Origin of the sequence: Leptolinea tardivitalis (assembly GCF_001050275.1) — a bacterium.
Lineage (GTDB): Bacteria > Chloroflexota > Anaerolineae > Anaerolineales > Anaerolineaceae > Leptolinea > Leptolinea tardivitalis.
This window is the reverse complement of sequence record NZ_BBYA01000010.1, coordinates 115,344-230,686: the sequence shown is the minus strand read 5'-3', so window position 1 is coordinate 230,686 and position 115,343 is coordinate 115,344. Positions and strand designations below refer to the sequence as shown.

General features: G+C 46.4%; 101 protein-coding genes, 1 tRNA gene and 1 pseudogene (1 of these 103 only partly in view). 39 read left to right on the top strand and 64 right to left on the bottom strand.

Annotation, left to right across the window (positions count from 1 at the left end; translation table 11 throughout):
- The 6 genes from LTAR_RS17150 to LTAR_RS10570 all read left to right on the top strand — a co-directional run.
- Positions 1-29, top strand: partial view of a hypothetical protein gene (locus LTAR_RS17150; RefSeq protein WP_158423430.1) — the final stretch only. It extends 142 nt beyond the left edge of the window; 29 of the gene's 171 nt are visible here — the last part of the coding sequence; its start codon lies beyond the left edge, outside the window; it ends in the stop codon at positions 27-29.
- A gap of 259 nt (positions 30-288) precedes the next feature.
- A complete protein-coding gene (locus LTAR_RS10590) occupies positions 289-735 on the top strand; it encodes a TadE/TadG family type IV pilus assembly protein (RefSeq protein WP_081419941.1) in 447 nt (148 codons plus the stop codon).
- 35 nt (positions 736-770) lie between these two features.
- Positions 771-1,271 carry a TadE/TadG family type IV pilus assembly protein gene (locus LTAR_RS10585; protein ID WP_158423428.1) on the top strand — a complete coding sequence of 167 codons (501 nt, stop codon included), beginning with the start codon at positions 771-773 and terminating at the stop codon, positions 1,269-1,271.
- 8 nt (positions 1,272-1,279) lie between these two features.
- The gene (locus tag LTAR_RS10580; protein ID WP_062422213.1) at positions 1,280-2,929 is read left to right on the top strand and encodes a hypothetical protein; all 1,650 of its coding nucleotides are present in this window, start codon (positions 1,280-1,282) and stop codon (positions 2,927-2,929) included.
- Entirely contained in the window at positions 2,902-3,870 is a 969-nt protein-coding gene (locus LTAR_RS10575) for a hypothetical protein (RefSeq protein ID WP_062422212.1), read from the top strand. The genes LTAR_RS10580 and LTAR_RS10575 overlap by 28 nt, the downstream gene beginning before the upstream one ends.
- Positions 3,871-3,882: 12 nt before the next feature.
- Positions 3,883-4,440, top strand: coding sequence for a hypothetical protein (locus LTAR_RS10570; RefSeq protein WP_062422211.1), 558 nt, complete (start codon positions 3,883-3,885; stop codon positions 4,438-4,440).
- 41 nt (positions 4,441-4,481) lie between these two features.
- Here LTAR_RS10570 and LTAR_RS10565 read toward each other — a convergent pair whose 3' ends face one another.
- Genes LTAR_RS10565 through LTAR_RS10555 form a run of 3 tightly spaced genes read right to left on the bottom strand, consistent with a single transcriptional unit; the run spans position 4,482 to position 7,237 of the window.
- Positions 4,482-5,336, bottom strand: a complete 855-nt coding sequence (locus tag LTAR_RS10565) for a hypothetical protein (protein ID WP_062422210.1) — start codon at positions 5,334-5,336, stop codon at positions 4,482-4,484.
- A gap of 15 nt (positions 5,337-5,351) precedes the next feature.
- Complete coding sequence (locus LTAR_RS10560) at positions 5,352-6,014, bottom strand: RloB family protein (protein WP_062422209.1); 663 nt, start codon at positions 6,012-6,014, stop codon at positions 5,352-5,354.
- A complete protein-coding gene (locus LTAR_RS10555) occupies positions 6,011-7,237 on the bottom strand; it encodes an AAA family ATPase (RefSeq protein WP_062422208.1) in 1,227 nt (408 codons plus the stop codon). The genes LTAR_RS10560 and LTAR_RS10555 overlap by 4 nt, the downstream gene beginning before the upstream one ends.
- 624 nt (positions 7,238-7,861) lie before the next feature.
- On the opposite strand from LTAR_RS10555, the gene LTAR_RS10550 reads away from it, so the two are divergent.
- The 4 genes from LTAR_RS10550 to LTAR_RS10540 all read left to right on the top strand — a co-directional run bounded on the left by LTAR_RS10550 (position 7,862) and on the right by LTAR_RS10540 (position 9,371).
- Positions 7,862-8,287: a hypothetical protein gene (locus LTAR_RS10550; protein WP_062422207.1), complete on the top strand. Its 426-nt coding sequence runs from the start codon at positions 7,862-7,864 to the stop codon at positions 8,285-8,287.
- Between the two features lie 22 nt (positions 8,288-8,309).
- Positions 8,310-8,456: a Flp family type IVb pilin gene (locus LTAR_RS17145; RefSeq protein WP_158423427.1), complete on the top strand. Its 147-nt coding sequence runs from the start codon at positions 8,310-8,312 to the stop codon at positions 8,454-8,456.
- Positions 8,457-8,520: 64 nt separating this feature from the next.
- Positions 8,521-8,931, top strand: coding sequence for a TadE/TadG family type IV pilus assembly protein (locus LTAR_RS10545; protein ID WP_062422206.1), 411 nt, complete (start codon positions 8,521-8,523; stop codon positions 8,929-8,931).
- Positions 8,931-9,371 carry a pilus assembly protein TadG-related protein gene (locus LTAR_RS10540; protein ID WP_062422205.1) on the top strand — a complete coding sequence of 147 codons (441 nt, stop codon included), beginning with the start codon at positions 8,931-8,933 and terminating at the stop codon, positions 9,369-9,371. Before LTAR_RS10545 ends, LTAR_RS10540 begins: the two co-directional genes overlap by 1 nt.
- An 87-nt stretch (positions 9,372-9,458) precedes the next feature.
- On the opposite strand, the gene LTAR_RS10535 is transcribed toward LTAR_RS10540, so the two are convergent.
- Positions 9,459-10,517, bottom strand: a complete 1,059-nt coding sequence (locus LTAR_RS10535) for a hypothetical protein (protein WP_062422204.1) — start codon at positions 10,515-10,517, stop codon at positions 9,459-9,461.
- Positions 10,518-10,848: 331 nt separating this feature from the next.
- Here LTAR_RS10535 and LTAR_RS10530 point away from each other — a divergent pair, with 331 nt between their 5' ends.
- The 10 genes from LTAR_RS10530 to dnaN all read left to right on the top strand — a co-directional run bounded on the left by LTAR_RS10530 (position 10,849) and on the right by dnaN (position 18,323).
- Positions 10,849-11,427, top strand: a complete 579-nt coding sequence (locus tag LTAR_RS10530; RefSeq protein WP_062422203.1) for a hypothetical protein — start codon at positions 10,849-10,851, stop codon at positions 11,425-11,427.
- Between the two features lie 643 nt (positions 11,428-12,070).
- Entirely contained in the window at positions 12,071-13,180 is a 1,110-nt protein-coding gene (locus tag LTAR_RS10525; RefSeq protein ID WP_062422202.1) for a Rad52/Rad22 family DNA repair protein, read from the top strand.
- Between the two features lie 39 nt (positions 13,181-13,219).
- A complete protein-coding gene (locus LTAR_RS10520; RefSeq protein WP_062422201.1) occupies positions 13,220-13,624 on the top strand; it encodes a single-stranded DNA-binding protein in 405 nt (134 codons plus the stop codon).
- Between the two features lie 89 nt (positions 13,625-13,713).
- The gene (locus tag LTAR_RS10515; RefSeq protein WP_062422200.1) at positions 13,714-14,082 is read left to right on the top strand and encodes a hypothetical protein; all 369 of its coding nucleotides are present in this window, start codon (positions 13,714-13,716) and stop codon (positions 14,080-14,082) included.
- Complete coding sequence (locus LTAR_RS10510; protein ID WP_062422199.1) at positions 14,057-14,629, top strand: hypothetical protein; 573 nt, start codon at positions 14,057-14,059, stop codon at positions 14,627-14,629. The genes LTAR_RS10515 and LTAR_RS10510 overlap by 26 nt, the downstream gene beginning before the upstream one ends.
- A gap of 74 nt (positions 14,630-14,703) precedes the next feature.
- Positions 14,704-15,423 carry a RadC family protein gene (gene radC / locus LTAR_RS10505; RefSeq protein WP_062422198.1) on the top strand — a complete coding sequence of 240 codons (720 nt, stop codon included), beginning with the start codon at positions 14,704-14,706 and terminating at the stop codon, positions 15,421-15,423.
- A 27-nt stretch (positions 15,424-15,450) separates the two neighbouring features.
- Entirely contained in the window at positions 15,451-16,122 is a 672-nt protein-coding gene (locus tag LTAR_RS10500; protein WP_062422197.1) for a 3'-5' exonuclease, read from the top strand.
- Positions 16,123-16,137: 15 nt separating this feature from the next.
- Positions 16,138-16,572, top strand: a complete 435-nt coding sequence (locus LTAR_RS10495) for a hypothetical protein (protein WP_062422196.1) — start codon at positions 16,138-16,140, stop codon at positions 16,570-16,572.
- Positions 16,573-16,635: 63 nt separating this feature from the next.
- A complete protein-coding gene (locus tag LTAR_RS10490; RefSeq protein WP_062422195.1) occupies positions 16,636-17,154 on the top strand; it encodes a hypothetical protein in 519 nt (172 codons plus the stop codon).
- A gap of 32 nt (positions 17,155-17,186) precedes the next feature.
- On the top strand, positions 17,187-18,323 hold the full coding sequence (gene dnaN, locus LTAR_RS10485; protein WP_062422194.1) for a DNA polymerase III subunit beta: 1,137 nt from the start codon (positions 17,187-17,189) through the stop codon (positions 18,321-18,323).
- Between the two features lie 240 nt (positions 18,324-18,563).
- Here the strand turns inward: dnaN and LTAR_RS10480 are convergent, their stop codons facing one another.
- On the bottom strand, positions 18,564-19,982 hold the full coding sequence (locus LTAR_RS10480) for a hypothetical protein (RefSeq protein ID WP_062422193.1): 1,419 nt from the start codon (positions 19,980-19,982) through the stop codon (positions 18,564-18,566).
- 380 nt (positions 19,983-20,362) lie between these two features.
- Here LTAR_RS10480 and LTAR_RS10475 point away from each other — a divergent pair, with 380 nt between their 5' ends.
- On the top strand, positions 20,363-21,439 hold the full coding sequence (locus tag LTAR_RS10475; protein ID WP_139044504.1) for a hypothetical protein: 1,077 nt from the start codon (positions 20,363-20,365) through the stop codon (positions 21,437-21,439).
- Between the two features lie 113 nt (positions 21,440-21,552).
- Complete coding sequence (locus tag LTAR_RS10470; protein WP_062422191.1) at positions 21,553-24,909, top strand: DUF6094 domain-containing protein; 3,357 nt, start codon at positions 21,553-21,555, stop codon at positions 24,907-24,909.
- Positions 24,910-24,976: 67 nt separating this feature from the next.
- Here the strand turns inward: LTAR_RS10470 and LTAR_RS10465 are convergent, their stop codons facing one another.
- The 14 genes from LTAR_RS10465 to LTAR_RS10400 all read right to left on the bottom strand — a co-directional run bounded on the left by LTAR_RS10465 (position 24,977) and on the right by LTAR_RS10400 (position 46,785).
- Positions 24,977-27,523 carry an argonaute/piwi family protein gene (locus tag LTAR_RS10465; protein WP_062422190.1) on the bottom strand — a complete coding sequence of 849 codons (2,547 nt, stop codon included), beginning with the start codon at positions 27,521-27,523 and terminating at the stop codon, positions 24,977-24,979.
- On the bottom strand, positions 27,523-28,782 hold the full coding sequence (locus LTAR_RS10460; RefSeq protein ID WP_062422189.1) for a hypothetical protein: 1,260 nt from the start codon (positions 28,780-28,782) through the stop codon (positions 27,523-27,525). Before LTAR_RS10460 ends, LTAR_RS10465 begins: the two co-directional genes overlap by 1 nt.
- A 13-nt stretch (positions 28,783-28,795) precedes the next feature.
- Complete coding sequence (locus LTAR_RS10455) at positions 28,796-29,593, bottom strand: hypothetical protein (protein WP_062422188.1); 798 nt, start codon at positions 29,591-29,593, stop codon at positions 28,796-28,798.
- Positions 29,594-29,674: 81 nt separating this feature from the next.
- Positions 29,675-31,264, bottom strand: coding sequence for a DUF4268 domain-containing protein (locus tag LTAR_RS10450; protein ID WP_158423426.1), 1,590 nt, complete (start codon positions 31,262-31,264; stop codon positions 29,675-29,677).
- Between the two features lie 10 nt (positions 31,265-31,274).
- On the bottom strand, positions 31,275-33,344 hold the full coding sequence (gene brxL, locus LTAR_RS10445) for a BREX system Lon protease-like protein BrxL (RefSeq protein WP_062422186.1): 2,070 nt from the start codon (positions 33,342-33,344) through the stop codon (positions 31,275-31,277).
- A 50-nt stretch (positions 33,345-33,394) separates the two neighbouring features.
- The gene (locus LTAR_RS10440) at positions 33,395-35,743 is read right to left on the bottom strand and encodes a hypothetical protein (protein ID WP_062422185.1); all 2,349 of its coding nucleotides are present in this window, start codon (positions 35,741-35,743) and stop codon (positions 33,395-33,397) included.
- 47 nt (positions 35,744-35,790) lie between these two features.
- Positions 35,791-39,210, bottom strand: coding sequence for an Eco57I restriction-modification methylase domain-containing protein (locus LTAR_RS10435; protein ID WP_062422184.1), 3,420 nt, complete (start codon positions 39,208-39,210; stop codon positions 35,791-35,793).
- A gap of 42 nt (positions 39,211-39,252) precedes the next feature.
- Complete coding sequence (locus LTAR_RS10430) at positions 39,253-43,368, bottom strand: chitobiase/beta-hexosaminidase C-terminal domain-containing protein (protein ID WP_062422183.1); 4,116 nt, start codon at positions 43,366-43,368, stop codon at positions 39,253-39,255.
- A gap of 14 nt (positions 43,369-43,382) precedes the next feature.
- Positions 43,383-43,862: a hypothetical protein gene (locus tag LTAR_RS10425; protein ID WP_062422182.1), complete on the bottom strand. Its 480-nt coding sequence runs from the start codon at positions 43,860-43,862 to the stop codon at positions 43,383-43,385.
- Positions 43,852-44,676: a DUF4007 family protein gene (locus LTAR_RS10420; protein ID WP_062422181.1), complete on the bottom strand. Its 825-nt coding sequence runs from the start codon at positions 44,674-44,676 to the stop codon at positions 43,852-43,854. Before LTAR_RS10420 ends, LTAR_RS10425 begins: the two co-directional genes overlap by 11 nt.
- On the bottom strand, positions 44,673-45,476 hold the full coding sequence (locus tag LTAR_RS10415) for a hypothetical protein (RefSeq protein ID WP_062422180.1): 804 nt from the start codon (positions 45,474-45,476) through the stop codon (positions 44,673-44,675). The genes LTAR_RS10420 and LTAR_RS10415 overlap by 4 nt, the downstream gene beginning before the upstream one ends.
- Complete coding sequence (locus tag LTAR_RS10410) at positions 45,466-45,660, bottom strand: helix-turn-helix domain-containing protein (RefSeq protein WP_062422179.1); 195 nt, start codon at positions 45,658-45,660, stop codon at positions 45,466-45,468. The genes LTAR_RS10415 and LTAR_RS10410 overlap by 11 nt, the downstream gene beginning before the upstream one ends.
- A gap of 183 nt (positions 45,661-45,843) precedes the next feature.
- Positions 45,844-46,257 (bottom strand): hypothetical protein, encoded by a 414-nt coding sequence (locus tag LTAR_RS10405; RefSeq protein WP_062531989.1) that lies wholly within the window; start codon positions 46,255-46,257, stop codon positions 45,844-45,846.
- A gap of 123 nt (positions 46,258-46,380) precedes the next feature.
- Positions 46,381-46,785: a helix-turn-helix transcriptional regulator gene (locus tag LTAR_RS10400; RefSeq protein WP_062422177.1), complete on the bottom strand. Its 405-nt coding sequence runs from the start codon at positions 46,783-46,785 to the stop codon at positions 46,381-46,383.
- 356 nt (positions 46,786-47,141) lie between these two features.
- Between LTAR_RS10400 and LTAR_RS10395 the strand changes: the two genes are divergently transcribed.
- From LTAR_RS10395 to LTAR_RS10385, 3 genes are read left to right on the top strand one after another with little or no spacing between them, the layout of a single operon-like run.
- Positions 47,142-47,636 carry a hypothetical protein gene (locus LTAR_RS10395; RefSeq protein WP_062422176.1) on the top strand — a complete coding sequence of 165 codons (495 nt, stop codon included), beginning with the start codon at positions 47,142-47,144 and terminating at the stop codon, positions 47,634-47,636.
- Positions 47,637-47,689: 53 nt separating this feature from the next.
- On the top strand, positions 47,690-48,103 hold the full coding sequence (locus LTAR_RS10390; protein ID WP_062422175.1) for a hypothetical protein: 414 nt from the start codon (positions 47,690-47,692) through the stop codon (positions 48,101-48,103).
- Positions 48,078-49,193, top strand: coding sequence for a tyrosine-type recombinase/integrase (locus LTAR_RS10385; RefSeq protein WP_062422174.1), 1,116 nt, complete (start codon positions 48,078-48,080; stop codon positions 49,191-49,193). The genes LTAR_RS10390 and LTAR_RS10385 overlap by 26 nt, the downstream gene beginning before the upstream one ends.
- 8 nt (positions 49,194-49,201) lie before the next feature.
- On the opposite strand, the gene LTAR_RS10380 is transcribed toward LTAR_RS10385, so the two are convergent.
- The 3 genes from LTAR_RS10380 to LTAR_RS10370 form a co-directional block, all read right to left on the bottom strand.
- Positions 49,202-50,215 (bottom strand): tyrosine-type recombinase/integrase, encoded by a 1,014-nt coding sequence (locus LTAR_RS10380; RefSeq protein ID WP_158423425.1) that lies wholly within the window; start codon positions 50,213-50,215, stop codon positions 49,202-49,204.
- A gap of 90 nt (positions 50,216-50,305) precedes the next feature.
- A tRNA-Met gene (locus LTAR_RS10375) sits at positions 50,306-50,377 on the bottom strand.
- A 79-nt stretch (positions 50,378-50,456) separates the two neighbouring features.
- Positions 50,457-51,176: an NBR1-Ig-like domain-containing protein gene (locus tag LTAR_RS10370; protein WP_158423424.1), complete on the bottom strand. Its 720-nt coding sequence runs from the start codon at positions 51,174-51,176 to the stop codon at positions 50,457-50,459.
- 97 nt (positions 51,177-51,273) lie between these two features.
- Between LTAR_RS10370 and LTAR_RS10365 the strand changes: the two genes are divergently transcribed.
- The gene (locus LTAR_RS10365; RefSeq protein ID WP_062422171.1) at positions 51,274-52,575 is read left to right on the top strand and encodes a beta-alanine-activating enzyme beta-propeller domain-containing protein; all 1,302 of its coding nucleotides are present in this window, start codon (positions 51,274-51,276) and stop codon (positions 52,573-52,575) included.
- Here LTAR_RS10365 and LTAR_RS10360 read toward each other — a convergent pair.
- A complete protein-coding gene (locus tag LTAR_RS10360) occupies positions 52,572-54,044 on the bottom strand; it encodes a 4Fe-4S binding protein (protein ID WP_062422170.1) in 1,473 nt (490 codons plus the stop codon). The genes LTAR_RS10365 and LTAR_RS10360 overlap by 4 nt on opposite strands.
- Positions 54,037-55,347 carry a DUF362 domain-containing protein gene (locus LTAR_RS10355; protein WP_062422169.1) on the bottom strand — a complete coding sequence of 437 codons (1,311 nt, stop codon included), beginning with the start codon at positions 55,345-55,347 and terminating at the stop codon, positions 54,037-54,039. The genes LTAR_RS10360 and LTAR_RS10355 overlap by 8 nt, the downstream gene beginning before the upstream one ends.
- 168 nt (positions 55,348-55,515) lie before the next feature.
- Between LTAR_RS10355 and LTAR_RS10350 the strand changes: the two genes are divergently transcribed.
- Positions 55,516-56,169 (top strand): CBS and ACT domain-containing protein, encoded by a 654-nt coding sequence (locus LTAR_RS10350; RefSeq protein WP_062422168.1) that lies wholly within the window; start codon positions 55,516-55,518, stop codon positions 56,167-56,169.
- A gap of 48 nt (positions 56,170-56,217) precedes the next feature.
- On the opposite strand, the gene LTAR_RS10345 is transcribed toward LTAR_RS10350, so the two are convergent.
- Positions 56,218-56,853, bottom strand: a complete 636-nt coding sequence (locus tag LTAR_RS10345) for a hypothetical protein (protein WP_062422167.1) — start codon at positions 56,851-56,853, stop codon at positions 56,218-56,220.
- A gap of 18 nt (positions 56,854-56,871) precedes the next feature.
- Positions 56,872-57,852, bottom strand: a complete 981-nt coding sequence (locus LTAR_RS10340; RefSeq protein ID WP_062422166.1) for a hypothetical protein — start codon at positions 57,850-57,852, stop codon at positions 56,872-56,874.
- Positions 57,853-58,013: 161 nt separating this feature from the next.
- Between LTAR_RS10340 and LTAR_RS17270 the strand changes: the two genes are divergently transcribed.
- The gene (locus LTAR_RS17270) at positions 58,014-59,126 is read left to right on the top strand and encodes a 3-keto-alpha-glucoside-1,2-lyase-like domain-containing protein (protein ID WP_062422165.1); all 1,113 of its coding nucleotides are present in this window, start codon (positions 58,014-58,016) and stop codon (positions 59,124-59,126) included.
- Positions 59,127-59,201: 75 nt separating this feature from the next.
- Here the strand turns inward: LTAR_RS17270 and LTAR_RS10330 are convergent, their stop codons facing one another.
- The 19 genes from LTAR_RS10330 to LTAR_RS10240 all read right to left on the bottom strand — a co-directional run bounded on the left by LTAR_RS10330 (position 59,202) and on the right by LTAR_RS10240 (position 81,044).
- The gene (locus LTAR_RS10330; protein WP_062422164.1) at positions 59,202-59,834 is read right to left on the bottom strand and encodes a 4-vinyl reductase; all 633 of its coding nucleotides are present in this window, start codon (positions 59,832-59,834) and stop codon (positions 59,202-59,204) included.
- Positions 59,835-59,847: 13 nt separating this feature from the next.
- Positions 59,848-60,195 (bottom strand): roadblock/LC7 domain-containing protein, encoded by a 348-nt coding sequence (locus LTAR_RS10325; protein WP_062422163.1) that lies wholly within the window; start codon positions 60,193-60,195, stop codon positions 59,848-59,850.
- Between the two features lie 174 nt (positions 60,196-60,369).
- A complete protein-coding gene (locus tag LTAR_RS10320; protein WP_062422162.1) occupies positions 60,370-61,533 on the bottom strand; it encodes a THUMP domain-containing class I SAM-dependent RNA methyltransferase in 1,164 nt (387 codons plus the stop codon).
- Positions 61,530-63,305 carry a YgiQ family radical SAM protein gene (locus LTAR_RS10315; RefSeq protein ID WP_062422161.1) on the bottom strand — a complete coding sequence of 592 codons (1,776 nt, stop codon included), beginning with the start codon at positions 63,303-63,305 and terminating at the stop codon, positions 61,530-61,532. Before LTAR_RS10315 ends, LTAR_RS10320 begins: the two co-directional genes overlap by 4 nt.
- Positions 63,306-63,415: 110 nt before the next feature.
- Positions 63,416-64,060, bottom strand: coding sequence for a class I SAM-dependent methyltransferase (locus tag LTAR_RS10310; RefSeq protein ID WP_062422160.1), 645 nt, complete (start codon positions 64,058-64,060; stop codon positions 63,416-63,418).
- A gap of 101 nt (positions 64,061-64,161) precedes the next feature.
- Positions 64,162-64,641: an ASCH domain-containing protein gene (locus LTAR_RS10305; protein WP_062422159.1), complete on the bottom strand. Its 480-nt coding sequence runs from the start codon at positions 64,639-64,641 to the stop codon at positions 64,162-64,164.
- Positions 64,642-64,910: 269 nt separating this feature from the next.
- A complete protein-coding gene (locus tag LTAR_RS10300; protein WP_062422158.1) occupies positions 64,911-67,829 on the bottom strand; it encodes a hypothetical protein in 2,919 nt (972 codons plus the stop codon).
- Between the two features lie 809 nt (positions 67,830-68,638).
- Entirely contained in the window at positions 68,639-70,297 is a 1,659-nt protein-coding gene (locus LTAR_RS10295) for a sulfatase-like hydrolase/transferase (protein WP_062422157.1), read from the bottom strand.
- Between the two features lie 150 nt (positions 70,298-70,447).
- Positions 70,448-71,644 (bottom strand): GGDEF domain-containing protein, encoded by a 1,197-nt coding sequence (locus LTAR_RS10290; protein WP_062422156.1) that lies wholly within the window; start codon positions 71,642-71,644, stop codon positions 70,448-70,450.
- A 66-nt stretch (positions 71,645-71,710) separates the two neighbouring features.
- On the bottom strand, positions 71,711-72,001 hold the full coding sequence (locus LTAR_RS10285; RefSeq protein ID WP_062422155.1) for a hypothetical protein: 291 nt from the start codon (positions 71,999-72,001) through the stop codon (positions 71,711-71,713).
- Positions 72,002-72,024: 23 nt separating this feature from the next.
- Positions 72,025-72,621 carry a hypothetical protein gene (locus tag LTAR_RS10280; protein ID WP_062531985.1) on the bottom strand — a complete coding sequence of 199 codons (597 nt, stop codon included), beginning with the start codon at positions 72,619-72,621 and terminating at the stop codon, positions 72,025-72,027.
- Positions 72,599-73,279 carry a peptidylprolyl isomerase gene (locus tag LTAR_RS10275; protein WP_081419939.1) on the bottom strand — a complete coding sequence of 227 codons (681 nt, stop codon included), beginning with the start codon at positions 73,277-73,279 and terminating at the stop codon, positions 72,599-72,601. Before LTAR_RS10275 ends, LTAR_RS10280 begins: the two co-directional genes overlap by 23 nt.
- Before the next feature lie 48 nt (positions 73,280-73,327).
- On the bottom strand, positions 73,328-73,960 hold the full coding sequence (locus LTAR_RS10270; RefSeq protein ID WP_062422153.1) for a VanZ family protein: 633 nt from the start codon (positions 73,958-73,960) through the stop codon (positions 73,328-73,330).
- A 105-nt stretch (positions 73,961-74,065) separates the two neighbouring features.
- Positions 74,066-75,628 carry an ArnT family glycosyltransferase gene (locus LTAR_RS10265; RefSeq protein ID WP_062422152.1) on the bottom strand — a complete coding sequence of 521 codons (1,563 nt, stop codon included), beginning with the start codon at positions 75,626-75,628 and terminating at the stop codon, positions 74,066-74,068.
- Between the two features lie 66 nt (positions 75,629-75,694).
- Positions 75,695-76,855 (bottom strand): hypothetical protein, encoded by a 1,161-nt coding sequence (locus LTAR_RS10260; protein ID WP_062422151.1) that lies wholly within the window; start codon positions 76,853-76,855, stop codon positions 75,695-75,697.
- A gap of 84 nt (positions 76,856-76,939) precedes the next feature.
- Positions 76,940-77,980: a LacI family DNA-binding transcriptional regulator gene (locus tag LTAR_RS10255; RefSeq protein ID WP_062422150.1), complete on the bottom strand. Its 1,041-nt coding sequence runs from the start codon at positions 77,978-77,980 to the stop codon at positions 76,940-76,942.
- A 327-nt stretch (positions 77,981-78,307) separates the two neighbouring features.
- Positions 78,308-79,591, bottom strand: a complete 1,284-nt coding sequence (locus LTAR_RS10250; protein ID WP_062422149.1) for an MFS transporter — start codon at positions 79,589-79,591, stop codon at positions 78,308-78,310.
- A complete protein-coding gene (locus tag LTAR_RS10245) occupies positions 79,588-80,415 on the bottom strand; it encodes a CPBP family intramembrane glutamic endopeptidase (protein ID WP_062422651.1) in 828 nt (275 codons plus the stop codon). Before LTAR_RS10245 ends, LTAR_RS10250 begins: the two co-directional genes overlap by 4 nt.
- Before the next feature lie 5 nt (positions 80,416-80,420).
- Positions 80,421-81,044 (bottom strand): TetR/AcrR family transcriptional regulator, encoded by a 624-nt coding sequence (locus tag LTAR_RS10240; RefSeq protein ID WP_062422148.1) that lies wholly within the window; start codon positions 81,042-81,044, stop codon positions 80,421-80,423.
- 181 nt (positions 81,045-81,225) lie between these two features.
- Between LTAR_RS10240 and LTAR_RS10235 the strand changes: the two genes are divergently transcribed.
- Positions 81,226-81,576: a PadR family transcriptional regulator gene (locus tag LTAR_RS10235; protein WP_062422147.1), complete on the top strand. Its 351-nt coding sequence runs from the start codon at positions 81,226-81,228 to the stop codon at positions 81,574-81,576.
- Between the two features lie 13 nt (positions 81,577-81,589).
- Entirely contained in the window at positions 81,590-82,900 is a 1,311-nt protein-coding gene (locus tag LTAR_RS10230; protein ID WP_062422146.1) for a hypothetical protein, read from the top strand.
- A 54-nt stretch (positions 82,901-82,954) separates the two neighbouring features.
- On the opposite strand, the gene LTAR_RS17545 is transcribed toward LTAR_RS10230, so the two are convergent.
- From LTAR_RS17545 to LTAR_RS10185, 9 genes are all read right to left on the bottom strand, one after another.
- On the bottom strand, positions 82,955-84,934 hold the full coding sequence (locus tag LTAR_RS17545; protein ID WP_158423423.1) for a serine/threonine-protein kinase: 1,980 nt from the start codon (positions 84,932-84,934) through the stop codon (positions 82,955-82,957).
- Positions 84,870-85,256, bottom strand: a complete 387-nt coding sequence (locus tag LTAR_RS17540; RefSeq protein ID WP_062422144.1) for a protein kinase domain-containing protein — start codon at positions 85,254-85,256, stop codon at positions 84,870-84,872. The genes LTAR_RS17545 and LTAR_RS17540 overlap by 65 nt, the downstream gene beginning before the upstream one ends.
- Positions 85,257-85,408: 152 nt before the next feature.
- Positions 85,409-85,771: a hypothetical protein gene (locus tag LTAR_RS10215; RefSeq protein ID WP_062422143.1), complete on the bottom strand. Its 363-nt coding sequence runs from the start codon at positions 85,769-85,771 to the stop codon at positions 85,409-85,411.
- 9 nt (positions 85,772-85,780) lie between these two features.
- Positions 85,781-88,048, bottom strand: coding sequence for a zinc-ribbon domain-containing protein (locus LTAR_RS10210; RefSeq protein ID WP_062422142.1), 2,268 nt, complete (start codon positions 88,046-88,048; stop codon positions 85,781-85,783).
- Positions 88,049-88,075: 27 nt separating this feature from the next.
- Positions 88,076-89,656: an SPFH domain-containing protein gene (locus LTAR_RS10205; protein ID WP_062422141.1), complete on the bottom strand. Its 1,581-nt coding sequence runs from the start codon at positions 89,654-89,656 to the stop codon at positions 88,076-88,078.
- Positions 89,657-89,684: 28 nt separating this feature from the next.
- Entirely contained in the window at positions 89,685-91,025 is a 1,341-nt protein-coding gene (locus LTAR_RS10200; RefSeq protein WP_062422140.1) for a hypothetical protein, read from the bottom strand.
- Between the two features lie 25 nt (positions 91,026-91,050).
- Positions 91,051-92,247, bottom strand: a complete 1,197-nt coding sequence (locus tag LTAR_RS10195; protein ID WP_062422139.1) for an ATP-binding protein — start codon at positions 92,245-92,247, stop codon at positions 91,051-91,053.
- A gap of 33 nt (positions 92,248-92,280) precedes the next feature.
- The gene (locus LTAR_RS10190) at positions 92,281-92,970 is read right to left on the bottom strand and encodes a hypothetical protein (protein WP_062422138.1); all 690 of its coding nucleotides are present in this window, start codon (positions 92,968-92,970) and stop codon (positions 92,281-92,283) included.
- Positions 92,971-92,984: 14 nt separating this feature from the next.
- Positions 92,985-94,217 (bottom strand): helix-turn-helix domain-containing protein, encoded by a 1,233-nt coding sequence (locus LTAR_RS10185; protein WP_081419936.1) that lies wholly within the window; start codon positions 94,215-94,217, stop codon positions 92,985-92,987.
- Between the two features lie 280 nt (positions 94,218-94,497).
- On the opposite strand from LTAR_RS10185, the gene LTAR_RS10175 reads away from it, so the two are divergent.
- From LTAR_RS10175 to LTAR_RS10165, 3 genes are all read left to right on the top strand, one after another.
- Complete coding sequence (locus tag LTAR_RS10175; protein ID WP_062531983.1) at positions 94,498-96,504, top strand: outer membrane protein assembly factor BamB family protein; 2,007 nt, start codon at positions 94,498-94,500, stop codon at positions 96,502-96,504.
- A 71-nt stretch (positions 96,505-96,575) separates the two neighbouring features.
- Positions 96,576-96,758, top strand: a complete 183-nt coding sequence (locus LTAR_RS10170; protein WP_062422134.1) for a hypothetical protein — start codon at positions 96,576-96,578, stop codon at positions 96,756-96,758.
- A gap of 45 nt (positions 96,759-96,803) precedes the next feature.
- Entirely contained in the window at positions 96,804-99,806 is a 3,003-nt protein-coding gene (locus LTAR_RS10165; RefSeq protein ID WP_062422133.1) for a bifunctional serine/threonine-protein kinase/ABC transporter substrate-binding protein, read from the top strand.
- A 179-nt stretch (positions 99,807-99,985) separates the two neighbouring features.
- On the opposite strand, the gene LTAR_RS10160 is transcribed toward LTAR_RS10165, so the two are convergent.
- The 4 genes from LTAR_RS10160 to LTAR_RS10145 form a co-directional block, all read right to left on the bottom strand.
- Complete coding sequence (locus LTAR_RS10160) at positions 99,986-101,368, bottom strand: DUF4179 domain-containing protein (RefSeq protein WP_062422132.1); 1,383 nt, start codon at positions 101,366-101,368, stop codon at positions 99,986-99,988.
- Complete coding sequence (locus LTAR_RS10155; protein ID WP_062422131.1) at positions 101,361-101,933, bottom strand: RNA polymerase sigma factor; 573 nt, start codon at positions 101,931-101,933, stop codon at positions 101,361-101,363. Before LTAR_RS10155 ends, LTAR_RS10160 begins: the two co-directional genes overlap by 8 nt.
- A 125-nt stretch (positions 101,934-102,058) precedes the next feature.
- Positions 102,059-103,045: a serine/threonine protein kinase gene (locus LTAR_RS10150; RefSeq protein WP_062422130.1), complete on the bottom strand. Its 987-nt coding sequence runs from the start codon at positions 103,043-103,045 to the stop codon at positions 102,059-102,061.
- A gap of 402 nt (positions 103,046-103,447) precedes the next feature.
- The gene (locus LTAR_RS10145; RefSeq protein WP_062422129.1) at positions 103,448-104,815 is read right to left on the bottom strand and encodes a hypothetical protein; all 1,368 of its coding nucleotides are present in this window, start codon (positions 104,813-104,815) and stop codon (positions 103,448-103,450) included.
- 180 nt (positions 104,816-104,995) lie between these two features.
- Here LTAR_RS10145 and LTAR_RS10140 point away from each other — a divergent pair, with 180 nt between their 5' ends.
- Positions 104,996-105,916 (top strand): YihY/virulence factor BrkB family protein, encoded by a 921-nt coding sequence (locus LTAR_RS10140; protein WP_062422128.1) that lies wholly within the window; start codon positions 104,996-104,998, stop codon positions 105,914-105,916.
- Positions 105,917-105,978: 62 nt separating this feature from the next.
- Entirely contained in the window at positions 105,979-106,749 is a 771-nt protein-coding gene (locus LTAR_RS10135) for a patatin-like phospholipase family protein (RefSeq protein WP_062422127.1), read from the top strand.
- Positions 106,750-106,754: 5 nt separating this feature from the next.
- Here LTAR_RS10135 and LTAR_RS10130 read toward each other — a convergent pair whose 3' ends face one another.
- Positions 106,755-107,336, bottom strand: a complete 582-nt coding sequence (locus LTAR_RS10130) for an SAM-dependent methyltransferase (protein ID WP_062422126.1) — start codon at positions 107,334-107,336, stop codon at positions 106,755-106,757.
- Between the two features lie 566 nt (positions 107,337-107,902).
- On the opposite strand from LTAR_RS10130, the gene LTAR_RS10125 reads away from it, so the two are divergent.
- Together LTAR_RS10125 and LTAR_RS17720 are read left to right on the top strand one after the other, a co-directional pair.
- Positions 107,903-108,397, top strand: coding sequence for a ferritin family protein (locus LTAR_RS10125; RefSeq protein ID WP_062422125.1), 495 nt, complete (start codon positions 107,903-107,905; stop codon positions 108,395-108,397).
- A gap of 223 nt (positions 108,398-108,620) precedes the next feature.
- Positions 108,621-109,287, top strand: a pseudogene (locus LTAR_RS17720) (IS256 family transposase); the annotation flags it as partial.
- A 36-nt stretch (positions 109,288-109,323) separates the two neighbouring features.
- Here the strand turns inward: LTAR_RS17720 and LTAR_RS17650 are convergent.
- From LTAR_RS17650 to LTAR_RS10105, 4 genes are all read right to left on the bottom strand, one after another.
- On the bottom strand, positions 109,324-109,572 hold the full coding sequence (locus LTAR_RS17650; RefSeq protein WP_081419934.1) for a type II toxin-antitoxin system RelB/DinJ family antitoxin: 249 nt from the start codon (positions 109,570-109,572) through the stop codon (positions 109,324-109,326).
- 88 nt (positions 109,573-109,660) lie between these two features.
- Positions 109,661-111,259: an ATP-binding cassette domain-containing protein gene (locus tag LTAR_RS10115; RefSeq protein ID WP_062422123.1), complete on the bottom strand. Its 1,599-nt coding sequence runs from the start codon at positions 111,257-111,259 to the stop codon at positions 109,661-109,663.
- A 288-nt stretch (positions 111,260-111,547) separates the two neighbouring features.
- Complete coding sequence (locus LTAR_RS17030) at positions 111,548-111,970, bottom strand: hypothetical protein (protein WP_139044498.1); 423 nt, start codon at positions 111,968-111,970, stop codon at positions 111,548-111,550.
- A 335-nt stretch (positions 111,971-112,305) separates the two neighbouring features.
- On the bottom strand, positions 112,306-112,929 hold the full coding sequence (locus tag LTAR_RS10105; protein WP_062422121.1) for a SatD family protein: 624 nt from the start codon (positions 112,927-112,929) through the stop codon (positions 112,306-112,308).
- Between the two features lie 468 nt (positions 112,930-113,397).
- On the opposite strand from LTAR_RS10105, the gene LTAR_RS10100 reads away from it, so the two are divergent.
- The gene (locus tag LTAR_RS10100) at positions 113,398-113,631 is read left to right on the top strand and encodes a hypothetical protein (RefSeq protein ID WP_062422120.1); all 234 of its coding nucleotides are present in this window, start codon (positions 113,398-113,400) and stop codon (positions 113,629-113,631) included.
- Positions 113,632-113,645: 14 nt separating this feature from the next.
- Here the strand turns inward: LTAR_RS10100 and LTAR_RS10095 are convergent, their stop codons facing one another.
- The gene (locus LTAR_RS10095; protein ID WP_062422119.1) at positions 113,646-114,365 is read right to left on the bottom strand and encodes an alpha/beta hydrolase; all 720 of its coding nucleotides are present in this window, start codon (positions 114,363-114,365) and stop codon (positions 113,646-113,648) included.
- A 176-nt stretch (positions 114,366-114,541) separates the two neighbouring features.
- Here LTAR_RS10095 and LTAR_RS10090 point away from each other — a divergent pair, with 176 nt between their 5' ends.
- Positions 114,542-115,105: a TetR/AcrR family transcriptional regulator gene (locus LTAR_RS10090; protein WP_062422650.1), complete on the top strand. Its 564-nt coding sequence runs from the start codon at positions 114,542-114,544 to the stop codon at positions 115,103-115,105.
- The last annotated feature ends 238 nt before the right edge of the window (positions 115,106-115,343 follow it).

Sequence of the window (115,343 nt, the reverse complement as noted above, 5' to 3'; positions counted from 1 at the left end):
GCATTGCGGTGCCTGCAGCGCACCCATAATCGTCGATTGATCGCCCTTGGTGTTTGTATGCCAGGCGAATACTGAGAATGGGCGGTCGGTTCTCCCTTTAGAGAACCGACCGCCATCATCCCTTGCCTTATATGCACTTGCCTTGGGGTGTTCTGGGAGAAGGAGGAAGTATGTTGCATGATCGTAATGGGCAGAGCGTTGTCGAATACATCGTCATCCTGGCCATTTTAATAAGCCTGGTGGGCGGCGCGCTTTGGGAAATATTTAGCACCTTAAGAGTCAAATTTAATGATGTCAACACCGAAATTGGGTCTTAGCCAGGATCAGGCAGGACAAGCTGCGGTTGAAGCGCTGCTGGTTTTGATGATCCTGGCGCTGGTCATTTTCGGTGGGATTGAACTTAGCCGCGGCGTAGCCATTCGGCAGGCATTGGATAGCGGATCTGGTGCTGCTGTTCGCGCCTTATCGCTGGACCCCACTCAATGGAGTTTTGCCGGCAATGTCGTCCAGCAAGGTGTCAATCAAAATGTGATGGGAGCGAATAGCACCATAACCCTGCAAGTTTATGATGCTTCCGGCAATCTTCGCAGTTCAGCCTGGCTTTCCGGAAGCCCATTTGGCACCTCTTTTATTTTGGAAGCGTCTGCTCCATTTCAGGCAGATATCCCATTCCTGGCTGAACCTGCGATGACGATTCGGGTGCGCCATTGGGGTATCGTGGAACGTTATCCATGACCCTATTTCATCCTTGTGCTTTTTACGGTAAAGGAATGATCCGAGATCGGAGAGCTCAATCGGCGGTATGGGGATTGTTGACGATCCTGGTTTTTATCCTGATTGCTGCCGGGTTGGTGGATATTTACCGCCTTTATTCCGCTCGCAATTGGGCGTACTCCGTTGCTCAGGAGGCTGCCTTAGCCGGCGCTTCACGGGGCAGAGATTGGACTTACGTGGCCGCGACTGGCTCTATCCGGCTTACTCCTGAAATCGCCGCTTCACAAGCCCAGCAGATCATCACGGCAGAAATGAACGCCCGTAGAGTATCTGGTTACAACGCGGATATCCGCGTATTGCCTGATCCCAGCGGAGGAACGATAACGGGCTACCCGCCTCGGCCTGTACGACTCGGAAATGCCCGGGGAGATTGGAGCACGAATGAACCCGCGGTTGGAGTTTATCTATCTGTCCCTGTTGAATGGCTATTGCTGGATCGCATCGGAATCATAGAAAAATCAGTCTGCGTATTTGCCTCAGCCGGGGTTGCCCAATAAAGGATCGTATGCTCAGGAAAAAATATTCCATTGCACTTTTTTCTGCCTTGTTGATGGCAGTTTTGACGGTTCAAACTGTTCTTGCAATATCACCGGATTATCTCAAGAGCGGTCGTACGTATGACCAGGAGCGAACTTACATCCAATGGAATGGTTCTGTGTCCTATGTATCTCTTTATCACCGGGATAATACTTCCTTGCCTGCTTCTGAAGGTGGAGCGAGTTGCGGTAACGGATGCACCGAAACCGTCACCCGTATTCAGAATGGCAGCTCCGTCTCCGGAAATTTCACGTTCTTGAAGACTTTTAACGTCCAGGTTGCGTACACCGGGGATAGTTCCGTGGGGAAAGCCATTATCCGAGCTTGCGGAACGGTCATTGCTACTGTCGATCTTTACACACCTGGTTCCGGCGCGCCGGGATTCAATAACTTTCCCAGTCCGGCCTGGAGTGTTCCTACATCCGGAGATTGCACCTGGTCGATTACCGCTTCCGGCGGGTATGTTGACTTCCGGGCAGTTACGACCTCTTATCGGGATTCACCCCCGCCCACCGTGGATCTCCAAATCAATAATTCTCAGGGACCATTATCACAAACAGCTCCGGGTGGATATACCCTTAGTTGGACCAGTACCAATGCCTCTTCTTGTACAGCTTCCGGAATCTGGAGTGGAACGCAGCCCGTATCCGGCTCACAAGGGTATAGCAATATTACAGCCGGCACATATACCTATACCCTGACCTGCACAAACCCAACCGGTTCCGCATCGGACAGTGTCACTGCCTATGTGTTTGCCCCGCCTTCAGTGGATGTGAAGGCCAATAACCTGGATGGTCCTCTATCCCTGTTTGAACCGGCTTCCTATACAGTAACCTGGAGCAGCGCCAACGCCAGTTCATGCCAGGCTGAAGGGAATCTTACAGGCTCCATTGGATTAAATGGCAGCCAGCCTTTCACCAATATGCTCCAGGGAACTTACAACTATACTGTTCGCTGCTTCAACCCGGTTGGAGCCCAGGTCGTAGACACTGTTCAAGTCAGGATCAATCCGCTGCCTCCCACAGTCGATTTGCGAGTTGAAGGAGTTAATGGGCCGATTACACGCGTCTCCCCGGCAAGTTATACCCTGAGCTGGGTCAGCCAATATGCAACCACTTGCTCCGTTTCCAGCTCGGATGGCGGTTGGACAGGGAGCATTATCCTGAGTGGAAACCGGGCCTTTGCCAGCATTCCGATAGGTGCCCATACCTATACGGTTACCTGTTCGAATGTGTCCGGTACAGCCAGTGATACGGTCACCGTGTATGTTGTCGCGCCACTGAGCGGAACTATTTCGGTTACATATGCTCGTTTACTTTTATTCGCTCCAAACCTGGGGCAGCCCGCTCAAACTTTATTGGGCGCTGCAACGGGAGGAGAACCGCCCTATACCATCTCAGTTCATGTTCGAGCTCCATCCGGAGTTGAGATAAGCCTGTCCCGCAGCGGAGCTAGCTGGATGGCAACTCCTCAAAATTCTGGAGATATCAATTTTGGCACCGCTGAACAAGGCATATGGACAGCCTGGGCTGATTTGACCGACAGCGCGGGACGGACATACCGGACATCCAGCGCAATTTGGGAGGTGGCATGGCATCCCGTGCATGGTCAACCATAAAACGATTTGGTCTCATAACGGTCATCATGATTTGCACAGCTGGATATCCTTCCTATCCGGTGAAAGCCGAGAGCGGTGGAACTTGCCAGTCTGCCTATGGTCAATCACCTTCTTCCATCCCGGAATGGCTCCAACCTGCTCAGGAAGGCATGGATCTGAGCACATCCTACCGATATGATCTATTGTCCGGCAGCCTCTTATCAACAAAACTGGTAGATGGAAGTTCATGCCCATCCGGGGGATTAAACCCGGACGGCTCTCCGAATGCATGTGGATTAGACGTGTCCAGAAATCAAACGATCGCCTGGCAAAACCGATATGACTCGGTCATCCTGACAGCAGCTCAAGCCAATGATCTCCCCCCCAAGGTATTAAAGGCAGTGATTGGGGTCGAATCTCAATTCTGGCCAGCCGCAAACTGGATCCGGGGAGAAATAGGGTTAGGGCAGATGACTGAGTTTGGAGCTGATCTGGTTCTGTCCTGGCAGACAGCTTATTTCCAGGGAATATGCCGGCAGGCTTTTGGTAGCGCTGGCTGCAGTACCGGCTATCGGTTCCTTGATCTATCCACACAACGGCTCTTACGCGGATTGGTCTTAAAGGAAATTGATGCTACCTGCGCGACCTGTTCTGGTGGGGTGGATGTTGAAAAAGGAGGCCAGACTGTGGAAGTTTTAGCCGAGACTCTAAACGCCAGTTGTTCTCAATCCGCACATATCGTTCGCATGGCAACCGGCCTGTCGCCATCTTCCCTGATGAGTTATGAGGACTTTTGGCGATTGGCGTTGGCAAATTACCATGCCGGCGCCGGATGTACCTATCAAGCAATTCGAAGGGTCGGTACACCGAGCAGCTGGAACAGCATTGCGGCCAATTTTTCAATCGGGTGTTCGAGCGGCTCAGAATACATTCGGCGAATTGAAGAACAAATCAAACCTTAGGAAGGATGCGATATGGATTGGATTATTTTTGGCCTGGTTGTTATCTGGCTGGCAATGGTTTCATGGTTCGATATTCGTAAAAGCGAGATACCACACAGCGCCTGGGTGATTATTCCAATCATCCTGGCAAGTGCCTATCGAATCTGGCAGGGCGGGTGGCCCTTAGTCTTGCTAACTGCTTTTGTCGTGGTTGTCAGCGAACGGGAAAGGATCTCAATCCTGTTTCAGATGAATGAGTTGGGGCGAATCATTACCTGGCTTCCACTCTTATTTCTTGGGGCTTTTTTCGCCGTGCAACTATCACCCATTGCGGCTTTGGCGATCATTGGCTTTTGGGCAGCCTGGGAATTGAAATGGTGGGGAGGGGCGGATGCAACGGCGGCGATAACCCTCATCCTGATTTATCCTGAACTGATCTTTATTGTGGCTTTTCTTTGCGTGCATGTTTTTGTCACGATAGGTTTGGCGATAAGGTCTTTGATGAAAGAAAAATCAATCCAATTACATAAGATCCCCGGGCTACCTTTACTATTGCTGGCGGTCGTATCACTCCAATTAATCGGGAAATAAAGATCGACTTTGAATTTCCTTGGGGTTACAGTTGCAATAGATTACGATTTGAACTCATCCAACATTTTTTGGCACGATTCAGTAATATTAAAACATTCGAAGTCAGTATGCTCGTCTATAAATACATTGTGGCTTTCCGTAAAGCCAATATCATAAAATATTTGAAGTCGTTTAATTATTTTTTCTCGATCTGAATTTTCAAAGCCACATGATTCAATCAGCACATTGGCCAATCCCAAATAATCACTTGCATCCATGCCTTGAGTATAGTCGGATTGAATGCAGTTTAATATTTTTCTGTTGTACTCATCCTTGATGATCAGCTTTCGGACAGAGATATCCTTTTCTAAAATTTTAGCTTTTACTTGTGGATCAATTGAATACCCCCATTCTGCTTGCTCAGAATAAATCTCTGCACATTTTAGGAAGCATTCATTAAGAATGATAAATTCTTCATCTGGAACTTCAATTTCAAAATGAGTAATATTATTACGTATCTCATTTAATCGAGATAAATTTTCAAGAAATTTATATTCAAAAATTTCTTCGTTGTAAAAGTAAGCTAACCTGTTATAAGCATCAACAAATGTCACTGTGTTCGGGAGTTTTGCATCTTTAGTTTCTGTCACATATTGAAAAAGTGTCTTATTTGCCTTTTTTGATTTTTCATACTTTTCTAATACCTTGGAGTAATTATTCCCATCAAAGGAAAAAATCATAAACTCATTTTTATTTAATAGCATCTTTTTAAAAAATAATTCTAAAGCGCTGTGTAAATTTAATACATAAGAACGATAATTTATATAAGAGCCTTCACCATCTAGGATTTTTCGGAGCGCATCTAATGCGCTTTCGTAAGCGGCCACGGCGTTATCGAGTAAATTAATTCTGTACATTATTGTTTTCTCCTATTATATTGAAGAATTTAATTTCTTAACCAGAATATCAATTCCGGTGGATGGATTAGGGAAATCCTCCCAATGTCTATCACATAATAATCGGAGCGTTTCAGCGTTTTCAATGGCCTGATTCGTAAGCCTCCGAACAAGAGAATACACGGACATTGACTTCGAATAATTGGGAATATACCTGGTAAGTGCGCTGACCACATCGGCTGCATTGAGAAATTCTCTGTTCGAGCGCTCATAATGTAACATAATCCAATATTCAAAGGATGGATTGGATACTGCAAGGTGGTAGTTCTGCTTTTTTGCGCTAGCAAGAGCCCTTTGTAAGGTCGTATGTGTGCCGGATTGTTCAATGTCAAAAACGCACCAAGCCTCATCGTGGGTTGAATCCCAGTCAAGACGCTGAATTTCTGTTGCCAGGCTTTGTACCAGATAAAGCGGCGTAACCCGGCTTTCGCCGCCAGGGATGATCCTTACCCGAATGTTCTTATTTCTGAGTTCATCGCGAAGCGCGTTGAAATAATTTGGTTCCGTTTGTCTTCCTTCACAAACGATGAGAATTGTTTTTCGTGGAGTGAGGAGATTCTGACGGCGTTGATAATTTGCCCAACGCTTTCCCTTGTCAAATAATGGCTGACGTCCGGACGATTTTTTCTTACGACTCATTGCACGCCATCCTTCTCGAGGAGAGTATACACATCACCTAAGAAAGGAATAGCACCATAACGCCCTTGTAGATAACCTTTTGCTAGGGATTCACCTTTGCGGGGGCTATATTCCAGAAGTGAATATAAATGTGATGCACCTTCTTGATCTTTTTCCGTAAACCAAATTTGATCTCGTCGGAAGAGGGTATTATCCAACAATGTTGTATCGTGGGTATTGAAGATTAATTGAGCGTTATGTTGGTTGATGGCCGGGTTATGGAACATTTCAACAATGGCACGCACCAGGAGCGGATGCATACTGGCATCCATTTCATCAACAACCAGAACATTGCCAGTTTCCAGAGCACGTAGAACCAACTGACTCAGAAAGAGAATGTGCTTTGTACCATTTGATTCCGAAGATAACGGAAATGCAACCACCTTATTATCATGGGTTTGGTGAAGCATTTCAATACGTTCGCCAATCCATTGAAATTTGTTTTCAGGGATAGAGGGTTCTTTGACCTTGTAGTCCCAGATACCCAGATCCGCATAACGTAACAGATCACGGATACCTTGGTGATAGTCTCCATTTAAATTGACCAGATCCAGGCTGGTTTCCTGTAATGGGTTGAGTTCCAGAATAATTCCAGAAAACCACTGATAGACCGCAGAAAGCATGGGGTGTTTGAAAGTTGCCGCCACTGACAAAAACAGCGCATTGTCGCGGGTGAGTAAACTGATCTTTTCATTCTGGCCCTTGAGCGATGGACCAAAATAGTATTCTTCTTTCTTTGTGTTCTTATTCCAGGCACGTTGAAAATAAGGTACGGTTCGACCCTTAGGCGCAGCATATAGGTATTCATTCCATACATGGGTATGATCCACCGAAATTCCATATTGATAGCGTACCCGGTCCTGTATAAAAGTGATTTCGAAAGTAGATGGAGCATCGGAGGTAACAGGATCTAACAGGAATGGCTGAGTATCGATCGTTTCATCCGGTTTGCGGTTGGCCGATTCGCGGACAAAATCCCGAATGAATTTTAACGCCTCTAAAACTTTCGTTTTGCCGGAAGCATTTGGGCCGTAAATTACAACGCTGCGGAGTATTTTAAATTTTGAAGTGTCAGGAGGTTTAATAACGTTATCGGACAAAGATAGATCCGAACCGGCAGTCAGGTTCAAAACCTGTTCGTCTTTGAAACAGCGATAATTCTTCAGGCGAAATTCGACTAACATCGTGCATACCTCCTTAATTATAAATAGATATTACAGTATTTATGCGAAATTGTCAAATAAATCGACATATTAATGCGATTAAGAGTATTTCATCACAATCTTGTAACTCTCAGGGTTAGTAAGTATTGGAGCTACCTTTCTAGTGCTCGAAAGACTGGACAGCCCATGCTGGCGGCCCTTCGCCTGGCTTTGGATGGGAAGCCTTACTACTCTCTTTTTGCCTTGCTACCTGCCTGAGTATTTACAAATAAAATTAAACGGAAGAAGACCATATTTGTCAGGCAATGACAAATATTTTGTAAACTCAACCTTCGGCTTTGTGACCTATTTATTAGAGGGAAATATTACCTTTGATTTGTTGTGAGTAATTATTCTTCGTAAGATGGTTATTTCTCCTATCCCCCTGGGATAGCACCGTACAATCTCTATAATAAAAAGTAGATAGTCAATCAATCGTTGGCCGGACATGTAACTGCTGGATTCGCAGTATGCGTGTCCGGCTTTTTTTATCTAGAGCGCCCCTTTTGTTATGGGGCAAAGGAGCTGTACCTGGTCGTCAATTTTGTATTACTTGTCCTGCTTTTCGTTTGCATGATCTACGATTTGAAGGATCGTGAAGTACCTATGCCATTAACCCTGGGAGGCCTGGTCGGTGCAGGGGTATTGGGATTGTTTCATGGACTTTGGTCTCCAGTTTTATTGACCATCGCGTTAACCCATGTGGCAGATTTTAATCCCAGGGAAAAACGCCTGGCTTTTGCATTGACCCTGTCAGCATTCGCCGGAATATTCCAACCCGATGCCGCTTTACTCTGCGCGGTGATCCTCAGTATTTGGATGTTATGGGAGTTCGGCATTATGGGCGGCGCAGACGTAAAGCTGCTGATCGCCATCACAATCATGATTGGCAACGCTACCATTCTGATCCCTATCGCAGTAGCAGGTGGGATCCAGGGCGTGATTGCCAGCTTGCGAAAACAAAGGGAAATCCCTTTTGTGGTTTCGATTTTCTGCGGGGCGCTATTTTTTGTACTATTCCCGCTAATTTAACAAAGAGAGGAGGTGATTGGCTTTGCGTTTTCTGAAAGATAACCGAGGGATCGAGTCGACCGAAGTCGCCTTGATTATTGCAGTGGTCGTCCTGGTCAGCTATGGTGCCTACCGGCTGTTGGGGCAGAACATCGCCGCCAAAGTGAATGATATCGCCGGAAAAATCTAATAGGTCTTAAAGTTCTGCCGGCCCAGGAGAATCCGGCAGAACCTCATTTTTTGCCTGGAGGTTTATGAAATTTCTGAAAGATAAACGAGGGATGGAAATGCTGGAAGCAGCCATCACAACCCCGATTGCCATTCTGGTTATGCTGGCCATTGTCAACCTGGGGATGGTTGTCTATGCTCAACAGGCAGTTCAGGCTGCCGCCAGGCATGGCGCACGGATGGGAAGTGTCGCGCAACAATGCCCCGCCTGTTATGCCATGAGCGGCGCTAAATCTGCTATAGCTCAGGCAGGCATTTTGGAAAACACTTCCGTAAGCGTTTTAGCTCCGGGTGGCAGCGCCGGAAGTATTCTGAAGATTCAAGTGAGCGGAAGCGTACCTAACTTTCTTGCTCCTTTGACCAGCCTGTTTCCAGGCTTACCGGGGCAAACGTTCAATGTCAGCGCCGATTCCACCTTCCGGCAGGAGGGCTGGTAATGGATAATTTGCGGCGTGACCGGCGCGGATATTCCATGACCTTCTGGGCTGTGTTTATTGGACTCGTATTGATTCCTGCTTTGGCTTTTGCTATCGAGTTAGGCCGGTATTTCTATGCAATTTCTGAGGTTCAGAAAGCAGCGGATGCAGCAGCCGTTGCCGCTGCCGCCGAGATTAACCAGCGGGTGTTCCAGGATACGGGCAGTCTCACATCCACATCAAAGACCTGGGCGAACGCTCAATCCTACGTCAATTCCAACACGTTCGGTTTATCCGCTAAAGGGGTTCATGCTTTCGTCACCGGCATTCAGGTAAGTGGTGGCGATAATACGGTTCGTGTCAACGTATCGGCCAACCTATCCATTTTGTTTCCATCTGTAGTGCCAAATGTTACAGTCACCCAGACCGGCATTGCCAAACTGCGAGCGTTTACGCATTGATAACTTGTTTGATAGGATGAATTTATTTTATTCTTGTTTATTTCTTCTGAAAATATCAATTTAAAACAGTCTACTGGTCAATATATCTTATATTAAAATTTCAGTAATTATATCTTCTGCTAGTTTTCCGGTAAAAGCATCAAAAATTAGATCATAATCGTCAAAATAGTACAAAACCAATTTTCCCCAATCCAGAATATTAAAATTACCTTCTACCAACCAAATTTTCTTGTGTTCGGTTGCGTGAGTATTCATTTTTTGTGAGAGTCTTAGTTTATAACAATCCGTATTGTATAAATTCACCGATCCGTCAATATGATTAAAAGTTTTAGTTTGTTCGTCAAATATGGAATGTAAATATTTCGTTACTTGAATTTTATCCTTATCGAATGGAAAGAGCTCTTCAATATGTATCCAAGTTTCCCCATCTTTCTCACGTGTTGTGAAAAATTGAATCTTTTTATTTGTTTTAGGATCATAAACACACATTGGGATACCAGATGGGTATTTTGGAAATCGAATATCATCCAAATTGATTTCTTTCCCATAAAACATCGCATAAGCATCATGTTTTATTTCTTGATACTTATCAGAAGGAATTGCCAAATTATCATCCAATCTAAAAAAAATATTGTTATTCCCTGGTAATGATGTGATTGTTTTTATTAGTGGGGATAAATTATTTATATTCCAATAAATTGGTAGAAACATACTATGATAATAAAATTTTCCTGAATAAAAGATCCCTTGAAAGTTGATATCCTCATGATTTTCAATACGAACTACGCCATACTTACCGCAATCATTCTGTAATTTTTCTAAAAAAAATCCATCTTCAACGCGGAAATAATATTTTAATAAAAAAACATAAATTAGTATTTCTATTGGTTTTTTTATAGACAACAGGTAGGAATAATATGGGTCATTGATTTTAAAAATACTGTCTATTGTTTCAATACTTGCTGATGATTTTCCCAATAATGTTGTTATCTCATTTTGCGCAGCTTGGAATTCAGAATAAAACAAATTGTTTAAGTCTCTCTCAATAATTGATAACGGATAATTATGGTTGATTTTTAATGTTTTTAAAATGTATAAAACAGTTCTTACAGATTGAAGGCTATATAATTCAAAAAATATATCCATATGTATTCCCTATCAAACAGACATCAATCCGTACTTGAGAAGGGTTGGATTTTTAGAAGGGAGATTGAAGGGATATTCCCTAACTAGATTAAATCGCAGCCGTAATAAGTAAAAGAGGAAAGATAAATATAAAATTGCAAATTGTATTTTAAAAATATTAATCAATTATTTCCCCTTGGAAAGGCTTTTTTTTAAATTATACTTAAATTTGACACTAAATGCTATTCATTATCATCGTCGGCCGGACATGTACCTACTGGGTGCTACGTTTGTCCGGCATTTTGTTTTAATGGCTCCTCGATCTAGAGGAGTATGACACAAGGAGGCTCTATTGATCAATGATGTTATTGTCGAAGGAATTGTCGTCCGCGATCCGTGGAAGTTCATGGAAGACCTGTTCTTCCGCCTGGTCGTCTATCGCGATAGCGATCAGCCGTCCAAGAAGTTGGATTTGGAGCGAGATGCCGGTGATTACATCAACGTCCGGGTCAACGGTGGCGCAAACGGCTTAATTCACATCCATCGGGGTATGCGTCTGCGTGTCCATGGGTTTCTCCAATCACGGGACTATCGTGAAAGCCTGGAGGAATTTATCGGCAAAGCTCGCAAATCCAAACCCTTTGGCGAACTGGCGATTGAGATCAAAAACAATGATTTCAAACCCGGCCAGATACAGATTGACCGCAATGTTGTTGAGGTTGTTGCTAAACGCATCATCGTTTTGGAACGCCCAAACCCAACCCCAACAGGCAATTCGAGCGGTACGAAGGGCGAAAGTGATGATGAAACACAAAGCGAGAAAAAACCAAAACCTGCAACGAGAAAAGTCCAGACCAGAAACATCGACCCGGGAGATAGTTCGCCGGAAGAAGTCTCCACCAATGGAGACCGTGATTTAACCACAGATTGACTCATTCCATTCACAACCGATTAATGTGCGCATACTTGTGGATAATCATGCGCCAAAAAATCTCTAAACATTTCATGATGAATGAGTCTAATCGGTTAATTGTCTAGTAAAAACTGCGTCGGGTTGTCATTTGCAGATAAAAGGTTTTTCTGACCTGAAGCGATAGGTTTATTCGCTTTAGGTTCACATGGAGGATCACAAGGTGGTGCTCATCCCTCTTGCTCATAAAGCAAGATAGTTACTAAGAGCCGCCACCTCAAGCTCCCGAAAGTTTCTCGGGGCGAGTGATCCTCCTTTTTGTTTACCCCCTTTGGACGGGGCAGCACATTAATAAACAACCTTTTCCTCTTTTGAGGCTTTTTGGCGTGCTGAAAAGCAGAAGGGTTCATATGACATGGAGAACATTACCCCATTGAAGGGGATCTTTGCGTGGGTGGTCGGGGTTGCCCCGCCTACCCACGCAGACTTAAACAAGGCAATAAATGCGAGTGAAAAAGTATCTGCCTTTTTCCCTGGCGTTTGCTGCCCTGTAATTTCACACGGGTAGTTTTAAACGCTGGAACGCTCTTGATGTTATTTCGAGGGCCGGTACTTCACATCATTTGGACTTTATTCAACGTTGGTTATTTTCACAAGGAGGAATATGCAAGAAAGCCAAGAATTGAAACAAGCACAAGCTGAACGCACCGAACGGGCGCGATCTGCCATCCTGGCTGGAAAGTTCCTGGTTACCCGCATCGCCCCTCAGCAATGGACGGTACAAAATGGCGATGGCGTCCGTTTCGGACGCACATTGCCATACGCCGTTTCTTTGAATGGTGATTACTGGGCATGCACCTGTATGGACTACCAGCAGCGTGGGCCGCAGATTCTCTGCAAACATATCGAAGGCGTTCGTCTCTCAGAGACAGCGCAAAACCAATCCTATTCAGACATTAACAAGGAGATGCAAATGAACGAACAACCCTTATCAGATGGGAGCCTGGGGGATCGGTTGAGCCGCATATTATGGGAATTGCGTCAACCGCTGGATATGTCCAGGGTCAAACGCCGGCAAGCGCCAGGAATGGGTTCTGTCCCTTACCTGGAAGGCTACGATGTCATTGATCGAGCAAATACCGTCTTCGGTTTTGCCTGGTCGTTTGACTTAATCGGCGAGCCAGTTATTGTTCGCTGGCAGAAAAAGGTATTGGCCTGGAACCAGCAGGAAAAACGTAAGGTTCCGCTGATCGATGCCAATGGCAATGTTCAGACAGAGGAAGTCGGGCTGGTCTATATCACCGGCAAGGTGTCCGTAGACCTGGATGGTAAGTTTTATAGCCATGCCGACCTGGGTCGCTGCATTTTCACTGGCGATACTCCGGAAGCATTGGATATGGCTTTAGCTGGTTCGGCGACGGACTGCCTGAAACGCTGTTTTCGTCAAATGGGTGAGCAGTTCGGGAATTCGCTGTATGACAAGGAAATTGCCCAGAATGCCGGTTTAGAACAAGGTCGGGAAAATGGTCAAACCAATAACCCGGCTGCATCAACGACTTCACAAGCTTCTCGAACAACAACTGCGCCGATTGTTCGTAAATACGGCGACGGTGTCCTGGTTAACGGGAATGTTCCCGAGCAGGAAGCCTATGACCAGTTCAAAACCAAAATGGGCAAGTCTCCCGCCTCGAAAGATGAACTTCGTAGCTGGCTGGCAGGCCAACGCTCCACTCATATGGAGCATCAACCTGCACCTGCTTCTGTTGTCGCCTGACCCACCTGACAATCACATTACTCAGAAAGGAAAATCACAATGTACCAAACGATCATCCTCATCGGGAATCTCGGAAAAGACCCTGAAATGCGTTTTACACCTTCCGGTCAACCGGTCACCACTTTGTCTGTTGCCACAAATCGCCGCTACAACAACCCGAATGGGCAACCTGTCAAAGAAACGACATGGTTTCGCATCACAGTTTGGGGCAAACAAGCAGAGGCTTGCAACCAACATCTCCACAAAGGGAGCCGTGTTCTAGTGGAAGGCCGATTAACGCCTGACCCCGAAACGGGTGGGCCGCACATTTGGGAAAATAAAGGTAAATATGGCGCTTCCTATGAGGTAAACGCTTCTGCAGTGCGCTTCGTTTCTGGTCGTGAAGACTCCGAAGAAAGCGAAACGCACATGAACACTTCAAGCGAAAGCGACATCCCGTTCTAACCCACCATTTACATCGAGAATCACAACAAAGGACATGCCGACCCGGGCGTGTCCTTTTCTATTTTCAGAAACAGATACAGGAGGAACACATGGTTAAAGCAGAAATTACAGTTGGAACTTGTTATGGAGATGTGGTTATTCCCGTTGAAGTATTGGGAAAAGGACCACGTCCTGGTACGGCTTGGGTGCGCGCTTTAAATGGTTTGGAGCCATTTACCAAGATCAGTCATGGTGGTCCGTTTCAAGACTCAACCTCAATTGTTCTTATACCCCACCTACGGGAAGTCCACATTGAAAAAGATCCAGACGAAAGTATCGAAGAGGAATTGCTTCAGGAAGACGGCATCGAAGTTCAACTCCCGATTTCTGAAAAGCGCATTCCTGTAGAAGATCGGAACATCCCCGTGGAGGATTGGTTCCTGGAAAGCGCCTATGAAGACCGAACATTCATCGAATGATTTGGCTTTGTTGGAAAGGAGGAATATTCCAATCCAGAGATATCGGAAAGGACCGGGTATCCGAGAAACCGTATTGCTTGTCGCACCTACAGTCACAATCCAGGGGTATCAATACCTGGTGGACTTTGGTAATAGCAACCCAACACGCTTTCACCGGGTCAACAAAAACAAAGAATGTTCGTGCGGGGCACCCTACTGTGAAGCCATTGAAGCGGTAAGACTGTATCTTCAATCTGGCGGCGCACGTGCTCCTGATCCAGAAGGCATGCCGCCTTGTCCGATCTGCGGAAGTAAGACGTTCCGCGACCGGGATTGGAATGGCAAATACACCAAAGAGTTGGGTTGGCGCTGCGCTAAAGGTGGTTTACGCCACTTTTTGGATGCCAAAGCTGAACGGATCAAGAAACGGCTTGCAGAAAATCCCTGGCTGATCCCGCCAGCGCCTGGATATCCAGGTGTCCGGCGAGATGAACTGATGACCTGGGAAGAGTGCGAAGCGATCAATCGCAAGATCTTTATCGAAACCGGTTACGAACCAACTGCATGAATCATATAACCCCAACGGAGGGGGCAGCATCCCTCCAGGGGTGGTCTGTCCCCTTTTTTTCAAAGGAGACAGACATGAACGACTTTCAACCCTACCTGATACAAAACGCCCATCCTCAAACCTACACCTTGCCCCGGCTGAAGCACCTGCCCGTTCGAGAGCAACCCGCTTTTCGAGTGGCCAAAGACTCGGATGCATGCAGCCTGGCTGAACTGCTGGCCGTCATCATTGGTGGTTCGACTCAAATCGAAACCGCTGAACGATTGCTGGCTCAGTTTGGCACGATCCAGAAGATTGCTCAGGCGCATGTGAACGAAATCGCCAAGGTGCAGGGTGTAAGTAACCTGACTGCCCTGCGGCTCAAAGCTGCCTTGGCGTTAGGGCGCAAGCTGCTCCAACCGGAGGACGAACGTCCTGTTATTCATTCACCCGAAGATGCAGCCCAGATTCTGATGCCGATGCTGGCCCACCGCGAGCAGGAATACATGGTGGTGATGCCGCTCGACACACGCAACCGAATGCTGGACGTGATTGAGATCTACCACGGCTCGCTCAATTCCTCGATGGTGCGCGTCGGTGAGTTATTCAAACCGGCGCTGCAGCGGAATGCGGCTGCGATCCTGATCGCTCACAATCACCCATCCACAGACCCGACCCCCAGTCCAGAAGATATCAGTGTTACCCGCGCCATTGTTCAGGCCGGCAAGCTATTGGATGTGTCCGTCCTGGACCACCTGGTCATCGGATTATCCCGATGGGTATCCCTCAAGGAAAAAGGGCTGGGATTTTCGTAACTCAAGAATCATCACAAGGAGAATTACATGAAACCGATTTTATTTTTTGACATTGAAACGACGGCCAACCCGGATGCAATTGCGCTCCTACCCGAGCCAACTGCTCCGGCCAATTACAAAGACGCTGACAAAATTGCGCAGTACATCACCGAAAAGAAATCCGAACAGATTGCACAGGCACCTCTGGATGCCGATCTGGGCAAGGTCATCGCCATCTCGCTGCAAAGCGGGATTGAATGCCAGGTAGAAGTTCACCTGACCGGCGACCCTGAAACCAAAACCGAAAGTGATCTGATCCGCTGGTTCTGGGCCGCATTTGCAAAAGCGGATGGCCGATCTTGCGGCTACAACATCATCGGTTTTGATCTGCCTTACCTGCTCAGGCGTTCGTTTGACCTGGGTATCCAGGTCCAAATCCAACCCCAGCTGTCTAAATTTCGCACTGAACCCACCACTGATCTAATGGCCATCCTCTACAACTGGGGACCGGCCAAAGGTTTGAAATGGGTCTGCAAGCGTTACGGGATTAAGAACCCCTTGCCTGATCTGGATGGCTCTCAAGTAGCCAATATGGATCCGGAAACGCTGCGCAAGTACGCTGGAAATGATGTGTCCCTGGTCGTGGAACTGTACAAGCGCATGTGTGGGGTGTACCTGCCGGCGATAAATGCTTACCAGCCCGCTTTCTTTAATCGCTAACACAAGGAGGATCGAATGGATCAACTCACCACATTACAACACCTGGAATACCTGGAAACAGGCTTTGAAGTGTCCAAAATTCTGGCACAAGCTGGATACGGAATGGAAGCTCCCGCTTTTGTGATTACCTGGGGCCAGGTTGCTGAAGTGCTGGCGCACACACTCGCCGATTACGGTCTGACCCCTGACCGGTTGGACAAAAGCCTGTTAATTGACCTGGTACAGGATGCACAGAAGGCGTTGGAAAACGATCATGTGTTTTCCTGGCGCGATATTCTCCGCGCAAATGCCACTTCCAATCCGGGAATTATGGCGTTTCTCGAGCTGCCGGATATGGAAGACGACGAAGGCCCATTGACCGAGCTGTATGAGAATGCCACCCGTCTGGGTGACGACGAAGCATATTGGCCAGACGGTGGCGCCTCCGCCGACTTCTTTGACGACTTTTAGACCTCAGACACGCAAGATGGTTTTTCACCTTGCGTGCCTTTCCCAATGTCGATATGGAGAATTATGGAAACACAAATGACCCAGCTCAACATCCCTGTACCGCCTGCGCCTATTTTGGAACAGGCAGTCGGATATCGAAATTACCGAGGTGCACGTTATCTTGCCCTCTGGTGGGAACCCTGTGGCGACGAAGTCATGGTATCCGATGGTTTAGTAACCTTTACGGGCCTCTGGCCAGGATATTTGGCGTTTGTACAGCATCGAGCAGTTCATCCTCAGGTGGCTGCTTATAACCTGGGCTCATCCGAGGAGCCGGCAGAATATCGTCTGGTCATCGATCTCGATGAGAGGCTGGCGTTTATCGCTCCCTGCCGGGAAGCTGAGAGATTGGTGACTTCCCAATGGGGTAATCCTCAAGAGAAACCTGTCACGATTTCACCTGCGGAGATGGAAACATGGTTGGTGGATTTAACCGAGCAGCTATCCCATTTCCCCAGTATGGATGAACTGTTGAGCCAGATGGCCGAGGATCAAAAACATGTTGAGACCCTCCAGCATTGGCTGGATGACCAAATTCCGTAAATCAAATAGAAGAATTCACAAGGAGGATCATTATGACCTGTAAAGTAACGGTACAAAAGAATACATTTGCTGAGAGCCTGGCTATTGTTGGTCGGGCGGTAGGTTCTCATACTCACCTGCCTATCCTATCCAATGTCTTGCTCAGCAAAGATGAAGGGCAACTACGTCTTTCGGCTACCGACCTGACCCTGGGCGTGACGGTCTGGTTGGATGCTCATATGGATGGTGAACTTGGATTGACTTTACCAGCCAAGACACTAGCGGACGTGGTTAATTCTCTGGTGGAACCCGAGGTCGTATTTTCGGTCAATGGGAAACCGGAAGCGGCTCTGAAATGTGGCGCTTACAAAGGCGTTGTTAAAGGTATCGAAGCATCTGAGTTTCCCACGATACCGGAATTCGATGTCTCCAGTGGCATTTCCCTGGATGCAAACATACTCAAGGAAATGATCCTGAACGTTGCCTTCGCCGCATCAGTCGATGATAGCCGGCCGGTTCTGACCGGAGTATTGATAAATATGGAGGGAAAGTCCCTGTCGATGGTCGGTACGGATGGTTTTCGCCTGGCGATCTGCAAGGTTGATTTACCGGTGACTTTCGCTAAGAGACAAATGATCGTCCCCGCTTCAACCTTGAAGGAAGTTGTGCGAATTATAGGAGCCACAAAAGCCAGCAAGATCACCCTGTTTCTGCCATTAACCGGAAGCCAGGTGGTATTTCGCTGCGAGAATGTGCAAATTGTCTCGCAGCTGATCGACGGCAAATACCCTGATTACCAGGCAATTTTGCCCAAAGGGTACAAAACCAGAACGGTAATTGCCACAGCCGACCTGCTCAAAGCCTGTAAACAGGCCAGTATCATTGCCCGCGAGGGAAGCAACGTAGTGCGTTTTCACCTTCAGCCTGGATCTGATCAAACCGGGAAGGTCAAATTGTTGGCCGAATCCGATGAAACCGGCGTGAGTGAAATCGAGTTGGATGCCACGGTTGAAGGGCAGGAGCTGGAGATCGCATTCAATGTGAAATTCATGCAAGATGGTTTGGAAGCGATCACTGCCAAGAATGTCGTCATCGAAGCAAATGCCCACAATACGCCGGCAGTTATTCGTTCGACAGGAGAGGAGGAGAATTTATACGTTTTGATGCCCATGCATATTGATGGGAAGTAACAGAATGGGGGGAGTAGAAAAAAGCTCCCCCAAAATATATCTCAAAATAATCACTTTCTTCGCGGTATGTTTGGAGATTAAGTGTCCCGGGGACAGGTTGCCACAGAAAAAAACACCCCTTGGGGTAAAAAATAAGAGTCACTTTGCAAAGCGACTCTTATAAAACATCATAGTGTTTAGTATAGCTTAATTGTTTTTCGCAACCAACTGGATTATAGGTTAATAAAATACGGCGCAATCTTATATTTTGCTAAAATTCATAACGTAAATCATATATAAAGTTGATGGCAAAAAACCCTCTTGGAGTGCTATGTAACTAATGCTTGCACTTGATTTTATAAATCCAGCTTCGTCAGTCGTTTTGTGCTCAGGATTTCGTAGAAGCATATCAGCCTTGACAAGGCGGCATAAACGATCCATTTCAAATTGAGGTGTTCGTGATATTTCCTTTAAAATCTCCTCCTTTGTTGCATTGTCACCAGATAGTGCATTAAAGCAGTCAATAAATTTGTCAATTTCCGACGGAATGGCATAGTTGCAATTGTATTTAGGGGTTACGCAATCTAATAATTTCCATAATTTTTGCACGCTTTTAGGTTTAAATAAGTCAGCTGGATAGTGCTCTTCAATAAATTTCCTATCAGTTTCTGAAAAATAGTAAAAATTTACCTTGTGCAACAACTTGTTATTAAGTATTAAATCAAATATATGTCCATCGTTATTTGGTGACATACCAATGATATAAAGATCGTCCTGTATCGACTCAAATTCCTCGAAAAAATATTCTGTTGCCATGTTAAGTTCTGGATGAATAATTTTTGTCATTATCATCTCATATTCAAAAGGTCTGTTAACTTTCAGGTCGAATAACTGGGCAGTAAAAACAGGGTCGTTAATATATTTATTTTGAAAGTCTTCAGATGCAATAATCAAATTGTGAAATGCTTTTGCGGTTTCATATTTCAACTTTCCACTATAGTTCAATAGAGCATTACAATAACAATGCTCCATACCACTCACAATTACTGTGCTGTTTTCTTGAGTGCGAATATATCCTTGAATATTATTAAGATTTTCACTATTGGCAAGAACAGAAAAGTCACCGTGCAAATGATATACCCTCTTTTTAGTGAGCCTTTCGATGTTATTATCGTAGTTTAAGGTAAATATATTATCGAAACCATTGAAAAAATATTTGGCCTTTTTAGGAATTTTTAAATATAATTCTTGGATTTTTGAATTGTTATATATAGCATCCAGAAATAATTTTTCAAATCCTTGAACAGCTGATGTTCTCTTATCTTTTAAATCATCATTTTTCAGTAAAAACATATGAAGAATAAAAAACCAATCTTCAAGCATAATTTCATAAGATGCATGTACTTCCTTAAAATATCTGCGCTTAAAATCGCATAATGCAAATGCCGTATCTTCGTCCGGAACATACTTATCATAGTCATTATTTCTAATTTCATTGGCTATTGTTACAAAGTTATTTAAAATATCAATTATTTCGTTGCCCAGTAAGATATGTCCAAAAATTTGCTCATAGCTTTCTAATTTTGCCCTATATTTAATTCTTTTCATAACAAAATCATTTGAATATGCTTTTCCGCCAAACTGAATATTTATTCCATTGCCAATGAGTAATGATTTCATAAAAACTGCCCCATTTACCACAAATTGTTATTAGCCGGATTCCGTACCAGGTTAACTCTATCACCATTATCGCTCTAAATAGAAATAAATCTGATGGAACTCAATTACTTTTGCATTGATATCATCAATTTCCATCATTTTACGTGAACCGTTTTTTGGATTTTGTGCCGAACAAATTTTGACATCAAAGTAAATACATCTTCTCTCCATTTAATCAAAACATACCTGTTTGGCAGCAAAAACGATTGGCTGATTTCTACATCGGCGAATTATTTTTGCTGTTCTGTCATGCATTTGCATATGAACAGGCTTTAACGTTGGTTATTTTCTTAATTTTAACGTTGGTTATTCAATCCATATTAAACCCAAAGGAGGATTACATGAATGTGTACGAAGACAAGTACCTGCGCGAAAAAGTGAACCGCATCATCGCCAGGCAGAAGGAAGGCAAGATTGTTATTGCTGCCCATAAGGATGGCAGCGGTCTGCCGACCAGAGAGGATCTCGGTCAGGAACTGACTCGGGCAGCGTACCCATACGATTATGCGGTTGGGAAAGCCGGTTTTCTCAAGTACGATTCGGAACTTGGCGCATACCTGTTTGTTGCAAAATCGGGTGAGAAGCTGCCCCCAGTGCTGGCAAACTACAGGCCTTTGACCCTGGCCGAAGCCATCCTGGATGTGCAAAACAGGAGAATCAATATCCAAAGCGGTGAAACCAATGTTGCTTTCACCGGTGTGCAGCCCTGGAAAGGGTTGTACGATGTTTTACGGGAAGTCAACGAAGAACTGGAGCGGGTTAACGCCGGCATCGTCGTTTGGAAAATCATTCCAGAGGAAAATAACAAGACCAGACCAGGCGAGCGTCTGTTTCCTGAAGCGGTTCCAAAACTGCGCAACGGACAGGCGCTGGCGCATATAACGGGGTATGCCTATGATGCAGATCATAACTTGGCATACATCGGCCTGGTCGGTTACAAGACCAGCCTGGAATCGCTGCGGGTGACCCTCATGTGTGGAAAACCGCTGCAGATGACTCAAGACGGGGTTGGCGATTTCACTCTGATCCCTGCCGATAAGTATGAACAGGCCTGGCAAGCCATGCCGGAGTACACCAGTCACCATGTGGGTTTTGTATCACGGCTGGCATTACCCGGAAAGTGGGAGCCAGAAGACCTTAGTGCCTATCTACTTGTCTTTCAGGGAACGCCTGAACCAGGACAAGAGCTGATCCGGCTCTTCATCGAACGAATCAAAGAAGTTCTTGAAGTCCCAATCCTGGACGAGTGGGGCGCTACCCTTTGGAAACAGGCTCGAAACCGTAATCTGGTACAAGATTTGGTCACCGGTGGCGACTGTATCCTGGGAGCCAGAATTGACCTGCGACCAGGACAAATGGATTGGCAGGAATTACTGGCCGACCTATTGGCCCAAGAGGAGATCTCGTTGGCTATCTAAAGAAACAAGTAAAAACACCGTCAATTTCACCCCGGAGGGGGCGCTTTCATCCCCTCAAGGGGTGGGACGCGCCTCCTGCGGGGATTTTTTATTTCTCACACAAGGAGTGAACAATGCGTCCACCAGCAATTGAAAGAATGGGGTATTACCCCACGGATGACCCGGTTGTTGAGATCATCCGCACTTACCTGAAACCGTCCGTTGAAAAAGGACGGTTATTTGATCCCTGCGCCGGAGAAGGTAAAGCAGCTTCTACATTAGGAAAAGGACTTAACTGTGAAACCTGGGGCGTTGAACTTTCCCCGGATCGGGCTGAAAAAGCACAGAACGTGATGGATAAGGTCTACCAGGCTCCCTGGCAGTCCTGTGTCCTGAGCGACGAGAGCGTTACCTGGCTCTACTTAAACCCGCCATACGAGTTTGACCGGTTTGAAGGCCAAAAGCGGCTCGAATGGGATTTCCTCAAGACCACCACCTCCAAACTGATGCGCGGCGGGTTGTTGACCTATATCATCCCCCAGAAAATCCTGGGAATGATTGAAATTGCTCGCCTGCTTGCTGGGCATTATGAGGCCATAACTGTTTATCGTTTCCCGGATGGATTGTATGAAAAATTCAAGCAGGTGGTGGTACTGGCTTACAAACGTAAGCTTTATCAACCGCCCACCGACAAGGAGGTTCTCTCCCTGCAAAGCCTGGCCACTGAAGAACTTGAACCCATTGAAATTGCGGTTGAACCAATTTATGAACTGCTGGCAGCACCTTCACGAGGGGCAAACGGCAAACCGATTGTGTTTAAACGCACTGACTGGGAGCCGGAAGAAGTGGTCGAGGCCACAATGGAAGCAGGCGTGCAAAATACAAGTGAATGGCTGGATCTGATCCATCCGACCCGTGGATTAACACAACTCGCCCAACCGGTTATGCCGTTGAAAAAGGGGCACATCGCCATGCTCATGGCCTCTGGCATGATGGGCACCGTGCGGCTGACGGATGAAGATGGAAAGCCTATGCTGATCAAAGGGCGGGTTATCAAGGTGGTCGAAAAGACCGAGCAGCCGGACACGAAAGATGCAGACGCCGTTATCGAGACCTTCAAAGACAGGTTCGTTACCACGGTCGCGGTACTCCGACAGGACGGCATCCAGATCATCCAGGATGTGAAGGGGCTTTCCGACTTCATGAAAGCTCACGGCGAAAAAATTGCCGCCCATGTACTGGAAACCTATAAACCGCTCTACAACCTGGACCCGACGCCGAAGGAGATCGCTGTTCTGGATGCCATCGGCACGCAGCGTAAACCGTTGCCAGGTCAGGAACGGGCTGGTTTATTACCCGCACAGCGCCATGCAGCTGCGGCGCTTGCACGCTCCATCCGTAAAAACGGTGTAGCCAACTGCCAGGCTGAAATGGGTTCGGGAAAAACAACCATTGGATCAGCGGTCATTGAACTTCTGAATGCCTACCCCGCTATTGTCATTTGCCCGCCGCACCTGGTGCCCAAATGGATCCGCGAGATCGAAGAAGTGATTCCGGGGGCACATGCGCGTGAGCTGCGCCGGATTGGGCGTAACAGCGATGATGCTTATGATGTCAATGACGTACGTGATTTTTTGGATCAATATCACCAGACAAGTGAAACGGCAAAAAGAACAGGAGGTTCAAAACCCAAATGGATTGCGATTGTGGCGCACACCTCAGCCAAGTTTGGAACGGGTTGGCAGCCGGCGGTTGTCTGGCGTAAAACCAGAGATCCATTAACCGGCAAAGTCGTAGATGCTTGCGCCTGCCCAAGCTGTGGTAAGGTGGTGACGGCTGAGAAGGATGGCTTTGTCATCCCTGTAACCGACCTGAACGAGCTGGCCGAAAAACGCCAGTTCTGTCGTAATCACGTTCCAGGTTGGGAACTGGACCCGGATGGGAGGATCAAACTGGACGCCAATGGTGATCCGGTGTGGGGCTCACATGCATGCAAAACGCCTTTGTTTGAATTCGCCGGCGCCCGCCGACACAGCATTGCGGATTACATTGCAAAACATGCTCAGGGTAAATTCAAACTGTTGATCGCTGATGAATCGCATCAGTTTAAGTCCAAGAGCTCCGACCGGGGAGTAGCTTTTCACCAGTTAGTTACTGCCGCAAAGTGGACGTTGACCCTCACGGGGACGTTCTTCGGTGGAAAAAGTACTTCAATCTTTTGGTTGTTGCACCGCTTGAATCATGGCGTTCGACGCGACTTCGCCTTTCATGACGAAAAGCGCTGGGCAAGGCTGTACGGTGTACTCGAAACTACGCGCCGAAGGAGACGGGATGATGATGCCGATGAGGATGGCGTTTACACAGGCAATCGGCGGTATCGCAATCAAGCGAAAGAACAACCGGGTGTCAGCCCGGCCATCGTCAGCCGGTTGTTGGACACAACCATATTCCTGAGTTTGAAAGACCTGAACCTGGCGTTACCAGCTTACAAAGAGGAGGTGGTTGCCCTGGATATGCTCGATGACCAGGGGCGGCAATATCACAGTATGGATAGTGGCCTGAAGCAACTGGCTGTCCAATCTAGTCGTTACCTGTCTACCTGGCTGCAATGGAGCCTGGCGCGACCGAATTCAGCTTTTCGGGATGAGGTTGTGGTGGTGGATGAGATGGATGGCGAAAATGGAAAGTCAGTCCGCAAGGTTCCGTTGATGGAACTGCCGGCGATAAATCCCAACGGCCACAAATGGCTGCCGAAAGAAAACTGGCTGGCCGACTTCTGCAAACTCGAGAGGCAGCAAGGACGTAAGGTGCTAATCTATGTCCGCCAGACCGGAACCCGCGATATTCAAGACCGGGTGCAGATGCCATTGCAAGCCAATGGCCTGAGAGTCTCCATCCTGGGCGGTAATGTCGATCCGCGTAAGCGGGAAGAATGGATCGCCAAACGAGTAAATACCATCGATGCGTTAATCTGCAACCCGCGGCTTGTGGAAACCGGTCTTGATCTGGTGCAGTTTTCTACCGTAGTCTTTTTTGAGATCGAGTATTCATTATATACGCTTTGGCAAAGCGTCCGGCGTGTTTGGCGATTGGGGCAGACCCAGCCCGTCAAGGCGATTTTCTCGGTCTACTCCACGGCAATGGAAGCGACAGCCCTGGCCCTCATGGGAAAAAAGATGAAGGCTGCGCAGCTCGTCTACGGCGATGAGGTTGGAGGCGCAATCGTGCCAGAAGAGGAAGGCGACTTCCTTACGCAACTGGCTCGGGATGTACTGGACGGAGCAAAGCTCTCTGACTTGCAGACTTTGTTTGCTGATGACCTGCAAGTGAGCCATAATCCGATGGGTAGTTTGACCACACCTAGCGCCGTGATCATAACTGGACCAAAGGTGATGACCTGGGATGATTGGGTTAGCCAAAAGACCGTAGTTGTCAGAAGGACAAGAAGAAAGGAGGTAGCTCCGGAGGGACAGATGGGATTGGGATTTTAAGAAAAGCGGCTTTAGGTTCTCCTAAAGCCGTTCTTTTTTGGCCTTTTCAGGATTAAATTACAAATAATTATAAAAACCAGGGTCTAAAATAACCTAATCCAGGATTTATTCTCATATTTGTTTTTGAAATGAGATCAGCCACTTTTTGTGCATATAGGGTAGTAATTGGCAATCTAACATTATCTTTTAAGCTTCCCCAATGGAGCTGAGTCAATGCCATTGCGTGTTTTGCTAAATCTTCACTGCTGTAAAATTGATTGGCGTTGCATCCATATTTTTGAAGAATTTGCTGATTCGGTACTATCGAAGTGAGTAATAATGGTTGGGGAGTACCGATACCAGGGTAATTCATAAACAGTCCTGATGAAGTTTGTCGATAACTACGTCCAGTTGATGCGATTACTAATTTCTCAGGATTCAGTTGCAAGGCAGAACCCCTAAATATTGTATTATTTTCTTTGCCTGTTTGGGCTGCAGCACCATATAGCCTAAGATGATGTTCTTGTTCAATTTGCAGTAACCCTAACTTACAATCTCCAAGAGAACCTAAAACCTGTCGAATTCCTTCTAAGAAACCAATTACTTCACATTCATATATTTGTCCTAATTTATGTAAGACAATATTTGTCGCATTTTCATGAGTTTTGGTTTGTTTTTGTTGATATAACTTTAATGCGTTATAAACGATACTCTGTGACACACTTTGGCTTATTTTGAAACTAGCTGACCCTTGTGTGTATTTTTCTGTTCCCTCAAAACTATTTAGATCATTTTGGGAAAGATTGGCCGAATCAGAGGCGACATCAATCCAACTGCCATAATTATCAAAAATGTGAGCAATACCGGCAAAGATATGATTGCCTGTCGTTTCTGGATTGATTCCGAACCCGATTCCAATAAAACAATGAACATTTCCAAGACTATTCGCTAAACGCCAGGGTTTCCCACCCATTTTAGAATATATATTTAGCCAAAGCGAATCCATAATGGGACCAAACGCAATGTCCGGATCATTAATCTTATTCATTGTTTCATAAGTGATAAAAGTGGAAGGTATTCCTTCCTCGACAAAAGCTTTTTTTAATTGGTAATAAAAAGGATTGTCATCGATATCATTTTCACCAGGGATTATCACTATTGCATGTTTATTTATGTCCCTTTTAGAGGTTATATTCCAATCTCGAACAATATCCTGTAAGGCCTTTTGATATCCCTGAATTGTTTCTTCAACAAAATATAACCCATCTTCTTCTTCAAAAGCATTAACAAAGGATGTATTATATTTCCCCTTGTTTTCAGGCAAGCTTATTCCTATAAAATCCCGATCGCCCTTACAACGTGCTTTATATCGTCCATTCGAAAAATAGTTTATTAATTGCCGGCACGAGCTTATAGATTGCTCATTATTTGGAACGATTATATAGGGAGATATGACTTTAAACGGTCGATTGGGATCTCTTCTATCAAACGCTCCTCTATTAGTAAATAGCCATCCACCACTCAAAGTCTGTGGAGTTGGATTATTACTATCATTGGTGATTTGTTGGTCAGGTAAGAAAATAGCTTTATATATTCCTTGAGAGGTTTTAGGGGCAATTGCATGTGCGATAGTCAATACAATTTCCACTGGGATTTCCGTTTGGTTTACTTTTATAACTCCCCAGTTTTGAAGACCTTTTTGACCAATCATAAAAATTTGTCTTATCCAATCATTTGTTAGATTTAACCGTTCATGGGAATCCATTAATGTGGCTTTGCGATAACTGCTCCTTACATCCGGTTTTGCACTTAAGTCCATTCTTGATAAACGAGAGAACACTACATAAGAGGGGAACAAGGAATATTTTGTACCTCTTTTACTCGCTTTCACTTGAATGAATCTGGTGTGCTCTGAAAATCTTGGGCAAGAGTTAAACCTTTTTGCGAGAAAATCTTTTGAGTCATCCTCAACATCCTTTATACCCATTTCTTGGACATAATATCCTAGTTTCCCGGGAATTAAACAGTTACAGGAACCATCCGGGCGGACCAGTGAACATAAATTCTTGTTGCGAAATGAGCACAGCCCAACTAATTCTAAGTTTTCACGATTTTCTCTCGCTGTGTCAGTAATACACGTTAATGCTATATATGTTGGGTCGAGATAAAATTTTAAGAATCCATCTTCAATACATGTAGTAACCTCGACTGCTTTGTGAGCCAATCTGTCGGTCATTAATGTCGGCCTGAAAAATGTGTGACCATATATCGAAAAAATACCTTGTTTCATAGCCTGATAGCTAACCATCGCAAAAGTTAAACGTTCAATCACACGTTCAGGAACTTCTCTTAGTGGAACTAATGATAGTTGTTTTAGATTTAAATCCCTTTGTTGTTTTACCAAAAATGAGAATAGGGCTTGTTTATCTCTTTCTAAATTTTGCTGTTCCACGGGAAGCGCAAATATTACTTCACCTTCAAAAATAGAGACTCTATTTTGCTCACTCCGTAAAATAAACTCGATTTGATTCTTGTGCCGAGTGCTAATCCCAGATAAAGAACATTTGAACACAGATAAATTTTTTATTGTATTCAGTTGAATACGAACTTCATTGATTGAGATTGTTCCCTGCATTATTCGATCTCCTTTTTCTTCCTGAAGTGGAGCAAATGTCGTAACAATGGTATCTCCTTCATTCCTTCAAGTGCACTTTCGCCACGAGAGACTGCCTGAATTTGGGAGAGCAGATAATCCGCCCATACAGGTAGAATAAGCAAATCACTTAACGCAGGAGTCGAAGTAAATACAATTTGATTGTTTTCAATTCTTAATCCAAAAAGGTAAATACTGGCTAATATTCCAGCCAGAAAAGTGAATACGATTGCCAATATATTCCCAATAACATTAGCGGACCTTGATATTTGAACAAATCCCTTTTCATTCTTGTTTTCGTAGTCGAGGAATTCAATAATTTGTTTTTCGGGAATTCCAACTATGCTTAGATTGAAGAAGGTATCTGACAATAATGTGCTTAAAGTGACCAAGCTTAATTCGGCAACATCAATATCTGTAGATTGATTAGTCTGAGTTTCTTCGATATCCTCTTCAACCAATACACGATTCTCATCGTGGTCTATGTCTCTGTTTGTTTTATCGCTTTGCCCATATTTGCTTTTGATGCCATTGGAAATAAGTTCAGAAAAAAACGAGGTTGTCATATGAGCAAGTTCTTCGTACAGCATGGTTTTTAAATGGAATAGCGATTCAATGTCGCTTTGATTAATGGACTTTGATATACCAATTAATCCCCAAGATTTTTCATAAGTTTGCGCATATGGATTCGCAATTGATGTTCGGATTATATTAAGTCCCGATTCTTTGGTTGATTCTTCTAAGGCGGGGATTAAGAACAATGCTTGACTGATCGCTTGGATATCTTGCTGGGCTAGGAAAGTCATATATCTCTGATTGAAATAGCTTAGAGCATTTTCATGGATAGCATTTCTGTCATATAGTAAGCCAACAGTAAAAGCTAAAAATGAATCTCCATACCAATCTTGTTTGCTTGCATATTCCAGGTACCTATTGAGAAATTCATTAGGGAGTAAATACTTTTGATCATTGGGATTTTCCACTAAGTAATATGTGGAAATTGCTAAAGTCTTCTCTCGCAAATCTGCTTGATCCCTTGGATCTGAATATAAGTATGGTGTAATGTAATTGAACAACCATTCACGAATTTCTTCTAAACAGTTTTGTTTCTCCGAGTGTTTAAAAATTATTGCTAATAGACTAGCCAGATACGGGCTTAAGGCTTCTACTTTTACCAGCTCAAGTACTTGTAGTGCTTGAGCGTATTCATAAATCGTACTTTTATATAATTTGCCACTCATTGAACACCCCCAATTATTTGACCAATTGAATTAATCCAATTATTAATCCTATGATACTTACAAAGCCTAATATAAGACTAGCTAACCAGTTTTCTTTAAACCATTCTCCAGTCATTTGAGGAATACATTTTAGGGCATCTTTCCAAGAAGAATTTGTTTTTAATAAACCTTGATCTGCTCTGTCAGCTATATTAGCTAAAATATCCACCTTTCGTAATGTCGAAAAATGAAGCCGTACATATTCTTTATTATTAAATGCTTGTGCCTCATCTGAGCCGGTAAGAAAGTCTTTATCGCTAATTTTGTTCAACTCTATTAATTTCGTTAGTCGTGGGTGACCTATATAACCTACACCATATATATCAATCAATAATCGATTCAAATCAATTCGATTCTGCTCGGGAATTTCTGAAGGTTTCCCTCCTAAGACTTTATGGCGATGTTCTATGGCCTCAAAACCATAATTCATGTCTCTCATGTTCCAATGTAACCATTTGAAACCGGTGTGAGCATGAACATATTCATAAAATTCATCCAGCATTTCTTTTTCAAAAACATCGTACTCTTGATCAATAGTATTTAATAAATTTCGTCGTTCAGCTATTTGATGAACAGAAAACGATTTTGTTTGACCCGAGGCAAAATTTCTGACAGCAATGGAAGTAATTCTTGGAGAAGTACCATTCGGGCGATCATAAAAGCTCTCACACGAGTAATGGATTACCAAAACATGTTCTGGATTTTCCATTAGTTCGGATAATATTTTTCTTGCTTTTTTTCTTTTCTGAAGTTTACGGATGGCTGCGCCCATGATTTTCCTTATGAGAAAAATAAGTTGTTGAGAAAAAACCACAAGGATTATCTCAAAAACTTGTTTTTTTGATCCCGCCTTTTATTTCGGAATGTCCTTGGCAATGACTAACCGAAAAGCTCTTTCAAGTCTTATCATTGCATCGACTAATTTACCCTGTAATTCATCCCACTGATCTTCGTTTTTCAATCCAATACCTGAAATCACATAACGAACACGGCTTGCTCGTCTATCTGGAAGTAATTGCCAATCCAACGGGTCGCCGAAGAGTCCTTCTATTTCTACTTTCTGCTGCAGGAAAGTGTTAAAAACTTTTTTGTTCCATTCGGCTTCACCTTTATCAATGTACAACTCCACCTGGGCGTCATCCATTCGTACAACATAATTAAATCCAAGACCGCTTTTCCCAGCGCCGGCACTGATCCAATTCTCTATTCCTGGCGAGACCTTGGCATGAAGTTTTGTCTTTGCTTTTGCTTTTTCAAGCAGCTCCCCCCAGAATTTCAGGCGGAGAACATGCCGCTCAGCCAACTCCCCATCATTTTGACCCTGTTGTGACTTCTTTTGATTCCCTTGCGCAATTGCTGGCTTGCCGTCATATCCTTTGATAAAAGAAAACACCTTATAGACCGAACAAAAAGTATCAAGCTTTTCTTGACAGACAATCCCATCAAGGTCTGGCCAATAGGACGGTTGCTTATTGTCTTGATCTTTGAAATGGATGATCTTAAGCCGTAGACCATCTGTTAATATGCCCCAATCAATTTGATGGAATTTTGCAGCATAAAATAGATAGGATTCCCATTCTAAACCAGGGGTAATTTCGTCAAAATTTTCTCCGGGCTTTACGTAACAAACAATAGCTTTGGGAGTGTGGTTAGTTCCCATAAGACTCAAAGTCATGAGGCGCTGACTTTTTCCATTCGTAGAAAAACCCAGGATATGAAAAAACTCATCCACATATTCTTTCCAGGAAGGCGAATCTGGATGTTGGTAATCTCGATACTGCTTAATCGTCCTTAGAATATTTGCAATTTCCTCGAAAGACTCGGGGGGGAGATAGTTTTGCGGAACAGCATCTTTTTGTTTTAAAGCTTGATGAACGGGTTGTGGGGCAGCCGTATGGTTTCGAAGCGCCCAAACCCCTTTATCCACTTTATGATACAAATCATTGCCTTGAAATTTTTGGGTATCAGATGAATGTTGATATATTGTGTCTTGAATAATGTGTTGCCACATTTTCGGCAGCGTTCCTTGCCGAATCCGCTTCACTTCCTCATAGATCTGGGTAAGGGTAGCCTGTCCACCGAGGTTTTTTAGTGCTTGATTAATATCTTCGATCCATGTTGACATTGACTCATCCTTTCCCTGGATCGAAGTTGAACTATTGGAAACCTGACTTTGGTGTCCTACCCCAACATCTATCGATCCAACTTCTGCATGGTCCCTAAGAGCCCAAACACCTTTCTCCACTTTCCGAAAGTGATCCGTACCTTTGAAATTTGAAGAGTCTGATGAGTGAGCCTCAATCCTTTCTCGGATACTTGCTTTGTATGTATCCGGTAAAGGTTCAGTTCTAATCCTTTTTACTTCTTCATAGATTTGGGCTAAAGTGGCTTGCCCGCCCAAATTCTTCAATGCCTGGATAATATCTTCAACCCAACTTGCCATAACGTCCCCCTTATGCATTTTGGAAGATAATATCTGTCTCCCGACATTTCCGTTTGGTCTGATCGATTTCACTCAATTCATACTTTGAATCAGGTTTTTGATAGAAATCCAAGCCGCGCCCCGGATAAATGCACCAACCATTATCTGCCTTGATACTCCGGTCATGAATGACTGGATCGAATTCAAAAGTAAAAAGTATCCCATGTTGAGCCAGACTTGCGCTGATCTCTTTAAACTTTTGTTCTTGGATCTTTTCCTGGTAGGCATCTTCGGCAGAAGTGGTGAGTTTCAATTCCACCTGGCCGGCAGTGGTATCGATGATTCCAGCAAACGTAATAAAATTCCGGAGTTGATATTCCAATCGGACATAGGGGTCAGTCACATAGATTTTTTTAGCACCTCTGAGGTAAGGTCCAAACAAATTCTGGTAGCTGTAACCAGTCTCACCCTCTCGTATGTGAATGGTTTTTGCAGTCAATTCTGACCCGTTTTCTGGCTTAGGTGCCGGTTCCTCAGTAGCGCCAAAATATCGTAGAACCTCTGCTTCATCTTCATCCGCAGCAGCAGGGGGTGGCTCTGGCACAGGTTGTGATACAGTAGGGACAGGTATTGAACTTGGATCGGAATAATTAACAAGCCTGTGCCCTCTTTGGAATTCATCAGGCATCTTTGAGTTGAAAGTAACCGGAACATATTCCCGATCTAATTTGCATAATTCATCCCTGACGCGTTGACGTAATTCCAGCGCCGGATTGGCACAATATAGGTAAAACTCCTCTTCCGTAGGGTCTTGATCTGGGAAAAGTATTTTCAGCAAACCTGTGGCTCCCGCTTCGACTGCTTTGCTGTCACGCATATCGTCACAGTTTTGCAGTTCCATGTTTGTTTTAACGTAATCTCGATAACTAATGTCACTACGCAGGGAATGCAGAATTTCACCAAAGATATCCCCCTTGAGCCCCATCGTCTTGGAAGGTGTATCCTTGCTAATCCTGGGTAAATCCCATCCAGGCAGCAGCCCTGAGAAACGGTCAATAAAAGCGGTTTCACGCAGGAAATTCGGAAAAACACGGAACAAGCCTACCTGTTCGTTCAAAGGCCGTTTATTTTGGTCCAGGTCGATGTTCGCCAGCATGACCAGGCCGGCTTCCGCATTGATGGAACTGGCGCTCCCGCGAGCGAAACGGCCGGCTTCGAGGTAAGATTTCAGCAGGGCGGTCAATTCGCCGGATGTATCCGCTTTGACTTTTTGAGCTTCGTCAATCACTACGCTGTCATATCGGGTGATTAATCCAGGGGTCTTGCGTGAATCATTGAAAAATAGCACCGCTGGTGAAATTGCACCCGAGCGAACGGCTACATACCGTGACATATTTTCAAAGACGAAACTCTTTCCGGTCCCTTTCGGGGCCAGTTCCACCAGGTTGTAACGCGGTTCAACCATCGGGATAAGCCGGCAGACCAATAAGATCTTTTGCCTTTGGGTATAGAGCTTGTAATTAAAACCCATCGAAGAAATCAGAAAATCAATCCATTCTTGGGTTGTAAAGCTCTTACGGCATTCTCGAAAATACTCCAAATCCATATTAGCCAATTGAAAGGGCCGGAATTCGCGCATCCAGATTTGCCCACGCGGATTATCATCGTTCTTGGGGACATAATAAAGTTTTCCGACCCCCCAAAGTCCGCTACTCAGCAACATTTCATTATCTTGAATAATTTGTGGGATCGCAAACGCAGCACTTTCATCTAAAAATGGAATATTGAGATACCGATCACCTTTTTCCAAATTTACATAAACAGAATAATTGTCTAAGAATTGAACTTCCATTTGTTCAAAAAGCTGGTTCTTGATCGTTTCTTTTTGGCTTTTATCAGGAACATATTTCTGAACAAAACCGGCTATTTTCTGGCGCGCTGTTTCCGTTAATTCAGTGCTGTCGTCCAGATAATGAGAGATGATCCACTCCCGCACATAGGTAGGAATTGCCCGGCTGCCAAAACCGGCTTTATGCACAAAAGACTTATTGATCACAATTTCGCTAAAAACGTCTACTGCCTTTTGTTCAAATGTCTCCATCACTCACTCCTTGGACAAGATCTTCATCTTTGGCGGATGAAGGCTTGATGTTAATCGTCAAACACATTGGTACTTTTCTCTTCAATCATCTTCTTCATGATGATCTTGGGCTGCACATCGAAAGTGTGCTGCTCACCATGGGCGTGGAACCGAACTCGAATGTGCAGGCTGTTCTGTTCTTCAAGGATACTGGTCACTTTGAAGCGCGCTTTGATCTGGACCGCCATATTTTTCTTACCATTCAATAAGGCTATCCGGACAGGTTCACTTTCCACATTCCCATTCAATAGGTTGACCTGAACCTGCTCGACAGCGGAATCATTGGGGTTACCGATTTCCAGTTCAATCGTTTCCATGCGGTAACGGTATTGATTTTTCTTGAGCAAAACAGTTAAGTCCTGCGTTGAGACGGTGGCCGGTTCAAAAACCAGATACGGAACTATGATTTCTTCGGGCAGCAGCCCGCCGTGAACGTAAAAATCCTTATCGGTGGGAATAAAACGGTTGCCGCGCCTGGCGCACAAAACATTTTCCGGGTTCATAAAATCATTTGCTGGCAAAAAGAAACAATCCAGTTTTAGGTTATCAGCCAAGCCAGCAAATCGGTCATTGCTCACAATTACGTAGCGGTGTGAACGGGCATCAAAACCGTTTGTTTTGAAAAATACCGGATCAAGGTCATTCTGCACCATGGCAGGAATACGGGTAGAGCCGTGATCAGAGACAACATGAATGCGAATGTTTTCCTGCAAACCATGCTTCTCAATAAACAAGATCGTATTCTCAACCAGCTTTTCCAGCAGGTGATGAATATGGTCCCGGTGAGGCATGCCGATTTCATCCGCAGATTTGTGCAGCGCTTTATCCACCGCCAGGTAATTAACCACATAAGAAGCTGCGTCGATGGTTTCGATCGCACTCAAGCTGCCGATATCGCTGATATAGCGAAAGGCGTTATCGTTGAAATAAGGCACCCACCCTTTTTCGATCATGCCTTTATAGGTCTTATCGTCAATCGCCTGATACCCCACTGCTCCGGCCAGTAGGCATTTTTTGGAAATTTCCGTTTCGCTGGGGAGCATGGCCATATAAGGCTCAGCGCCGGCCAGAAAATAGCCGCGTTCCTGGAACAGATCGCGCAGCATTTCCGAGAAAGCCCAACCCAGGTTATCGATCACCAAAACCAGGTTCACTACTCCAGCGCGTTTTAAATCCGCTGCTTTATTGGGTAGGATATTGAAAACCATGCGTTTGGAATTGGCATGAATGTTATCCCAATTTTGCATCAACCATTCCGAAAAACGGTCGCCGATGGCATACAGGTCAGGGTCAAACTGTTCTTGGCGGTTACACCAGGCCTGGTATGGCAGGTAGGACTCGGTCGTCCAGGAAAGCATGGTGTCCACATTCCAGTTAAGATCTGGGGTTCCGGGCTTGGGTGGACGGATCAACCCGCGCAAGGTCGCTATTTTTCGAGCGAGCCGGAGAGATTGACCGCTGAACTTATCCTCGATTTGTTCAATTAATTCCGGCGTAATCCAATCGGGATGGTCTCGCAGATATTTTTCGATGGTTTCGAACTCCACCGCCAGCAGCCCGCTCATTCGCTCCAGCAGGGCGGAAAGCTCCTCCGCGTTTTGCGGCTGCTGGTTATTGAGAAAGTAGGTCACCTGCAGAATCGTTTCGGGGATACTGGCTTCTTCCACCGCCAGGTCGTCCAGTTGCAGTTTGAGCAGCCGCAAGAGGTGAAAGGTCTCACCCATCAGCACTTCGCCCAGCGTAGGATACCATTGCAGCACGCGGAAGCGCATCAGCAGCAGCTTGAGACCCGCCGGATCAGCAGCAAAAAGATTTACTAACTGGTGCTGCTCGCTGGAGTGGGTTTTGCTTTTCCATCCTTCCATGCGGGTGTGCAGGATGCGCGCCAATAAGGGGATAGCTAGGTTTGTTTTCCATTGTTCCAGTTTAACTGCGTTCAACAATGTAACCAATTGGGTAAGGGGAAAAGTTGTCGAGGTTAAAATAGGGGCGTAAAAATGCGCCAGAAGGACATCTTCGAAGCTGAAACCCGGTTGGGGATGTAAATCCAGCGAGAGGAGACCGGCACCTTGGATATCATCATTAGTGACACCAGTAGGAATATCTAGCGCCCAGCGCTGTGCCAATGTACCCCGTGCGTCAATCGTTTCAAAAACAAATGTGCCATCTGGATAACGGTTTGCCATATTTTTTAGCCATTGAAATATGGCAATATTTGAAACAACGATCGTAGAATCACCCTTATCTTCGATTATTCGAAGAATAATGGCATAAGTGGAAACATAACCACTAAAATTGCTAACTATAGTGGTATTTCTATGCTGGAATAATTGATTTTGGTCAAGGTGTACTTTAATCATATCTGATCAGTGGCTCTTCTCTGTAATGTGCTAAATTCCGATTAGAATTAATCCTTTTCTATCTCCTCAATGTCTTTGGTTGATAAGTTATATAGTTTGTAAATTAATCTATCTAATTCAAGATTGATATACCTAACATCCTCAAACACATTGGCATTTTCAGCTTCACCAATAATTATGTTTTCAACACTTAATAATTCCAACATCTTACTTACTAATACCTCAATATGAGTTTTAATTTGTTGGTGGCTTTGGTTATTGCTATCGTAAACAATAGGAAAGGAACCTAATTCATTCACCTTAAATTGAGGGAAAATGGTTCGTTGTAATTTGTCGTACTTTTTTTGAAACCAATAGGAGATTAACCTAGAGTTTATAACTCCCAGGATAAATTTTAACGACACCCCCTTCATAGGTGAGAAAACAACCATACTGTTTATATCATTGTAATATTTTTCATTTACTAGTGTTCCAAGCACCATAAAGGGTGGTTTTGAGGGTATTTGCCGAACCAAGATTCTTTCACCATCAAAGGGAACTGATCGTCGCGGTTCTGCTAACCAATTACCATAACTTAGATATTGACCTGACCATGTTAATTGATATCTCTTTACATCTCGGCCTTCTAAATACCTTTCGTAAGTATTGTCTAATTTTCTATTTGAGTGATACACCCGGTCTTTCTTATCTCCATCACCTTGAGGAGGTTTGCCTTTTCCTGTTTGGTATGCTTTTAGGCCTGTAGATACTATACAGAAATTCGAAAGTGGTTTTGCTTCATTTTCTATGTGTTCAATAAGATCTGAACTCCCCTTATTTTTTAGCATACTGATATTGAAAATGAACATTGGGGACACAAATGTGGATGAGTTTGTTAATACAGAAAAGACTTCTTGCCCATTTTGTAATTCAACCATGGAAACATTATCTGAATATTCTCTGCCTTTAGAAAAGATAAGGATTGCCGAATCTACATTAGCGGACTCGAAAACTTTTTCTAAGACATTTGCTATTTTGATATTATTTGCACTTTCAAGTAGAAACTTTCTTAGCGACGAAAAACTAGAAATTGTTAACCAATTGTTAGGCGTAATAAAACCCAGAGCACCATTCTCCCTAAGAATATGAAAGCATTGCTCTAGGAATAGACAAAATGTATTTAACTGATCGCTCTGAGTTTTGAATGCGGAATAAAAATAATCTTTTTCTGCCTTAACAATTCCTTCATTTCGTGTGAAAAGATAAGGGGGATTTCCAATAACACAATTAAAACCATTTTGATTCATAAATATCAATGGGAATTCCAATTCCCAATTAAAGTATTGGCTGTCTTTTTCTAATGAAAAAGCCAAAGAAAAATCTTTCCTATCAACCATCATTTTGTATTGATTTTCACTTACAGCAGTATTGTTGAAAAACAATCCTGTATGTACATTGCATATCGCTTTGTAACCAGCTAGTATTTGTTCTATTTCATCAAGCCAGACTTTCTTTTCTTCTACTTCATGTCGCACAGAAGAACTTTGGGATGCGATCATCTGTGATCTTAAAATAGCTTTTTCTACGGCAGCTTTATAATCAGGATCCCTCTCGAATAACGAGATTTGTCCGGCTTCATTTTTGTTAGATGTGAAAGGATAATTACCAATATCATCTAGCCTGGCACCCACAAGCGAATTGCCACATTTGAGATGATGTTTAAGGAAAGATAGAGGTTGATCTTTCGCCATCGAGAGAATCCACAGGGAGAGTTTGGCAAGTTCTACTGCTAACGGATTTAGGTCAACGCCATAAATGCAGTTTTCCACCACCCAACGGCGCCAATAAGCTGTTCCGCTTGGAAGCTGACCTTCAATTTCAAATTCGTTGAGTAGAACTGTAATGCTGTTTGCGATTAAATTAGTCGCGTTGACTAAGAAATGACCGCTACCCATTGCTGGGTCCAAAACCGAAAGCTGAAGTACTTTATGACGAATAAACTCCAGAGCATTTTCTTCTAGCATAGATGCTAAAGAACTGCGCTCAACTTCATCAACAGCCTGGGTAAATGCTTCAAGATTTTCTTTTTCTTTTACCAGAAAAGTCGCTTTTAATTCTTTCAGCTTTTCACCGACCGAATTGCGCACGATGTAATCAACAATATATTCAGGTGTGTAATACGATCCGGTGGATTTTCGTTCGCTTGGGTCTCCAGCGAAATAAACTGATCCGACCGGAAGATACTGACCAATAACTAATTTTCCGCCCTGTGAAACAGGGATAAATTGAACTACGCTTTTGGCAACCTTGACTTCAGTATCTTCTTTGGCAATAAATAACTTGTGTTCAAGGAGGCCTTCATACAAAGTTCCAAGATGGCGCACACTCATGTCGCGGTAGCTGATGGGTTTTTCCTGCCCGTTCTTTTCTCGGTAGGTGGTCAGGTTGAAAATGACATTTGCCAGGTAAGAGTCACCTATCCGGGTATCTGACAGGAAGCGGGTAAACTCACTTTCCTGCGGGCTGAACAGGCCGCCATTGTAGGTCTGGTCGATATCTACAAAGATGTGTTCAAGGCTGTCCCAGATAGGGAAAGTAAGATCGCCCGAATCAATACCATCATGGCGAACACGACATTCGCTTTCCACTTTCGACAACAAATCATGGTTCTCGTCGCTCAGCAGCCGGCGCGCATCTGCATAGAACAAAAAGAGCAAGCGGAACATATACAACATCGCGCCATGGTAAATCTTCTTACGCAGACCTTCGTCGTCCAGATCACCTTCCTTGCGACGGCGCAGTTCTTCCACATAGCCCATGCAGAGATCCGAAAGAACACCCTTGCCACCCTCTTCACGCTGCTTGAGAGCGTTGGCCAGCTCCTTCTCGATGTAATCTATTTTGTCCTGAGATTCTTGCTTAAAGCGGTCAAACTGACACTTGCCATCTTCATGAATCGCGAAATTCTCCGCCTTCATGAATTTGTGGAAGATCTGATAAGCCTCTTTGGCTTTATCTGCCAGGATCGCTTCGAGATCGATTTCCAAATAGGTTTCGTACGGCGTGGGTTCATCCTGGTGATAGATGCGCCACTGCTTGCCATTGGTGAGCAGACCCCATTGAAGATCATTCGCTCGCAGCGCTCGGATAATTTTCTCAGCCCAATTACGGCCGATGGTCGTGTTATCCAGGTTATCTTCCGGCAAAAGAACATAGCACAACGAAAGAGGGTTCTCCGCTCCGCTGCTCCCCATCGGAAACAGGTATGTGATGTGGTCACTCTTGAATTGAGCGAAAAATCCCAACGCTGAAAGCACCTCGTGGACATAGGACTCTTTCCAGGATTGCAAGTTGTGGGTATCGGCATATTCCCGGTATTCCCCTAAAACTTTCAAGGACGCCAGGACGTCAGCGTTTTCGGTCTGGCGCGTAATTTCTTCGAGGTAAATTTCAGAGAAGAGCGTTTCGTTGTGGTAATACATTGGCATGTTGTTTCATCCTTATCGCCCGATACCCTACCAGGATATCGCTTATTTTTCAATCTCGTCTAAAGCGCGAAGAACAGCCTGGCGGAATTCGTTATCAGCATAAAGGCTCGATTCTGCCAATTCCGAAAGCATAGACAGAATGGTAATCCTGGCTGCTTCTTTGTTCTTCGGAAAAACAAAGGTGATCGTTTCGTCGAAGGCAGTTTTCTGCGCTGGCCGAACGATCTTATATTTCTCCAGTTCGTCAATTGCTTCAACTGTCTTTACTGCGGTGTAATTCCCTTTTTCATCCGCAACGACCAACTTGACTTTGCGGTTGCCCTTGATCGTCAAAATGTCTCCAGGGGTCAGTTTTTGCCGCTGTTTGCTGGAGGTAGGATCGGAACCATCTTCTGTATAATAAATGACTCCCTGGCCATCCTCAGTGTCTGCATGCAGCACGAGTTCACCCTGATAGGTGACCTGGTTGCCATGTTGGGACAGATCGTTCGTGAAATCCACTTTGAGCTGGCTGATTTGCGGCGCGTTGGTTTCGATATGTTTTTTGCCACTTTGAATTCGTTGAACCAACGTCGAAACGAAATTAGACATCCAGGTATCCACACTTCCCAGCGAATAAGCCTCTGGTAACGTCTTAAACAGCAGCTCGCGGATGTTGGCATACGCTGTAAATTTCACCAAAGGTTTGCTGTCGTTGTTGTGGTAAGTGCCAAAAGGATCCTTTTGGGTGCTGCTCAATCCGTTGTGCCAATTCTTGAAAGCATCCTGGATATCGACATCCAAATGAGAAGACGATCCAAAGATATCCGCCACCTGGCCCAAAATCTGTTCCTCCACGCTCGCTTGAATAGTCTCTGCTGTGCTTTTGAAAGCTTTCAAGTGAACTTCGATATGCGTGATTTTAACTGGGGTAAGGGTTTCACCCGGCACTTGACCGAGCATTTCCATCAGGTCATACTTGATGAACCGAAATGGGTCTTTGGTTTTTGCCTGGCTGAATATTTCAGCTAACGACTTTTCGTCCCCTGTATAAAAACCGAGGGAACGAGCAATGATCGGAAGACTACCCCACCAATTGACCGCGGCTTGATAAGCCTCACCAATCGTGTAAACTTTGCCTGCCGGCGCTGGTTGATTCGTGAATATTTGCGTGATTTTGCCAAAATATGTCTGATCCTCAGCGCTCACCGGTTCAAAAAGAATCACCGCAGAGGGATATTGACCCTGAACCAGGGCGAGCATATCGTCGGTGCTTGTAAATTGGATGTCCGTCAGATTATTGGGCTCGCGTTTAAAGCGTAAGCTGTCGCCATAGAACCGCCGGGCTAGCAATAGCATCAAAGAAACTGCAATTTCTCCTTGACCGTACTCCTCAAAGAACGGCTTGAGGAACGGCAAAAGGTTTGTCTGCCCTTTCCCTTCAAGTGCGGCGAGGTTTTCTAGAAGTTTTGCGTAAGCCGGCAAGGCTGTACGGAATTTATTGATATCCTTTTCAGCCTCTAAATAGCGTGTATCTCCCTCAACGGTTAACACTCTCAGAGCCTGGTGATCTACAAAGCACTTGCGTAGATATTTCGTTCCACCGCGGTTATCCGGCCAGGACCAATTGACCCGGATGGGTTGTGAGAGGTCGCAAAGTATATCCCCAGCTTCTTTGAATATGGCGCGGACTTGACCAGATAAGTTGATATGTGCCTTGTTAAATTCGTTGTGGCCAAAAGTGTTGCGTTTACTTCCATAAAGCTCGAGAATCATCCTGTTTGCGGCATCGTGGCGCTTACTTTCTTGCACCGGCACCTCGACCCCATTCACACCAAACCAATATACTTTTGCATTGGTAAAATAATCCGTTTTAGCATCAGTCAGGGCTTTGGCAGCATCGTCGCGAATTTTCTTCTCTTCCGCTTTTTCGTAAGGGCTAAAACTCTGTGACTGTTTCTTGAACCAATCGCTCTCGAGAGCTTTCAACGTGAAAATCGCATCGTAGACGCTAATTGGATTACGGGGAATAGCCACCATTACGCGCTGTTGATTGTTTTGAGCAACAGTTTTTTTCGCAGCATCGATGTCGTTTTCATTTTCACTATAGACGAAAACTGCGGCTCCTTCATAACCATTGGTCACACCAGCCGTCTGTAAGCGTTCTTGCTCTAACGCCGCAAAGAATGAAATTGAATTTCCATTAATGCTGCGTTTTTCGGTAAGCATGGATGGTGTAGCAAAAAGCACCTTCAAGCGCTTGTCCTCGCTGAATGAAGCATTGTAATCTTTAGCCTCAAGATACACCTCATCGCCCCGTAATGGGTTTAGCTCTAAAAAGTTCTGTAACAAATTTGTAGGACGGTTATCTGGATTGGACTTGAATTGATCCACAAGCCGCTGAACGTCTTTGCGGTCGCCGCGCACTAATTCATATACGCCGTGGTTATTGAATAGAATGCCGGCTTCACATAAAAGTTTCAGACGATCTTCGACCTGAGTTTTCTCGTCAGGAGCAACAAATTCCAAAGCGAACTCAATATTCTGAGCAGTATTGGCAATCGCTACATCCGATGTACTGGCAATTTCATTGACCAGCATCACCTTGATGATGCGCAGCATGAGTTCATCTGCTTCCTCAAATAACTGCTGCTGCGATTTACGGGCTAAATAGGCATTTAATTCCCGAATGGTCGCCTCATAATTAATAACTGCATTTTTTACACGGTCAACCAGACGGCTGTTGGTGGCTTTCAGGCTTTCTTTGAAATAATCCACCAGCAAATCGGCTGTATACAATGCCAGTTTGCTTTGATTTACAATTTCATTGTTTTCCAAGAACCAGGGATAAGAGTTGGGCTGTACATTGACCCACCCTTGCTCACCCGTTTCAAATTCAGGAGCAAAAAACTTAAATACAGATCGGTTATCAGAACCGGCTTCACCGGCAAGTCGAAGGAGTGCAAAAGTTGCCAGCGGGTGCATGGGATAGATGTTCTGAATGATATTGTTCTTTATCTTTGGCGCCGGCAGCCAATTGAATAAATGCAGTCGATTACACTCACTGGAGAACCAGGTGAATTTACCGGATTGCGATTGGACTTGTTGCATCCACTCTGGTGAATCTTTTTTCGGTTGGACGATTGCGGCAATAATGTCTTCCATCCCTTGCGTTTGCAGGCCAATTTCAGAGACCCGCGCCTCTAACGTCTCTGCATTCAAGTCCCCAATCTGGCCGTGATTGCGGAAAGCTTTATGACCGGTACCAATAAAGACGACTGTTCCCCCTTTGTCGAGAGTAGAATTGGCGCAGTATTGAGCAAAGTCAAGTAAAGTCGTGTAATTGACCAGGTTGGCGTCGATGGCCGCGCCAAATTCATCATACAGGAACACGATACCCTTGTAACGTTCCTTGAATTCGGGATTTTTCAAGAAATCCGAAATAATGTCACGAAGATTGTCTTTCTTATATGCAAATTCCGAATCAGTAACCGACTGGAAGCAGCTCTTGAATGCTTTTAGCGCTTGCTCATCATACTTTTCCAAACCATCGATCAGATCATTGACAGTCCAATCTGGATATAAGCGACTGATAACAGCTTCAAGATCCGAGAAAAAACGCGTTTCATTCCGTCGCGATTCCCAATCTTTGATCCGACGTAAAGCCTCTCGGTAATGGCTATCCAAAAGGATATTCGATTCATCCTTCTGCAAAGCCTCTTCCAAGGCCCTTAAAACTGCGCCTTCGAAATCAAGATTTAAACTATAGCGGCAAAGTGCAACCAGAAAGCGACCTGATTTACGGGCTTCCTTTAGCGAAGCAGCCTTTCTTTCCTTGAGCGACTCTCCCGGTTTCAGAAGGACTTCGTTTTGGGCGGTTTCATAATTCTTGAAAAACGCTTCTATTTCAGGAAGATCACTTGGATTGGCAAAATAATTTGCGAACATTAACAGTAAATGGGACTTACCAGTACCATAACTACCTGAAAGGAAATAGAATCGGCGATCTAAAGGGTTGAGTACATTGGCAATTTTTTCAAAAACCTGTCGATGAGCGGCGATCGGCTTATAACGCTCCATACGGCCGCGATTTTTTACCAGGTCGTAGTAATCCTCATACAGATCGACGTAACTGGTGTACCCACTGTTTATTTGTACGATGTCTCGAATCTTGGTCATAGTGAAGAACTCCCCTATCCTATATCATTGAAATCATGCAACCGGAATATGCGACTTTGGTCTTTCGAATCGAGTATTTTCAACGCCTCAATTTCTTGTGACGTTTGCAACCCGATGATGAGTTTAGCTTTCATGCCATCTTTATAACTATCCCATTGGTTGTTGATAAATCGGAAAAAATCCTGCCGTTCCGATTTGCGCCAGGTATCCAGCAAAAAGTCAGCTCGATCAACGACAAGCAATGACCGGCCCTGGCTTTGTTCAATCAACAAGCCCCTGAATTTCTCAGGACTGAAACGATCGATACTCTCACTTAGAGCTGGGGACTGAATAAAAAATTCCAATAAATCCAAGTACTTTCCATTCGCTTGTTTACAAAGCTTCTGGAAAAATAAAGACATAGAAGGGCTCTTTTCTGGAACCGTATGTATAACAACCGCCCGATAACGTTCTTGTTCCAGATGACTTATGGCGTCGAACACGCTAATTGGCATTTTTTCCCCCATATATTCGTCCTAATACATCTTCTTGCGTCAATGTATCCGATAATCGCACTTGATCGAGGTTGGCTAATTGCTCTAACCGAACCAAACCAGCGTTATGTAGGTTCCCTAATATCGTTCGCACCTGGTACTCGGGTAAGTTAATGACTCTACCGGGACTGTTTTCAGCCAGGCATACATCTTCAGTATTCACTGCTGAAGATCCCGGTGAATATTTGTCGCGATAATAAAGTAAACAGAAAAGGAAAGCCAGATTTGGTATTTCTATTGGATTGGATTTAATAAAATTGCCTGTTCCTTCTACCCCAAGAATTCCCAAACGAGACAATTCACTTCGTGAATAAGCAGCAAAGACCGATCCAACCTCTTTCGGTAATTTTTCGGATATGGTTCTTTCGGAAAAATGAATGGCAAGGTCTGAGAAATACTGGGTGCTTATTTGTTCGACCGAATAATGATCCTGAGACGGGAGTACCGTATTGATAATTCTATGCCACACAACCCATTCTGGATTGCTCGATACGATGTAGTGAATGATCCAAAGGGTTTCTTCTTTATCGAAATATGGATCGGCTTGTATAATGGCTTTCCCAAAAGGGGTAAGTGTAGTGACTCGCGGATGCACTAATCCAAATCCGGTCATCATACTGATCAAATTCTCAACTTGATTTTCGGGAATACCTAAGGAGGTGACAATCTCTAGCCGAGATATCTTTTTCTTATCTCCTTGCAAAAGAAGGTATTGAAGGATGCGAGAGATTTGGTCAAAACGAGGCCGGTAGCCGTTTGTGAGTTGAAGTTTCATAAATCTACCTTTGAGAGGATGACTTCAGCTATTGCATTTCCTAAAACCAGTCCTTCCCCAGATACTGAATGATCATTCTCGGGAATTCGAAAGCAGGGTTTGGCTTCCAAATGTAAAGCAGCAACTTTCCTTTTCCCTGCTTGAATTAATGAGGTGGTCTCTAATGCCGGAAGGGTCAAAGTAGTATCTGCTTCATTTTCTCTGCAGATACTCTTCGCATTTTTTGAACTTGCTTCAATTTGAGCGGATAAGGAATAGTGGTAATTCAACTGTGACGCCAAACGTCGACCAAAATCTAAAGCATTGGAGAATGTATTAGCGCCAGCTGAGATTTCGATGTCTTGCTTCCGTTTATCGCCGGCACCGTGACACTCAAAAAGCAAATTTGTCTCCTCAGAAAAAACCTCCTCACAATAAGCGCTATTCGTATCCTTATTTGGATCGTGATCGGTAGCATGGGTGGCAATGACAATCTTGCAAGGAATACTTTGCTCACACAGTTTGGAGAAAGTTACTAATGCAAAAGAAGCAGCATTTTCATCAGAGTCGCGACCTTTCCTGCCATGTTGGTTTGTCCAATTTTCGGCAATTACCGATTCACCAATCGCTGCCTGATGAGGAACGCCAATGACAACTCGAAAAGGCGGTTCTCCATTTTTAAGAATTACCAAAGTGTCTTTAGATTCTAGCAAGCCTAATAGCTCAGACGGATAAATTAAAGAAGTGCTTTGTTCCCAAATTTGGCCGGTATAGATTTTGGTTTGCATATTTTTGATTATTGAGTCCCCATTATTTTTCATCAGCCGGCTCGTTTTTACTTTCTTGGTCTTTGATCCATTTTTGGATTGTATCTTTACGAAAACGCCAATGTTTTCCAACTTTGAAACCAGGTAATCGTTTATCTTGAACTAATTTGTAGACCGTTGATAGCGGGAGACGTAAATACTCTGCTACTTCCTCGGCTGTTAGGAATTCGGAGTCCATTTGACCCTCCCAAATAAATTATTTTTTCACAGTTGGTTGAGTTTATTATAGCATTACGATTGTTGACGTCAAACAAAAATGCCAGTGAATTGGTCATAAAATAAAAGACGCATCAAAATCGGATGCGTCCTATCTTTGTAACCTTGCTTTTAGTTCCCCTTCCCTGTATTCAAAGCCAAAACTCTAATTCCCAGAAACAGCAAATCCCCATTTGTCAAAAGTTTTAGCGATAATCGCCTTTGCTTCATCGGATTGGGGCGATATCCTATTATTCTTTATCTCTACATCAGCTTCCCAAAGGGCATGGGCAGCTTTACTGCGTAACTCCCCTGCAAGATTTGAAAACGATACGTACGCCTGTAGGATTTCTTTATCAGGTTCAGGCAGACCCAACACCTTGTAAACCTTAACGCTAAACATCCCGGCGATGCTCAAAACTTCGCCATTTTGAGGGGTCGATTCTCCGTGCATCCAGGATAATACAGTCTCGGGCGTGTACCCTAATAGAGAACAAAAAGCCAGGAAATCTTCTTCACCTGGCCGAGTTTTATTCCATCGCCTATATTCTTGCGTGAACCAGTCCGGGAAATTGGACATAATCATTGTTTAGGTGTTCGAGGTTGATGCGGATAATGAAAATTTTGTTCTTCTTTAATCATAGTATATTTTTTCGTTTATAGCAATAATCTCTTGCACAAAAACATTGTGGTATTTATGGGATCAACACAAGACCGGTGGGGGGATTTGATATGGGTTGCACAGGCGTAGGTAGCCAGCTCTGGCCATTAATTGATCTCTGCTATTCGTTTGGAATTTTGCTTCCAGATTGTCTAAATGTTTCCTTACCGTTCTGACCTTAATCTTCATTTTTACGGCAATTTGATCCGGCGAGAATCCATAAGCCAAATACTGAAGTACTTCGCTTTCCCTCAACGATAATTTTGGAGCCTGAATCTCTGCGGGAAGGGGCTCTTTGGCAGTGATCGTAAATTCCGAACCACGGTATTCAACAACCGATCTATAAGGATCCGATAACGGAGGTAGATAATTCTCATCACCTTGTATACCCCCAGCGTTGATTTTGAGAATATCGCCTTCTTCATTGTTAACCTTGATGAACGCCATTGAAAAAATCCTCCCCTATGGATGATTTATCCTGTGGCTCTTAAAACACAGATTCCTCGGCTCGGAGTAGACAGCTTACGAGTAGAGGAAAATGGATAGTGGGTGTAACGGAGTTTATGTGTTGATACGATCATTTCAGGATGATATGTGTAAGGTTGGTAACGGTGTTTTTGCTGTTCGATTTAATATAGAACAAACGTGCTATTTCATTATAGGGTACATTTTACGATTATGCAAGCAGTCCTAACCAATAATCTCAGAAAAAATGGATAAAAAATAGGTGTCAATATTAACACCTTGAGCAGGGTATTTCCGGATGCTATGCTAATCACAACGACGTGAGACAAGGAGTACGAATGACCTGCTATTTAGATATACACACAAAAAAACAAAACCGGCGGCTGTATGACCAGGTAGTAACTTTACAGGAAGACCTATCCCGTTTATCCGAAATTGTGACTTACCTAGCCGGATTATCGGATGAAGCATCGGCTGCCTTTGATATTTCAGACCAATTGGATTCCATTCACCACTGCCTGAATCGTTTTGAGGCGCGCTGCCTGGCGATCCAGGTCGCGGCCTACGAAAATGAATTCGTTGAACCATACATTGATGAAGAAATCAGCGCTGAACTCGTCTTCCCCAATCATCGCTGGGACGATGTTCGCAAAGATGCCAGACGTGCCAATAAACTGGCCAACCAGTTGACCCTGACCCTCACCAAGATTCGAACGGGCATGGGTGGATTGCAGTCGCTGTCTCCGGCTCCCGAAGATATCGAACAGATCAATCGGGTCGTGTCCAATGCCGTTTATGGATTGACCTCGGAATGGAATGGCAATCCGGGGTAACGTCCTACCGACATTATTAACAGACTTAGTTTTATTGATTGGAGAATCGTTGGATGGAATCACCAAGTAGAATGAAAATCCCCCACCTCGTCATCGTCCGCGCCCCTGGCCTACTGCCCATGCTCTACACCCTGCGTGAGTTGGGTGAGGAATTGGGCATCCCGGATAGCACCTTGCGGGATTGGCTTGTGGCCGGCGCACCGCACCAACGGGATAGCCGGGATCACTTGTGGGTTAATGGCGAAAGTTTTGCCGCCTGGGTTAAGGCCCAGCAAAAGCCAAGAACGCATCGCAAGTTGACAGCCGGTGAGGGGTATTGCATGCATTGCAATCAAATCACCCAGCTCCAGTCACCCGAAGTACGCCATATCAAAGGTAAGTTAATCCATATAAGAGGAAAGTGCCCTCAATGTGGGCATATCATCAATCGCGGAGATCGGTATGATCGAACGACAGAATTATCTTAAGACTCGCAAACATCTTACCTATCTCCAGGAAGTGATGCAACTGAACCCGGCATCCTTGGATCGCTACCGCTTTTATTTGCGCCATTTACTTCTTTGGGCGGGGGAGAAAGATTTTAAAACAGTCCAGGACATTCGCCCAACCCTTCCCAGTTACCTGGCAAGTTTGCCGGGAAAAGATGGAAAAGGTACTCTGGCAGGATGCACCCAAAAGAAAATTCTGGACACCAGCAAGCGCTTTTTTCGCTGGGCAAAGGCAACCTATCCACGCGAACTGAATAACTTGCCGTTGGCCTGGATCGATACGCTCAGAATGATCCGCCAGCCCCAGGTTACCACAGAGAATGTGTTTGTATCCGAGGAAGAAGTAAGGCAATTAATCGCATACCCTGCCGCACAGGATGACCTGGCGCTATTGCGAGATCAGGCTGCTGCAGCCCTTCTGTTCCTCTCCGGAATGCGCGGCAGCGCCTTTGTGACCCTACCCATCTCAGCTCTTGATCTTGAAAACCTGACCGTTCGCCAGTGGCCGGAGCTGGGCGTCCATACCAAAAACAGCAAGAAAGCTACCACCTTCCTTTTAAATATTCCAGACCTGCTTGTATCCGTACGCCGTTGGGATGCGATTGTCCGACCCGCTCTGCCATCGACTACCCCCTGGTATGCGCCCATCGAACACTATTGGGGAGAACAAAGCCTTTCTAATGAAGAGCCTGGTAAATGCCGCTTGAACGGGCTGGAAAAACGCTTGAAATTATTGTTCTCCCTGGCGAAATTGGATTTTAAGTCGCCGCATAAATTCCGGCATGGACACGCAGTTTTCGGTTTACTGCACGCTCAGACGATGGCCGACTATAAAGCCGTTTCCATGAACCTGATGCACGATAGCATCGAAATCACCGACAGCACCTACGCGCCTATGTTGTCCTCGGATGTTCAGGACCGTATCGCTGGGCTGTCAGGTAGGGCAGTGTCCAGGCCGGATGATAAGGTACCTCTTGCAGGAGATGAAGTTGAAGTCTACCTCAGCAGTTTAGGCAAAGAAAGCCTGGGCCGTGCCCTGGTCTTCATTGCCGGGAAATTGACCCAATGAACAGCCGGTTACAGTCTCCAATTATCCACTGGGCTGGCCTTACGATGCGCGTTCTCCACGTCTACCTCTGCAATTTGGGCATAGTGGCGCACCATATCCAACGAGCCATGTCCCAGCAGCGATTGAAGCGTGAAGACATCCCCACCCGAACGCAAATAGGTGATGGCGAAGGTGTGGCGAAATTTATGTGGATGAACATGAGCAATCTCAGCTCGTTCACCCAAACGCCGGATCAGGATGCGCAGGCTGTTGCGGTTAAATGGGCGGTCACCAGCGCTGATGAAGAGGGGAGCCTTGGGATCATCTCCATCTTCCCGGGTAGCCAGGTAGCGCCAGACAGCTTTGCGGGCAACTTTACCCAGGTAAGTGACCCGGCCTTTTCCACCCTTTGCACCGCCGCTAATCCCGTGGCGGATATTCACTTTACCGGTTTTCAAATCCACGTCCTCGACGGTCAGCGAGCAAAGTTCGGTGGCACGCAGACCAGTGTCCAGCAAGGTCAAGACAATGGCCTGGTCACGGTTGGCGCTGGGTCGACGCATGACAAAAGCCTTCCGGTCATCCGTCTGAGCTTCACGCGAGTAGACGCAGGCCTTGATCAGCTTTTCAATGTCCTCTTTGGAAAAAGTCTGAATGATATGCTGCGGAAACTTGGGCGGGGTGATGTCGACAAAGGGGCTGGGGATTTTGAACTCTTTGTGCAACCAGGTGTAGAAAGATCGCAAGGCAATGTAGACGTTGCGCAGCGATTTGGCCGAGAGGGGATCTTTGTTCCCGTTCCATCGTCGCGGTTTGTACTCGGTACGCATCCAGGCGATGTAATTGGTGAGATCGGACGCCGTGACTTTGGCAACATCCTGATCTCCGACATGTTCCATCCATTGGTTTAGATAGAATTCATAGGAGTCGATCGTGCGTTTACTTAACCCCTCTGCTACCTTAAATTTCATGAAGCCATCGATGGCTTTGGATATGGGAATGGAAATCCGTTTTTTTGACGAGCTTAGAGTACTGCGGTTCATTGAAAAATCCTCCGATTCTGAGAAAAATTCAACCGCAGTACGCCGGGTTAACGAAAAACCAGAGTACATAGTACTCTGGTTCCTTCCTAGTAGCGGGGAGTGGATTCGAACCACTGACCTCCGGGTTATGAGCCCGACGAGCTGCCTCTGCTCTACCCCGCATCGTGTGTCCGATTAATATACCATGTCCATTGCAGACCGTCAAGCAAAAAAAGCGCCGGTTTATCCGGCGCTTTTTTACTTATTTGACTACGATCATCACGTAAACTTCACCGTTTGCTACGGCCAGCCCTGACTGGGTGGTTAAAACCCAGTGGGTTGTATATTTTTTGCCTGGAGTTCCCGGAGCATGCTGGTCAATATTGAAGATGGCTTTTTCACCTGGTTTGACTGCTTTTTTCAGAGGAACCGAAGTGACACCAGACATTTGATCTCCATAGGCGAATTTCAGCGTGTAGTCTGTGGTCCATGTTACACTACCCACATTCTTCAGACCGACTTCAATCTGGAAAAATTCACCCGGCGCAAATACAGTGCCGTCGGCAGGAATACTGTACTGGAATTGAGCGACATCACCAGCCTGAAAACCTTCAACAGCTGAACCGGCACGGGTTGGTGCGAGATTGGGGTTCAAATTGTTGGCAACAGTTGGAAGTGCAGTAGCCAGGGCATTTCCGCCAAACGGGGCAGTTGGCTGCTGGGCAACTTCCTGGGTGGGAGCTTCTGTCGGAACAGGTGGAGTTGTAGGAGAGGGCTCAGGTGTGTTGGTTGGTGGAACGGCTGTCGGATTAGCCGCTGCTGCCTGAGTTAATTGAGCCTGAACAGTAGCTGCTGCCATCGTATACACGGCTCCAGGATCTGATGTTGGAGTAGCAGGAGCAGCAGCACCACAGGCAGATAGGAGCAATCCTGAAATTGTTCCAATGATGGCAATGGTGCCAGTGATTTTAATCGTTTTCATCTTCTCTGACCTTTTCTTCACAATGGGTTCTGGCATCGATTATAACAGCTATTTTTGACGAAAAAATCGGTTCCATACTATCATTAAATAGATAAAGATGAATAACCTCTCTAAAATCTTCTCCGTCGTAGTGATATTGGCCTGGCTGACAGCCTGCTCGCCTTTTCTTTTTCAAACGGATTCCCAGCGTTTGGAATATGAAGCTGACAGGCTTCTGGCGGATGATCGCGTCAGCGAAGCACTTCTGGCATATCGCCAATCAATTGATTCAGATCCTTTGAATTTTTCGGCCACAAGAAAATTGATCCCTCTTTATCAAAAACAGGGCCGATTGCGTGAGGCGTATTACTTGTTTCAGCTAATCCCTGAGGCAGATCGAAATGCTCTGAAAATTGAGCCTGCCGATCTTTCACCGGGAGAGTCGGAAAACGTGAAACTGGACTGGATCCAGATGCTCAACCATGAAGAACCAGTCGGACTGACGGCTGATGAACAGGCTGTGGTAGTCTCTTATCGCGCAGGGCATGTAGCTCTCGTGGATATAACAAATGGATCGATTCTCTGGTCCATCTCCACAGAAAAGGTTATCACATCACCGCCATCGTTGACGTCATCCGCTGTTTTTGTGGGCTGTGAATCGGGGGCGCTGACCGCATTGCGCCGTTCTGATGGGAAAATAATTTGGGAAACTCATCTGAAGGGCGCCATATATGCCAGTCCGGTTGCAAAAAACGGCTTACTGTACGTCGGTTCATATGAAGGTCAACTGGCTGCCATTGATCTGGCGAATGGTTCTGTCCGTTGGCAGGCGGATGCCGAAAGCCCCATTCTCGCTCCTGTGGCTGTTGATGGGGAAACGCTGTATGTTGCAACCACGGCTGGAACTGTCCATTCGTTAAATCGAAACACAGGTGAAGCGCTATGGATAAAACCTGCCCGTCTTCCTGGCAGCCTTGAAGCTCAACCGGTTGTTGTGTCAGACCGGATACTTGTGGCAACCAATGACAGCCGGGTGTATGCCCTGGCATTGAATGGCAAGGATTACTTCTGGCAGTTTTCCATGTCTGATAGCATTTATTCAAATCCCGTAGTGGATAATGACAGGGCATATATTTTTTCCATTGGCCAGTCAGCCGCTGCGGTTGATCTTAAGTCAGGAGAAAAGCTCTGGCAGGTAGAAATTCCCGTTCCGGTGCGCAGCACTCCGGTTTTAATTAATGAACAGCTTTACTTCTCGGGCATTTCGCAGTCCAATTTATATGTAATGGATACGGCCGCCGGGCAGATTAAAACAGTAATCAATACAGGCGATTGGATCGCGGCTGGCCCGATGAAATCCGGAAAGCACCTGCTATTAGCCGGAAAAGACGGCGCTTTACTTTCGTATAGAATTAATTAGAGCGGGTAAACTTTGATGGCACTTCCTGGAACAGGGCAGCCGCTTTCGCATCGGCCGCAACCTGTACATTTTTCCGCATTTACAATAACACGTCCATTTTCTGATTTGGCTGCGTCCGATAGGCAGGCTTCAACACAAACCAGACATTTCACACCCTGGTCCCAGGCAAGGCACGTGTTATGGTTGACCCGGGCGATTCCGGTTTTCATTTTATGTACCGGTATCGATCGAATGGCACCCACCGGGCAAACCTGGGCGCATAATTGAGGGCAGCTTGGATTGAAAGAACAGGCACCCTGTCGGGGTGACAGATATGGTGTGCCAATGGAAGTTAATCCGCCTTCGAAAAGCGCCGGACGAAGCGCCTGACTCGGGCAGATGCGAATGCATTCCTGGCAGGAAATACATGTTTGAGTGAACTGTGCTTCAGGTAGTGCACCCGGTGGGCGAACCAGTCCAGTTTGAGGCCTGAGTAAATTCAAGGCAGGTGCGGCGGCCAATCCCACGCCGCCAGCCGCCACCAGTTCCAGAACTCTCCGACGGGAAATGGTTCCAGGCACCATACTGCCTGTCTCTTCATATGAACCTGTTATAGGCTGATCCTTCATCCCATCGGTCGGTGGGATTTTTTTCCATCGAGAAGAAGCCAGCTTTCCAAAACCAAATGAGATCCCCTGGTTCGGGCAGGCGGCTTCGCAATCCAGGCAAAAGGTGCAATCGGCATATCGTGTTTCGTGAGGTTCAGGACCTATCGCCCGCATGGGGCACATATTCCGGCATTCTCCGCAATATGTGCAGTCATTGGTCACCCTGCGATTCATCAGACTGAAATGTGCCGGCAGGCTGATCAATGCGCCAAACGGGCACACGTTTCTACACCAAAACCTCGGTTGAAGAAATTCCAGAATCACAATGACAGCGAAGAGGAGAAAGCCAGTAAAGGGCAATATGCGTAAATTTGACAGATCAAAGATGGCAAGATTGGTGATAATGGCAGAGACTGTTCGGTTGAAAATAACCAGCGGGTCCAGCCATCCGGTAAACTGAAGTGACAGGAATGCTGCAACAAGAACGAATACCAGTATCCTGAACCGTAATCGGCTGTTCTTAGCAGATGGTCTGACAGTTTTTTTTCGCTGCCAGAAAAACAAAGGCCTGATCCAATCCAGAATTGTCCCTATCGGGCAAATCCAACCACAGAACGAGCGACCCAGAACCCATGATCCGGCTGCCACAAACAGGGCGGCTCCGGCAACAATCCAGGCAAATTCACCATGCAGGGCTTTTGACCCATTCAATAGAACATCAAAAGGCAGTAACCATGAGGTCATTGGCTGTGTTTCTTTTCCATACAATCGGTGGAGGAGAACCGGCAGCCAGGGGAAAAGAAACAGAAGCAGAAACCCGGTTTGAACCAACCTTCGTCCGATCCTTACTCGACCGATGGTGTTCTTCGGAACATTACTCATCAAAAGGCTGATCCTTATTGTCGGGTGCGTTGGATTTCGGTTTTTTCCTGGATGCTACCAATCCGGCACCGACCAGCACCAGAGACGCCGGGATCAGAGCTTTATCCAACAAGGTATTGGGATTGGCTGCCGTCTGGCAATTTGGACTGGCCGCAATCTGGATTGGAGTGTTTGAGGGTACTTCAACTTCTGGCAGAGGAATACCGGTTGGATTGGTGCGCAATTCACCCGGTTGGTCATCTGGTTTGGTTGATAATTCTTCTGTGGGGACAGCTTCCGGTTCTTTGACAGGTACTTCACCCACATTAAAAATTTTGAATTTACCGCTGGTCTTTGCCGCTTCAATTTCAAGATCGCCGATACCCCAGTCGGCGGCGTTTTTCAAATGAGCCAGTTCGGCGGGATTGATGTCATAAAATGTGCTGCATGCATACGCATCAATCAAAACGGGATCTACACCGGCAATAATCTGATTCCTTCGCTTCACCACATACGGATTGGTCTCCACCGTTTCGGGTCCGCCACAGGTGACATAATCACCATAGGCAGTGCGAATATACAGGGCTTCGAGAATATGAAGGTCAGCTTTAATCTGTGACGGTGTATTGATATCAGCGATACCTTTATGAAGATTGGTATGCAGGCCAGATGGTGATTGTAAAAAGCCCATCATGTGCTTCAATGAAAGCGTCATTCGGGTTACACTGTGGCTCTTTGCCAGCCCCATATTAATACGCACATCGGCTTCCACAGCGGCTTTTATTACCCCTATTTTTTTAAAGGCATGACCTTGCGGCAGCTCAATGGTGGTATACGTTTCTTTTGGCGCCAGATACCGGTCTGGAAAAAGCCCTTCCACTCCGGTTTCTTCCACCACTGTCCCCAGAAGATTGGCCTTAAGAGCCTGTGCTGTTCCAGGTTCAACCGAGCAGTGATCCATAACGATAATCCTTGATGCACCTGCTTCTTTCACCTGCTCAATTAATGCCCGCAAGAGATCTGGGTCAGTAGACGAGGCTGTGTGTGGGGCAAATGCCCAGGTGGCATTTGGTTTTATTGCTACTACCTGTCCAGATTTAACAAACCGCTTTATTCCACCCAGACCATCCAGCGCGGTTTCTAAAATTTCTGCAGGGGTATGCAGGTCAGATCCTTTTGCTGCCACAGCCTGTGGAAGAGTCTCTTGTTCGGGTGCAGGATTGGGGAGATGTGAAAGGTCAACCACCCGACCTATGGAAACGGCACCCAAAAGACTGAGACTGCCTTTAATAAATTCCCGACGGGTTATTGTATTTTGTGTCATTCTGCTCCATTATTTTCCTGGTAGAGCCTGAAACACAACCTCCGGGATACAGGCTTAAAAATCTATAATAAAGATTATATCCATTCAAGCGATTCCAATCAATTTCATATAAACTCAATGTAATATACAATGTTAGTAATTCAATATCCGAAACAAAAGGAGATTGCCATGTTCGTAGGATCCCGCATGAAACACCCTGTGATCACAATAGGTCCAAAAACGTCTCTTGATGAAGCCCTGTCCCTGATGACCAAAGAGCACATCCGCCGACTTCCGGTGGTTGATCAAACAGGGAACCTTGTGGGCATCGTAACGGAATTGGATTTGCTCAAAGCTTCTCCTTCCGCGGCTACCTCCCTGAGTGTCTGGGAAATCAAATCCCTGTTAAGCTCTTTCCCGATTGAAAAAATCATGACCCGTGATGTTTTCACGGTGACGGAAGATATGCCATTGGAAGAAGCCGCCCGTATTATGTCTGACCATAAAATTGGTGGGATGCCGGTTGTCCGCGGTGAGAGTGTTGTTGGTATTATCACGGAAACGGATATCTTTAAAGCTTTCCTTGAGGTATTTGGCGCCCGTGAAGCCGGCCTGCGTCTGACTGTTGAAACGGCCAAAGGTCCCGGTATTATTGCCAGGCTGTCGCAGGCGATTTATGAAAATGGCGGAAATATACTCTCTATGGGTTCCTTCCTCGGTGAAGATAGCAAGACATCACAATTGGTCATGCGAATAGAGGGCGTGGAAGAAAAACAATTATTGAAGGCGATCAAACCATATGTCACCCGGGTGGTGGACTCGCGCTACTGTGCCGGATGCTGATGATAGATGAAAGACGGCCGGGTTTTGAATTGAACCCGGCCGTCTTCTTTATGACGATATTCTGTCGGTATTCTTAATTAGCTTTCTTACTCTTGCCAGACCAGTTCCGTTTAGATCTGTCAACCGGCTTTGCAGCACCCGGATATAGTCCGCTTTGTTGATGGAATCTACGGAAGCAAAAATATGTTCTGCATGTTGAGGCACCGATTTCGGCCGGCAGGTACTTAAATGCTCGATCAAGAATGGAAATACCGCCGACCGATAATCTGAACTGGCCGATCCGATTAATGCGAGTGTTTTAATCCCGTTATCTGTGGTGATCACAGAACCTTCGCGGGTGGTTTTGATGATCAAATCGATATGAGGAAAAAGAGTATCTGCTTTTTGAGCGGCAATTGTGGTCAGTGAGATCATCGCTCCCCAGACCATACGATTGTTTTTTGAACGCAGCAACTTGAGGAATTCATCGGCGTAGTCTTCAATGAAAGTCGGGGCAATCATTCCAATTTCATACAGCGTCTTCAGGCAATCGCTGGCAACATCAGAATTCCGGTCATGCAGATGATCTGCCAATTCTTTTATTCCAGCTGTATCCTGACTGGCAACCAGCTTTTTGGCCAGCTGCTGATTGGGTATCTCGTCACGCCGCCCCATCGCAATCGCGATTTCCTCTAAAGCCGTCATGATTCTCCTATCTTCACGTTAATCAGATATAGAAAGTGAAGATCGGTGGAAAATCCGCTGGATTAAAAAAGTCAACCAATATGATGGCTGCTTTTTCTGACCGAAATCCCATTCTCTGTATGGAATATACACCGATTCAGGGATGAAGCATCCTTCTGGCTGCTCTTTTTCTCTGACCAGTTGGAGCATTTCCTGATACCGGGGATCATGGATGGCTGCAGGAAAAAACGAAAGCACATCGAGCACATGAACGATGTCATACCAGATCAACGGCGCCTTTAATTTACAAAAATCAGTGCCCATATAAAAAATGTAAGGATGCTGATTGCGCCGTTCCTGCCATAGTTTTAACAGAGCCCGAACTCCGGCAGACGCAGCCGGGTCATTGCGCCAGATTGGATCAAGTCCCATCACCTTCAACATTACAAGGGTGGCGTATGGGCATGGATCCGTCTTTTTCCCCGGCCCGTGAAAACTTCCCAACTCTTGAGAGACACCACAAGGCCAGCCGAAATCCTCAACCAGGTGTATCAGATAGGATGCAGCCTTCTCCACTTTTGGATCATACCGCAAACCCATTTTTATCAATGCATAAATCAAGTTGGGGGCATCGCAAAGAGCCCAGGCTCCGGTGTCTATGCCATGGCCTCCGTGAGATGCACCGATGTTCATGGTCAAACGGAAAGGTCCTTCAGGTGAGGCTGTCGCGAGAATTTTGTCGATCACTGGCGGCATTCCCGGGTCTTCAATTGTCAATCCAAGATCAGCAAGGAAATTAAGAGTGTGAAAAGATTGATTGGATGATTTATGACTTGAGAGTACCTTCCCTGGCCAATCTTGGAGGGAAAATACCAGATTCTGAACCTCTGGCATGCGAAGCATCTCTGCCCGCGCAGATTTGACCTGGGGATCGCTTGCAGAAAGCCCAAGCAAGTCCAACCGGGTACGATATTGAACATATGCGGGGCCACCTAATAACCAGTGATCAGATATCCCCATATATTCCTTCCTATGCTTTTCTTGATACCATCATATCCTTATTTGATTCGATTACAACAGGTTGACAGATTGAGGATTGAATTCAATTTTTTACCGGAATACAATCCATATAGATAGATCTTATGAATGCACCTTGAAAATATGGAAAGAAGGAGAATCATATGAAACAAACCACTCTGGCTTTGTTTTGTTCCATCGGCCTGGTTGTCTCCTTCGCAGCCTGCACGACACAAACCCCACCTCAACCGGTGACAGAAACCAACGTCATACCGACTGAATCGCCTGTTTTACCTGCTGAGGTAGTAAAACCGACTGCTACACCCGAACCTACAGCAACTCCCAATCCCACCGCTACACCCGAACCTACAGCCACTCTTGTTCCCATTAATTTCGTGTTGACAATACTGGATGAAGGCGGGAATCCCTTGCCGCAGGTGAATGTCCAAAACCTTTCCGAATCGGATATTGTGATTCAAACAGACCAAAAAGGGCAGATTACTTGGACCAACCTCAATTCGGATAGCAATAAAATCATTGTCAATGCCCCCGGATACAAGACCATTGAAAAAGATTACATCTTGAATCGGGGAGAAAACACCGCCATTTTCAAATTGGAGGAAGAACCATACGGCATAAAAACCTCATCCGCCTGCGGTCCTGGAGAGACTCCAGTCTATATAGAAGATCTACAGGATAAGATAGCGGATAATTGGCCAGAAATTGATGCCGGTGCAATGGGTTGGTCGGTCATGGAAAAACCGGATGAACCGGGAAACTTTGTGATCGCTGCGAGTGGAAGCAAGGATGTTCAACCCCCACCAACAGACTTGAAATCTGATCAGAAATTCAATAATGCCGTCTGGCGTACCAGAGTCTGGTTTGAGGGGAAACCTGCCATTTCTACTTTCTTGAACTGGCGCCATAGTTTTGATACGGGAGATGTGCGGTACTTTACCCATTTTGGTCCCCAGGTATATGTGGATTTAACCCGATTTGACTCAGGGAATGGCATTCCGGTAGGCCGGACAGGGTCTGCAGTATCGGTGAAGAAGTGGCATTATTTTGAGATTAGTTTTTACAATGGAAATATTCAAGTCTGGATGGATGGAAAGAAAATGATTGTTTATGAAGATAAAGAACCTTTTCCGGCAGGCACCATTGGGCTTGAACCCCACTTCAATGCTGATGGCGTGATTTATTATGACAATCTTGTTGTCTGTGAATTGAATGGCCCATTTGTTACTCTCCCCCTGCCAACACCGGCTAATAAGTAAAATCATGAAATAACAAAAGAAACGGCAGTTCATCGAGTGGACTGCCGTTTCTCTTTTTTAACATTATCCTTCAAGCTAGGAAGCGGGCTCTTTTGGAATAATAAAATCACATGTGGGAGCGCCACAAGAATGGGCCGTATTCTGGGATACATTAAATTCGGTACCCTGGGTAACCCATTTCAATGCACCTTTTAATAAACCAGTCAGGATATGGCAGGAAGGTTCAGCCGTTGTTCGTCCCCAGCAGATAGGGCAGTAGGCAACCGAATAGATAAAATGACTGTCATCTTCGCTGATGGTTGGAATGTTCTTTGTGGATTGTGTGAAGGTGATACCTACAAGAGACAGTCCGACCCGCATTTTCTCGACGATTGGCATGGCAACAAAACTCTCGTCTTTTACATCCACAGCTTCACCAATATTTTTAAGAGTTTCGTCAAATGTAGCTATTCCTGCCCGAAGGGCTAGAACACGACTGCCGCGTGCCCCATACATATCATCCAGACTGCCGATGATACCCGATAGGTCGGCAAAATCGAACTGTGCCTCCATGTTATCGGGTGGAAAGTTGCCGATCAACTCTCGATGATTGGCCAGATTTAATAGCGCATTGACGCCGTTTGTCCCCATAACATCTTCCAGGGCAAGCAAAGTGATGCGGGCTAAATTATTGGGATAATAAAGACCACTTTTCGGTAGAGATTCCATAGTTAGTTTGGGTTTAAATCAGTTTGGAAAGATCTTCTGCTGCCCGGCGGATATCCAGAAAGATCAGGCCAAGTTTCGCCTGTTCCCGCGCCAGAACAGTCAATACAGCATCATTTCCGACAGACATCAGGACAACAAAGCCCATGTCTCCTTTAATATAGATTTGTTCCAGTGAACCGCGTCCCAATTCTCCGGCGATTCTTTCACCCAACGAAAGCATAGCAGCGGACATAGCAGAGACACGGTCTTCTTCAACACCATGTGGAAGCGCTGATGCGATAGTCAGGCCGTCAACGCTCACTACGGCAGATGCTTCAATATCCGGTGAGGACGATTGCATCTGGTTCAAACGATCTACCATAAGCTGAGTTCTTGAAGTAGCCAATTTCAACCCCTTCTTTCTGGAATGATGGACAATGCGTGTATTCGTCTGTGACTATTTTAGCAATGGAATCGGTATTGAGTCCTTACATTTTTGATAAGACATCTCGTATGAAAATTGCATATTCTAAATGATATATCAAAAACATCTCGGTTAAAGGGATTGCACTTTTCCACGATAGAAACTGACGGGCAGCCCTCCGTTTGTCAGATGGATTTTCTCCAATAACGGAATATGCATTTGACCGATCAGCAGATCATTAGAACATAGCACGCCTGTGTTCCAGTCAGGGCACTGGCGGCGGAGGACATCTCCAAACCGAGCATACAAATCTCGTAAATCCTTATCCGGGCTGACCCTCACGCCATACGGTGGATTTGTAACCACCCAGCCGGCCTGATTGGGCGGTTGTATGGCCGAAACCGCAAGGCAATCAAACTGAATCAGGTCCAGCACTCCAGCCCGCTCCGCATTACTGCGGGCAATCTGGATGGCGCCGGCATCCCGGTCTGACGCCAGAATTGTGACCGGTGAGCGAATTTCCAGCGAATTAGCCCGGGCAAGCTGGTGCTCCCATTTCTTCTTGTCAAATCCAGGCCAATCCATAAAAGCAAACCGGCGATTTTTACCGGGAGCAATTCGCCGGGCATAAAGTGCTGCTTCGATTGCCAGGGTTCCAGAACCGCAAAATGGATCAAGTAATGGCGACCGCCCATCCCAGCCGGATGCCATGATGAGACCGGCAGCCAGGGTTTCACGCAGCGGCGCTTTAGCGGTCTCCAGACGGTATCCTCTGCGGTGAAGCAACTCGCCGGATGTGTCGGCACTGATCGTACAGGTATCATGGTTGAACCGCACCAAAATAAGCTGTGGCAGCGGGCGGCTGTTTTCATTGAATTTTTTCATGGGTGCGGGTTTGCCAAAAAAGTCTCCGATGGCACCAGCTACCCGTTCCGCCACAGCGTCTGAATGGTAAAGTTTTGATTTATGGCAGGTGACCCGTACAGCCACCGGTTGACCCGGCTGCAGGATGGTTTCCCACGGAAGGCGGGCTGCTTTTTTACGCAGCTCCGGAAACGAAACGGCGGTAAATTCTCCCAACCGGTAAACAATGCGGTTGGCCGTCCGAAGTAAAAGGTTCGTCCGGTACAAGTCTGCCTGACTGGCGTCAAATTCCACCCCGCCGATTTCTTCTTTGGGTTCTCCGCGGGCGGCAAATGTGACCGGCGGATTGGCTGTGATTCCCAATGATGCCAGTTCAGCCGTGGTAAAAGGTTCCAGCCCGGGGGCTGTGATGGCAAATAATCGAAAACTCATGATTTCTTTCCATTCTTTCTGCCCGCCGCGAAGGTGCGGCCGGGTTGGTTGGCCGGTTTTTCTACCACGATCATTTTCTGCCGTTCTTTTCGGAGTGTGTCTTTTTCGACAAACAGCGGTTTCAGGGTAAACGGATCCATTTCTGTGTAATACATCAAACTGGAATACGTAGAAGGTGTGGGGGTAAAGATTTGCACCTGTTCCGGTGAGATATGCAATTCTTGACTGGCAAACCGTTTTAAATGGCGCATATCTTCATCGGTGCAGCCGGGATGGGCGGCAATCAGATAATACGTGAGGAATTGCTTTTTGCCAACCTGCGCTGTGAGCAGATCAAAATCCTTTTTGAATTGCAACAAACTGGCCCTGCCCGGTTTGCCCATTTTCGCCAGGATATGATCTTCTGTATGTTCCGGGGCGACTTTCAGTTGACCGGAAACATGATGCTCCACAATTTCCTGCAGGTAGGCTCTGCCATGGGTACCGTCGGCCTGGATCAGATCATACCGGATACCTGAAGCAACAAATACTTTTTTCACACCGGAAACTGCCCGAAGTGTTTTAAGGAGCTTGATCTGCATTTGATGGTCTGGCTTCAGTACGGAACAATCTACAGGATACAGGCAGCGTTTATCAGAACAGACTCCTTTAGCCAGCTTCTTCCGGCATTCAAATCCGTACATGTTGGCTGTGGGTCCGCCAACATCCTGGATGATGCCTTTGAAATCAGGATGCCGGGTCAGGGTTTCGGCTTCTTTTTTGATGGAATCGATACTCCGCCAGCGGACGGTGCGGCCTTCATGCACGGCAATGGCGCAAAAATTACATTCCCCGTAGCAGCCGCGATGGGTATTAATGGAGAATTGAATGGTTTCCAGAGCTCTTACCGCTCCCTGTTTTTCATAATAGGGATGCTGCCTGCGCTGATATGGCAGTCCCGCAGCTTCATCCAATTCTTGCTGAGACAGGTAAGGTGCGGGCGGATTTTGTACCAGGTAGCGGTCTCCATGACGCTGCACCAGGCGGCGGGCTGTGAGAGGATCATTATTTTGGTAAAAATCATGGAACATACGGATAAATGCCAGTTTATCTGCAACAATATCTTCATAAGCGGGTAATTCGAGAGAATCACCGGATGGAAGATCATGGCTGATATAACTCAGTCCCTTAATGTTCGTGATTCCTGAGCCTGCAGCCAGAGCAGACGCCAGTTCAACGACAGATTTTTCTGCCATTCCATAGAGAATGAAATCGGCTTTGGCATCAAACAATATGGAACGCCGCACCGAATTGGACCAGTAATCATAATGGGGCACGCGGCGCAGGGAGGCTTCGATCCCTCCCAGAACGATGGGGCGGGTATTCTTATAAAATCGGCGAATCAAATTCGTATAGGTTATAACAGCACGGTCAGGCCGTCGGGTGTTCTCACCGCCGGGGGTGTAATCATCGTTTTTCCGGCGTTTTTTCGTGGCTGTGTAATTGGCCACCATCGAATCTACACTGCCGCCGGTAACTCCCCAGAAGAGACGGGGTTCCCCCAGCCGGGTGATATCTGATCCTGTCGTGGTATCCGGTTGGGCAATGATTCCCACCCTGAAACCAGCTTTTTCCAGAACCCGGCCAATGACAGCCGCTCCAATAAATGGGCTGTCAATATAACTGTCACCTGATACCAAGACCACATCACAGTAATCCCAGCCGCGTGCCGTCAATTCTTCAGGCGAGGTGGGTAAAAAAAGGTTAATCTCAGTATTCAGGGTTCTCTCCATGATGAAGAGTAATAGTAACCGAAATTCGGATAAAGTACATCCTTTATTTTCGTTAAAAAAGGCAACGGGTAATCAGCCTGTTGCCTTTTTAACAAAAGCAATGAAACCCGTTAACCGGCTGGAATTGGTTTCCGGAGGTTCAATGTATAAATCATGGTATTGCCAAACACACGGGTTTCCACCAACCCGGCCTGATGTGCCAGCAGTCGGACGGTCCTTATAGATTGATAATGTGGATCAGGCAGCATTTCTGTGACTGAAAGGATTCCGCCGGGCTTAAGAGAAGCAGCAATTTCTTTCATGGCAGCAAGGCGGTCAGGAATCTCGCCTAAAACAGTGACAAGAAAAGCGCGGTCAAACCGATTTTCGGGGATCATGTTTTCACCCAGGGGGACAAGCATATAACGAACATTTTCCAGACCGGCAGCTTTTACCCGGTTACGAGTCATTTCCAGCATGGCGGGTTGAATATCCAGGGCAATTACTTCACCCGTTTCCCCAACCATAGTTGCGGCTGGCACTGTGATACGGCCGGCGCCACAACCGGCATCCAGAACCCGCATTCCTCTCTTCAGGCCTGCCCGTTTGATCAAGAGATCGGCGTTCATTCCGCGAGTAAGTGGATTTTCCAGCATCCAACTTAACCACGGCGGGCAGGGCAGCGGCTTAATCCGAGAAACGATCCGCCAGGCAGCCATAACAGCACCTGCCAGACCAACACCCAACAAAATGGACCGCGTTATTTTCTTTGTCATCAATCCCTCCGAAGATATGGGCTTGAGCCGTATTCAGGATGACCGGATATATTTATCATATCCATTGTACGAAAGATTGACGAAACTGTTTCACGCAACCGTTATTTTGGTGTTGGCCGGTAAATCATCCTGAATCGTTCACAGACAACCGGCATGGAAGGTTCAACTGTCCGTCCGATGGCAGCGCATTCTTCTGTGAAGTATGCAAGATGCACATCTTTCCAGTACTGCAATGAGCGGTCACCTTCCCCTTCATCAAAGGCAAAAGATTCCGGCACCTGGTCAAACGGATAGATGGTGATTTCCGTAGTTTCAATGATGCAGACCGGAGTACCATCCCAACGGGTAATGATGCTCAGGTCGCCTGGTTTGGGAACAGATGAACCTTCTGCTTCGTACTCCCAGAAGAGACTGGCTGTGGCTTTTTTTTGACCTGCCAGAACAAGGTCAGCCAGATTGTTGGCACTGGTTTCATCATTGCAGAAATGCCAGGCATCATATCTGACAGGCAATGGCAGGTTCCTGGATTTTCGATCCTCCAGAAAGGTTTCCCAGAAGGTTGTGATCATATCTGTTGTCATATATCCTCATCTATTGTGTTTGTGATCAAAGATACAGGGCAAATAATCCGAATCTGAAAATTTGACAGTATCGATTATGTTGAACCAGACCTTGCGAATGATTCTCGTCATGGCCTATTGTTCAGTTATTTATACTGGATATTTTGCCGTGGGATCAAATCATTTCTGCGGATTTTGAGGATGATGTAATGATTCACAATTCGTAGGATTAAACGAAACCTCCCCATCTCGAGAGCTGATGAGGAGGTTTCCCGTGAAAGCCAATCAGGTTATCTGGATGGCAATTTCACGTCCACCGGTAAGGTTCGATCGATGGTTGAATCATCGCCATCCTGTCCGTAGATATTCTGACCCCAGCACTTGGGCAGACCGTCTGCCGTCAATACACAGGCGTGATGACCGCCGACGGCCAACGCGCCGACAACCGGCAGGTTCTTAACCAATGCAGCTGTGGACCGGGAAAGTTTGGTTCCATCTCCCAATTCGCCAAATTCATTGTTACCCCAACAGGAAACGCTGAAATCGTTGTTTACGGCACAACCGTGATCCCATCCGGCACCAACAGACAACGTGTTGGCTGCATCCATAATGCTGTAGGATACAAGATCTTGATCCCAGCACTTTACCTGACCGGTTAGAGTCACGGCACAACCTCCCAGTGCAAACCGGTTCGCTGAAATGGCCAGAGATGACTCAAGCTGTTTGACCGCCGCCGAATTCAACATACCCCAATTTGCTACAGCTCCGCTGGTTTCTCCAAGCAGAGAATTGATGCCGCCAGAAATCTGATTGGGTGGTGTCTTGAATCCTGTCTTGACCGGTACCAGGCGGTTGGTTTTCGTACCATCATTCAATTGACCGCTTCCGTTTTCACCCCAGCACCACACATCACTGTTTTCCATTACAGCGCAGGTAAAATCTTTCCCGGCTGTGAATGATACAGCCGGACCTGGCAGCCCCTGGACTTTAACAGGAATTGAACTATTGATGGTGGAGTTATTGCCCAATTGACCAGAGGCATTGTCTCCCCAACACCATATTTGGCCTTCGCCATTCAAAGCGCAGGTATGAAGACTGCCGGCTGTAAGGTTGCTGATGCCTTCAAGCCCGATGACAAATACCGGCTTGTGGCGGTCAATGGTTGTTCCATCGCCATCCTGTCCGGATTTATTCAAACCCCAGCAAAGGACCATTCCGTCAGATGTGGTCATACAGGTATGCCCCAGGCCAGCCACGATCACCGAACCTCCGGTCACCGGGATGATGCCGCCAATGGCCAGAACTGGCGCACCTCCGCCGGTTAATGGTATCAATGGGATACCCGGAGTCACCACGGGTGTTTCCGTTACCACAGGCGTTTCGGTAACCACGGGAGTCTCTGTAACCACGGGTGTTTCGGTTACCACGGGTGTCTCCGTCACAACCGGTGTTTCCGTAACAACCGGCGTCTCCGTCACAACAGGTGTCTCTGTAACAACTGGCGTTTCAGTTACTACGGGGGTTTCTGTAACGACGGGCGTTTCAGTGGCGCAATTTGTTCCGTTATACATGGTGCCTTGAGGGCATTGAGTATGGTCGTAGTCTTCTGGGGGTTCATTGTCCAGTTTGACTTTAATAGTATTGGGTTCCTGCAGGGCAAATCCGTTCACAATTCCCTGACGGTGAGTTAAAGGTCCACCAGCGGGAATGATATTCAGGCCGTTGAGCTTGTCATCATTGTCCAGGGTTCTGGGGACAATACTGCCGAATTCATCGGGTATTGTTTCCACATATCCCACTGGCCCATAGAGCATGATGGTTTCCCATTCGATACAAACTTTAAGCAAATAATGCTTGCAAACGGTCATGGGATCGCCGCCCCAGTAATCACCGATGGCATACAACTGGGATGTCTCTGGAGCTTTATAAATGGCATAGCCAACCGGGTACCCTGTAGGTGAAGATGGATCGAGAAAGGCGTTGTAGTCCACATGCGGATTCGTGATCTTTCCGAGCAGTTTTACATCGAATTGTGTATTGTCTGAAAATGTATTATTCGCAATGAGCAGGTTGGATAGGCCGCCTCCACCCGAAGTACCCTGAACTTCAATGCCGGTGCTGAAACCCTTGATGATGAATCCCTGAACGGTTACATTATTGGCCGATATGATCAGACCTGTACTGGTTCCACCCGATTTGTGTTGGATCACTGGAGCATCAAGAGCCGCCCCCGGTGAAGTTGGATTTCCCACATTCCCGGTGAGGGTGACGGCTTTATTGATCGTCAGGGAATTGGTTAATTCATAGGTGCCTTCCAAAACCAGAACAGTTCCTCCGGGATTGACCAGATCAATCCCATTCTGGATGTCTCCCTGCGTTCCACCGATCGTATCGGTCTTCACAACCACATTGTTGGTGAAAATGTTGGTCCATAATGCCAGGCTGGTCACCGGGGCACTGAGGATCATACTGCTGACATTGACACCAGATGAACCACCGATCAGAAGGACATCTTTGTCTACAGATACATGTTCTGTATAAGTGCCTGCTGCAATAGTGATCTGTTCACCCGGTGTGGCGAAATGGATGGCCGTAGATATGGGAGTGTCTGAGAATATGCAGATATTTCCCGCCGGACAACTTGAACCGGTTGGCAGGAAATTGTAAGTAACACCTCCGCGCACAATGACCGGGTCACCTTCGGCCAACAGGTCTGCCGCTTGTACACTGGAAAGCGGCAATGGATCACCGCTTTCATTGGTAATGACCGATCCTGTTTCAACCAGAGTTTCAATACTGGCGGCGATTACCTCTTTCGATGATGATTCATCAGGTTTTGAACCAACCGTCGGGTTTTCTGCTGGTAGTATAGCGGGCACATCAACGGGTGTTTCCTGTAACGAATTCACTGCCGGGATTTCCTCCGCCGGGGAAGAGACACCGGATTCGGCGCTGGCTTCCGGAGGAGGTGGTTCGATGTTTGTCGTCTCCGGCGGTGACATTTCAGCAGGAGTGGCTGGTTCTTGCACAGGTTGATCCACAGAAGTGGAAGATTCCTCCGGTGGGGATGCGGGTTCCTGTACGGATGTATCCGGGGGGACATCCTGTGCAAGGACGATTTGGTTGTTTAAACCCAACATACCCGGTATCAGGAGGAGGTAAACAAGTATCAGGAGGATTCTTTGAAGAAAGGTTTTTATGCCAGACATATCCATCTCCTTTCTTTCGAGGTTACAAGAAAAAGAACACTCTCATCCTCTTAGTCTGAAAAAACAGTCAACAAACTTTTGCGTGACCTGCTCCATTCCCTGTAGATGAGTGCCAGGCATGAGAACGAGAACACAATCAGGAAATATAGATTCATATATTCCTCCTTAATCAAAATGATCAGGTTAATAAAAATCAAAAATGACCTGCACGAAAATGTCTGCAGTTCATCTTTCTATGAAGCGGGAAACGTTTCTTGATAATGCTCTGCCGGTAAGATCAAGAAACCAGTCTGGTCGTGTTCCCGCGATGTGAAAAAAAAGCCACCCTGGATTCCACCTTTTCAAAAACTACCTGTCAAAAAAGGTGTCAACCTGGTGAATGAAAGCTGTTTTGACGAGTTAAGGTTCATTAAACACAGAAACCGATTCACTTTTTGTGATCGGTTTCGCATTAGCTCCCTGATACTGTCTCCGGGATGAAGGCCGGATATGCGACCAATTTCTCAGTATCAGTTCAACGCTCTCATTCCCTGCAGAATAGTGTATCCGCGGTGAAATTAATTATTCCGTGTTTAATTATGAGTATACAAATGAAATACTGTTTGTCAATAATTTATTACAGGTTTTATCAACAATATCTGGCATAAAACAGCTTTTATTACCACATTGTCTATAGACGTTTAGTTACAATATGATGGAAAGACATATTGGTGTCTACCGCCATCATCTGCGTTCGGAGATTCTTCCAAACTCCCTTGGTAGAACCAGAGGATTTATTTCGCTTTATTACTAAAAAAGGATGCAGATGTTTACTGTGACCTGGATTTATACTGAACCGACTGCAAATCCCCGTCTATGAAGTACCGCTTTTCACCCAAACTGGCTTCGGCAGACAATAATGAAAGGGCATACGTCTGACTTCTCTTTGACTCTGGCACCTGCATCAAATCCAGAATGGTTGGCATGATATTCACATGACTGGCTGAATATCCGGTGTCTACAGAATGGTCAAGTTTTCCCACGATAAACAATGGAACCATGGCTTCAGGATCAGTATTATGACAATGTGACCAGGTTTCACCATGCTCTTGAAGTGTATCGCCGTGATCTGATGTATAGACAATGAGTGTATTTGGCAATTCTTTCAGATCAGGCATCAGTGTCTGGAAAAATGTCTCAAGGTTATAGTGAAGGGCATTATCGTATGCATTAATCACCAGGGTGGGATTATGTTTGTAATCCCTATCCGGCGGGGTGGGCAGCCAGTGAGCTTCTGATGGTGGATAATTATTTTCATAAAGGATGTGCATGCCCATTTTGTTCAATACGATAAAATTGCCCGTCGAACCTGTGATCAGTTGACGGATGTACATGGCAGCATTTTTATCAGAATGCATGGTTGCGGTGAAATCGTCTGTTGTCATATGCACATCTACGTAAGTCAGGTCAGACGTCAAAAGGCCGTTCCACAGGTAATTGGCCTGGGCATCCAGATAATATGTTTTATATCCCATGGCTCGGGCATATTGGAAGATTGTCGGCCAATGGGATGTCAGGCGGTTGTCAGTCCCGGGTGTTGACGGTACTCCGGTGAGAATATGCGGATTGGAAAAAACACTGCAGGTGGCGCTGGATACAGCAATTCCCCAGTTGGTTACCAGACCTTCATCCTTTAATTTTTGCAGGGTGGGGGTGGTATCACGCCCGTATCCATTGATGGATAAATGATCGCCGCGCAGACTCTCATCAATCACCAGGATGATATTGTTTGCAGGCCGGCTTGTAGAGATTTGCGGTACATCAATGCGGCTTCCAAACAACCGGTCGGCTGGCCGGATATCTTCGAGCAGATGAGTGTATTGAAAAACAGAAGACCCGACAATGCGGTCAAAGGGCAGGTATGTTCGATAGACCCAGGTGCCGATCAGGCAGACCAGCAGAATCACTTCAGGTAATGCTTTGGAGCGGGGCTTTCTCCAGTTTAAGGCTACGGCTGCTGTAAAAATGGCCGCCATCAACAGGGCACTCTTATTGAAATACATCCCGATGGCTTCCGTCCATAATGACCAGGGGGAAAGAGCTGCTGTCCACAGGTCAACCGATGTCATCCAGCGGTTGAATGTGCTGAAGTATCCGTATTCAATAAACACTGATAATACAAAAAAGGCACACAAAATTATCCGCACAGGTTTGGCGGAACGGAAACTGGCCCAACAATAGATCACCCAGACGATAAAAAGATACAACAGTGTGATCACGGCAAGGGATGACCTATCGGTCCGGTATTCATCACGGAACATCCAGGCAAGATGATGCGCCTGCATCAAGCCGGTTAAATAATCATCCAGCAGATACAGGCAAAGTGAAAACAGAATCAACCCGCTAACATCAAATATCTGCTGCCAGTGTGTCGATCTTGTTTTTTCCCCCATCACCCGTTGGTGTGTTTTATGTAGAATTCCATTCATCGTCTATTGCTTTCAGCTACGAGTGGATTGTATGTCAATTTTCGCTGCTTGAATATGATTCTTCCAGAATTATCCATAGATAAGCAGAAGTATTTTGTCGGATGAATTCCTGGTTGTAATCATAATGTTTATCATCAGGCAATCACAGCATTACACCACAACCGGGGCATCTGATTGGATGGCGGATAGATTAAGTATGCGGGTGCAATTGCGGCCGGCGGTTTTTGCCTGATACATGGCGGTATCGGCAGCACTGATTAATGCATTCAAAGATGGTCTACTTCCGCCATGGGCTGTGGCAACCCCGATACTGACGGTTAATTTGATTGTGAGGTTGTGAGTTAGAAGAGGGGTATTCGCTATTTGTTTCCGGATTCGTTCGGCTATCTGGAAGGCCTCTTCTGAGGATGTTTCTGCCAGCAGAATGACAAATTCTTCTCCCCCATACCGTCCATACAAGTCTTGCATACGAAGAGAGTCCTTTAAAATGTGGACCAGGTGAATTAAGGCTTCATCTCCAATTGGATGACCGTATGTATCATTGACGACTTTAAACCGATCAATATCAATCATTACCAACGACGTTTCGTGGTTGTACCGTTCTGCCCGAGAAAGTTCGCGGTTGGCCAGATCGATGAAAGTTCCACGATTGAAAATATGGGTTAACCAATCTCGTGTGGCCAGCTCCCGATTCACTTCCATCAGGCGGTCCGAAATCATTACCAGAACTCCCAGCGCGATCAGGATGATACTGGGGATGGATAAGATCAATGTGAGAGAATTGATCCAAATCGGATCGAAATATCCTTTAATGCCATTCGGATTGATGATCATGTAGATGGCTCTGACCAAAAAAAGCGACAGGATCAATGTGTAGCCAATAAGTAGAATGGGTTTCGAGCGTTTTACTGCTTCTTCTTTGACAGTAATGACAAAGACTGATTGGATGGCATATTGTACGCTCGACACCAATCCAAGTGAAATTACCCGAATACGGAAATCGTTGATATAAATTGTGAAAACCACCAGAATGACAATTATGGGAAGATAAACAAACCACCAGTTAACTCTTCGATTGAAAAAGCTGCAATATCCGAGATAACCCAGGTTATAAGAAGCAATCAACAGTACATTCGCAAGGACAATTGTAATAAAATCCGGCAGGATGCCGCGTAAGATATACAGGATTTGCACAAAAAACTGTGATAGAAACAAAGTGATAAAGTAATTCATCCCAAACTGGTACCGTCCCCGCATGGATAACCAGAGGGTAAGTCCAATGGTGAGATTGACGATCACCTGGATAACGACAACTGTCCGAATATCGATTATCAGATCAGGATTCATGTTTTTTGGATAATGATCAGGGATTTAAAACATTATTCAATTACCCCCAAAGAAATTCCATTAATACTACCTAAAAAGCCGATTAAATCCAGAATAGGGGATTAATGGAATAATTTCAAAATGAATCAACCCAGCCTGAACAAGGGGGAATGTATCTAAAAGGTTTCGGACTTCTTCCTCCGTGTCACATTCCCATTCAATGACGGCGCTTTTGGTGTCCTGGCGGAAATGGATTTGCCGGATACGATCCGCCTGTTGAAGGTCAAAAACCCGCCTTGCTTCAGCTTTCAACAAAGCGGGATCAACATCATTCCACTGTACCGGGTAGTTTTCTATTTCCATGGCAAGAAATTTCATAACAGACCCTGTTTATTGAACAATTATTTTGGCTGCACCAATATTCCGACGGCAGAGAGAATCCCCATGACCGCCATCAAGATCACCATGGCAAAGACTATACCTATGACCCATCCAATCCATTTCTTTTCAGGATGGTTCACCCAAAAAAATGTGCCGACCGCCAGAACCAATGATTGGACGATGACCTCTGGAAGTCCAATAACATGGAAGTTCAATGGAACGGTCGTATAGACCATGCCTTCGATCGAACTGGGAGAAGGTCCGAAGGGTGAAATAATCCCTACTACCAGCAGAACCAACCACAGAGTTAACCATCCTCTTTTACGGGCAAAAACAACATCACGCAGGGTAAAAAAGACCAGGCCAAAAAGCAACCCGCGAAGTATCTGGAAGAGAGGTCCGGCAGCCACCATGGGATGGGTGGTCTGCCGCATGAAATTCCCCAGCAGAGGGTCGGCATATCGTGCGGAATAGTCAAATACGGTAAAGCTGATCAGCCCGATCAAAAAATAGCTCACCGTATGTATCAATGCTGTCTTGATACATACGGATGCCAGAGTGTATGGTTGTTTCTGCCGGGAAGTCTCCATAAGTTTACTGTTCAGTGATGGTGACACTCTCAATCACATCACCGGTGAAATTGGGATTTTCCTGGGGATCCCGCCGGGTAATACCATTGACCACATCCATGCCTTCAATCACCTGACCGAAAATGGTGTATCCGCCATCCAATTGTGGGGTGGGGACAAAGGTAATGAAGAACTGGCTGCCGTTGGTGTCTCGGCCGGCATTGGCCATGGCAACCACACCGGGTTTGTCAAATTTTAAATCACTGTCTTCATTTTTAAATTCATATCCCGGACCACCGGCGCCGGTTCCAGTAGGATCACCACCCTGGGCCATAAATCCTTCCAGTACCCGGTGAAAGGTGGTTCCATCATAGAATTTTTCGCGGGCAAGGAACACAAAGCTGTTTACGGTTCTGGGAGCTTTATCCGGGAAAAGTTGGATGGTGAATTCGCCACCTTTGGCCATTTTAAACGTGGCTGTGTATTTCTTTGCCGGGTCAATGCTCATTTCAGGTTCTTTTTCATATTTTCCTGAATGTGCGGCTCCTGCAGCCGCTTGTTGTGAGGCTGACGGTTTACTGGAGGATTGTATCGCCCATAGAATGGCAGCCAGAATAACCAGAATGACTACACCGGCAATGATCTGGACAACTTTCTCGGTTTTTCTTTTCGCTTCCAATTTGGCTCTGCGTTTGCTTTGCGTCATATTCATGCCTCTAATAGCACCGTGGGATTGGAGTATTTTAATCGAAAACTACTGGTTCTCGTTCCCCCTGGTTTGACTGGTTTGTGAGATTATTTGGTTGCCGGGATTTCCTCTTTTGAGTTGTGTATTTAACCACCGGATCGAAATTAAAATGCCATAACCTGTCAGAACGCCCAGTGCATTCATGACGACATCATTCATTGTGACGACATGGTAGTGAATCCCTGTCACCAGTTGGACAGCCAATTCAGCTATTTCCATCAGGAAACCTGTAGCGAAAGCCAGTCCCAGAATAAATTTCGGCTTACCCGGTTTTAGAATTGGCACACAAATACCGACGGGAATCGTCAGGAGTATATTCAATACAATATCCACCAGCATGCCAATCGATTTGATCGAAAAATGAAATAAACCCGGATACCAGAGGGGTATAAGGTTTACCCGCCGTATTTCTCGGAGGGTATTGCTCCAATGAAGATTATCCGGCCAGTAGACAGATACAGGTATCGGAAAGAAAACGATCATTAAAACAGCTATGACATATCCGCCAAAAATACCGGTCACCAATCCATATGTCCGGCCTTTTTTACGGGCACGGATAACCAATACAGCCAGAATGATTAGGCAGAAAATAAAGGGCAACGGAAAGAAACTGATGTATGTGATGGGATTTTCCTGCATTAAAAAGATAACGCATTGTAATTCAATGTTTTATATAGTGATCGCCACAAAATGAAAAAGAATCGAACCGATAATCGCTAGCGTTAGCAGGTTGGCGGAGGAAATCTATTTTTCCTGCCCGGCGTATACTGTAATATTGCCAGAGGTAAAAACGGCCGGCATCTTATGGATTTCCAGAAGGAAACCATCCATACCGGGCAGTACCAGAGGAGCAAATTCTTCTGCGAGAGGGTCAAGGATGACAAATTTGGCTTTTTCCAGCGAGATGTCATTGGTATATCGCTGCCTGTCCACCGTAATGTAATTCTGGGGTTTCTGTCCGATATATGCCAGCGCGGCGAGAAAATCAGCCCTGTTCATAGTTGGCAAACCCCACAGAATGGCGGGCGAACCCAACACCAGGTCGCCGGGGGACACATGAGCTGATATAAACGCCCGTACATTCTCGGCGGGTTTCACTTCAAGAAGGCGCAGGTCATCGTTGCCGGTGAAAATATAATTAGAGTTGTATGTTGTTATGGCGAAAGAACTGAGAACCATCCAGACCAGTGGTGTAAATACGATGGCGGCGGAAAGAAGTGTGGCTGCAGGTGAGACCACCCTGGGAAGGCGTGAGAATAAGGATGTCAGTTCTTTTTGCATCAACCTCTTAATAAACTCATAGGCATGCAGCATAAAAACGGCCAAACCCAGGGCGAAAATCGGGAAAAGGTGCATCAAATAATGCAGACCAACTCCAACCGGAGTATACGCCCGGGTAACCATCAACAGAGTCAAGCCGACAGCGGTCAAAAGAATGTTGCGAAGTGAACCATCTTTCAGAAGGAACAAACCACACAGACCGATCAGGATCCAGCTTTCACGGCGAAGCAGTTCAACATAGTTGACCAGAATGCTGATCAGGGAAGACGAGCTGGATTGCACCCCGCCGCCCCAGACAAAGAGGTTGCGCATATCCGTAAAGAAAACACCTGCATTCACACACAACACTGGCAGGAAAACAACAACCAGCACCGCGAGAAAAATGGTGCCGAATCCAAAGAGAGACCGAGGTCTTTTAACCAGCAACACCAACCCGGCAGTCACACCGCAGAGAATTCCCAGGTAATCGGTCGAAAAAGCCAATGCGGCTTCTATGGCGCTGGCGGCAAGCCAACCGGGAGACGGCTTAAGACAATATTCATGTATGGCCATCAACGAAAAGAGGAAAAACGGAGCCATCAGGTTATAGGTCAGTCCCAGACGACCAAATGTAACGATCCAGGGTGCCGCAGCCGCCACCCAAAGGGTTAGTATCCCCTCACGGCGTCCCTGCCTTTTCCAGGCAATCCAGCCAGCCAATAGACAACAGATCAGATTACCACATGCACTGACCCCCCGCGAAACCTGGATATCCACGCCAAACAATCTCATAGCCGCTGCCACGGTATACATATACAATGGCGGTCGCTGGCTGTATGGTGCACCGAGTATTCCGTAATTCTGCCATTTCCCCTGCATCCAGTTCTCGGCAAGGTCAATATGATTGCCTTCGTCACTGTACCATGCGGGCGACTGATGAAGGTTATTAAATCGAAAATAGATGGCTGTGACGATCGTAAATAGAATAATTACGGTAAAAATCAGTCTTTCAGCTTTTTTCTGAGAACCTGCCAAGGGAGTATCCATGATGAACGCGAGATCCCGTTAAGGGTTGTGTACTCAGCGATTATAGAAGATTTCAGGATTTTGCACTTATTTCGATTGTACCTGAATGGGGCTATGGATTACATTGCAATAAGGCCGTCCGCATTGCTGATAATTCAACCTCTCGGTTGTTAACGCTGCCAGATGACCCGGTTCCAGCCAAAATCCATATTCTGCGGAGGTTGCCCGATTTCCCAGATTAGGCTGGGCAATATTGATTGTCACGATGCCGGAAAGACACAAAACTACTGTCAAAAGGATGACGGGCCAGCGGTGGTCTCCCACGAAAATACCAAAGACAATCAACACCAGCGGTATGGTGGGGATCAGGTAGGATGGTTCTGTTGGAATACCCAGATAGAAGGATTCGTATACCAGGGTGATCAGCAGAGCGGCTGCAGGCAGCCAGGCATGGCGGCTGAAGGATTCCCATCCGGATTTGATCAATCCACGGATGATGAACCCAATCAACAGGAGAAACCCGGGTATGGACCAGAACATCAGGTTTTTATATCCCCATCGCCCGAAGCGCAACCCGGGTGACCAGTATTCCTGGCTGCCGACAGATGCCACCAGGAAGCGGGTTGTCCACTGGGCGAAATCGGCTGGCGGGAGGTAGAAAACAATCGTAAAAAAGCCGAACACAAGTCCAGCTTGAATCAACTTCCAACGGTTTTGAGGTTCAATAAGGAATTGCCAGAGCAAAAAACCTCCGGCCAGCAAGACAACCGTCAGGCGTGACCCGGCACCCAGAGCAAAAGCAGCCCCGGCGGTGAAATAGTGCCTGCGCCTGATCTGGATCATACCCAGAAAAGCAAAGCCAATTCCCATCAGGTAGTCCATACTGCAGGCGGCATTGGCCCAGAAAAACGGATGAACCATCAGGGCGATTGTCAGGAGAAGGTAATGTGGAATTTTGTATTCCCGGCAAAGGCGCATGAATCCATACAGGATAATCAACGCCATGCCCATGATGGTCAAATTGGCAAGAAAACTCCCTCCCAGTTGATCCATAAAAAACATGATGGTTTCAAAGACAAAGAAACCAGGGCCGCGGGAGGGAATATAGTCCAGTGTCTGAACAAAGTGCCGCCCTGCATGCAGTACTCGATAGGTGTCAATATCAGATCCATACCCCATAAAGAGAAATGGGGCATAGAGGATTACAGCAGTCAGCAAAATGAAGCGTTCAGGATGTCGTTTAATCATGAGACTGGCGGGGTGATTGTATCATGCAGACATCCATGTGCCGTTCATAAGACTAACAGATGGTGGTTTTTCATTCAAAAGGGATTAATTTTGGCGGGTTGTAGACTGACGCACGCGAAGCTCAGTAGGCAGCATTAGAGAATTCCCTTGGACAGCCGGATCAGTATCATCGGGTGATGAAAGTGAAATCAACTTACGCACAGCCAGATCGCCAAGTTTGTTCAAGTCTTGATACACAGTAGTCAAAGGAGGAGAGAAATACTTTGATTCCGGGATATCATCAAAGCCGGCTACGCCCAGTTGGCCGGGAATATTGATATGTTTCTCCCAGGCAATATTGAGGACTCCGAGGGCCATTTGATCGTTCGCCGCAAAGACAGCATCCATTTCTGGATACTGCTTAAGAAGAGAATCCATGCAGGTGTATCCGCTGGCCGAAGACCAATTCCCCTGAATGGAGGCATATTCTGGAACAGGGAGACCGGCATCAAACAACGCGCGGCTCCAGGCGCGCTGCCGTTCCCGCGATTCCCACCAATCCATCGGCCCGCTGATATGTGCAATATGCCGGTAGCCCTGGTCTATCAGGTGACGGGTGATTGAATAGGCGCCGGAGTAGTTGTCCATTGAAAGGGTGATGGGTGCAGATGATGGATTCCCTTTGAGATAGACCATTGGTGGTATTTGCTTCGATAGATTGCGCTGGATCGTTTTCCAATTTTCACCGACCTCCGGTGCCGCATAGATGATCCCTTCTACCCGGTGGGCTATGAGCGATTGGATAAGCGGTTGCATTTCCATTGAATCAAAACTGGGAAGTTCTTTTAGCATCAGGCTGTAACCCCGGGCATCAGCAGCCTGGGTAATGCCGTTCAGTGTGGAGGAAATTCCCACGAATCGCAGTTCGGCTACAATCACGCCAAGGGTTTTTGAGTTTTGACGCATGGATCGTGCCAGGGCACTGGGCTGGTAATCCATCTCTTGCATAACGGCCAGAATTTTCTCGCGGGTCGTTGAAGAGACATCAATACGGTCATTTATGACTCGTGAAATTGTCTGCGTTGAAACGCCGCAGGCTTTTGCCACATCTTTTATCGTTACCCTTGAACGATTTGGAAATCCCATGATATTCCCTGTTTTTACGAATAAATAACTTCACACAGCCGTATTCGAACTATGCAGAAATGATCCTCATATACTTTTTTACCATGCATCATTACTTTACCCCGTAAGCGGCGTTTATATAGTTAATTGTAAAAGCTCTCTATAAAGAAATCTCCTGATTGGAAAACATTGGACTATTTCCAACCAGACCAATCTATCGTGAAGAAATCAAGTCTGATTATATCTTTTTTGTACAGTATCTACAAACAACCCATTTGACTGCTCTTCCATCTAATAAAAGACCATCCGGAAGAAAACCGGATGGTAAAAACTTTCTGGAAAAAAGTATCAGGCTTCTTTAGCCGATGCCTGGGTAAGACTGGCACCCAACACCTGTAAATCTGGATGGAATGACAGTACCAGACCAAACAGGACAACGATTCCTCCGGAGATGGTGAACATCATGGTGAGATCCCATTTGCTGATCACACCGGCCAGCGCCTGGGAAATCGGCACCAACCCGGTGCTTGAAAAAGTGATCAGGCTCATCATGCGGCCGAGCATCTCTTTAGGTGTTTCGATCTGCATCCATGTGAACATGATGATGGAAACATATCCGTTGGCCAGGCCAAGGACCAGCATGGAGGCAAAATCAATCCAGGTTGAGGTGACAAATCCGAGGGATAACACTCCCAGCCCGAACGCAATGACAAATGCAATCAAGATACCTTTCATAATTCCGGAATTAGGCCGGGGCAGGGCTCCGGCTGACAGAATTCCAATCAGATTACCGCCGGCAAAAGCAGACAACAACAGGCCATACGCTACGGCACCTTCCGGAAGACGCTGGTTGGATAAAACGGGGATTCCGACAAGCAGTGGTCCCATCAGGAAAAAATTTACTGACATCAAAACAATAAAAACCAGACGAAGGGCTTTATCAGTAAGAAGGTATTTTATTCCGGTGAGTATGGATGTCCAGACGGATTCCTGGTTTCCAGAAGCGGATGATTTTCCAGCAGTTTTCATGATCGCCAGTGTAACGGCCGAAACGATGAAAGTCAGGGCATCAATGGTGAAGGAAAGGATAATGCCCATATTCGAAGAGGCATAATGCCCGATCAACAAGCCGGCAATTGTGGGTCCCACAAAACCGGCCAACTGGGTAATTCCCATGATGATTGAATTGCCCGCCTGCAAGTCACCTTCTTCTACGATCATGGGGACAATGCTGTTTTCTGCGGGTATGGCAAATCCGGCGACGATCCCGAAGGCCAGTGCGAACAGGTAGATCATCCAGATCTGCGCCACACCGGCGAACACAATCATAGCCATAAATGCGGTCAAAATGAAGCGAATGATACTGGCAGACAGCATAACTTTTCGGGGAGATAGACGGTCAGTAATGGCACCGCCCAGCAGCATGAAGAGCGCCCGGGGGATGCCTTCCAGGGCCAGTACTGTGCCCAATGCCATCGGATCATTGGTCAGTTTCAAAACCAGCCAGGGGGTGGCGATCAGAGAAAACTGGTCACCCAGCAGGGAAGTTGTGGCTCCGGCGAACAACAGCTGGAAGTCTCGAAGACCCATAACACGGGCCATGGGATTCTGGGAGGAGGTGGAGTTTGTCATTCAATAACCTTTCCATTTACTTTGTCAAAAAACAGTGATTTATTCAACAAAACGATACCGATTGCCATCAATGCAAAGATGCCTGTTTCAATACACTTGGTTGCCTGAGTGATATTCAGAGCTTCCTGAGATAAATTGATAAAAAAGTGCAGGACTACGGCAGCCGTGATACTGCCCCGGTTCGCTTTGCAAATCCAACTGATGATAAAAGCCAGCGGAATTATCGAAACCATAAAATTGACCGCGTACCAGAGATTTTCAAGAGCAATCAAGTTTTGGTATGTGTCTTTTACGAAAATCATGGGAAAATGCCACCCGGACCACAAGAGGCCGAAGATCAATGAGGCCGTGAAATAGTCAAATCTGGCATGCAGGCTATCCATGGCATAACTGCGCCAACCCAGTTCTTCAAAGGCTGCAGCAAGAATGAGAACCAGAAGGGTGGGAACCATTCCGATGGAAAAGGAGAAACCATCGGCGAATTTCAATTGGGCAGTACTCCCGCCGAATAGGATAGATATCCCAGTGGCAATAAGAATAGCCACTGGTGTGATTAATAGTGACGGAAGAAACACAGACCATTTGATTAGACGCAGATCGGTCAACCTGGATGTGAAGGTGTTCCAGAGTTCTTTCGAACCGGATGAGCGAATCATGTAAAGGGCGACACAGAATGGTGCCACCAGGCCGGGGAGAAGAAATAAGAAATATAACTTTTCTCCGCCGGGTTGATAGCTTATATAGGCGCTGATGAACCAGGAAACAAAGGTAACCAGATAGGTAATGAAAAAAAAGCGGCCAGGTTTATAAAGAGTGGTTTCCATGGCCATTAATTCCCCTGTTGAAACAAAAATTGAAACGAACCAGGTTCGGCGTGTAATAATGTTTCGATTAGCCCTGGAAGAGCCCGGGCCCGGCGCATCAAATCTTCTTCTGTCCACTGGTAGACACCCATATCCATCAAGAATTGGATGGAGACCAGAATAAATTCCGATGTCTCTAGTGGATTTTCTACATGAAAAAGACCTTCCTCGCATCCCTGGCGTATGATCTGGGCATAGAGCGGAGCTGATCGTTTGGCGGTTACGGCGATCATGGCGGCATGCATACCGGCATTCTTCGGGTTATGAAGCTGCTCCATAATTTCCGGGTTTTCATCTGCAATATTGCCGGCGGCAATCAGTTGTTGAAAACGTTCCAGCGCATTTCCATGCCCTTCATCAACCACCTTTTGCATACGTTCTACCGCTTCGTCCCCCATCTGATTGATCACGGCATCCATCAATTCCTCTTTTGATTTGAAGTAATAGTAGATTGTGCCTTTGGCGATCCCCAGATCATCCATCACATCCTGCATGGTGGTTTTTTCATATTCACGGATTTGAAACAAGCGTCGGGCTGCGGCGATGATTTCTGCTCTGCGTGTTTCTGGATCTTTTACCGTTCTAACCATTTTATGCTCCTTACTGACCGACCGTCGGTCAACTTAAGATAGTATACAATATGACAGACCGTCAGTCAATAGTCAATTTTCCGAATTACTATAATCCCTCTTGACAATCTGTTTTGTTTGATCTACTATATCCGCAACAGATATATCTGTAACGGATATAGATATTGAAAGGAACCTGACCATGACTGATTTTGTTTCACCCGACCAACCACTTACCCCGGCTGTGTTTTATATTTTGATGGCCCTGGCAGATGGAGAAAAACATGGTTACTCCATCATGAAAGATGTTGAGAAACAGACAGATGGAAAATTGAAATTGGGACCCGGAACATTGTATGGTTCTATCAAACGAATGTTAAATGCCAATCTGATCGAAGAATCAGATGAACGCCCGGATCCGGAATTGGACGATGAACGCCGGCGGTATTACCGTATGAGTGGTCTGGGGCAGAAGGTATTGCAGGCTGAATGTAAACGGCTGGATCAGGCTGTGGCGGTTGCCCGTCAAAAACAGATTCTGGTCTGCCGTTAATCAGGAGAACATCATGACCACAAACAGGTGGATTGAATCATCGCGCCGAATATTCTCTCGTTTATTAACCCTGTACCCCAGGGAATACCGGAGTGATTTTTCTGATGCAATGCTGCAGGTTTTCACAGACCAATGCCGGGATGCCTATCAGCAAAACGGCGGATTGGGGATCGTATTATTGTGGCTGCGTGTCTTGCCTGACCTGGGCTATACCGCCGTGGTTGAACATCTTTCCACTCCGCGGGCTTCATGGGGATTGATGGAACCCGTACCTGATGAGCCGCTGCCCTGGAAAGGTGTGTTACTGATCCTATTACCTGGTCTGGTTTATCTGGTCAGTCAAATTGCCCAGCTCAACGGTGAAACCTGGTACCTGACCGTATATTATCGGGCGGCTTTCTTTTTGATCATCCCCGTGTTGATCGTATGGGCTGTTACCCGGCGTTTCCCGATCTGGGGATTAATCCCGGCTGGATTGCTTTTCCGGCTGGTACAAGAGATTGGTTATCAGCTCATCATTTTGCATCCAAATGTCTTCTCCAGCAATACATTGTTAAATTTTATACTTGAGGTGGCGCGAAAAGTGGAGAGCGATTTGTTTCTCCCTGCGGCTGCCTTTTTCCTTCTGACGGTCGCCATAGCCATATTCTATTTTCGGCGCCATAGACCAACCCGGGGTGTGTGGATCTGGGGTGGTGGATTTGTGTTGATTTTATTGATCACGGCAGGAATTGCCTGGGTCAATATCAGCGCGATCATTTGGAATATGATCCTTCCGGCAGAACGGCAATTTGTACTGATGGATTTGTTGAAAAATACACTGTCTTATACGGTGTATAACGCCGCCGCCCTGCTGTTGCTGGTATTTCTGGGGACGTTCTTTGTCCGCCGGCATGGTTTCTTTTCCATACTCATACTGGTCGGGTATATCCTGCCAGTAATGGTGGTGGGCACTCCATGGGATCTCCAAAATAATCCGGATCAATTATTGATCATCACCCTGGCTGTGATGACGTACCGTTCAATGTTGTCCTTGATCGCCCCCGTCTGGATGTCACGTGTGCGAACCCAAACCGGAAAGAAAAAGGTCATCATACTATCCATTGCCGTGGCGCTGGGTATTCATGCCGTCATGCAATTCTATCCGGCCATCTTTACCATCAATTGCACCATCAATTCCGAATGGATTCTCAACGTGGCTTTGAATGAAGCTCTGCTGGTTACAGCCATCTTGCTTGGAATGGCTTTATATCAGGTGGAGCCAGACCACGAGAAAAAAGATACAATTACCGGGTACAGCTCTTTGCCTGAATTGGTTAAATAGGTTTATAACAAAACTAAAAAGGCAGGCTTTCGGAAAGAAAACCTGCCTTTTTCTTTATAATCCACTCAAATCCCAGGTATATAAGCCAGACGCTTTATTACTTTCTACCAGCTTGTTCCCATCTGGTGAAAAGGCTATCGATAAAACTGGATTGCTGTTCTGGAATAACCGTACAATTTGTCCATTCGTTTTGAAGACACGAATCTTTCCATCGATTCCACCAGTGGCAATCAGATCCTTTTTGGCATTATAGGCAAAATGCGAAATTGGAGAACCGGCATTAAAGCTGGTGATTGGTTTTTTGGAGCCCATCAGGTCGAAAACAGACACAGTCCCATCTGACCAGGCTCCGATAATAAAAGTGGGGTCAGCCCGAAAAGCAACGCCAATGCCCGTAGCTACTTGTTGAGTTTCCCATTTAATATTGGCCGTACTACCCATTTGACCGGGGGTGCTTTCTTCAATGGTGAAAATCTTTACCCTGCCATCATCTGTAGCGAAGGCGACATTATGAATGCCTGGTTCCGGACTGGCAATATCCACACTGGTGACCGATGTATTGTTATCGTACTTAATAATGGGGGTTGCCCCTCTCGGATTATCAATAATGCAGAAATGCCCCGTATCATCCACACCGGCAATGTATTTATTGTCTGGGGAATATTTCACCAGTTTGACCGGTTTATAAAACAACAATGTGAAATTTGTTGTTCCAGCCTGACTATCTACGGCATACATTTCATCACTCTGTGTGCCGATACTCAGATATAGACCATCCGGAGAGACGTCCAGATCATAAATGCTGGATTTAGCCTTTGTCAGGTTGCTCACGAGTTGGAAGTTTTGAGCGTTCCATTTCGTCACCTGGTTATTGGATGATGCGGAATACAAGTATTTTCCATCCCGGCTGAACGTCAGGGAGGTGTAATCGCCAATGGCTTCTTTATAGAAATCAATCACTCCCTGCTGCTTGTTTTCACCAGAGCCACTCTGATTGGAAACATCACCAGACACTTCCGTCATATTCGATGCCAGAGTCTTGTCTCCGGAGAAATTCATTGGACTGGCAGAAATGGAATTGCCATTTGTAATGATGAAATAGATGAATGCAAGGCAAACGATCCCGACAATAGCCCACCAGTACCGTTTTATAAAAGATATTCCCTGTGGATTTATCCTGGCTTCCAGCTGATCAGCAGCCTGTTCACCTACAGGGCCTGATTCCCTCAGATACTTCACATACAATCTGGCAGATGTCCAATCCTGCAACTGGCAGGCGACCAGCCCCTTTTCTTCATAGTCAAGAATTGTCCGGGTTATTTCTTCATTTGAGGTTGCTTGGCCTCTATCCAGATTCGATGGAGAGGGAGTGGCAATATCCTGCTTCAAAACTTCTTTTGGCTCAGTAACAACCGGTTCTGGTGGTTTGATATTTTCCGCTGAAGGCTTTTCATGAAGGATCACAGGTTCAACCGGCTGGTTAGTAATTGTCGAGACAGTTTCCCTCTTCAACGAGGCGCCTTCAGTAAGTCCGCGTCGAAGTTCCTGCACGGTTTCCGCCCCATCCCAGGGACGTTCTTTGGCAGAATCGGCGAGCATTCGTAATAACAGGTCATCAAACCATTCTGGAACCGCAGGGGAAAGGTCAGATACATGTGTTCCCGGGCGGATATTTTTATAGCCGCGTCCGGTCAGCATTTCAAACAGGATCAGTCCAAGCGAATAGACGTCTGATGCAGGGCGTAGATACATCCCCGAAATTTCCTGTTCGGGGCTCATATAGGCAGGAGTTCCGGGATGTGGTTTGAGAACACTAAGCTGTGACCGCATGCTCGCCCCGCCGGGTATTTGTGCCAGTCCAAGATCGGCAACCTTAGCCAGGCCGTCTGAATCAAACAGGATATTCGAAGGTTTCAAGTCTCTATGGACGACATCTTTACGGTGAAGAACTGCCAGACCCTCTGCTATATCAATACCGGTCTTCACAACTTCCTGGAAGGCAATTGACTCTCCGGTTTTTCTGGCCTTTTCCAATCGCTGTCTGAGATTTTCCCCCGGCCGCATACTCCATGATGAGAAACAGGGTGTCATTTTCTTCCTGGAAATCATAAATCCGTATGATGTTGGGATGATTAAACCATTCCATCAGTTGAGATTCCTGCCGGAAGCGGTTCTTATAATCTTCATAGTCAGAAGATCCCAACCCGACAGAATCACGGAAGAGTACCTTGATGGCTCGTTTGCCGTTCAAACCGGTATGGGTGGCCAGGTATACCTCGCCAAAGGCTCCCCGACCTACACTTCGATCAATCCGATAGTTTTTTGCTACGATATCGTTTTCTGAATAATGCCCCATTTTGATCTCTCTACGGATTTGATATTGGTTAGCATATTAAGAATCTGCTCACTGTCAATCCAGCCCAGTCGATAATTGTTCAAAAAAAAAGGGGGCGCAAAGAAAAGCATCTTTATACGCCCCATTTGAGTAAATGTACGACAAAACCTACATCAGTGAAGTTTTGGCAAACGCCTGGTACCACCACATTGCGGGCAGGGACCGGACTTGCCGGTCAGGTCAAACCCGCACTGGGCGCACTGCTCAGCTGTTGGTTTGGGTCGGGCATTCCAACGATTGAAATAGAGCACAAACAACAAGGCCAGACCAAGGATAACCAGTACCCAGGAGGCATTAAATTGCTGGTTTGAAGCAGCTTGTCCGGCGGTCACTGCGGTAGGTGCCGTTGTCGCTTCCACTGCCCCGACAGTGGATGTCGGAGCAGTGTCATCCGGTAATGCGCTGGCAAATACCTGACCGGTCGCTGCCAGAGACAGCAGAAGGCATACCATGAGGACGATGATTTTTTTCTTCATTCTCTTGACCTAATCTACGCCCTCAAATTTGTGACCGCAATGTTCACAATGTTTTGAATCAGCCGGAACGAACTGGCCGCACTGCACGCACATCTTGTTGGCTGGCGTATTGGATGGTGCCTGACTTCCAAAGCCGGAAGGCACCGCCGGTGTGACAGCTCCGGATGGCGTGTTAATGATGATTGGCGGTTGTTGATGCGAGCCTGACCCGAGTGATCTGGCCATATCCGCCATGCTATCCATGGCATGTCTTGATGTTTCTGATGACAATCCGGCGGCTTTATCCAGCGTCTCTTTCATATCCTGAATGTGCTTGTCAGACTGTTCGATGGATTGGTGGAGTAGTGCATCTTTTTCATGCAATAACCGTTCGTATAAAGCAGCCATCTGTTGACTGGACTGGCCGGAAGACGCCGCTTTGAATTTCTCTTCAAACGCTTTCGCCAGTTCCGGAGAATCTTTGGCGGCCATGGCCAAGATCTGTTCTTCACTCATGCCTTTCAGGATTTCTGTTTCCTTCAGCTCCTTGATAAGTTTTGCCTGTTCCAAACCGGACGCGGCAATCAGTGCATCGGGGCCAAGTTTTGCCAGTGATTCGTTCAGGAGGATGGCATCTTCACGGATGCTCTTTTCCTTCTGTTGCTGGGCATCCCATTGTTCTCGCCATTTCTTTTGTTCTGCCTCTGCTCGGGCTAACTCATCTTCGCGGGCAATCCGTCGTGTTTCTTCGTTTTTGGAAAGTTCGAGATCTGTCAATCTCTTAAGGGACTCAAAATCGCTCTTGTCTTCACGTTCTTCGATGTCGATCTGACGAATACGGTCTTCCGCTTCCAATTCACGGTCTTCCCGTTTATCCTGGCGGTTTCTCCGGTTCATTTCCAACGCCAGATCACTTTCTTTCAGGCGGTTCTCAAAATCAAAATCAGCGTGTTTTCGGGCAATATTGATTTGATTTTCAACAGCCTGGAAATCCTGTCCAAATTTCAACCGGGTTTGCAGGGCGATCAATTCATACTCGTGTTCCACATCCGCACGTGCCATCAGATGCAGGCGGGCACGGTCGTGATCTTCCTTGCTTTCTTTCCAGGTTTGCAGCAGGTCGGTGCGTTCTTTTTCACGCAGTAATTTCTGGTAATCAACATCATCCATGAATTTGTCAAAATCAGCTTCTGATTTGACCTCATTCATCTTGTCGCTCATCACCGCCTGACGCATGCGGCTGTAAAGGTCTACCTTCGACTCTTCCTCTTCCACCTTGCGAGTTTCTTCGGCCAGGTTTTCAAGGATGTTGAGTTTCTGAATGTCACCCCACCGGCGGCGTAATTCGGCTTCTTCCTGTGCCCGGCGCAGCCTGGTCTCTTCTTCCAGGCGGTGTTTGTCTTCTTCTGTGGTTGCCTGAAGCTTCTGGTATTCGAGTTCCACGCTGGCTGACATATTAAGCAGCGCCATCTGGCTGCGTGTCCCTTTTATCTTGTCATAGGGTTCGAGGTTCAACTCCACGGTGCGGATGTTTTTGAAAACAAGTCCTACCTGCTGGAAGGTTTTCTTCAGGTTTTCTTCCAGGGCAATGTCCAATTGAGCTTTGGTGGCCGGATTTTCTGCCAGCTCTTTCAACGAATGCTCACGCAGCCATTGATCTGCAATCTGCACCACTTCAGGGTACAGGAATTCGCGCAGGTCTTCTTTGGACAGCTTCTCCCGTCCCTTAAGGAGATTGGTCAGGAATTTTCCCGGTTCAGCCACTTCTACCTGCATGCGGATGTTGGCGCCGATGGGCAAGGGGTCATTGGTAAACCGTCCGCCCAGGTTGAACATTAATTCTGTGGGTGTTACTTCCACCATTAATAAGGTAGCCCGTTCCGGAATACCGGTGGTCAGCCAATCCCACAATTTTTGCTCCGGGCGTTCCAATAAATACGTACCGGCTGGAATGGTTCCGCGGGTTACGCCACGTTCGATGAGCAGGGCATTCAATCCGGGTTCAATGGTGATACCCTTACGAAGCATCCCCGGAAGGTCATCGGCTTCCAAACGGATGGCGAAATCCTGGTCATTTCGAGCCCAGTGATGACGCTGGATTTCAGGAGTAGCATTTTTGGACAAATCTCGGCCGCAGGAACGGCAGAATTTTGCATCACCACTGTTCTCGGTTCCACATACACCACATTTGATTACTCCACCTGCGAGCGGGGTGCCGCATTTGGAGCAGAATTTGGCATCAGATGAAACCGGAGACTGGCAGTTAGGGCATTTTTTACCGAAGAGATTGAATACCATTTTTCCTCCTGAAAAATGAGACCGGGATTATAGATTTTTCAAAACCTGCGACCGCCCGCTGAAGCGGTACAAGAATTCGTCCAGGTGTTGTTCTATTGAATTGAGAGTGGGAATTTCCTTGGATGACGACAAATTTTGCTGGGCGGTGAAAACCTGTTCCGTTATGGCACCGGCGAAAGACAGGAGATTTTCATCATAATCGAGCGTTCTTCCCCAGGCGGCACTGCTTAGATGATTATCGCTCAAATATGCCGGATTGCCAAAATCAGGTTGCTTGAGTCGCTCCTGGGTACTTTCAAACTTGTGCCGCAACTCGCGCAATCTTATCGCCGAATCAGTAGATCCGGCATTATATAGACGTGAAACCATATCTTCCAAAATGGAACGACTTCGTTCCATTTCAGAAAGGCATTGTTTCCGCACAAGCCGGTCTGCCCGATTTTTATCATCTCCAATCAGTTCCTGTAAATGCGTAGCAGAAGGCAGATTCCAGACGGCTTCGTTTACTTTTTCCCATTTTTCGACCAGTTTTTTAATTTCACCCAGAATAAAGGGCAGAAGGAATAACCATAAGCCTGTCAGGAAACCATAAAGCAGATCCTTGCGCGGTTCACCAGAGAACCGGTTTGTCGTCAAGAGCGTGATTCCGGCGCCAGAACAAACCAGGAACAAGATCCAGATTGTTCTACCTACCCACCAGTTTTGTGGAGGACGGCGTGATGGAAGGAGGGAATTTTTATTATCGTTGGAGAATAAATTAGATAACCGCCAATGGGAGCCGCTTGAATGAGTTGTCTGATCAACAAGCCATTTTTTTAGATTTTCCGCAGAATTGGCCGTGTCATTACCGGAAACGGTTCGTTCATGCATCACCGGCCGGACTCCGGCTGATTGACTGAATTCGGGATCCAATTGATGAATAAAATCATCCAGTTGGATTTGAGATTCAACCTCCGCCATTTTCTTCTGAAGTTCAATGTTCTGGAGGTCTTGTTCCAGTTCCATGATTTTTTCTGTCGCTTTCACTTTATCATCCGAGCGCCAGAAGGTTATCAATAAGATTCTATCGACCTCCATTCCCAGATTTTGAAGGGTGGCAGACAACGCTCGTTGGATTTCGGCCGCCAGAAGGTGAGTAGGCAGCCCGTGGATCAAATCATCGGCGGTATACCGGCGGACCAATTGCCGGATGGATGAGGCAGCTTCTTCATTGCTGAAATTTATCTGTCCTGCAGGAATTTCACCCATAGGAATGACCAGCTCGCAGAAATATCGCTGGAGATCGGTAATCCGGGCATCATACGTGATGGCGGCATCCACAAGAATTTCGTCACCCGATAAAAGATATGATGCGGTTAATCGGGCTGTTACTGGTTCTGTGGAAACATAACCAATTTGCAATCCAACACCCTTACCTCTCAATCGATCAATTGGTGAAAGAATGATATGTTTCCCGGAAGGGTAGGTAGTGGATTTTCCACTGGACGTAACCACAATGCCTGTCCGGAGAGGCGGAACATCGAGGGATTTGCTTATCCAACCGGGTAATTTGTCAAGCGGCAATACCCGGGCAGATGGTGTGGATGCGGAAGAAGGTTTACTTTCCATGGGGTTTCCCTGAGACCAAAATGTCAGCTTAATTCAGAAGTCTTGGAGGCACGGAGAAGCTTAATTGCTGTTCGATCTGCCTGCCCATCTCGGCCACGTCATTTTTGTTGCGGATGGATAACTGCGCAATGGCCGCCAGGCGTGTATCGGGGTGAAGACGTGGATCCTGATCCATTAATGTTTGTAAATCGCTGAGACTGATTTTGTCGGGCTCAATGGCAACATTGGCGGCCGTCAGGGCGGCGTAAGGAGCACACAACGGTCCCATCTGTGTTTCAATACGCATCAGAAGCAATTCACCGATGCAGTACCGTAAGGGCTGGCTGGCAGCCGAGAAGAAATAATCATCAAAATCAGATCCCAGTATTTCAATGGTATTGATGGCCCAGTGAAGTGCTTGAAGGTTGGCCTGTTGATCGCCAAGAAGGTAGGCCATTGCGGTCAATAGAGCTTCTTTTACCTGCTGGCGGTTTTCTATATTCTGCGGAAGGTTCTGGCAGGCTTCAATCAGGGGTTCTACGGTGTGGGTGGGATGTTGTCTCTCCCAGAGACACTGGCCAATATAACTTTCAACCCAGGTAGCCCATCCTTCTTCCACAAGCTGTGATGTGGTATGGATCAGACCATTTTGCTGCTGCCTCAGGCTTGTAAGAGGATCTTCTGCTGAACGGAGGCTGAAGCGACGGGCTACTTCCACCATATCCAAACCCAACCGCGATTTTGTTTTCCCGAGGACACTGCATTCTGCGAGAAATCCATGTCCGAGTTTTTCATGGGCGGCGGTCATTAATATGGATGGAAGATGACTTTCTGATTGAAGAATTTCAGATGGTTTTTTCCCGCTTTCATAGGCAAACAACCATCCATTTAAGTAACACCCCTGGCCTGGCAGGTTGACCCCGAATATACCGCCCCCGTGGGAATCGGCGGCAGTCTGTTGTGCTTCCTCCACCATTCGGTTCAATTCCTGTCTTTTTGCCGATGGTGAAACGTCAAGGTCGTCAATAAAGGTATTAAAGAATTCCTCAAGAGTCTCGCAGAAAACAGTAGGATAACTCATTAGATTGGAGTACAGGTACTTATTGGTTTGAAATTCCTTGATGAAGAATGAATCTACCTGACGTAATGGTGTACTTCCACCCATCTGAACACGCATTTCCCTTGGCATCCCGGAGATTCTTTGCTGTTTGATCTCATGGTCCAAACGGGTGATCTGGCGGATGGCTGCATCTGGAAGAGCCGGGGGAGCATCTTTCAACAGGCGTACCCGCATATCCGCCAGTTGTTTATCAAGGTTGGCTTCATGATTGGCACGGGATTTTTGAAGCCGTTGTTCAAAAGATGCTTTTTTATCATCAAAAGTGGACATGAGGTTTTCCCTGATTGAGAGATTTTTACATCTGGTGTTCAGATTGATGGTTCCAATCATCATACTGCCTTAGCATGTCTGCCGTGGTGATCGGATGTATTTGATCGAGTGCTGATTTCATATCATTTTCTGTGAGCGGCTCAATTTTGATTTCATATTTGCTCAGGGCTTTTCGTCCCTGATCTACCAGATCAAGAAGACCGGGGTTGGCCCGCTGAGTCATGCTGGCGATAGCCGTCTGACAAAGCTGTTCAATTTCACGTCCGGCGAATCCACGGGTGGCTTTTACCCACTCATTGATATCCTGCGTTGTCTTATGGCCGCGGCGGGTCAGGTGGATTTCGAGAATGGATTTCCGGGCAGCTTCATCAGGCAGGGGGACGTAAATTCGTCGCTGGAAGCGGCTCAACATGGCCGAATCCAGCAGCCAGGGGAAATTCGTGGCTCCCATGGTCAGAATAAAACTTTCGTCTTCCTTGGTGGCCAGTCCGTCCAGCTCGGAAAGGAATGTGCTGACAATTCTCCGTTCCGCACCGCTGTCGCCTGAATCACGGGGAGGCGTAAGGGATTCGAATTCATCCATGTAAATGACCGATGGGCTTCGCTGGTGGGCGACGGAATACAAAGCGGAGATTAATTTGCTGGTTTCACCGAAATACTTGGATACCAGATTGCTCACTTTGACGTTAAAGAAATCCGCTTCCAGACTTCCGGCTGTGGCGGCGGCCAGAAGTGTTTTCCCGGTTCCCGGAGGCCCGAAAAGAAGAATGTTCCGCCAGCTGTTAATCTGCACTCCTTTCGGTTTTTGGGCCAGAGCCATTCCATAGGCTGCTTTGATGGAATTCTTGGTCTCTTCCAACCCGCCAATATCCTTCCATTTGATATTGGTATGCTGTCTCAGATTCAATACATCGGCTTCATAATCATCCCGATCAGCCGGCCCGGCGGCTTCCTTCCGGGCTTCCTGGTGATGAACAGACTGGTGCGATACGGAAGATGAACCGTATTGCCGGGATTTTTGCAGGAAGATCTCAGACTGCTTCAATCGCTGTTTTCGGATGGATGGATCAGTGGACGATGCGGCATATTGCCTGTATAACTCGGCACATTGACGGTAAGCCGCCGCCGCATCAGAGAAAGCACCCTTCAATCGGGCGTCTTCAGCGCGTTTGAGCACCCGTCGGTATTCAGAAAAAGCCATGTCACCAAGATTTACAGACATAATAGTCTCTGTTCGCATGCAGGATTGACGTCACTAAAACTCAGCTTCAACGGCTTGCTGAACTTTCTTTTCGTACAGATTTTTCAATTCCTCATCGATTCTTTCATCACTGAGTTCACCGGCTTCACGGGCCCGCTGCATGGCCTTTTTTATTTCAAGAACATCGGCTTCTTCACGGAATTCAGGCGCAATGGAGGCATTCATTTCCATGGCACGCAGCAGATCGTCGAATTTGTTGATCTGAAATTCACCATCGGCGCTGGCCATATTCACATAATGAAGAATGTCGTCCATGTTCAATTTTGACAGGATCGTGTTGTTGGTCGATGAGAAAATCATGGTGCGTTCTTTAATCTGCACAAGGCCATCGATAACACGCATCTGTTTGGAAAGCGCATGAAGCACCTGATCAAGGCCGGCTGCCTCGACATCGAGTTCTTTGATTTTGCGGGCCAAAACTGTCTGCTCGCGGTCGCTGGAAATGTTCTGTACACCTTCGCTGAAAAGCTGGCGTTTGCGATTTTCAATTTCGCGTAAACGTGACAGTGTTTTCTTCTCTTCCTGTTCAAGGGAGATTTTTTCCTTTTTCAAGGTTTCCAACGGGACTTCATCCAATTTCAGCTTTTTTGCGGTATCCGAAGCTGGCTGTGATTTTGCGGTATTGTTCAATAAATCGCGCAAAATATTCAACCCAAAATCAACCAGTGTACGTTTTTCTGTCATGGTAAACCTCCCAGTTATTTACGAGAAATTGTCAAACCGAACCCTGGTACATCCACCAGGGTGAAGCGGTTTGATGAAGAAAGATTTTCAAATGTTTTTTGCACCAGAGAACGGGAAAACCCGAGAGTCTGAACAGCATTTTCCAGAGTAAGGCTGTCATACATTACCAGCTCTTTTTCAATGGCAGTTTTGACCTCTTCCATTTCTTCCGAAGGGAGCAAAGGGATAAACAATTCGGCATACAGGCGGGCCCGGTCATCCAGGTTGTTATATAAAAGCTCACCACTTTCCAGATCGTATAGATAAATCATGACCATGCCATGCGAGAAAGGCAAAACATGCTTTTCTCCGGTTTGCCCGTTGATCACCGTGCGGGCTGTGGCATCCCAGCCGGTGGAGGAAGCCAAAACAACCATTTGCATTTCTTTACTCTCACGAGCTTCCTCGGATAGTTGAACAAGCCGGGGGGCGAGGTCATCTGCTGTAAGAGGCCGGGTATCAAATCCATTCCTGATCATCTCATCCAGATGGCTCATCACGTGCACCTGGATATGAATGGCTGGCGCTTTGCTTCCTCTGGGCAACGGTGGACGGGCTGAGAACCAGGCATTCAATGGATTTTTTGCCAGAGTGTCTGCATCCAGAACAACCTTGCCCAGCATATGCATAATTTCAGCACGGTCATCACCGAATTCCAGTATTTCCGCCCAGTTGCCAATATTGATGACTTCACCCGAAACCGGATGCAAGAAGGAACCCATAGCCGTCAAACGGGTCTGAATTCGATTCAAGAAATTAATCTCCCGCAGGCGTGCTATTGAATTCTTTACCACCACAGGAATTTCACCACTTTTCTGGCGCCGGAGGGCGTCAAGTAAAAGTTGTTCCTGCGAGGGGGCATGATCCGGGCAATATTGATCACCTTTTCTGACACACTGGGTGCAGATGATCTCTTCGCATCCTTCTACGGCACAAACTGCACCGATGTGGGTCTCATTTGGAAGCAGCCTGTAACAAACAGAACACTTCATCAATCCCGTATCGGCCTGGTCAGACGGTTCAGCTCGATTATGTGACAGGATGGCGTCGAGGTCGGCTTTACGAATGAAATACAATCCCCCGATTCTGGCGGCGGGAAGTTCACCTGCCCACACCCGGCGATACACTGTCCGCGGATTGACGCCCAGAAAGCGGGCAGCTTCTCCAATTTTCATGTATTCGGGATCAGATTTTGGGTCGGACATCATTTCCTCATCAGCTTGTTCTTACTGTACAAAATAGTACATAAATATCAATGAAATGTCAATAAGCAATTTGAACAAATATGTACATTTGTGAATATTCGTGATAAACTATTTATGCGGATGGCTGAATCAAGACGGGATTGAGATACATTTTCTTAGGCTTCCGGTGTGTTTTGAGATGATCCTGATGAACGTTTGAATAATCTCTTAATCTGTTTCTTCCATCTCCGCTAAAATATTCATACCTCACCTTCATCCGGTTTTCCCCAGCACAGGCCGCACAATGTCCAATTTTTCCATACCATCGCTTTTTTGCACGAAATGCCTTTCGTATTTTCCACATAATGCACCAGTATGCCCCATCTGTGGCTTCAAACGGGAGACGTTTCATCAGGCCAAGCCTCCCTGCACTCCAGACTGGCAGTTCACAGTTCCCGGAAAACCGGCTGGCATAACAGTACTGGGTGAGAAGACGTTGCTGGTTGGCTGGAATCGTCACAGTGAAGAGGCTGTAGTTGGTCAGCCGGAAGGAGAATTGTTTTCGTATAGTCTGGAAACCCGGGAAAAACAATGGTCTCTGCCGCTGGACCGGCCGGCCATTGGAAGGCCGTATATCTTCGGAGATTGGATCCTGCAAATAACCGGCCGGCGATCACCGGATCCCTCCTGTCTTTTGGTGTTGGATTTGAATGGAAAACTGGTTTGGTCTTATGATTTTGCCGGACCAGTTGCACCAAAAATCGTAAAACACAATCCTGAATGGGTCAGTCTTGCTGTCAGCGATGGAACACTGGTTGGTGTCAACCCGGCTACGCAAAAAAGCGGTCAAATTGGCCGCTGGGACAATACAGCCCGGTTAAACAGTCCGCAGACTTTCTCCCTCCAAAATGCCATTTATTACCTGGTGACCGGTACGCGCCCGGGTCAGTTGCTGCGTATACAGGGGAACAATACATCCACAGTATTCGCCGATTCGGAATATGCCTATCTTACAGACATGCTGATAACCGGTGACCAGTATATCTATGTGGCCAACGAAAAAGGTCAGTTGTATGCAATGGATATCTCGGGGAGGCAGCAATGGGTATATGAGCTGAATCAACGCTCGTCATTATCTTCCCGAATTGGAAAATTGGCCTATTATAAAAACCGTCTTTTTTTTGGTGCTTCAGACCATAAAATGCGCTGCCTTGACCGGATGTCCAGCCAGGTCCTCTGGGAGGTTGAACTTGACGGAACTGCGATGGTGCGACCGCAGATCGTAAATGATGCGCTGCTCGTTTGTGGGGATTCGCACGGGTATAGCTATGGGTTTGATATTCAAACGGGTGTGTGTATTTGGAAATATTCGGGATTAAATAATAAGGATCAGGCCCTGACGGGGAATCTGGCCAAAAAGAAAGATCGTGTCTATTTTGCCACCCGGTGCAATGCAAAAGAAGGTGATTTGCGCGGTTACGTCTGGAGTATGCCGTATCACGGCGGACAACATATGTGGGCAGCGAACATGTTAGTGAATCAGGAAAAGTATCATGAAGCTGCCATCCAGTACGCCTTGCAGACATACTGGTGCGATCCCTGTGAGCAGGATACTGATCTTGAAAAAGCAGCCCAGGCCTGGGAGAAAGCCCATGAACCGGAATGGGGCGCTCGCCTTTGGATTGGTGTGGGTGATCGCAAACGCGGAGTGGAAGGATTTGAGCGGGCAGCATTAATCTGGCGGACACAGGACCCGGGACGGGCGGCGTATTATTACCTGCTGGCTGCCGGTGTACTGGAACGGATGAATGATCCCATTGGCGCAGAAGAAAGGCGGAGAAAAGCGGAAGCACTTTCTATGTTACCGGTGCTCACATCAGAACTGGCCACCACGCCTACCCTTGTACAAAATGAACCCGGCCAGATCACATTACGAATCAAGAATACCGGCCGGGCCGCCGCACACAATATTGTTGTTTATGTGGGCGGCTCGTTGATGTATGCCGACCGTGTGAGGGCGGATGAGAATCAGAGTATTGCTCCTAACAGTTGGTGGGATTTGAATCTGGAGATTGTTCCCACTCAATCCGAAAATCAACTCAGCGTATGTGTTGAATATGTAGACCGTCCGGAGCGGCCGGATCCATTTCGGAATATTTTCTCCGGCAAAATCATGGCCAAAGTTGCCCCGGTGACCATCAAGACGGGAAAGATGATCCGTGGGAAGATCAATATTAAGGGATTGGGAGATCAACCCATTCGTCTTGAAATGGATGATTCCACTCGGACCGAAGTGGTGATTGAATCATAGGAATCCATAAGAATTATCTGGTCAGAGATGTTAAAATCAAGTCATATCCGGCATGATTGTGGGGTGGTGAGATGGGGCAATACGCAACAGGCGGTGTCTTTTTTTTAATTGCCGTTCCGGTTCTGAAATACACACCCACTTCAACTGTCTCTCAAAAAAATAACGGTTTTTTTGAACCTCCGGAAATAAAAGGATTAAGGAGCCCGGGCTTAGATAAACCATTAATTTCTATTTTGGGTAATAATCTGGTTTGAAATGATAAAATTGACCGGATGGCCATTTTATACTCGGAGTGATCCATGGGGCGGTTCGCGGAAAACGACATTGTATTAAAGAACTACCGCATCGAAAAAAGCATCGGTCAGGGGGCATTTGGAGAAGTTTTTCTGGCCACCCATATCGAGTTGAATGGCAAACGCGCCATCAAAGTGCTGCTGCGCGATGATATTGGTGTGGGCAGTTCAGATTATCAGGATTATAAAAACAGGTTCCGTCAAGAATCTCAACTGATGGAATGGTTCAGTCACCCGAACATGATCAGGGTGTATGACTTTCAGGAAGAGGATAATGTTCTGTTCCTGATCATGGAATATGCATCGGGGGGAAGCCTCAAACAAAAGCTGGACAGATACCGCAAGAACGGCGAGCGGTTTGAAATCAAGGAGACGGTCAAACTTGGTATTGACGTGGCGGAGGGGCTATCCGTCATGCACAAGAAGGACGTGGTCCACCGCGACCTGAAACCGTCCAACATCCTGTTTGATTCGAATGAATTGGCCAAAGTGGCCGATCTGGGTCTGGCACAGGTACCAGGCGGAGCGAGTATGCGCTCGCAATTAAGCCTGCCGAAAGCCCATCCGGGGACTCCCATGTACATGAGCCCGGAGCAGGAGATTTCCGGAGTTTATCTGCGTCCGGCATCAGACATCTATTCCCTGGGTTTGATCCTTTTTGAGATGCTGACCGGTCGGAGCTACAAGAACATCCGGCCGGGCACACATATAAAGGATATGGTTGCCGGTGTTCCAGATTGGTTTGATAACTACATCCTGCGGATGCTTTCGGAATCACCGAAGGAACGGCCGTGGGACGGAGCGGAAACCGCAGAAGAATTGCGTAAAGGCCTTCTGGTCGGCGAACAGATGACGCGGGAAATCCGTGAAAAGGAACAGAAGGAAGCGCTGGAACGTGCGCGCATCGCCGAGCAACAACGTTTGGAAGCAGAACGCATCAAAAAGGTTGAAGAAGAACGCGCCCGGCAGCAGGCGCTGGAAAAGGCAAAGCAGGAAGAAGAAGCGCGTGCCCGTCAGGCGGCAGAAGAACGACGGCGATTGGAAGCTGTCGAGAACGCCAAAAAAGCGGCGGAAGAGAAAGCCCGTCGGGAAGCGGCAGAGAAAGCCCGGAAGGAAGAACTTGAGCGCGCCCGATTGGCGGCGGAAGAAAAACGCCGCAAAGAGGCCGAAGAAAAAGCCCGGCTGGCGGCGGAGGACAAAGCACGGCGGGACGCCGCAGCAAAAGCCCGCGAAGAAGAAAAAGAGAAAGCCCGCCTGGCAGAGCAGGAACGCATCCGAAAAGAGGCAGAAGAAAAGGCAAAGAAAGATGCCGAAGAGAAAGCCCGGCTGCAAGAACAAATCACCCAACTGGAAACTCAGGGCATGGAAGCCTGTGCCGGTCAGAACTGGCCGGCTGCCCGGCAGACCGTCAAAGAGTTAAAGAAGCTGGGAAAAGATGGACAGGCGGCCGCCCTGCGCATTAAAGCTGAGATAAAAGAAGAATCCATTCCGGTTTGGAAGAAATACTGGTGGGCTGGAGCGATGGGCGCGGTGATTGTTGCCGGTCTGATTCTGTGGCAGACAGGGGTATACCCGCCGCAGAGAGTCGCTGCCACTCTGACAAAACCGGCATTGACGTCTGCTCCGACGATATTGATCACTGGCACTCCCGTAACGGTTGCATCCATCACTCCCGCCGCGACAGATTTGGCCTTTACGGCGACATCCATTCCAGAAGTCTTGATCCCTGACGAAACGACAACACGCATGATCGAATATACCGTATCGCCAGGCGATACGATTCGTGCACTGGCTATTAAATTCGATGTGAATCAAGCCGATATTGTCAGTGCCAACCAGATGAAAGAAAACGCCCCGCTGAAAAACGGACAGGTATTGTTGATCCCACTGAAAATTCAGGTTATGGGAGGGGGAGCCGCACTAACTCCAACGGCTGCCGGGCCGGCAACAGCATCAACTGTTTCTGCTGCTGCGCCAACGGCCAGTGCCCCGGTATTTGACAAAGATAAACTTCTGGTGGGCATCGTCCTTCCGAGTGAAAACGAAACTTATGATAAGGAATTAACTGAATTATTTCAGAATAGTTTCTCGTCCAATGGGATAAAAATTGAAATATCAGGCGACAATAAAGATGAAAAATATCAGTATTTATCCATCATGTCTCTATTGGATAAGGGAATAAAAGTTCTGGTCATTGATCCTATAGACAACCAATCTACAAGTATTTCAGATGCCGTCAGTCAGGCCAGAAAATTAGGTGTCAAGATTATTTCCTTTGATAATTTGCTCTATGATGACACGCTCGTTGATGCCGCGATCGGATTTGATCCTGTTCAAATTGGGAAAATTCAGGGTGACTATCTGGTTCAAAAAGCCGGACAGCGCAAGGGGATTCCGCTTTACCTGTATGCCGGCAGCAAGATAGATATAGGAGCAGAAAAGTATTTCCAGGGCGCCTGGTCCGTTTTGCAGCCTAAAATTGCCGATGGAACATTTGTCGTTGCCAATTCGACAGCGGCGGTTGAGGTGTCTGGCATGAACAGTTTATCCAATGAAAATATTAAGGCAGTGATCAATCAGATTGGCTCGGATTGGATAGGAGAAGAGGCGGCAAAACTTGCAGAAGCAAACCTTTCTTCTGCCAATCCAAAAATGAAGGGAGATGTATTTATCCTTTCACCGTATGACAACCTGTCCCGCAGTTTGGCCGATGTATTCTCATCAGATAAAACCATTACAAGTTACGTCATTACCGGCATGGGCTCACATAGCGCCTCATTGGAATATATCAAAGCCGGAAAACAATCTATGACGATATACCCGGATGATTGCCTGTACGTAAGGGATGTCGTTTCCACAGCCATATCTTTCCTTAAGGGAGAAACACCAAATCTACCCGGAAAGGTTTATACCGGAAAAGGTTATGTTCCCTCTACAGAACCTAAGATACCCATCATTACGAAGGAAAATTATAACGAAGCATTCAACAACAGTAACAGTTGCAAATAAAAAGAACTAAGAAAGGCATTTCCCAGGAATCCTCTCCCGTCATTTAGGGTGAAAATGGGGACCCGTCCTTATTGTGTACGAATAACGTTCTGATAACTATCTGATTTCTACAGTAGAAGAAGCCGGAAATCCACACTGGATTTCCGGCTTCTTTCAATTTTTGGGATGAATTTATCCTGCTATTTCCCCATATTCCATTCTGTTTTCCAGCTGCCCGATTTTGACCATTGCATGTCAACGAGCTGCATGGTCACTTTTCCGGTGGGGCATCCATCCGGGAAACCCATCTCGAGCCGGTAAAGGCCTTTCTCATCCTTCATCCCTTGCCCAAACGTGCCGCCCTTATGTTTGGGCTCCACAGCCCTCAAATTGGCATTGTAGGCATTTTGGGGAAGCTGCATGGTCACAGCATATCCGTGAACATTATTCTCCAGAGTTACGGCTTCAACGGTCTTGATGACAACTTTTTCACCCAGGAATTCAACCGTCAGATTGACGTCCCATTTCTGGCCGGGCTGCGGGTTGGTGCCGGCGTCAAAGGTGAAAGTGGGACCGTTTTCCAGCATTCCAAAGATCATCATGTTTCCGTATTGAAGCGATATCGGCCCCTGGATATCCTTCTGGTTCAACTTCAGGGCGAATTCACCATCATGAACATCTTCATCCGATGGGCTGACGGGAACATCTTTCCCTGAGGCGTCTGTAACAATGGCGGACTCGGGTTGAGGGTAGACATTCTGCATGCCCGCCTGATCCCAGCTTACCTTGCCGGTAATCAACCAGCCGTCTGGCAGGGCGACTGCCTTTTCGACAGCCAGTTTAATGGTGTCAGGTTGGCCGGTTTCAGCACTTTGAAGCGCTACCGGCGGTACTTCTGTCACTGTCTGTTGAATTTCGACGACAGGCAGGGCGGGTTGGGGTGCTTCTTTGCCCAGGGGAATTTCCACTTCCCAATCCTGCGGGGCAGGGCAATCTTTTTCGCCATGAACAACCAGCGTGACCTTGTTTACATCCGCCTGTAACGGTGCAAATTGGATGCGCGCCTCTGTGCCCGATACCCCTCCACCAATCGGAAGGCTGTCTTTTCCATTCGGAAGGCGGAGCCGGTTATCAGAATAAACACAGACAACTGTACCGCCCGGCGGAACTGCCGGCAGATTATCGATATGATAGGCAACCACGATTTTTTCCGAATCAGCTACAGCCTGTTCCACAATAAGCTTGACGCCGTTCTTCTCAATCGTGATCGGCTTTGAAAGATATTTGGTTCCTTCATCCTGCTGCACAAAACCGACCCCAGGGATATAACCTATCAGGGTTTTGAAGGCAGCCACGACACGGTCGGGCCCGTAGGCGGCTGCTATTAAAGCCAGAGCAAGTGCCAGAGAGGCCAGTGTCCATACCGGGCGGGTCATCCAGGTACGCCGCCGGTCAGGCTGGGTGGTTCGGGGTTTTGATTCAATCTGCTTCCAGAGTGTTTCTGAAAAATCAGGGCGGGGTTCAATTGACCGGGCCGCCTCCCGGATCATATCTTCAACAGGTAGATTGGTCGGGTTACTCATGATTTACCTCCAGTTTCGTCTGCAGTCGCTGCAATAATCGCGTGACTGTTTTACGAACGGCATCTTCACTGCGGTTTGTAATGGCGCCGATTTCAACGTAACTCAGTTCAGCCACAAATCGCAGTCGGATTAATTCCTGCTCTTCATCGGTCAACGTGCGGATCAGATTAAGCATGCGGTCCATATCTTCACGGCGTGAAGATTCCACCAGCAAATCTGTTCCGCCAGTGAGAATACCGGCTTCTTCGAGTGAGATTTCTTTTTGTTTCCGGCGGTAAAAATCAACAATGCGGGAATGCGCAATGGTAAACAGCCAGGCAGAGAAACAACCTTTTTCACGATAATCCGTGATATTTTCAAACGCTTTCAAAAAGACCTGTGACGTCAGGTCTTCTGCGTCTTTTTCATTCTCTACCCGGAAATAGAAATATCGGTAGATACGCGGCAGCCATTTGATATATATCTGGTGAAAATTCGCCGGGTTTTGCCGGGCTGCCTGCGCCAGTTGCGCATCCTCGTCGACGGAACCGGTAAAGTTCCGGTCAAGGATGATCGATTCGGACATGTAATCTCCTTTGTATATTGCGGTTAATTGAAGGTGCATCTTCAAGAGTAATACCGCAGCAAATCGAAAAAGCGGACAAGATTGCCAGCTGATAGGCAACCAGTGGCTAAAGGACGAGATCTATTCTAATGGTGGACAGCCTTAGTTATCCAGAGCACACCGGAATGATAAATCCGTCGATCTGAAGGTGGGATTGTGCAAGTGTGAAATGAGGTTTTCCGTATTGGGGAAATCAAATACAGAGGAGTCTCGTACCCATTCGCCGCACCATTTTGCGGACGTTTCAATGGATCGCGGGAAAGCATGTGGAAAATCAGCGTATCCAGCCAGAGCGGGACGTCTTTGCGCATGGCGCGGACGTGTTTGCCTTCGTGGTTGATATACCGCTGGCCGGTGAGCATTTCAAACAGGAGCATTCCCAGCACATAAACATCGGCCGCCGGGGTGAGCGCCCGGTTGGGGTTCTCATGTTCCGGCGAGCGGTAGGAGGGGTGGCCGGGGTGGGCGGACATATTGCCGCTGAGGTAACGGCTGGAAGGGGCGCCCGGCATCTGTGCCAGACCGAGATCGGCTACCAGGGCATGGGCATCACTGGCGGTGCTGTCGAACAAAATATTCCCGGGATGCAAGTCACGATGGACCACATCAATGGCGGGATCATGCAGGGCAGCCAGACCTTCAGCGATCTGCAACCCCCAGTTGACCGCCTGTTCTACAGGAAGGAGCAGCCCTTTTTCTTTGCATTCTGACAGCCGTTCCGCCAGGCTGCCGCCGGGGGCATAATCCATCCACATGGTGAGATGGTCATTCTCGGGGAAGAAGTCATAGACTTCGAGGAGATAAGGATTTTTCTTTAGTTTGGGATTGGCCCCAAGGGACGCTTCCTGATTAAACCGTCTGACGGCGTCTTGATAGACACCGCTGGATACTCCGGTGTCATCGCGGCGCAGCACTTTGACGGCGCGTTTCAATTCATGCCTGGAATTGTTTTCGGCCAGATATACCTGACCATAGCTTCCTGATCCAAGCAGCCGGACAATATGCCAGTTCTCAGATATTGAATCACCCGGATGGTACGTTACATTATCAGGAACAGGGGAAGGTTCTTTCATAATATCGGTTGAAAACGAAGTATTTTTAGGAGGGTCAGAGGCTCCAGAAATGTTTCCCCCGCCAATTTGAATTATACCTGTCGATCCCTGATTCTAGCGATCTACATAGATCTTTGACCAAATAATAGCCATGTAAAATCAAACAATCCACAAATTATTGCCTGATCTTGTAATGGCTGGTCACAGGGAGACATACACCAAAACCGCATTCCACCAATGTCTCCTGGAATGGTTTCCTGGCAAGAAAATGATCTACTACCAGAGAACTTAAAGGTCTATTCGTTGGATTCTCCGGTAGATTCCCAAATGCACCTGACTACTATTCGTTATCGATTGTCTAATCCGTTTTATTGAAGGTATCCCGAAAACAATCGAGGAGGTGTTTATCTTTCCATACCTCGTCTAGTACTCCGGGCATTTATCTCCATAATAGACTTTCTTGACAATACTCCAAAGCTTGTCAGTGTCGATCCGGCCATTGGCACCCCAAACTCCACCATACATGGCATCAAAAGTTTTTATATTTCCGCTGTAATATACGAAATCCATTTCAGCAGCCATGGCATAAAATTCCTTTTGAACCGTACAGCCGCATTTCATACCACCATATAATTGCATTCCATGCGTTAATTCGTGTGTCAATGTTGCGGTAATATCAACATCTGAAACTCCGGTGATATTTTCGCGAGGCAGATATACTGTGCCTCCCCATCGTTTATCGCATGAACCGGAGAAACAGGCTACGGCATTTTCTCCGCAGGGATTGTTGTCTACTATTTTCACTTTTGTCCAACCGATAAGGTTGTCTTTAACAATCTGATTCAGAATTGGCAGATTGGCTTCGGATATTTTGTAAAAATACTTCAGGGCATCTGCATCCACCACTTCTTCCGGTGTAGCCATTCGATCCGGCTTTTTTGATGTAGTTGAAGCCGGTTGTTCTGATTCCCCTTCAGAATCAGGAGATGTTTCTTTTATGATTTCAAAACTGGCAGTTCGAACAAGCTCATCCTGCAGATAGAGATTCAATTTATATTTTCCTGCGTCAAGCGGTTTATCATCTACAAGGCTGGTGAAATGCATACCATCGCTGGTATCTTCCCAGGGATAATCTTTTCGGATCAAATTTTCTCCATTACGCTGCCATTCCGCCGTGTAGCTCATATCCGTGGTCATATTGGCATACGGGAAAACAGCGACCACTTCTTTTATTCCGTATGGAAATGATCTGGCTGCACCGATGGGGAATGCATCTTCTGTGGCGCTCTCTGCTATCGTTATAGGCCCGAAGGCTGGAAACGAGTTGGCGTTTTCGTTCTTTTGTGATTGACCTGCAGAAGATTCTTGAGTTGTAAAAGATGCTTTCTGAACCGTCCGATTATTCAACAAGATAGTGAATGTAAATTCACCGCTCAAACCATCTGGATCTTCTATCGAATATGCCATCCATCCTTGTGAACCGCCATCCCACTCCTCATCGATGGTTTCATCGTAGAGCTTACCATTTTGTGTCCATCTGCGGCTCCATTTTTCCCCATCCTTCATTCCCTGGTATGTAAATAAGGCATATACCGATTCCGTTCCTGAAGGGAACGTATCACTTTCGCCTATACATTCGCCATCATCCGTCACATCCTGGCAAAAAGTAATCTTATTGATAGTATTGCTGCCATTATTAAATGCATGGAATAGATTACCGGGGGCAGAACAGGCCAGACTTGCCAGGAAGATAGTGCAGACAACGAAAAACGAATTTCTTTTTGTAGACATGTTAATCCCTCCGTAAAAGAAAAATTCGTTTATGGATGTGTTGATTTTATATGAAATCAAGAAATCCTGTTTTTCAATAGGATGATTACGTTTACAATAGAAGAAATGAGGGTTTTCTCGTAATCTGTAATGACTGAGAGTCAACAGGCACAAAAAGATAATTCGGGTTGGAGGTTCTTTTTGACGTTTTTGAAATTGATGGGTGATTGGTATAAACGGACCAACCGATTGTTGGGTGGACGGCTGGATATTCCGGGGAATACCATTTCAACATTCACAAAAACGAGAGCCCCACAGGCGGCTGCCAGTCTGGCTTATTATGCAATTTTTTCTCTTTTTCCACTCCTTCTGTTGTTGATTGTCGGAGGCAGTTATTTCCTGGATAGTCAGCAGGTCTATGATAACGTCCTGCGGTTTTTCAGGGAAGCAATCCCCATATCTCAGGAGTGGATCGAAGAAATTCTTCAACAAGTTCTGGCCACCCGCGGCCGTGTGGGAATCATCAGTCTGCTCACACTTCTATGGTCTGCGTCTGGATTCTTTTCGAACCTGGTCTACAATATTGATCTTGCATGGCCGGATATCCGTCAGCGAAATTACCTGGAAAAGCGGTTGATCGGAGTGGGTATGATCGTGGCATTTACGGTGTTGTTGGTCATATCCATGTTGTTCGAATCTGTAGCCAACTTGATACCGATAGAAGAAATTTATCAAACGTCTTTTGCCGATCTGGATTTGTTTCGCCTGTTTTCCAGCCTGCTTTCATTTGTCACAAGTTTTTTGTTATTTCTGGCCCTATATTACTGGGTTCCGAACACCAACCTGCCATTTGGAGCCTCTTTCTGGGGGGCGATAGTTTCTTCTGTCGCCTGGAAAGTAGTCACTGAAGTGTTTAACTGGTATATCCGCAGCGGTTTTGGAAACTTCAAATTGGTTTATGGATCACTTGGAACCATCATTTCTTTTTTATTATTGATCTATCTGGCTTCTCTGATTATTCTGTTTGGGGCACATCTGTGTGCAGCCATAGACCATTGGGAGAAAATGCGAACCCGTAAACGAAGCAAACGAAAACCGGAGCTTCCGCCGGGAGTAGGATAATCCAAATTTTTGAATATTAATTCTTCTTACATCCACAAAGAATAAAATCTTGAATAAACAATATGGCAAAGTGGGATTCAAGTAAAAAAGTTGGTCTGGCTTTGGGCGGGGGTGTGGTATTGGGAGCCGCTCACGTGGGAGTGCTGCGGGCAATTCACGAATTGGGGATTAAAGTGGATATTGTCACCGGAACCAGCATCGGTGCATTTGTGGCTGCCCTGTATGCTTTTGACAAATCATGGGATCAGATCGAGCAGATTGCCATGGATCTCGAATGGATCGATACCGCCGGATTGGCTCTATCTCAATATGGTTTGTTGTCCAATCAGAAATTGGGTGTAATTGTACGGAACCTGATTGGTGACGTGAAATTTTCAGATTCCAAAATTAAACTGGGTATGGTGGCGTCAGATGTGGTGACTGGTGAGCGGGTTAAACTGACCAGGGGAAATGTGGCAGAAGGAGTCATGGCCAGTTCCTGCATCCCCGGGGTTTTTAATCCGGTGCATATTAAAAGCAAATTGTTGATCGATGGCGGCTTGTTGGAGAATGTACCCATTATGCTGGCGCGCGAAATGGGTGCTGAAACCATAATCGCCGTGGACCTGTTCACGGCCAGCCATTCACATCGGGCGCCTGATAATCTGGTTGATCTGCTGCTCAATACTTACTATTCTGCCATGATTAATGCTGCCCGGCCCTATAACCAGTATGCAGATTGGCTCATCACACCCGATCTGTCGGAATTCAATCTGCTCAACACCGATCAGATCCCAGCGCTGATTCATACAGGATACAGGACGGCCATGAAGATGCTGTCAGAAAGTCATTAGTTATTTCAGCGAACAGTTGACTGTTGTAAAAGGAATGTTTCGATATTGCCAGGTTTGGGTGGCATATGATAAAGAAAGATCAGTTCATGACTGTCAATCTTATCTGGCTGCCATCCATTCATATCCGATGAAATTGTTACGACACGGGCACCGGATTTCAACTGGGTTTCCAGAATAGGACGTAATTTTGCTGAATACTTCGATATCGCATAGATAAAAACAACATCTGCGGTAGAAATATCGGCACGATAAAAATTTCCCTGATGGATGGTGATTTCATGCCTGACACCGGAAAAACATGCCCGCAAGTAGGTAATCAAACAATGTACCGGACTGATTTCAATACCCACAGCCCGGGCATGAAAGTCACGGGCGGCTGCGATCAAAACGCGTCCGTCACCGGCACCCAGGTCATAGACTACGTCGCCCGGTTGAATATCCGCCATTTGCAATGCCCTGTGGATGCGTCGGCTTTGAGAGGGAACCCAGGGCAGACCGGTAATCAGGGGAATTATCAGCCAGAGAATGGCTAAAAGGAGGAAAACCAATCCGAGCAGGGATAAAAGATAAAAAACAATGTTTGTCATGGGAATTTAATTGGAATGACCTGATAGAGAATCCTTTTATACAAGAAACGATACCCGAACTTTTGATTTTCCTCAATCACCTTCAAAATATAGGAAAAACAAAAAGAATTTAGAATTAGGAATTGATGAGTATAATCTATCCAATTTCTTACTGGCTCTGAAAAAATTATATGATTTCACCTGGAAATCATATTTGCTGGCCATCAAAAAGACGATAATTTCCTAAAAACACTCCTATTTACTCAGTATTTTCGCTGGATTAGTCTTGTTTTCACACTCTATTTTCCATTTTTCATATTTAAGGCAATATCTTTGGCTGAAAATTTTCTGTTGCTTATTCTTCTCCAGAAAGCATAACTGGTGTTGTTTCCCGAAAAATTGCGGAAAACAACAACAAGATTCCCGATGGATAAAGCCCCCTTTTGTTTTGAGGTTTCTATCCATATTCCCAGGTCATTTGTCCCTGTCGGTTCTTGACTCCTATTCCAGATTCTGTATAGTGAAAATATACCTGAGAAACCCGGCTAGCACTGCATTCTGGCAAGGGTATTGACTGGAGGTATATCATGAGAAAACATTGGGATGGCGCTGACCTGATTAAGATGATGATTTCCAACGAAAAGGCGGTAGCCTCATTGTACAGGCGTCTGGCCGCAGATAGTAAGATAGGCGGCAAATTTCTTGAACATCTTGCTCTGGATGAAGACCGGCACCATGACATGTACAGTCAGCTCCTGAAGAAACTGGAAGGCACCCCGGAATTGACTGTTGAAATCTCTGAAGAACATGAACAATACTTAAAATTGTTGATTGAACGAAACATGTTGAAAGATACGGTCCATTTAATGGATGAGGCGAAAAAAATCACCAATAAAGACGATTTGTTTGACCTGGCGGAGCGCATTGAACGGGATTCTGTCCTCTTTGTTCAGGAACTGATCAGCCTGTACCCCAAACTGCAGCCGGATGAATTTAAGGCTGTACTTCGCGAAGAAAAGGATCACCTGCGACAGGTGTTGAACCACCGCATGGAAAGTCAACTGGCAACATTGCGACTCTAATCTATTCGGTTTATACCATTTGTAAACCAGCTTTTTGATTTATAGATCAGTTGGTTTTACTTAATTGGAATGGCGTAGATATATATTTACGCTGATATATTCGTACAACTATTTGACAAAACAGTGTTGGTGTAACATATTTTCTGTAAATTAAAGAACCTTAACAAAAGAGGTGAGTCAGAAGTATCCTAAAGGTTGCTAAAGACCAAAAAAGGAGAACTCGATGACTCACCAAAATCATTATAACCTTCCAGAGGATGTAACAGAAACATTGATGCAGCAAGGATTGGGGGCATTGCCAGAAATGATCAAAGTGATGATCAACACTGCCATGCTGGAAGAGCGCACCCGATACCTTCAGGCGGAAGAGTACGAACGAACCGGAGAACGGACAGGATACGCGAATGGTTACAAGCCCAAAACGGTAAAAACCCGAGTGGGCGAGATAACCTTTGCGATACCGCAAGTCCGGGAAGGAGGCTTCTATCCGTCGGCGTTGGAAAAAGGGCTGAGAAGCGAAAGAGCCTTGACCATGACGCTGGCTGAAATGTACATCATGGGAGTATCAACCCGCAAGGTGAAAGAGATCACGGAGCAATTAAGCGGGATTGAGATTTCAGCAGAGCAGGTCCGCCGGGCGACCGCGCAACCGCGCAACTGGATACAGTGCTGCAGGAATGGCGGGAAAGGCCGTTGGGAGAAATTACCTACCTGTATCTGGACGCCCGATATGAAAAAGTACGGGAAAACAGTCAAATCCGGGATGCCGCGGTTCTGGTGGCCACAGGGATTACCCCATGGGGTGAACGTCAGGTGTTGGGGGTATCGGTTCCCTGAGCGAGCATGAAACACACTGGAAAGCCATCTTACAGGCTCTGAAAGATCGTGGTTTCATGGACTTTTCCGCAAAGATCGATTTTTTATAGCTAAATTTCAAGGTCCTTGAAAAACTCATCTGCATTATCAAATATTTGCAGGTCATCATCATTCGAAGCTTCTCGGATGACATGCATGGTATGAGTGTTGTATCCTGGCAGACGAATACTGAACAGTAGACCGAGGTGAAGTTCTACCTGCTTCAAGAACAGTATAATGGCTTCGGATGACGTCAGCCCCAATTCATCAAAAATCTTTTCTACAGATGCTTTTAATTCAGGTTTTACACGGGCGGAAATTGTGGTGTTTTTATCGTTTTCGGTGCTTCAAATCATCATTTGTATTGCAACGCATCTCATTTATATAAAATATCATTAAAAATAACAATTATGTATTACACTCCCCAGCCTTCTTTTCTTCTTTCACAATCTTCATCCGTCCCTTTTCCAGGTGAAGCACGTGAGTAATGGATTGCGGCAGCTCATCATTATGGTGGGTGACATATAACAGGCTGACCGGGGTCTGCCGGCACAGGGCATCCAACACCTGAAGAATGCGCGACCGGTTCAGACTGTCTAATCCCTGGCAGGGTTCATCAAGGATCAACAGCCGGGGTTGTTTTACCAGTGCCCGCGCCAATAAGACGAGCCGCTGTTCGCCAAGAGAGACTTCCTGAAAGGACCTGTCGGACAACCCGTCGATCCCTAATACCTGCATCCATTTTTCCGCGATCTGCGATTGTTCCGGGGTCACTGTCTGATACAGACCCACAGAATCAAAGAATCCGGAGCAGACCACCATCAGGCAGTCTGCCCGGCGCGGGTAATACATGTGGATTTCCGGCGCAACCCATCCGATGTGCTGTTTGATCTCCCAGATGCTTTCACCGGTGCCGCGCTGCTGACCGAATATCTTGACGTCATTGGCATACACCTGCGGATTATCAGCCAGGATCAGGCTCAATAGAGTTGATTTGCCTGCTCCGTTCGGTCCCCGAATAGCCCAGTGTTCCCCCTGTTTCATCGTCCAGGTGATATCCTGTAAAACGTTCACACCCTGGTAAGACACACAGGCATTCTGGAATTCTACCAGCGGCGTCCCGGGCGGGCAGGTAGACCAATCCGTTTCGGGCAGATGAATGTCTTTTATTTCTGTTACGGAATTGGTTTTGAACACACCCTGGGCAAATGGGGAGGCACACACGGCAGATTTTTCGCCCTGCACTACGATGTGATGATCTGCGATTCCCAGGACATGAGTGATGCCGTCGGGGATTTCTTCTTCGCGGGAGGTGACCAGCAGAAGCCGCTGCTGTCTGTGCTCCAGAAGGACAGTCAGACTGTTGATGAGCATTTTGCGTGAGTCGCTGTCCAACCCGCTGAAAGGATCATCGAGGATTAATAACTTCGGTGATTGCATTAACGCCCGTGCCAGCAGCACCTTGCGACCTTCCCCATTTGACAGGTGGGTGACCTTCCGGTTTAGCAGATGGCCGATTCCCAAAAGCGCTATGGCTTCTTCTCTGCGGGCGGATGCTGTTTGTTCATCCATTGATGTCGAGTCGGTTTTGCTGATGATCCGGTCGTCTACGCGGTTGCCAGCGAAGAATTCCTTCACCGTGGGGACATCATCACCTTCTGTACTCTGCCAGCGGGCTTGATGGAATACAGCATACCGCTGCAAGACTTCGCGCTGGATTTCGGCTGATACTGTGATGACCTCGCCCTGGTGAAGGTAAGGGCGGCCAGCGGATGAACCGTCAAAAAAATTCACAATTTGACCGTGTACCACCGGAAGGCGCCCGCCCAGCGCTTTAATGAAGATGGATTTCCCCGAACCGGTTGAACCGATCACTGCCCATTGTTCGCCTTCATGAAGACACCAGTTCGTTCCGGCAAAGCACAGGCGATTCTTTACCCGAATGGTAATATCCTGCACATCCAACAGAGGAATTGGCGGGGTTTGGTGATTGTAAGTGAGTACCATTATTTATTCATTCCTCTTTGACATAGAGAAAATTTCAGGGAAGATTACCTGCATCTTTTAAGGAAAACTCGAACCATTATAAACAACTCTCTGGCTATTCCACACTTCAACCAATCTATTTACCAGATAGGTGTACGTTTGAATCCATTACTCTTTTTGAATCATTCTTAACTCAAACAATGTATTGGTTATCCGTACAAAAGGTATTAGTCCACAGGCTGATCGAACACTTTTTATCTGCTGATGTCAGGAAAAAGGATTCGTACAAAAAATTGTGATGTATTTCTTCTATTGAAGGAATACCTGAACAAAATATGCAACCATTACTGCGAAAAATGTTGAAAGCAGCGTTCCCACAAGTATATATTCGGCGAATGCCCTTTCATCCAACTCCCTGAACCTGGTAAAGGCTTTTGCTGCCAAAACAAATCCAATTGAACCGGCAGATCCACCCAGGATCATGGAGTACATAATGATCCTTTCCAGTATTCCAATAACTCTACCGGCATTAAGCTCTTTTGTGTCTACTGGCTTAAGCAAGTATTTTGTCTCTCTTGGAGATGTCTTTGTGGATATCAAACCGAATGTGTGAAAGCAGGAACGAATAAGCAAATTGACTTCGTTCGATACCAACAGTAATCCAAAAAGGATCAGGGATAATTTGTAAATACCAAATTTGGGAACGACCGAAAAAATGGATGAATACTTCATCCAGTCCCTGATTTGATCCAAGAATTGTGTGTTGAAATTCAAACTTATTCTGGGTGAGAAGAAAATACTGAATAAAACGGCATAAAGTATTAAGAATATAAACCTGAATAAATCGGATTGTTTGAGACGCACATCAAAAAAAAACAATATCGCATTAAGAACGCAGATAAAAACAAGCAGCAACCAGAGAGAAATGCCAGGTTCGAAAAGTGTAAGTCCCAGAAGTTGAATAAGAATCATCACTATCCAATGATTCCTGGATAACCGGTCATCACTACACAGGAATATCAGCCGTGAGCTCATAGTGATATTCATCATGAAGAGAAACGAGAGGGTCATTTCAGGTTCTCGTTGACAATGCGGATGATCTCAGTGACTAGTCTGCAGTTGTTATGTAAATTTCCTGCTGCAATGGTTTTATAAATTGCTTTGTCTGAAACCTGAAGCTCACCGGCAATTTTCTGAACGTCGTTGTTCTGACATAGTGATACAAATGTGCGGATCCGGTTAAGATTCCAATTCCTACTCGTATATGAAAACAAACACAGGCTTTCCTTGACCAATCCGGTGCAGGGAGTCTCGAGACCTTCCATGGAAAATAGTTCATCGGACCTTTTCAAATATTCCATTCCTTGGCGGGCGTAGTAAAAGGCCGGTCCATCCATGCCCAATGCCTGCTGATGATTGATCGGGGTGAGAATATTACCGACACCAAATGAAAAGCGGATTTTTTCTGGATATACGGCCGCCAGTATTTCAAAGGCTTCAAAAAAGACATTATCTGCTTGTGAAAATACAGCCTGAAATTCATCCCCCAGCGTAATCGTGTAAGGCGACTCGATGTTTGTATTTGTTTTCGATAGTTTTAATAGAACAGAATTCAATTTTTCCTGAGTCTGTTCTCGCTGTAAAATCTTTTTTGATGATACGATATCGCCGATCAACACCAGATAGTTCATATTCAACCAGATTGGTTTAATTTTTCAATTTCAACTATTATAGTTGAAATTGAAATTTTGGATTTGAGTTTTAAACAGATTTATTTGACAATTTTTATTCACTGAATTGTCTCTAATGGATATTTACAGGTTCACAACATCCACTAGAATTGAATCATTAATCTGTACGATACTAAAATTCTTTTGGATGATTCTCGAACAAACAGATACGTACCATTCTGATCATATCTTTTCCCATCTGAAAATTCACAATGAGCCGTACGATGATGTCATGTGATTCTGGTGAAATTATCGATGGGAGGAAATTATGATGGAAATTTCCTTTGAAATTCTATTGATACGGCACGGGTTGATCGTGGCGTCGCAATCTTCCACGAGTTTCAAACCTACGACCGGCCCGGCCAACCCGGCTGGCTGACCTGGGGGCCGGTTAACCTGGGACAATCCTGGTTATTTTTCCCAACGAGAGTGGAAATCCATCCACAGGTACGGACATTGGTCGCCGCCGGACTGTCCGTTCTGGGGATCATTGTTCCGGCAGGTTGGTGGCGCAGACTGGCTCTGGCAGGTGCCGGGCTATCCGTCCTCATGCTGGGATTGGATCACCACCCATTTTTCGGGATCGGACCAGGTGCCAGCCTGCTCATTCATGCCGCTTTATTGATCAAAGTGTGGATGGTGTTTTCACAGATGGGTCTGTAATCTCTGCGATACGCTCAACTCCGGCTGCCATCCAATTGATTGAGAGACTGTATCATCCATGTGTTCAGTATATTCAATTGTTCCGGCGTGTGGAACCAGTGTTCGCCGCCTTCCATTACAGTAAGGTCGCATCCGAATCTACTCACAAAGGAATCCACCGTCTGACGGTCGGTCAGATGGTCCTGATCGGCATACAAAATGCGGGTTGGAGCAGGCCATGTATCAACGGGATGCGCGCGCACATAGGTCAGATACTCCCATGACAGAGTCTGCCCGAAATCGGTTGGAATGGTCTTCTCCTTTTCCAACCGTTCTTCCGTCACACCTGCCCATTGCATCATGTTGTGGATCAGGCGGTGCATATCGAGAATCGGGGAGACGAACAGGCACTGGCAGAACGGCTCACCGGCATAACTCAACAGACTGAACCAGGCTCCAATGCTATTGGCAAAAAGGGCGATGTGATCATGGGAAGATTTCGACCAATCCATGACCTGTTTCAATTCGGGAACGGCATGCCACGGATCAAACGATGGGATGTCTTCTTTGCGTTCCCCGTGACCGGGCAGATCAAAACTCAACACCTGCCAGCCATAACGACCGGCGGCTTCGGCAAAGGACTGCGCCTCTTCCTTGCAGCCTCCCTGACCGTGAACATACACATACAGCCTGTTTGATTTATCCCCCCATAGAATGGACGGAATCCCGCCTATTTGGATTACTTCCTTTTTCATGCCATGCTCCTGTGATAAAATAATTATATTAGTATTATAACTAATAAGATTAGTATTGTAAATTGAGAGGTCTGTATTGTCAATCAATGACATAGAAACAGATACATTTTTTTGAGTAGAATAAACCAGCCCGGTAATCGGGTGGAAGATCGCGATAGTGGATGGAAGGGAAAACCATGCGCCTGACAAAAGAGACGGTCATTCAGACGGCGGCGGACATTGCCGATAAAGACGGACTTGGCGGAGTCTCGTTGAGAGCTGTGGCAGAAAAATTAGCCATCCGTACGCCGTCTTTATACAACCATATCGACAATCTTGACGGCCTACTTCGTGAGATGGCTCACAGGGGCATGCGGGAGATGAATGCGCGCATGCTGCAGGCAGCCGTCGGTCGATCAGGTGATGCAGCAATCAAAGCGGTGAGTGTGGCATATCTGGAATACATGATTGCCCACCCGGGTGTGTATGAGACCATTCAGTGGGCGCTCTGGCACGGCAGCGCTGAGACGGCCGAGATTTTTGAGCAGTACAAATCCCTGCTGGTGAAACTCATTCTCTCCTGCCGCCTGAAGAACCCTGATACAGGGGAAATCCTCCCTTTGCTGACGGGGTTCCTGCACGGCTATTGCACGATGCAGTTAGGTAAGGCGATCAAAAACCCGGAAGGGGCAGTCAGGGGGTTGGAGATGGCTCTGGATACCGTGCTGTTGGGGATTCATGGGACATACGGTCAAGGATGAATATGAGCATATGTTTATCGAACAAGGTGGATGGGGGAGCTTCAAATTACAAGGGTGATTGTGTTCACCAATGTGTTTGCCCGTTTTAAAACACCGTCAAAAGGTGTAAGAGTTATAAACCAGAAATATTTGTTGTCCTTATTACAAAATGATGGAAGTGGGAGCAGGCGTCGCGGTATTTGTTGGGGTGGACGAAGGCACCACTGTGGCGGTAAACGTTGGCGTGGCTATGGCGAAT

Bases quoted from the DNA above. Each gene is read 5' to 3' on its own strand.
- LTAR_RS10590 (WP_081419941.1), top strand. From the start codon at position 289: ATGATGTCAACACCGAAATTGGGTCTTAGCCAGGATCAGGCAGGACAA.
- LTAR_RS10585 (WP_158423428.1), top strand. From the start codon at position 771: ATGATCCGAGATCGGAGAGCTCAATCGGCGGTATGGGGATTGTTGACG.
- LTAR_RS10580 (WP_062422213.1), top strand. From the start codon at position 1,280: ATGCTCAGGAAAAAATATTCCATTGCACTTTTTTCTGCCTTGTTGATG.
- LTAR_RS10575 (WP_062422212.1), top strand. From the start codon at position 2,902: ATGGCATCCCGTGCATGGTCAACCATAAAACGATTTGGTCTCATAACG.
- LTAR_RS10570 (WP_062422211.1), top strand. From the start codon at position 3,883: ATGGATTGGATTATTTTTGGCCTGGTTGTTATCTGGCTGGCAATGGTT.
- LTAR_RS10565 (WP_062422210.1), bottom strand. From the start codon at position 5,336: ATGTACAGAATTAATTTACTCGATAACGCCGTGGCCGCTTACGAAAGC.
- LTAR_RS10560 (WP_062422209.1), bottom strand. From the start codon at position 6,014: ATGAGTCGTAAGAAAAAATCGTCCGGACGTCAGCCATTATTTGACAAG.
- LTAR_RS10555 (WP_062422208.1), bottom strand. From the start codon at position 7,237: ATGTTAGTCGAATTTCGCCTGAAGAATTATCGCTGTTTCAAAGACGAA.
- LTAR_RS10550 (WP_062422207.1), top strand. From the start codon at position 7,862: ATGCCATTAACCCTGGGAGGCCTGGTCGGTGCAGGGGTATTGGGATTG.
- LTAR_RS10545 (WP_062422206.1), top strand. From the start codon at position 8,521: ATGAAATTTCTGAAAGATAAACGAGGGATGGAAATGCTGGAAGCAGCC.
- LTAR_RS10540 (WP_062422205.1), top strand. From the start codon at position 8,931: ATGGATAATTTGCGGCGTGACCGGCGCGGATATTCCATGACCTTCTGG.
- LTAR_RS10535 (WP_062422204.1), bottom strand. From the start codon at position 10,517: ATGGATATATTTTTTGAATTATATAGCCTTCAATCTGTAAGAACTGTT.
- LTAR_RS10525 (WP_062422202.1), top strand. From the start codon at position 12,071: ATGCAAGAAAGCCAAGAATTGAAACAAGCACAAGCTGAACGCACCGAA.
- LTAR_RS10520 (WP_062422201.1), top strand. From the start codon at position 13,220: ATGTACCAAACGATCATCCTCATCGGGAATCTCGGAAAAGACCCTGAA.
- LTAR_RS10515 (WP_062422200.1), top strand. From the start codon at position 13,714: ATGGTTAAAGCAGAAATTACAGTTGGAACTTGTTATGGAGATGTGGTT.
- LTAR_RS10510 (WP_062422199.1), top strand. From the start codon at position 14,057: ATGAAGACCGAACATTCATCGAATGATTTGGCTTTGTTGGAAAGGAGG.
- radC (WP_062422198.1), top strand. From the start codon at position 14,704: ATGAACGACTTTCAACCCTACCTGATACAAAACGCCCATCCTCAAACC.
- LTAR_RS10500 (WP_062422197.1), top strand. From the start codon at position 15,451: ATGAAACCGATTTTATTTTTTGACATTGAAACGACGGCCAACCCGGAT.
- LTAR_RS10495 (WP_062422196.1), top strand. From the start codon at position 16,138: ATGGATCAACTCACCACATTACAACACCTGGAATACCTGGAAACAGGC.
- LTAR_RS10490 (WP_062422195.1), top strand. From the start codon at position 16,636: ATGGAAACACAAATGACCCAGCTCAACATCCCTGTACCGCCTGCGCCT.
- dnaN (WP_062422194.1), top strand. From the start codon at position 17,187: ATGACCTGTAAAGTAACGGTACAAAAGAATACATTTGCTGAGAGCCTG.
- LTAR_RS10480 (WP_062422193.1), bottom strand. From the start codon at position 19,982: ATGAAATCATTACTCATTGGCAATGGAATAAATATTCAGTTTGGCGGA.
- LTAR_RS10475 (WP_139044504.1), top strand. From the start codon at position 20,363: ATGAATGTGTACGAAGACAAGTACCTGCGCGAAAAAGTGAACCGCATC.
- LTAR_RS10470 (WP_062422191.1), top strand. From the start codon at position 21,553: ATGCGTCCACCAGCAATTGAAAGAATGGGGTATTACCCCACGGATGAC.
- LTAR_RS10465 (WP_062422190.1), bottom strand. From the start codon at position 27,523: ATGCAGGGAACAATCTCAATCAATGAAGTTCGTATTCAACTGAATACA.
- LTAR_RS10460 (WP_062422189.1), bottom strand. From the start codon at position 28,782: ATGAGTGGCAAATTATATAAAAGTACGATTTATGAATACGCTCAAGCA.
- LTAR_RS10455 (WP_062422188.1), bottom strand. From the start codon at position 29,593: ATGGGCGCAGCCATCCGTAAACTTCAGAAAAGAAAAAAAGCAAGAAAA.
- LTAR_RS10450 (WP_158423426.1), bottom strand. From the start codon at position 31,264: ATGGCAAGTTGGGTTGAAGATATTATCCAGGCATTGAAGAATTTGGGC.
- brxL (WP_062422186.1), bottom strand. From the start codon at position 33,344: ATGGAGACATTTGAACAAAAGGCAGTAGACGTTTTTAGCGAAATTGTG.
- LTAR_RS10440 (WP_062422185.1), bottom strand. From the start codon at position 35,743: ATGATTAAAGTACACCTTGACCAAAATCAATTATTCCAGCATAGAAAT.
- LTAR_RS10435 (WP_062422184.1), bottom strand. From the start codon at position 39,210: ATGCCAATGTATTACCACAACGAAACGCTCTTCTCTGAAATTTACCTC.
- LTAR_RS10430 (WP_062422183.1), bottom strand. From the start codon at position 43,368: ATGACCAAGATTCGAGACATCGTACAAATAAACAGTGGGTACACCAGT.
- LTAR_RS10425 (WP_062422182.1), bottom strand. From the start codon at position 43,862: ATGCCAATTAGCGTGTTCGACGCCATAAGTCATCTGGAACAAGAACGT.
- LTAR_RS10420 (WP_062422181.1), bottom strand. From the start codon at position 44,676: ATGAAACTTCAACTCACAAACGGCTACCGGCCTCGTTTTGACCAAATC.
- LTAR_RS10415 (WP_062422180.1), bottom strand. From the start codon at position 45,476: ATGAAAAATAATGGGGACTCAATAATCAAAAATATGCAAACCAAAATC.
- LTAR_RS10410 (WP_062422179.1), bottom strand. From the start codon at position 45,660: ATGGACTCCGAATTCCTAACAGCCGAGGAAGTAGCAGAGTATTTACGT.
- LTAR_RS10405 (WP_062531989.1), bottom strand. From the start codon at position 46,257: ATGTCCAATTTCCCGGACTGGTTCACGCAAGAATATAGGCGATGGAAT.
- LTAR_RS10400 (WP_062422177.1), bottom strand. From the start codon at position 46,785: ATGGCGTTCATCAAGGTTAACAATGAAGAAGGCGATATTCTCAAAATC.
- LTAR_RS10395 (WP_062422176.1), top strand. From the start codon at position 47,142: ATGACCTGCTATTTAGATATACACACAAAAAAACAAAACCGGCGGCTG.
- LTAR_RS10390 (WP_062422175.1), top strand. From the start codon at position 47,690: ATGGAATCACCAAGTAGAATGAAAATCCCCCACCTCGTCATCGTCCGC.
- LTAR_RS10385 (WP_062422174.1), top strand. From the start codon at position 48,078: ATGATCGAACGACAGAATTATCTTAAGACTCGCAAACATCTTACCTAT.
- LTAR_RS10380 (WP_158423425.1), bottom strand. From the start codon at position 50,215: ATGAACCGCAGTACTCTAAGCTCGTCAAAAAAACGGATTTCCATTCCC.
- LTAR_RS10370 (WP_158423424.1), bottom strand. From the start codon at position 51,176: ATGAAAACGATTAAAATCACTGGCACCATTGCCATCATTGGAACAATT.
- LTAR_RS10365 (WP_062422171.1), top strand. From the start codon at position 51,274: ATGAATAACCTCTCTAAAATCTTCTCCGTCGTAGTGATATTGGCCTGG.
- LTAR_RS10360 (WP_062422170.1), bottom strand. From the start codon at position 54,044: ATGAGTAATGTTCCGAAGAACACCATCGGTCGAGTAAGGATCGGACGA.
- LTAR_RS10355 (WP_062422169.1), bottom strand. From the start codon at position 55,347: ATGACACAAAATACAATAACCCGTCGGGAATTTATTAAAGGCAGTCTC.
- LTAR_RS10350 (WP_062422168.1), top strand. From the start codon at position 55,516: ATGTTCGTAGGATCCCGCATGAAACACCCTGTGATCACAATAGGTCCA.
- LTAR_RS10345 (WP_062422167.1), bottom strand. From the start codon at position 56,853: ATGACGGCTTTAGAGGAAATCGCGATTGCGATGGGGCGGCGTGACGAG.
- LTAR_RS10340 (WP_062422166.1), bottom strand. From the start codon at position 57,852: ATGGGGATATCTGATCACTGGTTATTAGGTGGCCCCGCATATGTTCAA.
- LTAR_RS17270 (WP_062422165.1), top strand. From the start codon at position 58,014: ATGAAACAAACCACTCTGGCTTTGTTTTGTTCCATCGGCCTGGTTGTC.
- LTAR_RS10330 (WP_062422164.1), bottom strand. From the start codon at position 59,834: ATGGAATCTCTACCGAAAAGTGGTCTTTATTATCCCAATAATTTAGCC.
- LTAR_RS10325 (WP_062422163.1), bottom strand. From the start codon at position 60,195: ATGGTAGATCGTTTGAACCAGATGCAATCGTCCTCACCGGATATTGAA.
- LTAR_RS10320 (WP_062422162.1), bottom strand. From the start codon at position 61,533: ATGAGTTTTCGATTATTTGCCATCACAGCCCCCGGGCTGGAACCTTTT.
- LTAR_RS10315 (WP_062422161.1), bottom strand. From the start codon at position 63,305: ATGGAGAGAACCCTGAATACTGAGATTAACCTTTTTTTACCCACCTCG.
- LTAR_RS10310 (WP_062422160.1), bottom strand. From the start codon at position 64,060: ATGACAAAGAAAATAACGCGGTCCATTTTGTTGGGTGTTGGTCTGGCA.
- LTAR_RS10305 (WP_062422159.1), bottom strand. From the start codon at position 64,641: ATGACAACAGATATGATCACAACCTTCTGGGAAACCTTTCTGGAGGAT.
- LTAR_RS10300 (WP_062422158.1), bottom strand. From the start codon at position 67,829: ATGTCTGGCATAAAAACCTTTCTTCAAAGAATCCTCCTGATACTTGTT.
- LTAR_RS10295 (WP_062422157.1), bottom strand. From the start codon at position 70,297: ATGAATGGAATTCTACATAAAACACACCAACGGGTGATGGGGGAAAAA.
- LTAR_RS10290 (WP_062422156.1), bottom strand. From the start codon at position 71,644: ATGAATCCTGATCTGATAATCGATATTCGGACAGTTGTCGTTATCCAG.
- LTAR_RS10285 (WP_062422155.1), bottom strand. From the start codon at position 72,001: ATGAAATTTCTTGCCATGGAAATAGAAAACTACCCGGTACAGTGGAAT.
- LTAR_RS10275 (WP_081419939.1), bottom strand. From the start codon at position 73,279: ATGACGCAAAGCAAACGCAGAGCCAAATTGGAAGCGAAAAGAAAAACC.
- LTAR_RS10270 (WP_062422153.1), bottom strand. From the start codon at position 73,960: ATGCAGGAAAATCCCATCACATACATCAGTTTCTTTCCGTTGCCCTTT.
- LTAR_RS10265 (WP_062422152.1), bottom strand. From the start codon at position 75,628: ATGGATACTCCCTTGGCAGGTTCTCAGAAAAAAGCTGAAAGACTGATT.
- LTAR_RS10260 (WP_062422151.1), bottom strand. From the start codon at position 76,855: ATGATTAAACGACATCCTGAACGCTTCATTTTGCTGACTGCTGTAATC.
- LTAR_RS10255 (WP_062422150.1), bottom strand. From the start codon at position 77,980: ATGGGATTTCCAAATCGTTCAAGGGTAACGATAAAAGATGTGGCAAAA.
- LTAR_RS10250 (WP_062422149.1), bottom strand. From the start codon at position 79,591: ATGACAAACTCCACCTCCTCCCAGAATCCCATGGCCCGTGTTATGGGT.
- LTAR_RS10245 (WP_062422651.1), bottom strand. From the start codon at position 80,415: ATGGAAACCACTCTTTATAAACCTGGCCGCTTTTTTTTCATTACCTAT.
- LTAR_RS10240 (WP_062422148.1), bottom strand. From the start codon at position 81,044: ATGGTTAGAACGGTAAAAGATCCAGAAACACGCAGAGCAGAAATCATC.
- LTAR_RS10235 (WP_062422147.1), top strand. From the start codon at position 81,226: ATGACTGATTTTGTTTCACCCGACCAACCACTTACCCCGGCTGTGTTT.
- LTAR_RS10230 (WP_062422146.1), top strand. From the start codon at position 81,590: ATGACCACAAACAGGTGGATTGAATCATCGCGCCGAATATTCTCTCGT.
- LTAR_RS17540 (WP_062422144.1), bottom strand. From the start codon at position 85,256: ATGGGGCATTATTCAGAAAACGATATCGTAGCAAAAAACTATCGGATT.
- LTAR_RS10215 (WP_062422143.1), bottom strand. From the start codon at position 85,771: ATGAAGAAAAAAATCATCGTCCTCATGGTATGCCTTCTGCTGTCTCTG.
- LTAR_RS10210 (WP_062422142.1), bottom strand. From the start codon at position 88,048: ATGGTATTCAATCTCTTCGGTAAAAAATGCCCTAACTGCCAGTCTCCG.
- LTAR_RS10205 (WP_062422141.1), bottom strand. From the start codon at position 89,656: ATGGAAAGTAAACCTTCTTCCGCATCCACACCATCTGCCCGGGTATTG.
- LTAR_RS10200 (WP_062422140.1), bottom strand. From the start codon at position 91,025: ATGTCCACTTTTGATGATAAAAAAGCATCTTTTGAACAACGGCTTCAA.
- LTAR_RS10195 (WP_062422139.1), bottom strand. From the start codon at position 92,247: ATGTCTGTAAATCTTGGTGACATGGCTTTTTCTGAATACCGACGGGTG.
- LTAR_RS10190 (WP_062422138.1), bottom strand. From the start codon at position 92,970: ATGACAGAAAAACGTACACTGGTTGATTTTGGGTTGAATATTTTGCGC.
- LTAR_RS10185 (WP_081419936.1), bottom strand. From the start codon at position 94,217: ATGATGTCCGACCCAAAATCTGATCCCGAATACATGAAAATTGGAGAA.
- LTAR_RS10175 (WP_062531983.1), top strand. From the start codon at position 94,498: ATGTCCAATTTTTCCATACCATCGCTTTTTTGCACGAAATGCCTTTCG.
- LTAR_RS10170 (WP_062422134.1), top strand. From the start codon at position 96,576: ATGGGGCAATACGCAACAGGCGGTGTCTTTTTTTTAATTGCCGTTCCG.
- LTAR_RS10165 (WP_062422133.1), top strand. From the start codon at position 96,804: ATGGGGCGGTTCGCGGAAAACGACATTGTATTAAAGAACTACCGCATC.
- LTAR_RS10160 (WP_062422132.1), bottom strand. From the start codon at position 101,368: ATGAGTAACCCGACCAATCTACCTGTTGAAGATATGATCCGGGAGGCG.
- LTAR_RS10155 (WP_062422131.1), bottom strand. From the start codon at position 101,933: ATGTCCGAATCGATCATCCTTGACCGGAACTTTACCGGTTCCGTCGAC.
- LTAR_RS10150 (WP_062422130.1), bottom strand. From the start codon at position 103,045: ATGAAAGAACCTTCCCCTGTTCCTGATAATGTAACGTACCATCCGGGT.
- LTAR_RS10145 (WP_062422129.1), bottom strand. From the start codon at position 104,815: ATGTCTACAAAAAGAAATTCGTTTTTCGTTGTCTGCACTATCTTCCTG.
- LTAR_RS10135 (WP_062422127.1), top strand. From the start codon at position 105,979: ATGGCAAAGTGGGATTCAAGTAAAAAAGTTGGTCTGGCTTTGGGCGGG.
- LTAR_RS10130 (WP_062422126.1), bottom strand. From the start codon at position 107,336: ATGACAAACATTGTTTTTTATCTTTTATCCCTGCTCGGATTGGTTTTC.
- LTAR_RS10125 (WP_062422125.1), top strand. From the start codon at position 107,903: ATGAGAAAACATTGGGATGGCGCTGACCTGATTAAGATGATGATTTCC.
- LTAR_RS10115 (WP_062422123.1), bottom strand. From the start codon at position 111,259: ATGGTACTCACTTACAATCACCAAACCCCGCCAATTCCTCTGTTGGAT.
- LTAR_RS17030 (WP_139044498.1), bottom strand. From the start codon at position 111,970: ATGAAGTATTCATCCATTTTTTCGGTCGTTCCCAAATTTGGTATTTAC.
- LTAR_RS10105 (WP_062422121.1), bottom strand. From the start codon at position 112,929: ATGAACTATCTGGTGTTGATCGGCGATATCGTATCATCAAAAAAGATT.
- LTAR_RS10095 (WP_062422119.1), bottom strand. From the start codon at position 114,365: ATGAAAAAGGAAGTAATCCAAATAGGCGGGATTCCGTCCATTCTATGG.
- LTAR_RS10090 (WP_062422650.1), top strand. From the start codon at position 114,542: ATGCGCCTGACAAAAGAGACGGTCATTCAGACGGCGGCGGACATTGCC.